The sequence below is a fragment of the Rhodobacteraceae bacterium S2214 genome, assembly GCA_025141675.1.
Taxonomy (GTDB): Bacteria; Pseudomonadota; Alphaproteobacteria; order Rhodobacterales; family Rhodobacteraceae; genus Yoonia.
The window spans coordinates 1-115,343 of sequence record CP081161.1; the positions used below are offsets into that span (position 1 = coordinate 1).

The following is a 115,343-nucleotide window of genomic DNA, read 5'->3' on the forward strand; positions in this document are numbered from 1 at the left end:
ATGACGAACGATACGTGGGCACGTGTACTTGGAACTTTGGAAGAGGTTCTTGGCGCCAACAGCTATTCCAATTGGATCGAACCATTAGAGTTCGGCGGTTTGAATGGTGGCGTCGCGACTTTAAACGCACCAACGACTTTTATCGGTAACTACGTCAAACAGAATTTCTCTGATCTGATTCTGCACAAGATGCGCGAAGCAGATCAAAGCATTGACCGCCTTAGTTTTGCGGTTGGTGGGGAACGTCGCGCAGCGGCCGTCACAAAAGACGTCCGCACACCATCAGCAGCACCACGTGCTGAAGCATCCACTGCTGGTCTCGATAAACGGTTTACGTTCGACACATTTGTTGTCGGTAAGCCAAACGAACTCGCCCATGCCGCCGCTCGTCGTGTGGCCGAAGGTGGTCCTGTCAGCTTTAACCCACTGTTCCTTTATGGTGGCGTCGGCCTTGGCAAAACGCACCTGATGCACGCGATCGCCCACGAATTGCGCAGTCAGCAGCCGCATCTGAACGTTCTGTACCTGTCCGCCGAACAGTTCATGTATCGTTTCATTACGGCCCTGCGTGATCGCAAAATGATGGATTTCAAAGATTTGTTCCGCTCTGTCGACATTCTGATGGTCGACGACGTTCAGTTCCTTGCAGGCAAAGACAGCACGCAAGAAGAATTCTTCCACACGTTCAACGCGCTCGTCGACGCTGGCAAGCAGATCATCATTTCTGCTGACCGTGCTCCGGGTGAAATCAAGGACTTAGAAGAGCGGATCAAATCCCGCCTACAATGTGGTCTTGTCGTTGACCTACACCCAACCGACTATGAACTGCGTCTCGGAGTTCTTCAGGCCAAAGCCGAAGCATACGCGCCGATGTACCAAGGCATCGAAATGGCCGACGGCGTTCTCGAATTCCTGGCCCACCGGATCAGCACAAACGTGCGCGTGCTGGAAGGCGCTTTGACCCGCCTATTCGCATTCGCATCGCTGGTCGGTCGCGAAATCAACCTTGAGCTGACCCAAGACTGCTTGGCTGATGTTCTGAAAGCATCTGATCGCAAGGTCACGGTCGAAGAAATCCAGCGCAAGGTATCTGAGCACTACAACATCCGCCTGTCTGACATGATCGGGCCAAAGCGGGTGCGCACCTTGGCACGTCCGCGGCAAATCGCGATGTATCTTGCGAAAACCATGACAAGCCGGTCCTTGCCAGAAATCGGACGTCGTTTTGGTGGTCGCGATCATACAACCGTCATGCACGGCGTGAAAAAGATTGAAGAACTGCAAGCAACCGACAGTCAAATGGCTGATGATGTGGAACTTCTGCGTCGCGCTTTGTCGGAATAAGCCGCCCACGCCTTGACGCTGCCCTTCAACGCGGCAACAGTCCAACAAAACGCTTGAGCCTGCTGGGATATAGGATAGTTTTCAACTCCCGGCGGCACAAAGCACGCCTAATTGCGGAGCATGGGACATGAAATTCAGTATTGAACGGGCGGCATTGCTGAAGGCCGTGGCACAAGCACAATCCGTCGTTGAACGGCGCAACACGATTCCGATCCTTGCGAACGTCTTGATCGAAGCCAATGGCGATGATGTGATGTTCCGCGCGACCGATCTTGATATCGAAGTTGTCGACAAAGCACCTGCCAAGGTCGAACGCGCTGGCGCGACCACAGTCGCCGCTGTCACGCTGAACGAAATCGTACGCAAATTGCCTGACGGTGCCTTGGTCACGCTGACCGAAGATGGCGCATCTGGCCGTTTGACGATTGAAGCAGGTCGGTCGAATTTCTCTTTGGCGACACTGCCAAAAGAAGATTTTCCCGTTATGGCATCATCCGAATACGCCGCGAATTTCTCGGCGCCTGCGCCGACGCTGCGTCGTCTTTTCGACAAAGCCAAGTTCGCGATTTCGACCGAAGAAACACGCTACTACCTAAACGGTGTCTACATGCACGTGTCCGACGCGGACGGCGGTAAGGTGCTGCGCTGCGTTGCAACCGACGGCCACCGCCTTGCGCGGATCGACGCGGAATTGCCTGAAGGTGCGGCAGAAATGGCTGGGGTCATCGTACCCCGCAAAACCGTTGGCGAATTGCGCAAGCTGCTTGATGACGACGACATGCAGATCGCAGTGTCCGTATCTGAAACCAAGATCCGGTTCGCGACACCAACGATCACGCTGACCTCGAAGGTCATCGACGGCACCTTCCCAGATTACACGCGTGTTATTCCGACAGGAAACACACGCAAACTCGAAGTCGATGCCGCGGAATTCGCAAAGGCCGTCGATCGAGTGGCAACTGTGTCTTCTGAACGGTCGCGCGCCGTGAAACTATCGCTCGACGAAGACCGTCTTGTTCTGTCCGTCAACGCGCCAGACAGCGGTGCTGCGGAGGAAGAACTGGCTGTAGCATATGGCGACGAACGCCTCGAAATTGGGTTTAACGCCAAATACTTACTCGAAATTGCGAGCCAAGTCGACCGTGAAAACGCGGTGTTCATGTTCAACTCATCGGGCGATCCAACGTTGATGCGCGAAGGCAATGACACCACTGCGATTTACGTCGTTATGCCAATGCGCGTGTGACGCGGACACCTTGCCAAGCCATCATCTGCACGTAAGGTTCAGCGATGCTCGCGCTCTCTGAACTCACGTTGTCCCATTTCCGGTCGCACCGCCGTGCGGTACTGGAGGTCGACGCGCGACCTGTGGCCATCTACGGCGCAAACGGGGCTGGAAAGACCAATCTGATCGAAGCCGTTTCGATGCTGTCCCCTGGTCGGGGTCTGCGGCGGGCAGGCATGGACGATCTAATCCGTAGGCCGGAGTCACTGGGCTGGAAGATCACGGCAGTCCTGCAATCGCTGAACCAGACACACGAAATCAGCACTTTCGCCGAACCCACGCAATCGCGCCAAGTGCGGATTGATGAAAAGACATCACCACAGACCGCCCTAGGTCGCATCGCACGCATCTTGTGGCTGGTGCCGTCGATGGATCGTCTCTGGATTGAAGGGGCCGAAGGACGCAGACGTTTTCTAGATCGTGCCACGCTCAGCTTCACACCGTCCCATGCCGAAGCGGTGCTGTCCTATGAAAAGGCCATGCGCGAACGCAATCGGCTGTTAAAGGACATGGTGCGCGACCCCCATTGGTACGTCGCCCTTGAACGGCAGATGGCCGAAGCGGGCGCCGTGATCCACATGAACCGCACGAACACGATCAATGAATTAAACACCGCACAGGCCAACGCCACGACCGCGTTCCCGACTGCGGATCTGTCGCTTACCAATCCGGACGGCGGTTGCGAAACGCCAGGGGATCCAGCCGCGCTTGTCGATGCTTTCGCCCAGAACCGACCGCGTGACTTGGCCGCGGGACGCGCACTGCATGGGCCACACCGGTCAGATTTAGGAGCCACCTATGCCGAAAAAGGTGTTCTTGCCAAAGATTGCTCAACAGGCGAACAAAAAGCGCTGCTGATTTCGCTCATTTTGGCAAATGGACGGGCGCTGACACGGGATTTCGGCGCACCGCCCATCCTGTTGCTTGATGAGGTGGCAGCGCACCTTGACGCAGGTCGTCGCGCGGCACTTTATGATGAAATCTGCACATTGGGTGCGCAAGCTTGGATGACTGGCACGGGGCCAGAATTGTTCGGGGAACTTGGCCACCGTGCGCAATTCATCGAAGTCGGAGACGACACTGGCGCATCAACAGTCACACAAAGGGACGCACCATGACAAAACTTCCGGTACAGCGGGTCAGCCTCATCACGCTTGGCGTCGCAGATCTCGCGGTTTCACGGAAATTCTACGGGGACCTTGGTTGGACACCCAAAGACGAAGTACCGGGTCAGGTGATTTTCTATCAGTTACATGGTGCAGTTCTGGGGCTATTCGGGATCGAACCGCTCGCCGAAGATCAAGGGCGACCAGAAGCAAAGCTCGGCACGGGCGCGATGACCCTTGCACAGAATTTCCGCAACGAAGCCGAAGTTGACGAAGCCTACGCGCATGCGCTGGCCGCCGGGGCAACTGCGCTTAAGGCACCAGAAAAGGTCTTTTGGGGCGGCTATTCAGGCTATTACGCTGATCCGGACGGTCATCCGTGGGAAGTTGCGTTTAACCCGTTTTGGGAACTTGATGACGACGGCATTCAAACTTTGCCGGACGAGGCGCCAACTGCATGACGCTTTCACCAGCCGACCTGCTGCTCTACGCAGGTGCCTTGTTTGTTCTCTTCCTAACGCCCGGTCCGGTTTGGGTCGCACTGATCGCACGCACGCTATCTGGTGGCTTTAACGGGGCGTGGCCACTCGCCCTTGGTGTGGTGATCGGCGACGTCCTTTGGCCCCTTGTCGCGATCTTTGGACTGACTTGGCTTGTTTCCTTGTACGGCGGGATACTCCAAGCAATCAGTTGGGTCGCGTGCGTGATGTTTATCGCAATGGGTGTGCTTCTTATCCGGCACGCGGATAAAACCATCGCAAGCGATAGCCGTCTCACAAAACCTGGTATGTGGGCTGGATTTATAGCTGGGCTCGCCGTCATCTTGGGCAATCCAAAGGCGGTTTTGTTCTATATGGGCATGCTGCCCGGGTTTTTTGATCTGACCGCGGTGACAGGCTATGACATCGCGGCGATCTGCACCTTGTCATTTGTCGTACCACTGATCGGCAACCTGACTTTGGCTCTGTTCATCGGCAAAGCCCGCGCGCTTTTGACGTCGCCAACAGCCCTGAAACGAACCAACATCATCGCTGGCTTTTTGCTGATCGGCGTCGGCCTAATTATCCCTTTCGCGTGACACAAAATGTAGCGGCAAACGCGTGACATTGCCCCCGAAAAAGCATATATTTTGGGGGTAGATACACGGGATAATACATATGTCTGACGACCAGCCGAACAACGCTGAATACGGTGCCGATTCCATCAAAGTTCTCAAGGGCTTAGATGCGGTTCGCAAACGGCCAGGCATGTACATCGGTGACACCGACGATGGGTCTGGTTTGCACCACATGGTCTACGAAGCCGTGGACAACGGAATTGACGAAGCGTTGGCCGGCCATGCGGACCACGTTAGCGTCACGATCCACGCCGACAACTCTGTTTCCGTCGGTGATAATGGGCGCGGCATCCCCGTCGATATGCATAAGGAAGAAGGCATTTCAGCGGCCGAAGTCATCATGACCCAGCTGCACGCCGGTGGTAAATTTGACAGCAACTCCTACAAGGTGTCCGGCGGTCTGCACGGCGTGGGTATTTCAGTTGTAAACGCGCTGTCCAATTGGCTGGAACTGCGCATTTGGCGTGACGACAAAGAACATTACTGCCGTTTCGAAGAATCCGTGACCACAAAATCGCTCGAAGTTGTGGGCCCAGCAAACGGCCGCAAAGGGACAGAGGTCCGTTTCCTTGCTTCGACTGACACGTTCTCAAACCTCGACTATTCGTTTGATACGCTCGAAAAACGCTTGCGCGAGTTGGCATTCCTAAACTCTGGCGTGCGTATCATTTTGAAAGACGAACGTCCTGCGGAACCTCTTGAAGCGAATTTGTACTACGACGGTGGCGTAAAAGAGTTTGTGAAATACCTCGACCGCTCAAAAACAGCCGTCATGGAAGAACCCATCTATGTTGTCGGCGAAAAGGACGACATCGGCGTCGAAGTCGCGATGTGGTGGAATGATAGCTACAACGAAATGGTCCTGCCTTTCACAAACAACATTCCACAACGCGATGGCGGCACGCACATGGCGGGCTTCCGTGGCGCGCTGACGCGGACAATCAACGCCTACGCGCAGTCATCAGGTATCGCGAAGAAGGAAAAGGTTAGCTTCACCGGGGACGATGCCCGTGAAGGCCTTACATGCGTGTTGTCTGTCAAAGTGCCTGATCCTAAATTCTCCTCTCAAACAAAAGACAAACTCGTTTCCTCCGAGGTGCGGCCAGCGGTAGAATCCCTCGTAGGGGAAAAACTGTCAGAATGGTTTGAAGAAAATCCTAACGTAGCCAAACAAATCGTTGGAAAGATCGTCGAAGCCGCGCTGGCGCGTGAAGCGGCCCGCAAGGCCCGCGAACTGACGCGGCGCAAAAATCCGATGGATGTCAATTTCTTAGCGGGTAAGCTCAAGGATTGCTCCGAAAAAGACCCATCCAAAACCGAAGTCTTCTTGGTGGAGGGTGACTCCGCTGGCGGGTCCGCCCAAACGGGTCGCGACCGTCAAACGCAAGCCATCCTACCGCTTAAAGGTAAAATCCTGAACGTCGAACGCGCCCGTTTTGACCGAATGCTCGGCAGTCAGGAAATTGGTAACCTTGTTATGGCGCTCGGAACGGGTATCGGCCGTGACGAGTTCAACATCGATAAATTGCGCTACCACAAGGTCGTTATCATGACCGATGCGGACGTCGATGGTGCCCACATCCGAACGCTTTTGCTGACGTTCTTCTTCCGTCAGATGCCGGAACTGATCGAAGGTGGGTATCTCTACATCGCGCAGCCGCCACTTTACAAAGTATCGCGCGGCAAGTCTGAAGTTTACCTCAAAGATCAAACCGAAATGGAAGATTATCTGATCGAACAGGGCATCGATGGTGCGATCTTGCGGCAAGGAAACGGCGAAGAAATTCTTGGCGCGGACCTGAAACGCGTTGTCGATGAGGCACGTCAGTTGAAACGCGTTTTGGATGCGTTCCCAACGCATTACCCGCGTCACATCCTTGAACAGGCCGCAATCGCAGGCGCGTTTGTACCCGGTGTTGTCGATAGTGACCTGCAAGGTACCGCTGACCGTGTCGCTAAACGCCTCGACCTCATCGCATTGGAATGGGAACGTGGTTGGGCCGGTCGGATCACGCAGGACAAAGGCATGCGTTTGGCCCGCATTTTGCGCGGCGTGGAAGAGGTTCGCACACTGGATGGTACAATGCTGCGTTCTGGCGAAGCGCGCCGCACTGGGTCCTTCACGAAATCCTTGCAAGACGTCTACAACCTGCCTGCTACGTTGGTGCGCAAAGACAGGTCGCAAGCGATCTATGGGCCGCTTGATCTGTTGAAAGCTATTCTTGAAGAAGGCGAAAAAGGTCTGTCTTATCAGCGCTATAAGGGTTTGGGCGAAATGAACCCAGACCAACTTTGGGAAACCACGCTTGATCCGGATGCGCGGACGCTTTTGCAAGTAAAAGTCGAAGATCTGGCCGACGCCGATGACCTGTTTACCAAGCTGATGGGTGACGTGGTGGAACCACGACGCGAGTTCATTCAGAACAACGCTCTAAGCGTCGAAAATCTGGATTTCTAAATCGAAAAGGCCCGCACAGCGCGGGCCTTTTCTTTATTTGTTAACGACTTAGAATGCCCATTCGCCTTTGCGCATCACAGGTACTTTTTCACCCGATAGCGTCACACCATCGATATCAACGGCGTCCGACCCCATCATCCAATCGACGTGGATCAGACTTTGGTTGCCGCCCTTTTGTTGCAACTCTTCGGGTGCCAACTCAGATCCGCCTTCGATCGTGTCCGCATAGCATTGGCCAAGCGCAATGTGGCACGATGCATTTTCGTCAAACAACGTGTTGAAAAACAGCACGCCGGACTGCGAAATCGGGCTGGAGTGCGGAACCAAAGCAACCTCGCCAATGCGGCTGGCCCCATCGTCAGTCGCGAGTAATGCGCGAAGCTGATCTTGCCCTTTCGACGCCGTCGCTTCTACGATTTTGCCTGCCTCAAAACGGACGGAAATATCTTCAATAACATTACCTTGGTGCGCAAGCGGTTTGGTCGCAGACACCGTACCGTCGACCTTATAGGCATGCGGACACGTGAACACTTCCTCAGTCGGGATGTTCGGCTGACACACAACACCATTCAGTGCAGGCGATGCCCCACCCTTCCAAATATGGCCTTCAGCGAGGCCAAGTTGCAGATCAGTGCCCGGACCAGTGTAATGCAGCGCGTCAAATTTTTGATCGTTCAGCCATTTCACACGCTTCTTCAGTTCAGCTGTATGATCTGCCCAATTCGCAACCGGATCGTCGCCATCCAAACGAGACGCATCGTAAATCGCATCCATCAGCTTACCTTGCGCTTCAGCAACTGGCAGATCTGGGAAGACGCGCGCCGCCCAAGCGGCGCCGGGATAGGCAACAATATTCCAGTTCACCTCAAAACCCACAATCGGGTTCATCGCCGGTTTTGCCGCGATTGAAGTAGCTTTCGACAGCCGCGCAACCTTGCTTGGGTCTTGATCAGCCAGCAACATCGGGTCATCGCCTGTGATCGCCATACGCGCAGCGCCACCCTTAAATGCAGCGGCAAGACCTTCGTAGAACCACGCAGGCGCATGGTCAAAACTGCTATCGTCCGCATTTTCATAGCGCGCCAAGGTTATTGCATCGTCGCTAAAGAATGGCATGACAACGCCAGCGCCCGCTTTATAGGCATGCACAGCGATGCGCTGAACCAGCGGCAACGCGGACATCGGGGCCGTGATCACCAGATCCTGGCCCTTCTGAAGATTTACACCTGTACGCACAGCGACTTCGGCAAGCCGGTCGAGTTTCACAGGATCGATATGGTCGGACATGGTGCACCTCAGTTTTGAAAACTGTGCCAACCTACGCCCGACCACCATGAGGTCAACCAGTTAAGAAATGCCTGCGACAGCTTTCACTTCGAGATATTCCTCAAGCCCCCAAACAGATCCTTCGCGCCCATTTCCGGACTGCTTGTACCCGCCAAACGGGGTCACGCCGCCTAAGAAATTGCCGTTAACTTCGACCATTCCCGACCGCATCCCCCGCGCCATTCTCTTAGCCTTTTCAGAGTCTTGGGTCTGCACATAGTTCCCCAAACCGTATGGGGTATCATTTGCGATTGCCAACGCATCGGCTTCGTCCTTGAATGGAATAATTACCAATACCGGACCAAAAATTTCTTCGCGCGCAATCTTCATATCATTGTTCACATCGGCAAAAATCGTGGGCTTCACAAAATAACCAACGTCCATGCCGTCAGGACGCCCTGTGCCACCAGCAACAAGGCGCGCGCCTTCATCAATTCCAACTTGGATCAAACCCTGCACTTTGTGCCAATGCACATCGCTGACGAGTGGGCCGATGTGTCGACCGTCTTTTTGCGCGATCCCGACCTCTTGCTTTTCAGCCAGCCCTTTGGCGGTTTCGACAACTTGATCATAAATGCTTTCTTCAACCAACATGCGGGTCGGCGCGTTGCATGACTGGCCCGTGTTTTGGAAGCAATGGCGCACTCCACGGGCAACAGCCTTTTCATCAGCATCCGCGAAAATGACGTTTGCACCCTTACCGCCCAGCTCGAGACTGACACGCTTGACGCTATCTGCGGCGGCCTTTGTAATCAAAGCACCTGCACGCGTTGACCCTGTAAAGCTGACCATATCGACGTCAGGATGCACCGATAGCTGCGAACCGACACCGGCACCGTCACCATTCACCATGTTAAAGACGCCTGCAGGGAAACCCGCTTCATCAATCATTTCGGCCAGAAGAATCGAAGACAGCGGCGCAATCTCTGACGGCTTCAGCACAACAGTGCAGCCAACTGCCAGCGCCGGTATTACCTTCAGCGTGACTTGGTTCATGGGCCAGTTCCACGGCGTAATCAAAGCGGCGACGCCAATCGGTTCGTGGTAGATCCAATCATTGCCGCTCTTGCGCTCAAACTCATACGCGCGCGCCGCACGAATTGCTTCCTTGATGTGCCAAGCACCTGCGCCCCACTGGGACGACTCGGACAGCGACTTCGGTGCCCCCATTTCCAGCGACATCGCCTCCGACATCTCTGTCTTTTTTGCCTTATAGATCACTTCGAGCCGTTCCAATGCGGCAAGACGTTCTTCTAAGGGGGTCGCAGACCATGCAGGAAAAGCAGCCTTTGCGGCTGCAACAGCGTCGTCGGTATCTGATTGAGAACCAACAGAAATTACGGCACATTGTTGTTCAGTCGACGGGTCAATGACGGCCAGATCAGCCGCAATTGCCGGCGCAACCCATGCGCCATTAATGTAAAAATCACGTTTCTTGATCATGCTGATATCCTTTTGTCAGCGGCACCTTAGGGAAGACCGCGTTGGACCTATTGGCCAATCAACAGGGGCTAGTGGCAGCTCGCCTAACTGTTCATCTCCGCGCGGGCTTCGTCCGCTCTGGCCCGCGCAACATTCCGTTTCATGACCAAAGATGCACATATCACACCACAAGTGACAATCCCGATCATGATCGTTGATAGTGCGTTAATTTCTGGCGTCACACCCAGCCGCACCGCCGAGAAGATTTTGATTGGCAACGTCGTTGATGATGGGCCCGACGCAAAAGATGCAATCACCAGATCATCAAGCGACAAGGTAAACGCCAGCAGCCAACCCGCGATCACAGACGGTGCGATAATCGGCAATGTCACGGATCGAAACGCATCAAATGGCGTGCAGCCAAGATCAAGCGCAGCCTCTTCCAGCGACTTATCAAAACTGATCAAACGCGATGATACCACGACCGAAACATAACACATCGAGAACGTTGTATGGGCCAAGACAATCGTCAAGACACCGCGATCTAAGTCTATGGCAATAAAGAAAAGAAGCAGTGAAAGCCCTGTGATCACTTCGGGCATGACCAATGGCGCATAGACCATGCCAGAAAACAATGTGCGCCCGAAGAAACGGCCACCACGGACCATGACATATGCCGCCATCGTACCAAGAACAGTGGCCAGCGTCGATGACCAGAACCCCACCTTGACGGTCACCCAAGCTGCGTCAAGAAATGCATCGTTTTGAAGCAGTTCGGCATACCATTTTGCAGAAAATCCGGCCCACACCGTGACCAACCGGCTTTCGTTGAAGCTGTAGATCACGAGGATGATCATCGGCAGATAGAGAAACGCGAATCCCAACGTCAGCGACGTCGCATTGAACCAGCTAAAGCGCCTCATCCGTCCAGCTCCCGCTGCTTCTGCTCATTGCGCTGGAATAGGATGATTGGGATGATCAAGATCAGCAACAGTATGACCGCGACCGTCGATGCCACCGGCCAGTCACGGTTCGAAAAGAATTCTTCCCACAAAACCTTACCAATCATCAGCGTGTCTGAACCACCTAGCAGCGATGGGATGACAAATTCGCCCAGCGCGGGAATGAACACAAGAAAGCAGCCAGCAATGACGCCCGACTTTGCAAGGGGTGCCGTCACAAGCCAAAACGCTTGGGTCCGGGTGCAACCAAGGTCTTCCGCCGCTTCAAGCAGGCTGTCGTCCATCTTTTCCAACGCTGCGTAGATCGGCAGCACCATGAACGGCAGGTATGTGTAGACAATCCCGATATAGACGGCGACGCTGGTGTTCAGGATCGTCAAAGGCGCATCAATGATCCCAATGCTTAGCAGCAACTGGTTAAGATATCCTTCCGTTCCAAGGATGCCGATCCACGCGTAGACCCTGATCAAGAACGATGTCCAGAACGGCAAAATAATCAACATCATCAAGGTCGGGCGCCACTCTTCGGCGGCTTTGGCCATTCCGTAAGCGATTGGAAACCCAACCAAAAGCGTGAAGAATGTGGCGATTAACGCAATCTTCAAACTAGATAGATAGGCTTTCCAATACAGGTCATCCCCGGTCAGAAAGGCGTAATTGTCCCAGTTCAGTTCAGCAAAAAATGCATTAATGCCTGCCCACCCAGCAGCAATATCAAGCTGCGGACCATAAGGGGGAATAGACAGTTCGTAGTAAGAAAAACTGATGCGCAGCACGATAAGGAACGGCACAAAGAACAACGCAAGCAACCATACATATGGAACCGCAATGAGGATGAAGCGGCGCATCCTACGCGGTCAACACGACACCAGCGGTGTCGGTCCAAGCAAGCCAAACGCGGTCTTCCCACGTAAAGCTACGCCGCGCGATACGCCGGTCATTGGCTGTCTGCGCTTTAATGATTTTTCCATTCGGCAATTCGACATGGTAAGTCGAGATATTGCCGAGGTAGGCGATGTCCAACACAGCGCCTTGCACCTTATTAGGCCGATCCTGCGGTTCGTCGCGCGAAATCGCGATCTTTTCGGGGCGTATCGCATAGGTGCAGTGGACATCGCCATTCAGGTCAGATTTGGCAGAAATCGGCTTCTGCCCTTCTGCCCAAGAAATCGTGGCGACCCCATCAGTAACCGTCGCATGGCCTTCGATCAAATTCACTTCACCAATAAAATCAGCGACATAAACGGAATTCGGCGTTTCATAAATCCGATCAGGGGTTGCGACCTGCACGATCACGCCCGCGTCCATTACCGCAACGCGGGACGCGACGGTCATTGCTTCTTCTTGGTCGTGCGTGACGATTACAAACGTCGTTCCGGTCTTTTCCTGAATATCCATTAGTTCAAACTGGGTTTCATGGCGCAACTTCTTATCGAGTGCGCCTAGCGGTTCATCCAGCAACAACAATTTTGGGGCCTTCGCAAGCGATCTGGCCAAAGCAACGCGTTGCCGCTGTCCCCCCGATATCTGATGAGGTTTCCGTTTGGCGAATTTTTGCAGGCGCGTCAGACGCAGCATTTCATCAACCCGCGCAGGAATATCAGCGCGATCCATATCTGACCGTTTCAGGCCAAAAGCGATGTTGTCATACACCGTCAAATGCGGAAATAGCGCGTAGGACTGGAACATCATGTTCACCGCGCGTTGATTGGGCGGCACATTCGCGATGTCTTTCCCGTCCAATTCAATTGAACCCGTCGTCGGTTTTTCAAACCCCGCCAACATCCGCATCAAGGTCGTCTTCCCGCAGCCCGAAGGACCAAGAAGTGCAAAGAATTCCTTCGCATAGATGTCGAGCGTCAGATCATCGATGGCGGTAAAATCGCCAAATTTCTTCGTCACATTGCGAAACCGGATCAGCGGTTTTTCTGCTGCATCCTCCCAAGGGGCAAAAACATCTTGCGGCGATTGCGCCATGTTAGGGTCTCACATGTTGAAGAAACGCACGCGCACCAGTCTATCCGGTGCGCGTTTTGTCATTGTGCAAGCCTTAAGTCCCAGACTTCACTTTCGTCCACAAACGGGTCACAGACCGCTGGACGCGTGCGTCATACGGCGTAGTCGTATACAGATTTTCAAGTGTCGCTGCATCTGGGTAGATCGCGGTGTCACCAATCACGTCCTCAACCAGCAATTCTTGCGACGCCAGATTGCCGTTCGCGTAATAAACATAGTTCGACGCATCGGCCATGTTCTGGGCATCCATGATGAAATTCAAGAACTTATGCGCCGCTTCAGGGTTCGGTGCGTCCGCTGGAATAGCCATCTGGTCAAACCACATCAATGCGCCTTCCACGGGGGCGTTGTAGGCGATTTCGACACCATTGTCGGCTTCCCACGCACGATCCCGTGCCTGCAAAACATCACCGGACCAACCGAACGCAACACAGATATCCCCGTTCGCCAACGCGTTAATGTATTCGGACGAATGGAACTTTTGAATATGCGGACGCACGGCCATCAAGACATCTTCTGTCTTGGCAATCACATCAGGATCTTGGCTGTCAGGATCTTCGCCGATGTAGTTCAATGCAGCCGGGATCATCTCGGCCGGCGCATCTAGAAAATGAACCCCACAGGCCGCCAGCTTTTCCATATTCTCAGGATTAAACACCAGATCGAGCGAATTGATCGGTGCGTCTTCACCGAGAATTTCTTGCACCTTGCCAACGTTTACACCAAGGCCCGTCGTGCCCCACATATAGTTGATGGAATAGGCATTATTCGGATCATACTGCGCGGTACGATCCTTAATCACGTCCCAAAGATTGCCTGCGTTGGACAGTTGGTCTGCGTCCAATTCTTGAAACGCACCCGCAGAAATCTGGCGTTGTAAGAACGTCCCGGACGGCACCACGACATCGTAACCGGACGATCCCGCCAGCATTTTCGTTTCAAGCACTTCGTTGCTGTCAAAAACGTCATAGATCAGGTCGATACCTGTTTCTTCTTCAAACTTGGTAAGCAGCTCTTCGTCGATGTAGTCGGACCAATTGTAGACCCGGACTTCTTCGGCAAATGCCGCACTGGCGAAAGTCGTCGTGGCCAGCAGCAAAGCAATCTTTTTCATCGGTATCTCCCGTCGATGGCTTTGAGAGTCTCTTGCTCTCGTATGGTTGATATGATCAATTTCATTCAGCCATTGCAATACAAACAGGTCTTGCGGCTCCGCATTCGGACTGCGGCACAACGCAAGGTGGCATGTCCCAGCCCAAATAGGATGCATCTGATGAATAAGATCTCAAACCATATGCCGACTGCCGAATTGCAGGCACTTGATGCAGCCCATCACATGCATCCATTTACCGCCGGCGCGGAACTGGCTGCCGCAGGTGCACGGGTCATTACCTCTGCAAAAGGCGTCACGCTGACAGACAGTGAAGGGAAAACGCTGCTTGATGCGATGGCTGGCCTCTGGTGCGTGAATATTGGCTATGGACGTGATGAACTGGCCGAAGCCGCTTCGCGTCAGATGCGTGAACTGCCCTATTACAACACGTTCTTTATGACGACACATGTGCCGGTGATCGCCCTGTCTGCGAAGCTGGCCGAACTTGCACCTGACGGGTTCAACAATGTGTTTTACGCGGGTTCGGGGTCTGAAGCCAACGACACGAACATCCGAATGGTGCGCCATTACTGGTCTGCAAAAGGTCAGCCCGAGAAAAAGATCATCATCAGCCGCAAGAACGGGTATCATGGTTCGACGTTGGGCGGCGCAAGCCTTGGTGGCATGATTCCGATGCACCAACAGGGCGGACTGCCGATCCCCGACGTGCATCACATTGATCAGCCGAACTGGTGGGCCGAAGGTGGTGATATGTCGCCAGAAGAATTTGGCCTTGAACGTGCACGCCAGCTCGAGGCCGCAATTGCCCACTACGGCGAAGACAAAATCGCGGCGTTCATCGCGGAACCCGTGCAGGGTGCAGGCGGCGTGATCGTTCCACCTGAAACCTACTGGCCTGAAATTCAACGCATTTGTGACGCGCATGACATCCTATTGATCGCGGATGAAGTGATCTGCGGTTTCGGACGTACCGGCGAATGGTTCGGGTCCACAACCTACAACATCAAGCCGCATATCATGACAATCGCCAAAGGCCTGTCGTCCGGATATGCGCCGATTGGCGGATCATTGGTCTGTGATGAAGTCGCCGATGTGATCAACAATGCTGGCGATTTTAACCACGGATACACTTATTCAGGCCATCCTGTGTCTGCGGCCGTTGCATTGGAAAACCTGCGTATCTTGGAAGAGGAACGTATCGTCGAAACCGTTCGCGACGAAACCGCGCCATACCTGAAACAGAAATGGGAAACGCTGACCGACCACCCGCTGATTGGCCAAGCCTCGATCAAGGGGATGATGGCTTCGGTCGCCATGACACCGCATAAAGAAAGCCGTGCTGCGTTCAAAACACCCGGTGCGATGGGATATTATTGCCGGACGCGTTGCTTTGAAAACGGGTTGGTCATGCGTCACGTGGGTGACCGCATGATCATTTCGCCGCCGCTTGTGATCAAGAAGGAAGAAATCGACACTTTGATCGATCGCGCGGTGCAGTCGCTTGATGAAACATACGCTTGGGCGAAATCCGAAGGGCACATGACCGCGTGACGCTTGATCTGCTCACAGCCAACGACACGCAGGGCGCATATCCCGCGTCTTATTACGCCGCGACCGCGCCTCAACTTCCGCCCTTCCCGACGGCAAAAGGCGCGATCAGTTGCGATGTATGCGTCGTTGGCGGCGGTTACACAGGTTTGTCTGCGGCGTTGCATCTGGCGGAAAAAGGCTACGACGTCGTCCTACTAGAGGCACAGCGCGTAGGCTTCGGCGCATCGGGACGCAATGGCGGTCAGGTCGCGACCGGTCAGCGCGTCGAAATGGACAGCGTGGAAAAAATGGTCGGCATGGGCCCCGCGAAAGCGTTGTGGGACCTATCGCTCGACTCCGTTCAACTCGTCAAAGACCTGATCACGCAACACGACATGGATGTACCGTTCCATGACGGCATCATCGAAGCAGCCCATCGCGCCCGCTTTGTGCCCGATTACCACGAATATGCAGCGCATCTGGAACGCGTTTACGGCTACACGCAGGTCACGACGCTGGATCGCGACGCAATGCGCGATCACGTCGGGTCGCCAGCATATTACGGTGGCACATTGGATATGGGTAGCGGCCACATTCACCCGTTGCGCTATGCGATTGGCCTTGCGCGGGCGGCGCAATCAGCGGGCGTGCGCATTTTCGAAAACAGCAAAGTAACCAACTTGTCGCACGGAACGCCTGCCAAAATCGCGACGGAACATGCTGATATCTCAGCGTCTTATGTGGTGCTTGGCTGTAACGGATACCTTGGCGCTTTAGATGGCAAGGTCGCCAAAAAGGTCATGCCGATCAACAACTTCATCGCCGCGACAGAACCGCTTGATGATCATACAGCCAAAAACCTGATCCGGTATAATCACGCCGTCGCGGACAGTAAATTTGTGATCAATTATTTCCGCTTGTCGGATGACAATCGCATGCTGTTCGGCGGCGGCGAAAGCTACGGTTACCGCTTCCCCAAAGACATTGCGGCAACTGTCCGCAAACCGATGTCTGAAATTTTTCCCCAACTAAAGAACGTAAAAATAGACTATGCTTGGGGCGGCACCCTTGGGATCACGATGAACAGAATGCCCCACTTTGCCCGACTGGCTGGCAATGTGCTCACGGCCAGCGGATATTCGGGGCACGGCGTTGCGATGGCCACCTTAGGCGGAAAACTCGCAGCTGATGCAATCGCAGGGCAAGCCGAAAAGTTTGACCTCATGGCGTCGGTTCCCACAACAACCTTCCCTGGGGGATCACGCCTGCGCGCGCCACTGCTCGCCGCGGCGATGATCTACTACAGCTTAAGAGACCGTCTTTAAACGACAGCTTCAAAACTGAAAGTGAACCGAAGAAGGTCGGCGTCGCGAGTACGCGTAAAATCTGCATGCAATTGCGTCGCGAACGCTTCCAGTAATTGCTGGCCGATGCTCGCGGGCGTGGCTTCTTTTAGATTTTGATCTCGGATTTCCACCGCCAGAACACATCGGTTGCCAGCGCGGAACGACAACAGCAAAACTTCAGGAACTTGGCCTGATGGCACCACATCCTTCAAAGCGATATTCAATGCTTCAGCCGTCAGCAATGACAGCGGAACCGCTTGATCTGGCAGTAAACTTGCCTCCGAAATTTCGCGTGAAATGGTCAGGGATTGGCCAAGTGATCGGGCAACTTGTTCGACCCGATCCACAATTTCATTCAGCAAAGGTGCGACTGGCACTGCACCCGCCGTGCTGGATTGATACAAATCAGCATGGACCGTCGCAAGGCTGATGACCCGATCTTGTATGCGCCGAAGAACGCTGATCATTTCAGGGTTCTTTGTATCGCGAAGATGCATGCTTAGGATCGACGACATCATTTGAAGATTGTTCTTCACGCGATGATGCACTTCGCGGATCAAAACGTATTTTTCCGCAGTCGATTGTTTGGCTTTTTCAACATCGGCCACGCTGCTTTCGGCCATTTTGTCGAAAGCTGCATATAACCGCGCAAGGTCAGGTGACATGTGCGTGGTCGATGTTTGGGGCTGATGTTCACCAGTCTTCAAAAATCGGCTCATCCGACGGCGCAACTGCTTGGTCTGACGCGCAGATCGATCATGCCAAACTGCACGACCCGTGAAAATCGCAAGCAAACTCGCGATGCCCAGAAACGCGTAACGATCGAAACGCCAGCTTTGCGGCAAGATCAGCGTTTGATCCCATTCCGCAATCAAAACGTCGTCGGCAACAGGCACCGCGATCACGATGGTCGGCCTTTCTGACAGGACGGTCGGCTCAACAACAACGCCACCAAGATCGAAGTCGAACGTATCGCCACTGATCTGTTCGCCATCACGACTATACAGTCCGACGTGCAACAGCCCGTCGCCTCGGCCCGCTTCGCTGACCGCATTGATGTCACCGCGTTCTGTTTCAAGCGTCGTTGCAACGAGCAAGCTATGCACTTTTGCGAACGCGACCGCGTTACCCTGCCGATGCGTTGCACCCACATAGAAGGTCGCCAAAAGGGCCACGACAAACAACAACGCAACAACGATCACCGTTCGCCCATAACGATCAGCCAGAGCGCCTGATAGCCTAAAAGTCATGCGTTTCAAAGACTTCGCGAAACGACTGCAATCGTTGATTTATCCGTCAATTCTATTGGGCCATCGCCCAATTCCAAAATCTCGGCGATGCGCGCACGGGCACGGTTCACACGACTTTTCACGGTGCCCAATGCCACACCCGTCATTTCAGCCACTTCGATATAGGAAAATCCGGACGCCCCGACCAGAATAAGCACTTCGCGCTGGTCATCAGGAAGCTGGCTGAACGCTTTCATGAAATCATTGTACTGCAGGCGACCATCATGATCCGGCTTCACCGCCAAACCACTGGTCAACAAACCATCAGGATCGCTGGCTTCACGGTGGTATTTCCGACGAGACGAATAATACGTGTTCCGCAAAATGGTGAACAGCCAAGCCCTCATATTCGTTCCGGGTTCATATTTGTCGAAATTAACCAGCGCCTTAAGAACCGCGTCTTGCACGGCGTCATCCGCTGCTGATCTGGACCGTGTTAAACTGATTGCAAACGCGCGCAACGCCGGCAAATGGCTGATCAGTTCATCGCGATATGTGTCGCTCATGCGTCACCATCCTTTTTCGCGTTCAACTGATCCTCTGCCCGAATAACGGCGAGAAGGTCTTGAAAACGGTCCGGGAGGCTCTCTTTCAAAAGCTCTTGGTACATAAGTTTCAAATTTTGATCTATCAGGGCATCGACGTCACCCCGTAATGGGTCGTGGTCATCCTCTGACATGATTTACTGGCTTTCTCATATGGAATGGCATTAGTCTGCACAAACTCAACAACGTTGCAGCTAACTTTGTTCCCTACCAGCTACTAAAGAATAAACGGATGTAGAACTATGCACGATCTTGCGGACCAACTTACCATAGAATTACCCTACCTCCGCAGATATGCACGGGCACTTACAGGGGCACAGGCCAGCGGCGATGATCTGGCTTACGAAACCCTTCAAAGAATACTCAACGACCGGACAGCACTTATAGCTGACACACCGCTGCGTGTGGCTGTTTTTAGGATTTTCCACCAGCAATGGGCCGCCATGGCGGCTGCCCCATCAGCAATCGATCAAGGCGACCACGCGCACGCGCAAAAACGGCTTGCCGATCTTGCACCCGATTCTCGCGAAGCCCTTCTGTTGAGCACCATCGAAGAATTCACCTCGCATCAGGTCAGCATTATCCTCGATACGGATATCGAAACTGTTCACTCGCTGATCGCGCAAGCCAAGTCGGACATGAAACGGTTGTCCGAAGGGCTCATCCTGATCATCGAAGACGAACCTATTATTGCATCAGACCTTTCGCGGATCGTGGAACTCGCAGGCCACCGTGTGACTGGCGTAGGGCGCACACGAGAAGAGGCCGTCAAGCTTGGCAAAAAAACGAAGCCGGACCTCATTCTTGCTGATATTCAACTGGCAGACGGGTCGTCTGGCATTGATGCGACGCACGATCTGATGAAAGAATTTGGCGGGGTACCTGTCATTTTCATCACGGCTTTCCCAGAACGGCTTTTGACAGGCAACAGGCCAGAACCCGCATTCCTCATATCGAAACCTTACAACGAAAGCCACGTTACATCAGCCGTATCACAGGCGATGTTCTTTGCAACGACGGTACTTCTGGCGAAACCTTAACGGCGCAGCAGGGTTTGACCCAGCGCCAGTTTTGGTTCCAGCTCGACCCGCCGTTCATAGCTGTCAGGACCATCTGCGTAGTGCTTTGCGATCATTTCGGCAGCAGTCTGACCGATTTCTTTCCGGCAGGCATCCATCGTCGCCAACTGCTTGGGCAAGCCATCCAGCAATTCCACGCCGTTAAACCCAGCAAGACCAATCTGGCCCGGCACGTCGATCCCCTTCTCCAGAAGATAAAGCAGACCACCAGCCCCGATCATGTCGTTCGAAAAATATAGAAAATCGACGTCAGGGGTGCGCTCCAACATGGCCTGGGTCATCTCGCGACCCTTTGCCAAGGCAGAACCACCCGAATAGAAATCCTGATCCGCAATCTCGATACCGGCTTTGGCCAGCGTCCGCGTAAAACCTTCAAAACGTTTACGCGCACGGTGATCTCGCGGCATTTTGGTTCCCATGAAACCGATGCGTTCGTAACCGGCACCAATGATCTGTTCTGCCATCATCCGACCGGCACGACGGTGCGAAATCCCGACACAGGCGTCGATTGGAACACCATCAACGTCCATAATCTCAACAACCGGAATGCCAGCTTGGCGCAACATCGCTTCTGACGCTTCGGAATGCTCCAGGCCCGCGATAATCACACCAGACGGACGCCAGCTCAGCATTTCAAACAGAACTTGTTCTTCTTTTTCAACAAGGTAGTCCGTGACGCCGACAACGGGCTGCAAACCTGTGCTTTCCAACCGCTCCGAAATGCCAGACAGCACTTCGGGAAAAACCATGTTGCTTAGCGACGGGATAACAACGGCGATCAGATTGACACGGCTCGATGCCAAAGATCCCGCGATCTTGTTAGGCACGTACCCCAAACGCTTCGCAGCTTCCTGAACTTTCGTTCGGGTCGCAGCACTCACGTCCCCTTTATTGCGTAGAACGCGACTAACGGTCATTTCACTGACGCCAGAGGCCTCAGACACATCACGAAGGGTAAGCGGGCGGCGTGGTGGTGGGTTCACGGTGTGATCCTGATAGTATCGTTATCCCTTGTTAGACATTCTCAGTGGGCTTGTCCAAGGGATAGGTCACTGAACGTGGTTCCCCGTTGACCATCCATGAAAAGCGCGGCAAGGATCACAGCAAGGCCCCGTGGCTCAACTGGATAGAGCAGCCCCCTCCTAAGGGGCAGGTTGCAGGTTCGAATCCTGCCGGGGTCACCAGACAAATCCTAAATCAGGTTTCCGCACGAATTCCCCGCGCGCCGACGCGATAGGTCATTACCAGTTGCGCACTCGGCGCCGCACAGCCATCGGACGAAGTGGATTACCGCGTGCCGCTCTCACAAAGCCTATCGAATGACAGCGGCTTGACGTGCCAAGATTTTCGCAATAACCCAACGGCAGGTTGTAGACACCTGCCTCCCGCTGACGTTTGTCTTGGTTAAGTTCTACGGCGTAAATCTCTATCTACCTCTTTCCGCACATCGCGCGGATGGTAACGCGGGTCCCATCTCAAACTGCGCGATCAGGCAAGAGAGATACGGGATATGACAAATACCCCTACGAATTCATTTACCGATGGACCACTTGGTTCCGTCTACCTCAAAACTGCGCTGCCGATCATTTTTGTAATGGGTATGAACGGGTTGTTGTCGGTGGCCGACGCATTGTTTTTGGGGATCTATGTGGGACCCGATGCGTTGGCAGCGGTGACCCTGATGTTCCCTATTTATATGTTGATTGTGGCACTTTCCACGCTTGTGGCAAACGGGATGTCCAGCCTGTTGGCTCGGGCGCTTGGGGCCAACGATATGGAAAATGCGCGGGCGACGTTTGCGGGGGCACATGGACTTGCGATTGCGTTGGGCGCTGTTCTGATCGGGTTGTTTATTTTGTTGGGCAAGCCCGTCGCCTTACGCACCGCGGGCGGGTCCGAAACACTGGCAGAAATGGGTTTGACCTACCTGCGGATCACAGTCTTTTTCGCGCCGCTATTGTTCGTCCTGTCGGTGAATTCTGACGCATTGCGGAACGAAGGGCGCGTAGGTCTCATGGCAGCAATGAGCCTGCTGGTGTCGATTGCCAATATCGTTTTCAACTATGTTTTGATTGCGATTTTGGACATGGGCGTCGCGGGATCAGCCTACGGGACAGCCGCCGCGCAAGCCCTTGCCTTTTGCATTATCACAACATTTCGTTTTGTCGGCGACACACCATTACGGCCAGCAACGTTGCTGTCGCATTCGATGTACGGGAAATGGACGCGCATCCTTGCATTGGGCGCACCACAAAGCCTGAATTTCATCGGTTTGGCGCTGGGGTCTGCGGCTATAATCAGCGCGCTTCAGTGGGTCGGTCGGCCCGGCTACGCCGATACGATTACGGCCTATGGGATCATCACGCGGGTCATCACATTTGCCTTTTTTCCGCTTCTAGGGCTGTCTTTCGCGATGCAAACGATCACGGGCAACAATTACGGGGCAGCACTTTGGCAACGATCAGACGCCAGCCTGCGGGTGGCACTTTGGGCAGCGTTTGCCTATTGCAGTACCGTGCAAATCATCGTGATGACCACGCCAACCCAAATCGCGCGCGCATTTGTGGACGATCACGCTGTCATCGCCGAAGTCGCCCGCATTCTGCCGATAATGACGAGTGTCTTCTTTGCGGTCGGCCCGTTGATGATGGTCGCCTCCTATTTTCAGGCCATCGGATCAGCCACCAAAGCCGCAATCTTGGGCCTAACGAAACCTTACGCCTTTGCGATCCCTTTGACGTTCGCCCTGCCGATCTTCTTTGGTGAAAAGGGGATTTGGTACGCGGGCCCCGTCGCAGAAATGATGCTGTTATGCCTGACAGCATTCATTCTCTGGAACGTCGCACGCACACAGCCCCTCAAATGGGGTCTATTCCACACGAATGAAGGAGCACCACTATGAACACGCAACTTCCCTCAGCAGCGCAAGCGAAAGAACAGGCAAAGCGTTTACGTACAACGATGACCGCCGAAGGGACACCAATTGGGCATGCCAAATCGCTTGAGTTTATCGCTCACCAATATGGTTACCGCGATTGGAACACCATGTTTGCAGCTATCGGAAACGAACCGCCAAAGGGATGGGCCATCGGTGACACCGTAAAGGGGACGTACTTGTCACAACCTTTCACGGCACAGGTGATCGCCGCTTCGGTGGTTAGGCCCGGCTGGCACGAACTGGAACTACAGCTGGATGAACCCGTTGACGTCGTGACCTCCGATAGCTTCACAAACTTTCGCACGCGTATTCGGGGTGTTGTTGGCCCTAAAGGTCATTCAGCCGAACGCACTAGCGACGGGCAGGCCCAGCTTCAAATCGACCTCTGGTAGACGCGTCCCTTCGTCTCAGGTGGTCGGTTCAGCGACCGCCTGAGATGCTTCTTTAACCGCAATTTCAGCCATTTCCATGATCGCATCACGGCTATTCGCAACGGCAATGAAACGGGCGTTGTGGCAGAACTTTGCCCCCTGAACACCTGTCGCAGCTTCAAGCGCTGCATCGGTCAGACCAGCCCATGACGCAGGAAGATCAGCGCGCTGATCAAAGGTGTCATGAGACAGTTTGATTCCATTCAACGTCCAATCACCGCCACGCGGATTAACAACGAACAGAATGTGATCCGCTTCCATTTTAAGCAATGTCGACCGGTAAGGCATGCCCATCGGCAGTTCAAGAATTTCGGACTCGCCAGCCTCTTCAATCGCGGCTTCGACGATCCCGGTGGCGCGGTACTTCGCGGCAATGTTCGCGACAAACGCTTCAACGAAACTGCGCGCAATCGGCAAAGCGTTGTGGAATGCATCATCATCAGCGGTTGGAGACGTGTCATCAAAAACCGGTTTCAGACTGCCCAGAAGGCTTGGCAACGTCAGAACAGACAAAGGACCCGCAACCGAAGGCTCCATCGCGCCATTGTCCAGCAGATCAATCGGCAGCACGAACTTGGTATCAACAGTCGCGTGAACCAGATCAATATCAGCCTCTGGAACGTCCAGCGCGGCCAGATAGTCAGACCCGAAATGCTTCCATATCAGACCAAACGAACTGAATGGCTGCTCGTCCTCACGCAATGGACTGGGCCGTTGGTGATGATCGAAAATCTGGGCGGCGGCGTCATAATCACCACCGACATCGTAAATGATCTTATCCTCGCCCGGTGTGATCCAGGCTTTGTCGCGGGTGCGAATTAGCGTCGCATCCGGAAACAGGCGGGTCAAAATGACCGAGGACATCAACTCATCCGCGTGAAAACCGCCGGAATGGGTGACAAGATGTGTGATGGTCATTGATAGCTCCGCAGGGTCGATATTGATCAGTCAGAATGAAAAAAGGCGACCGAATTGGCCGCCTTCGGATAGCGATGGGGGACGAACCGCTTAGTGGGTCCAAGCACCACGACGGTTTGTCGCAAAGTTTTCGCCGTAACCACCGGGGCGCACATTGGCCTTGCGGGGTTTTGGTTCCAGCACGACCGCGTCGATTCCGTGGTCTTTTGCGTAATCAAGGGCGGCTTCTTTCGAATCGAACGTCAGGCGCACTTGCGCTTGCGTATCCGATGACGACGTCCATCCCATCAACGGGTCAACGTCGCGACCAGTCTCGTTGACATGCTCCAAAACCCAATGACGGGTCTTTGCCGTGCCGGATGACATGGCTGTTCTCGCAGGCTTGAAAATACGTGCACGCATGAGGATCTCCTTGATGGCCGTCTTATGTAAAAATCGGGCGGATAATGCAAGGTTTCCCGATCAATGGGATTAACGAACTCTGTCGCGTGGCATCACCCTCCAATCAGGGGTTGAAGCTTTGCTGCGGAACGCCAAATGTATGGTATCCCGCAAGGAGCCCCCAATGCCGTATGCCCAGACCGACAAATCGCCCGATATGCCCTTCATGGCGAACCCTGCTCCGGATGTACGGACGCGGGAAAAACTTGAAGGTGGTCAACAGTTTAAGCTGGTGACCGAATTCGATGCAGCCGGCGATCAGCCCGCCGCGATCAAAGAATTGTCCGAAGGTGTACTGTCTGGTGAACAGAACCAAGTACTGTTGGGCGCCACCGGTACCGGCAAAACATTCACGATGGCAAAGGTCATTGAAGAAACCCAACGTCCGGCGATTATTTTGGCCCCGAACAAAACACTAGCGGCTCAGTTATACGGCGAATTCAAAGGGTTCTTTCCCGAAAACGCCGTTGAATATTTCGTAAGTTATTATGACTACTATCAACCCGAAGCCTACGTTGCGCGGTCAGACACCTACATCGAAAAAGAAAGCCAGATTAACGAACAAATCGACCGGATGCGCCATTCGGCCACGCGTGCGCTGTTAGAACGCGATGACGTGATCATCGTGGCGTCCGTGTCTTGCATCTACGGTATCGGGTCCGTCGAAACATATGGGGCCATGACGCAGGATATCTACGTCGGCCAAAGCTACGATCAGCGCGGTATCATCGCCGACCTTGTGGCGCAGCAATATCGCCGAAACGATCAGGGATTCCAGCGTGGTTGTTTCCGCGTGCGTGGCGATAGCCTCGAAGTGTGGCCAGCTCACCTTGATGACAAAGCATGGAAACTATCATTCTTTGGCGAAGAACTGGAAAGCATTACAGAATTTGACCCGTTGACGGGCCAAAAAACCGGCACCTTCGACAAGGTCCGCATCTATGCGAATTCACACTACGTGACGCCGAAACCAACCATGCAGCAAGCTGTCGTTGGGATCAAAAAAGAACTTCGCATGCGGCTGGATCAATTGGTCGCCGATAGCAAATTGTTGGAAGCACAGCGGCTGGAACAGCGGACAAACTTCGACCTCGAAATGCTTGAGGCGACGGGCGTCTGCAACGGCATCGAAAACTATTCGCGCTACCTGACGGGTCGCGCGCCGGGCGAACCGCCGCCCACCCTTTTCGAATTTATCCCCGACAATGCCATCGTGTTTGCCGATGAATCTCACGTGTCTGTGCCGCAGATCGGCGGCATGTATAAGGGTGACTTTAGACGCAAAATGACGCTGGCCGAACACGGGTTCCGGCTGCCGTCCTGTATGGATAACCGCCCACTGAAATTCGAAGAATGGGACGCCATGCGCCCGCAGTCTGTCTTCGTCTCGGCGACCCCATCCGCATGGGAACTCGATCAAGCCGGAGGTGTGTTTGCTGAACAAATCATCCGCCCTACCGGCCTAATTGACCCGAAAATTGAGATTAGACCAGTTGAGATGCAGGTCGACGATCTGCTCGACGAGGTGCGTAAAGTCAGCGCCGATGGCTACCGTACGCTGTGCACCACGCTGACCAAACGCATGGCCGAAGACCTGACCGAATACATGCATGAACAGGGCATTCGTGTCCGCTATATGCACTCAGATATCGACACAATTGAACGGATCGAAATCCTACGCGATCTGCGGCTTGGCGCATTCGACGTGCTCATCGGCATCAACCTTTTGCGCGAAGGTCTCGACATCCCCGAATGTGGGCTCGTCGCGATCTTGGACGCCGATAAAGAAGGTTTCTTGCGTTCTGAAACGTCTCTGGTTCAGACCATCGGTCGTGCGGCACGAAACGCGGAAGGACGCGTGATTATGTACGCCGATCGGATCACCGGTTCGATGGAACGTGCGATGAAAGAAACCGAACGCCGTCGTACCAAACAACAGGCATACAACGAAGAACACGGCATCACGCCGATGACAGTTAAGAAGAACGTCGAAGACATTCTTGCGGGTCTGTACAAAGGCGACGCCGACATGAACCGCGTCACCGCCAAAATCGACAATCCGCTTGCGGGCGGAAACCTGCAAACCGTTCTAGACGGGCTGCGGACCGACATGCGCAAGGCGGCTGAGAACCTCGAATTCGAAGAAGCGGCGCGCCTGCGTGACGAGGTCAAACGCCTCGAAGCGGTCGATCTCGCCGTGTCCGATGACCCGCTCGCGCGGCAGCAAGCCGTTGAAAAAGCGGTGGTCGAGGCGGGTGTCAAATCCGGGCGCAGTACCGGCGGTCGCGGCGGAATGCGTGGCGGAAAATCGCGCTATGGCGGTAAGAAATAGGCGCTAGACCTTCAATGGTCGCGCCCATTTTACATTGCCATTGGTGTATTTACCGCTGACCAGCACACCCTTCTTTGCGGCGTGCGGGAACCTGACGCGCCAGTCACGAAATTTGTCTTGCGTCACGATCCGCGCTCCAAGATCGGTCGCGCACTTCAAGATCATTTCGTCTGCGACAACGCCCTTATCGACAACCACAATATGGTCAATCGGGACACCGATGAGGGGGGCAACTGTTTCCTCAGTATAGTAGCGTTCACCCACCTTATACCCCACATTTGCGTCAAAAAAGACGATAGGGCTGAAGCCAGCCATCTCAAGACTTCGCAAAACCCGCGCCAAAACATCCAGTGATGGATCGCCGCCCCAATGCATCACATTAGACCCATCGACAACAATCGCATTGCGCGGCGCAGTGTCTTCGGGCGGCACAGCATCTGTCGCCCTCCCCCGCAGTCGCAACAGCAGAAGTATGACAAAGATGATCGCCGCCGGAGCAAGCAAAAGGAGATCAGAAAGCATGCCGCACTTGAATCAACGCGGCATGCCAAATGCAACCCTAGTCCGCAGTTGCGCCAAGATCGAAAGTCTCATCCGGAAAGAACTTTGCCAAACGAATATCCGCAGAACGGGCATGGCCTTCCATCCCCTCCATCCGCGAAATCCGCGCTGTCGCCTCTGCAACCGATTTGGCCGCGTCGCGTGTTGATCGCTGCCACGTCACTGTTTTCATGAACTTACCAACGAACAAACCACCAGTGTAACGCGCGGCACCTGAAGTCGGCAAAACATGGTTTGGACCTGACGCTTTGTCACCAAAGGCAACTGTCGTTTCTTCACCCAAAAACAACGACCCGTAGTTCGTCAAACTATCCAGATACCAATCCAGATCAGCGCACATAACGGTCAAATGTTCGGGCGCGATACGGTCGGATTCTGCGACAATTTCATTGCGGTCTTCGCACAGGATCACTTCGGCATAATCCCGCCACGCAGCGCGAGCACTGTTTGCGTTCAGCTCTGGCAGATCGTCGATCAGTGCAGGCACGCGGGCGATCACCTTTTCGGCCAATGCGCGATCGTCTGTCACCAGCCAAACCGGTGAATTGGGGCCATGTTCAGCCTGACCCACAAGGTCCACAGCCACGATTTCCGGATCAGCGGAACTATCGGCAAGCACGAGCGAATCCGTAGGACCGGCAACCATATCAATCCCCACCTGACCAAACAAAACGCGTTTTGCCTCAGCGACATAGGCATTGCCCGGACCAACCAAAATGTCTGCCTTCGGGATATCAAACAAACCGGTCGCCATCGACGCGACAGCCTGCACACCGCCCATGTTCAGGATCGTATCAGCGCCGCACAAGTCCATCGCATACAGGATGGAATCGGGGATACCTTTGCCGGGTGTTGGCGGCGAACACGCGGTGACATGACCAACGCCAGCAGCCTTGGCCGTCGTCACGGTCATAATCGCAGACGCAATATGCGCATACCTTCCGCCCGGCACATAACAACCGGCCGCATTCACCGGAATTTGCTTTTGCCCCGCAATCAGGCCCGGCATGATTTCGACTTGGGTGTCGACGATCGTTTCGCGCTGCGCCAGCGCAAACCTTTTCACATTGGCATGCGCGAATTGGATGTCCTTTTTGACCTGCTCCGGCAGGTTGGCTTTGGCAGCATCGATATCTGCGCGTGTCGCAACAATCGGTCCATCCCATTTGTCGAACCGTTTTGCCAATTCGGTCGCTGCGGCCTCTCCGCCCTGTGCAACCTCATCCAACAGCGCGCGCACGGCAACGCTGACATCGGCATGGTCTTCTTCGGCGGTCCGGCTTGCGGTTTTCAGATACTCGGCCATCGTGAAACTCCTTAGGTGTCAGCGCCACATGGCCATGGACAAACAAAAAGGCAAAGCGTGAAAACGCCTTGCCTTGATGTGTTTTGGTTGGCTGAAAGCCGATTTAGGAAATCCGAGGGGGCGTTAACCTTTACCCTTCCAAGGCACCAACCAGCGTTCGGCCCAGCGCATCAGCATATCAATGCTAAAGCCGATGACACCAATCAGGATGATCCCCATCAGAACGATGTCCGTCGATTGGAACTTGGACGCGACCATGATCATCATGCCGGCCCCTTTTTCTGCAGCAACCAATTCAGCCGCAACAACGGTACCCCAGCAAACACCCATCGCAACACGCGCACCTGTAAAGATTTCAGGAAGCGAGTTTGGAATGATGACATACCGCATGATCTGCCACTTCGATGCACCCAGCGAATAGGCCGCATGCACTTTGGAAATACGGACGCCAGACACACCGGAACGGGCGGCAATCGCCATGATCCAAAGGGCGGCGAGGAACAGCAGGATGATCTTACCAACTTCACCAATACCCGCCCAGATGATCACAAGCGGGATCAAGGCCAGCGGCGGCACAGGGCGCATGAATTCCACGATCGGATCAAACCAGCCACGGAACCAGTTCGACAGCCCCATCGCATAACCAAGCGGAATGCCGACGATTGCACCAAGGATAAAGCCCACGATCACGCGGAAAAGCGAAAATCCAAGGTGTTCCGCCAAAGTAGAGTTCCGGTACCCTTCCGTGGCGATTTCCGTCAAACGGCTCCACACGGCTTCGGGCGCTGGTAGCCAGATCGGCTCCATCTGAATACCCTTTGATGGATAGACGTTTGGCGTGCCTTTACCCGACAGTTCCACACGACCAAAGTCGGTGCTGACAGACCCGCCCGGTTCAATCGCTTCACCGTTAATTGCCGTCACGGTGGCGTTTTCGGCACGACCAATTTCATCGTTCTCATCAACACGCAGCAATGCGGACCGATATGCAGCCAAAGCGATGCTGTCGTTCTTGGCAAAACCATCACCGGGGTCGACTTCAGGTGCATCCACAGGCGCGCCGGTCTCGAATACAACAACCGAAACAGTCGCATCGTCAGACTGACCATCTGGCGTCGTAACCGTGTATGTGAACGACCCTTCGCCGGTGAACGCACCGGGTGCATGCATAAAGGACGGCAACAGTTTAGATCCCGTAAACGCCCCCCACAAAACGAAGATTAGAACGATCGAAACGACTGACGCGACAGAGTTCGACGTGACAGCGCTTTCGTCCCCGAAAGTCACCGTTTTCAACGAACCGTAGTCCGCTTTTGGCGTCAGGAACCGCTTGACGGCCTGCCAGATGAACGAGAACGCCAGAATCAGCAGCACGTAGCCCAAGATATACGGCAACGCGCCAAACAACGTGGCCAAGACCGCGCCTAGTTCAGCGCCGAGTTGTGAAATGATACCCATTACGCGCCCTCCTTCCGGCCCATGATTTCTTCTTCCATGTCCCAAATCATCCCAAGAATCTCTTCACGGACCTCAGAAAATTGGGGGTGCTTTTTGACGTCACGCAGATCTTGATCGACGCCCATCTCAGCGAACGGCAAACGGTATTCTTTATGGATACGGCCCGGACGCGGCGCCATGACCAGCAGGCGTTCACCCAACAACAACGCTTCTTCAACAGAGTGCGTGATCAGAATGATCGTCTTACCGGTCTCTTTCCACAGCTTCAGAACCAGACCCTGCATCTTTTCGCGGGTCAGCGCGTCAAGCGCACCCAGCGGTTCATCCATCAAGATGACATCAGGTTCGTTCGCCAGACAGCGGGCCAAAGCAACACGTTGCTGCATCCCGCCGGACAATTCGTAAACGGCCTTTTCCTTGAAATCGCCAAGACCGACAACATCCAGCAAATGATCTACGATCTCGCGCTTCGGACCAGCGGCCATGCCTTTCATTTTCGGACCAAAGCCCACGTTTTCACGCACGGACATCCATTCGAACAATGCACCCTGCTGAAACACCATGCCGCGTTCAGCACCGGGACCGTGAACGGTGTTTCCGTTCAGGACGATCTTGCCCTCTGTCGGGGCCAAAAACCCGGCCACGATGTTCAAAAGCGTGGTCTTACCACACCCAGACGGCCCAAGAACCGACAATAATTCGCCAGCCTTAAGATCAAGCGACACATCTTTTAATGCTTGGACGGAGCTGCCATTTGGCAGATCGAAACGCATGGATATTTTATCCATCTGTAAACCAGACATATCCTGCTCCCTGTTGTTATTTTCCCTGAGAAAATTCGCTGTTACCGAATTTCGTCATGAAAAATCGCGACCTGCGTTTGCAATAAGGGCGCAGCATTTGCGCCGCGCCCTTACCGTTTAATTTATTGAGCAGCAGCCAATGGGCCAGTGTTCACCGCGCCAGCGTAGTCATCCAAAGATGATGGGATAGAGCCAGATTCAACGAACACATCAGCCACACCCTTCATGAACGCAGGTGCCGCGCCGCCAAGCCATGCTTCGGACAGCTGTTCTTCCACTGTTGGGAAAACGAATGTTGCCAAAGATGCAGCAGCCGCTTCAACGTCCATACCGGAATCGTTGGCGATCACTGCCAGCATTTCAGCTTCGTTTTCGCCAGATGCCCATGCCGCGTTTGCGTCTGCAGTCACTTTCAGGAACTTGGAAACCATTTCAGAGTTTTCAGCGACAAAGTCGGCTGGACCTGATGTGACGTCAAAAACAAGAATGCCGAGCGCTTCTTTTTCTGCGCCTGTCAGCAACACGTTGCCGTGCTCTTTCATGCGGTTCAATGCACCGCCCCAACCGCAAGACATGTCGACTTGGCCTTGTGCGATCGCAGCAGCACCATCAGCAGGCGCCATGTCAACAACATCCAAAGATGCAACATCTACACCGAAGTGGTCCATCTGACGCAGGAAACCGTAGTGCGCAGCGGTGCCAAGCGGAACAGCAACTTTTTTGCCAGCCAGTTCAGCCGCAGAAGACGCGTCGATTTCGAGACCGGAAGACACAACGCAGTTGTCGTTTTCAGCATAGGACACAGCAACGTCGAGGATCTGCAGATCCTGACCAGCGGATGCAGCAACAACGAACGGCGGCACACCTTGGGATACGGACAGCTGCACGTCACCAGACGCCATAGCTGCGGACATCGCAGTACCGGAATCGAAGGATACCCAGTTCACTTTCGCGCCCAGCGCTTCATCGTATGTGCCGTTCACTTTTGCGAACTGGAATGGCATTGGCCACTCAAGGAAGTAACCGACAGTGATTTCACCGTGACCGTCTGCGAACGCAGCCGTTGCACCAGTCATCATTGCAACGCCAGCAGCGGCGCTCATCAATTTGTTGGTAAGTTTCATTTTGTTTCTCTCCACGTTGGTTGGCCTTCTGCAGACCGGTTTGCCGGGCAGGTATCCCCGCCTCGTCATTTTTCAGATGACCATGAAAAGGGGCAATCCACCACCCCTGTTCGCGGACACAAGTTGTTCACCAAGGCGTTCGCAATGGACCCCCCAGTAGCAGGGGGCAGTCAAAAGCAGAACAATCCGATCCGTCAACAGCCACGAACGATCAGGCCCAAAAGTCAGAAAATCGGCAATTCGCGCTTATTTGGCCGTAAGTACCAGTTTTCTAAGTAACTTGGTGCAAATCTCGGATGAGATCGCGCATTCCATGTCAATTCTGGACATATACCAACACTAATTCTGGCTCTACTGAGCCACCAACAAGTAGGCGCAATGTCTGGAAACTAGGCAATGGCAGAATCTACGGATTCGTGCACCCGAAACCCCTATAAATAAGGAGTGTCCCGATGGACTTTACGCTTTCCAATGACCCAGGCCATGTTGTCGAAGCCGACCGGGCTCATGTGTGGCACCACCTTTCCCAGCACAAACCATACGATTCTGGCGTTGACCCACGCATCATCGTTGAAGGCAAAGGCCTGAAGGTTTGGGACATCAAAGGCAAAGAACATATCGATGCTGTGTCCGGCGGTGTTTGGACCGTCAACGTGGGTTACGGACGCGAACGTATCGGCAAAGCAATTGCTGATCAGGTATCCAAGATGTGCTTCTTCGGCGGCACCATGGGCACGATCCCGGGCGCGAACTTTGCGGAAATGCTGATCGATAAAATGCCGGGTCTCGACCGCGTCTACTACGCCAACTCTGGATCAGAGGCGAACGAGAAAGCCTTCAAAATGGTCCGCCAGATCAGCCACAAGCATCACGGCGGCAAAAAGTCCAAGATCCTTTACCGCGAACGCGATTATCACGGCACAACAATTGCGTGCCTGTCTGCGGGCGGCCAAGAAGAACGCAACGCACAATACGGCCCGTACACGCCAGGCTTCATTCCTGTGCCGCATTGCCTTGAATACCGGTCCCAAGACGGATCGACCGGCGAGGCATATGCAGCCGCATCACTGAAAGCCATCGAAGACGTCATCTTGCGCGAAGGTGCGGACACCATCGGGTCCATCTGCCTTGAACCAATCACTGCAGGCGGCGGCATCATCGTCGCGCCAACTGGGTATTGGGAAGGCGTGCAGGAACTGTGCCGCAAATACGAAATCCTGCTTCACATCGACGAAGTCGTCTGCGGCGTTGGCCGGACGGGGACGTGGTTTGGCTATCAGCAGTTCGGTGTGCAGCCGGACATCGTGACAATGGCGAAAGGCGTGGCATCTGGCTACGCTGCGATCTCGTGCTGTGTGACAACCAACGCGGTGTTCGACCAGTTCAAAGACGACACCGACAAACTGTCGATGTTCCGCGATATCTCGACCTTCGGTGGATGTACTGCGGGGCCTGCAGCGGCGATTGAGAACATGTTGATCATCGAAGAAGAAGATTTGCGCGGCAACTCTGTCCGCACAGGTGAACACCTGAAAAACAACCTTCACGCGCTTATGGAAAAGCACAGCTGGATCGGCGACGTGCGTGGCATGGGGCTGTTTGCAGGCGCGGAACTTGTGACAGATCGCGAAAGCAAAGAACCAGTCGACGAAAAACTGGTCGCAGCTATCGTTGCGGATTGCATGAACCAAGGCGTGATTATCGGGGCGACCAACAAATCGCTTCCGGGCTTCAACAACACCTTGCTGTTCGCACCTGCCCTGATTGCCACACCAGACGACATCGATCACGTCACAGATGCGGTCGATCAGGCGATCACGCGCGTTCTGGGCTAAAGGTTAAGGCCATTATCAAGGGCATCGCGATCTGCGGTGCCCTTTTTCGTTTCTAGATCGTGCACTTCCCACACCATCTAGGGATTCATCTTTTGCTAAGCACGACGCGCGCCTTCCCCGCGGGGAAGGTTTCATGTGCAGCATTTCTAATCAGACCTTCAAAATAACCTTGTTCGTTAACTTGAATGGGTCCACCCTGATCAGGCTCTTAGGTCCAGAAGAATCTCCATGCCAATCTCCATCGAAACCTTTTTTCTCGATTCCGATGCCGAAGGCACGCTGCAAGCCCGCATTCAGCAGATGGTCGCGCAGGGTATTCTGGCCGGTCGTTTCCGCCCCGGTGAACGGCTACCGTCATCACGTCGCATGGCACAACATCTTGGTGTCAGCCGCATCACTGTGACCTTGGCCTATACGGAATTGGTTGCGGATGATTACCTGACTTCGAAAGGGCGATCCGGCTATTTCGTTTCGGAAAATGCGCCTGAACCACCCGCGTTCCCCGCCCAACAGGCCCCCAATAGTACGGTCGATTGGGGCCGCGTGATCGGGCACAAGCATCTGCCTGCGTTTAACATGGACCGACCGAAAGATTGGGCCAGCTACAAGTACCCCTTCATTTACGGCCAAACCGATCCAACCCTGTTCGACAGCGCCAATTGGCGGCTCTGTGCGCTTCAGGCGCTTGGAAAACGCGACTTCAGCGCGATGACGGCCGATTACTATGACCGTGACGACCCGAAGCTGATCGAATTCATTGCGCGCCAGATCCTACCACGGCGCGGGATTCTCGCGGGTCCGGAAGAAGTGCTGGTCACCATGGGGGCGCAAAACGCGCTCTGGCTGACGGCGCAGGTTGTGCTGAACGCGCGTCGCCGCGCCGCCATCGAAGACCCCAGCTACCCCGCCTTACGCACGATCCTGACGCAGTCCAGTTGCCAGTTAAGCCCCGTGTCCGTGGACAAAGACGGCCTGCCGCCGGAAGCCATTCCTGACGGAACCGATGTTGTGTTCACGACGCCAAGCCATCACTGCCCGACCGCATGCACGATGCCCTTGGATCGACGAAAAGCGTTATTGCAAAAAGCAGAAGACGACGACTTTCTCATTGTGGAAGACGACTACGAATTCGAAATGTCCTTTCTAAAGGCGCCCTCTCCGTCCTTGAAATCCTTGGATCAGAACGGGCGGGTTATCTATGTGGGATCGTTTTCAAAGTCTCTATTTCCAGGGTTAAGGCTTGGTTACCTCGTCGGCCCTGCCCCCTTTATTCGCGAAGCACGCGCTTTGCGAGCCTCGATCCTGCGTCACCCACCAGGCCAAATTCAGCGCACCGTCGCTTATTATCTGTCGCTCGGCCATTACGACGCGTTGGTCCGTCGGATGAGCAAAGCGTATGAACAACGGCGCATGGTGATTGATCAAGCCATCGCCGAAAACGGCCTAACCGTCGCGGGACAAGGTACGTTTGGTGGCAGTTCGATATGGATGAAAGCCGCACCGCACATAGACACACACGAACTTGCGGACATTCTACGGGCGAAGGGTGTGCTGATCGAACCCGGCGCACCGTTCTTCCACAGCACCAATCCACCGCAAAACTATTTCCGCGTTGCATACTCTTCTATCCCCGCAAGCCGGATTTCCGCAGGAATTGGTCACATCGCTGATGCCTTGCGGACATTGGAAGAAAAGGGACATGCGTGACTTTAGGGTATGCAAAAGCCTGAATAGCTGCTAAATCCGACCTATCACTAATTTTGAGACATCAAGTCTCATTAATTTTGCCGCTGGCACTAATAAGCTGGACCTATTGGACCTATCGCGGGTCTTGACCAATTCTTAGTGTCGCCCCAATACCAACGAGGCTTTAAGCCACGCCTGTCAAACTGTCTGGAGGGAATTTCCCATGAAAATGACGACCGAAGAAGCCTTCGTCAAAACGTTGCAAGCGCATGGCATTCGCCACGCGTTCGGGATCATCGGCTCTGCCATGATGCCAATTTCTGATATTTTCCCTGCTGCTGGCATCACGTTCTGGGATTGCGCCCACGAAATGACAGCCGGCATGATGGCCGACGGTTACACCCGTGCGACTGGCGAAATGTCCATGATGATCGCGCAAAACGGTCCGGGCATCACGAACTTCGTCACATCTGTGAAAACCGCTTACTGGAACCACACACCTTGCTTGCTCGTCACGCCACAGGCTGCGAACAAAACAATCGGTCAGGGCGGTTTCCAAGAGATGGAACAGATGAACCTGTTCGCTGACTGTGTGGCCTACCAAGAAGAAGTCCGCGACCCGACCCGCATTTGCGAAGTGTTGGCGCGCGTAATTTCCAAAGCGCACCGTTTGTCTGGCCCGGCCCAGATCAACATCCCGCGCGATTTCTGGACTCAGGTCGTCGACATCGAAATTCCAGAACCAATCAACTTCGAAGTCTCACCAGGCGGCACAGATTCCATCGCAAGCGCGGCGGCCCTGCTGTCAGAAGCGAAATTCCCCGTGATCCTGAACGGCGCAGGCGTTGTTCTGGCTGAAGGCGGCATCGAAGCATCCCGCGTTCTGGCTGAAAAGCTGGATGCACCTGTTTGTGTTGGCTACCAGCACAATGACGCGTTCCCGGGCAACCACCCGCTGTTCGCAGGTCCGTTGGGCTACAACGGTTCAAAAGCAGGTATGGAATTGATCGCAAAGGCCGACGTTGTTCTGGCCCTTGGGACACGTTTGAACCCGTTCTCAACACTGCCGGGTTACGGCATTGATTACTGGCCAACAAACGCGAAAATCATTCAGGTCGACATCAACCCAGACCGTATCGGCCTGACCAAAAAGGTTACAGTCGGTATCGTCGGCGACGCGACCAAAGTCGCCAATGGCATCACATCCCAGCTGGCAGACACAGCCGGTGATGCGGGCCGCGAAGATCGTAAGAACCTGATCGCCACAACCAAATCCGCTTGGGCGCAGGAACTGACATCGCTTGATCACGAACAGGACGATCCGGGCACCACATGGAACGAACGCGCACGCGACGCGCGTCCTGATTGGATGTCACCGCGTCAAGCATGGCGTGCGATCCAGTCCGCAATGCCAGAAGATGCGATCATCTCATCCGACATCGGCAACAACTGCGCGATTGGTAACGCTTACCCAAGCTTCCCAACAGGTCGCAAATATCTCGCTCCGGGTCTGTTTGGCCCTTGTGGTTACGGTCTTCCGTCAATCATCGGCGCTAAAATCGGCCAGCGCGATGTGCCTGTGATCGGTTTTGCGGGTGACGGTGCGTTCGGGATTTCCGTGAACGAACTGACAGCGATTGGTCGCGACGAATGGCCAGCCATCACACAGATCGTTTTCCGCAACTACCAGTGGGGTGCTGAAAAGCGGAACTCCACACTGTGGTTCAACGACAACTTTGTCGGCACTGAACTGGACATGAAAGTGTCCTATGCGGGCATCGCAAACGCATGTGGCCTGAAAGGCGTCCAAGCGAAAACGATGGACGAACTGACAGCTGTGCTGAAGCAAGCGATCGTGGATCAGATGGAAAACAACACAACCACGTTGATCGAAGTCATCCTGAACCAAGAACTTGGCGAACCATTCCGCCGCGATGCGATGAAGAAACCTGTCAAAGTGGCAGGGATCGACGCATCCGACATGGCAGCTGAGTAAGTTTGCTATTTGATCTCGGCCTCGGGCAACTGGGCGCACTTAGCATTGCTTTGCTATTTGCGGCCTATGTCCGGGGCTATTCTGGTTTTGGGTTTTCTGCGATCTTCATCGCTTTTGCAGCACTCATCACCAATCCGCTTCCCCTAATTCCGGTGGTCTTTTCGTGCGAAATCATCATGACAGCACTTCAAGCACGCGGCATTCGCGGTCACATCGACTGGCGGCGCGTGGGGGCGTTGTTGCTGGGGGCGGCACTGGCCCTGCCATTTGCGATCAGCGTGATTTTGTCGGTCGGCGATCAAACCGCACGACTAACGGTTTCAGCCATCGTATTCACCATGTCCCTGATTTTGCTGACTGGATGGACAATCAAACGCACGATCCCCTTAGCGGGGTTCACGGGTGTCGGCGTCATATCCGGCATGTGCAACGCGGCAGGCATTGGCGGTCTACCCGTCGCGGCGTTCCTGACAGCACAGCCCATCGCGGCCCCCGTCTTTCGTGCAACGATGATCGTCTATCTCACCGGATTGGACCTGATCACGATGCCATGGATGTGGCACGGCGGGTTGATCACGGTGGAAACAGGCATCGGCGCGCTCTGCGCAATGCCGTTTCTGGGGCTTGGCATTTGGCTGGGCAGCAGAAAATTCAATTCAACAAGCCCGCAAGGCTTTCGCAAATTTGCAATTGCTATACTATTGATACTGTCGATGCTCGGACTTCTCCGAGCGCTATTGTGAGGTTCTGATGTCTTCTCCATTTGTTTCCAGTCGCGAAGCGGTTTGCCCGCAGAACCTTCTTGATCTCGCACAGGGATTCGCAGCGCCGCGCGTCGCCATTGCCCGTGCAGGTGCACCCTTGCCGATGGAAGCCGCCGAAGACGCGACCAAAGCCGGCATCATGATTCCTGTGTTCGTGGGCGAAGCGGATGCGATCCGCAGCGAGGCCGCAAAACTGGATTGGGACATCTCTGGCTACGCAATCCACGACACGACCGGCGAAGAAGAGGCTGGCATGACCGCCGCCCAACTTTGTGGCGCGGGAGAGGCTGATGTCCTGATGAAGGGTCAGTTGCACACCGACGTCTTCATGAAATCCGCCGTCAGTCGCGCTAATGGGCTGCGCACCGATAAACGCTTTGTTCATATCTTCCATATTTCGCACCCCGATGGCGGCAAGCCGATCCTGATTTCTGACGCTGCGGTGAACGTGTCTCCGAATATCGAAACACGCCAAAGCGCAATCGAGGAAGTTGTCGATCTGCTGCAACGCTTGGGCACGTCCCGCCCAAAGGTTGCCATCCTTTCCGCGACAGAAAGCCCGATCCCTGCCGTTCCTTCATCCATGGAAGGCCGCGAATTGGCCGACTGGGCTGCAAAGCACATCAAAGACGCGGATGTGTCCGGCCCGCTTGCCTTGGACCTGATCCTGTCGATGGACGCAGTGAAGACCAAAAAACTGACCGATGACCCCGTGGCTGGTCAAGCTGACGCGATCATCGTGCCCGATATCGTGTCCGGCAACGCGTTGTTCAAATCGCTGGTTTACGTCGGTGGCGGCTGTGCTGCGGGCCTTGTGACGGGCGCAAAGGTGCCGATCTTGCTGACCTCGCGGGCCGATCCAGCGGCGGCGCGCATGGCATCAGCCGCCCTTGCATCTATTCGCTGCGGGTTACCAAAATGATACTTGTTCTGAACGCGGGATCATCGTCGTTGAAAGTAGAGGTCTTTGACCTTTCGCTTGCGTCGATCGTCAGTGGTGCAGTGACAAATATCGGAACCGAAGGTGAATTGCGGCTTGGTGACAAACGCGAAACACTCACGACGGCCACCCATGCTGACGCATTGGACGCAATGCTTGCTGCCTTGGCATCCAACGGTGTCGCACTTAAGGACCTAACCGCTGCTGCCCACCGCGTGGTGCATGGCGGCACGATCCTGACGCAGCCGGCAAAGGTCACTGATCCGGTCATCAAAGCCATCGAAAACTGTATTCCGCTGGCGCCGCTGCACAACCCCAATAACCTTGCTGCGATCATAGCCTTGCGCGAAAAAGCACCCGATCTGCCGCAATTCTGTTCGTTTGGGACAGCGTTTCACGCCACAAATCCAGAGGTCGCGACGCGATACGCAATCCCGCAAATCCAGCATGACGCGGGCATTCGTCGTTACGGTTTCCACGGGTTGTCCTACGCAAATATGGTTGCGGAATTCGGTGACGCGCTGCCGCAACGCTTGCTGGCCTTTCACCTAGGCAATGGGGCATCGCTTTGTGCGATTAAAGACGGCAAATCCGTCGCAACGTCCATGGGCTATTCGCCGCTGTCGGGCCTGACCATGGGCACCCGTTCCGGCGATATCGACGGGGCCGCCGTGCTACGGATTTCGGACGCTCTTGGCGAATCCGAAACCGACCGCATGCTGAACAAAAACTCTGGCCTCAAGGCGTTGGCGGGCGACAACAACATGAAAACGCTGCTGGACCGCGACGATGACGCGGCCAAGTTTGCAGTGGACCATTTCTGTTATTGGGCCGCACGTCACGCGGGATCCGCTATCGTCGCGATGGGCGGTGTAGATGCCGTCGCCTTTACCGGTGGCATCGGCGAAAACGCACCAGCGATCCGTGATCAAATCATGGGGCATCTGGCCTGTTTGGGGACGCCAACCGTTCATGTCATCGCGGCGGACGAAGAAAAAGCGATTGCCCGCGACGCCTTGTCAGTGATGGGCGCATAGATGGAATTGCTGGCCCTCTCTTCCCAAGACTTTGCTTGGCTGGCGGTGATTGTCACCTTGGCGGGCGTCGTGCGTGGGTTTTCGGGCTTTGCATTGTCGGCGTTGGCAATGGCGGCTGGCGTTTTGATCCTGCCTCCGATTGAACTGATCCCGATTTGTTTGGTGCTAGAGCTTACCGCATCCGTCCTTATGGCGCGTGGCGGTTGGCAAGAAGCAGATCGCGGCGTCGTTCTAGGGTTGGTCGTCGGGTCAACCGTCGGGGTACCGTTCGGCGTTTTGACCATGATGGCATTGCCGGTTGCCACATCGAAACTGGTTGTCTTGGTAGTTTTGATTATCCTGTCTGCGACCCAATTGGCCAAAGTACGATTTGCGTTTCTCGCTACAAAACCCGGGCTCTACTTATCCGGTTTTTGCGCCGGTATTGCGACGGGTCTCGCGTCGGTTGGCGGCATGGTTGTCGCCCTTTACGTTCTTTCTCAAGATGCGCCCGCTGCGAAAATGCGGGCAGCGCTTGTTCTGTTTCTTTTCATCAGCAGCACCACGACGATGATCACCTATTTGGTCACTGGCGTCATGAACGGCCAAGCCGCAGCGCGCGGTCTATCGCTTGCTGTGTTCGCAGCCGCAGGGGTCTACGCAGGCCAACAAACGTTCACCGAACGGTTGGCCCCGTATTACCGCCCGTTTTGCCTGACGCTGCTGATGTCGCTGGCCGGTTTCAGCCTGATCCGCACGGTGGCCACATGATGGACCACCGCACCACATTCACTGCACGCGCCGCGAAAGCGGTCATTGCATTGCCGACGTACGCCATAGGGAGGCCCGCATGACGCATCACCAGCCCAACCTCGACACTTCGCCGAAAGTGTCAGACGAGGTTCGCAAAACGACTTGTTACATGTGTGCCTGTCGCTGCGGCATCAACGTGCATATGAAGGAAGGAAAGGTCGCCTATATCGAAGGCAACCGTGACCATCCCGTGAACCAAGGTGTGCTGTGTGCCAAAGGCTCTGCCGGTATCATGCAGCACAACGCGCCATCCCGTTTGCGTGCCCCCATGAAACGTGTTGGCGAACGCGGTTCAGGCGAGTTTGAAGAAATTTCGTGGGACGAGGCACTGGCGATTGCAAAAGGCCACCTTGAACCAATTCGCAATGAAGCCCCTGAGAAACTGGCGTTCTTCACGGGTCGCGACCAGTCGCAATCCTTCACGGGCTTCTGGGCGCAGGCCTACGGCACACCGAACTTTGCTGCACACGGCGGGTTTTGTTCGGTGAACATGGCCGCCGCTGGCATCTACACGATGGGCGGCGCTTTCTGGGAATTCGGTCAGCCTGACTGGGACCTGACCAAGATGGTGATGATCTTTGGCGTGGCCGAGGACCACGACAGTAACCCGATCAAAATGGGCATCGGACGCGCCAAGAAAAAAGGCGCGAAAATCATCGGCGTGAACCCGATCCGCACTGGTTATAACGCTGTCGCTGACGAATGGGTTGGCATCACACCGGGCACCGACGGGCTGTATATCCTGTCGATGATCCATTGCTTGATGAAGGCCGGTAAGGTCGATCTGGAATATCTCGCGCGGTTCACCAACGCGTCTGTATTGGTGAACGAAGACCCAAATAGCGATGATCGCGGGTTGTTTTTGAAAGACAGTAACGGCCAACCGCAGGTCATCGACCGCAACACTGGCAAGCTGGCACCTTGGAATGGTCAAGGCGTCGAACCTGATCTGTCAGGCACATACGAAAAGGACGGGATCACACATCGTCCCGTGTTCCACCAGATGGCCGACAAATATCTGTCGGACAAATACGCACCAGAAAATGTCGCCGAAAAGACCGGCATCCCTGCGGAGAAAATCCGTGCGATGGCTGCCGAATTGGCACGTGTCGCCTTTGACGAAGAAATCACGATTGAACGCGAGTGGACCGACTTCCGCGGTAAGAAGCATGACAAGATGGTCGGACGTCCCGTCTCTTTCCATTCGATGCGTGGGATTTCGGCACATTCGAACGGTTTCCAAACCTGCCGCGCGTTGCATGTCCTGCAAATCCTGCTCGGCTCTGTCGAAACACCCGGTGGGATGCGGTTCAAGCCGCCCTACCCAAAACCCGCGACGGCGCATCCAAAACCACACGGCAAGGTCACCGTCGGCGCGCCGCTGGACGGCCCACACTTGGGTTACGTGCACGGTCCCGAGGACCTGTTGTTGCAGGACGACGGCACCCCGACCCGCATCGACAAAGCCTATTCTTGGGACAACCCGATGTCCGCTCACGGGCTGATGCACATGGTGATTTCAAACGCGCACGCGGGCGTGCCGTACAAGATCGACACCTTGTTCATGTACATGGCGAACATGGCGTGGAATTCGTCGATGAACACATCCGGCGTCATGAAGATGCTGACCGACAAGAACGAAGACGGGTCTTATGTGATCCCGAACATCATCTATTCGGATGCGTACTCTAGCGAAATGGTGGCATACGCCGACCTGATCCTGCCGGACACGACCTATCTTGAACGGCACGACTGCATCTCGCTGCTCGACCGTCCGATTTGTGAAGCGGATGCAGTCGCAGACGCGATCCGCTGGCCAGTGGTCGAACCTGATCGCGACGTGCGCGGCTTCCAATCCGTGCTCTGTGAACTTGGCGCGATGCTGAACATGCCCGGTTTTGTGAACGAAGACGGCAGCCAGAAATACAAAGACTACGGCGACTACATTACCAACCACATCCGCCGTCCGGGTGTTGGGCCGCTGGCTGGTTTCCGCAATGAAGACGGGTCCGGGAAAGGGCGCGGCGACGTGAACCCTGATCAGTTGCAGGCCTACATCGACAACGGTGGTTTCTGGATGGAACATGTCCCCGCCGAAGCCGCCTATTTCAAACCTTTCAACGCAGCCTACCAAGATTGGGCGGTCGAGATGGGGTTCTACGATGCAGTGCAGCCTTACATCTTCCAGCTTTACGTCGAACCGATGCGCAAATTCCAACTTGCAGCAGAAGGCGTTGGTGACCGCCAGCCACCAGAACACCTGCGCGAGCGCATCAAAAAGACGATGGACCCACTGCCAATCTGGTACGCGCCTTTCGAAGACAGCCATGTGGACGTCGACGAATATCCAGTCCACGCGCTCACCCAGCGTCCGATGGCGATGTACCATTCATGGGGCACCCAAAACGCGTGGCTCCGTCAAATTCACGGGCATAACCCGCTATATGTCCCGACGAAGATTTGGGAAGCAAACGGGTTCAAAGAAGGCGATTGGGCGAAGGTTGAATCCGCCCATGGCGCAATTGTGGTGCCCGTCGCACATCAGGCCAGTTTGAACGAAAACACAATCTGGACATGGAACGCCATCGGCAAACGCAAAGGCGCGTGGGCCTTGGATGAAAAAGCCCCAGAAGCCACCAAGGGCTTCCTGCTGAACCACCTTATCCACGAACTGTTGCCACCCAAAGGTGATGGCCTGCGGTGGGCGAATTCAGACCCGATCACAGGTCAGGCCGCATGGTTCGACCTGCGTGTCAAAATCAGCAAATCCAGTGTTCCAAACGAGGCGCAACCAGCGATCCCTGCGATCAAATCGCCAGTTGGCAAAGGCCCCGACAAACTGACGTGGAAGGTGGGCAAATGACCTATCATTCCCTCTGCCCAAACAAATTCCTGCCGAAATCTCTGGCACAGTCCACACATTTAGGAGGCCAATCATGACCACCTTACCTACTTCCACGCAGAAAAAGCTGGGCCTTGTCATCGACCTTGATACCTGCGTCGGCTGCCATGCTTGCGTGATTTCCTGCAAAGGCTGGAACACCGAAAACTACGGCGCGCCGCTGTCGGATCAGGACCCTTACGGTGCAAATCCAACGGGCACGTTCCTAAACCGCGTGCATTCCTACGAAGTTCAGCCACCCAAGCTGAAAGACGAACCGCAACCTGCAGCACAACTGATCCATTTCCCGAAATCGTGTCTGCACTGCGAAGACGCCCCATGTGTCACCGTCTGTCCAACTGGCGCAAGCTACAAGCGGGTCGAAGACGGGATCGTTCTGGTCAACGAACAGGATTGCATCGGCTGCGGGCTATGCGCATGGGCCTGCCCGTATGGTGCGCGCGAACTGGATGCGGACGAGGGTGTGATGAAGAAATGCACCCTGTGTGTGGACCGGATTTATAACGAAAACCTGCCAGAAGAAGACCGTCAGCCTGCTTGCGTGCGCACATGTCCTGCAGGCGCGCGACACTTCGGTGATTTCGCTGACCCAGAGAGCAACGTCAGTGTCTTGACGCGCGAACGCGGCGGGATGGACTTAATGCCCGAACAAGGCACGAAGCCCGTCAACAAATACCTGCCGCCGCGTCCGAAAGACGTCGCACCTGAATTTGACGTGCTTGCCCCTTACCTTGAACCAATCGCCGCAGACGCCAAAGGCTTTGTTGGCTGGCTCGACAAAGCGCTGAACGCCCTACCCGGAGGCACAAACTAATGCATCCCGCACCAAGTGTTATCATCTTCACCACCTTCTCGGGCCTCGGGTTTGGCTTGCTGTTCTGGCTTGGCCTCGGCGCGTTGCAACCCACGGGGTTCGGCGCTTTCATCTGGTTTGCGATTGCATATGCGATGGCTGTTGGCGGCTTGCTCGCCTCCACTTTCCACCTTGGTCACCCCGAACGCGCGATCAAAGCGTTTAGCCAATGGCGCACCAGCTGGTTGTCCCGCGAAGGGATTGCCGCTGTCGTCACGCTCGTCATCATGGGGATTTATGCCCTTGGCGCATTGTTTGGCACGCACATGGGGTTCCTTGGCTTTCTGGGCGCGTTAGGCGCATTGGCCACGGTTTTCACAACGTCGATGATCTACGCCCAACTGAAAACAGTGCCGCGTTGGAAACATTGGACGACGCCTGCGTTGTTCCTGACCCTGTCCATCGGCGGCGGTGCGCTGTTTGCTGGCCAAGTCTGGATCGCAATTGTCCTGCTCGCCGCTGCTGCCGCATTGCAATATTACGCATGGATGTCTGGCGATACACGGTTAGCGGAATCAGGGACAGACCTAAAAACGGCGACAGGTCTTGGCAACATCGGTGAGGTCCGCGCGTTCGAACCACCGCATACCGGCACCAACTATCTGCTGCGTGAATTCGTGCACGTTGTGGGCCGCAAACATGCTGAAAAGCTGCGGATGATCGCAATGGGCTTGGCTTTTGTCCTGCCTGTCCTGCTTCTGATCTTGCCATTCAACCACTTTTTTGCGCTGCTCGCTGTGCTGAGCCACATCGCGGGCGTCTTGACGCTGCGCTGGTTGTTCTTCGCGCAAGCCGAACATGTCGTCGGTCTTTACTACGGTAAACGCTAAGAATCTTCGTCCCGAATATGCCAGTTCGCGGCATCGAATGCGATGTCGCGGGCGGTTTGCTGCAGCATCGGTGCAAGCTTTTCCATCTGTTTCAACGATTGACGCGCCGTGGTGCTGGTCACAGACAACGCACCCAGCGGCCGCCCTTTTTCAGTCAGGATCGGCACCGCGATACAGATAATCCCCGGTTCGTGTTCTTCATCGTCAAACCCGTAACCGCGGGCGACAATCGCATCCAATTCTTCCATCAACGTTTCAGAGTTGGTTAGGGTTTTGGGTGTAAATTCGTGAAAAGACTGCTGTGCAATGATCCGATCCAACGCCGCATCTTCGGTGTAAGCCAGCATAACCTTGCCCACGCCCGTGCAATACGCGGGGCCAACTTTACCGGCTTGGGAATACATTTTGACAGGCTGGGCCGCGTTGCGTTTTTCCAGATACAGAACTTGCGCATTGTCTAGTTGGGCCAGATGCACTGTTTCGCCAACTTCTGCGCTAAGCGCATCCAAATGCGGTCGCGCGATCGGGGCCAATGTGGATTGCGCCCATGCCGCATGCGCAAGTCGCACCAAACGCACACCGGGGGAATAGGTTTGCCGATCCGGATCATAGGCCAGCATGCCCTGATTCGTCAGCGTTTGGACAAATCGGTACAATGTTGGCTTCGGAAACGCCGACTGCGCAAGGATTTCTCCAAAACGCACAGGCTGTCCAAATGCAGCAACTTGATCCAAGACCGCCAGTGCCTTACCGACAGTTCCATCCTCATGGTCACGTGACATTGCGGCGACCTCCCCTATTGCAGCAGTTGACATTTTCCGACGATAGCCGCTTTAGTATCAATATTCAAAACCTAGTTTCAACTATTGAAACAAGAAGCCGTCCGCTTCCGGACCTGATCGCCTGTAGAGTTTCCATGACACGCACTTATCGCCTTGATGATGACCGCCAAACACTTGTTCTTGCGGCCCGCAATGACCGCCTGCACGAAGTTGTCTACTGGGGCGCTGCCCTGCCGATGGACGAAGATTTGACAACAATTCATGCCGCAGGCGCGCTGGACGTGACGGGCGGTATGCTGGACGAAAACCCCGATCTGTCGATTTGCCCAGAAGCCACGCGGTCTTTCCCCGGCCAGCCCGGTCTGATTGTCCGCGACAGCGATGGCACGCCGCTATTGCCGAAATTCTGCTTTGAAAGCGTCGATGAAACCGACGGGATCGTTCTGACATACCGTGATGCCGACAACGGCCTGCAACTAACCGTCAGCTTCAAACCAGATCCGCACACGCATATTATTACCTGCCAAACAACGCTTGATGCAGATCGCCCAGTGCACCTGCATTGGCTTGCAGCACCTGTTCTGCCGGGTCCGCAACAATCTGACGAAATGATCGATTTCTCAGGCCGTTGGTGTGGTGAATTCCAGCCCAACCGCACAGCGTGGGGTGCAGGCATCCGTTACCGCGAAAACCGGACAGGTCGCACGGGTCACGAACATTTCCCCGGTCTGATCGTGCCGTGTACGGGTGCGACGAACACCCAAGGCGAAGCCTACGGTTTCCACTACGGCTGGTCCGGTGGGCACCGGATGATCGCCGAAGAATTGCAAGACGGTCGTCGTCAAATCCAATGGGGTCACGCCGCACGGATGGAAACAGAACCATCCAAGCAATTCAAAACCGCTCCGCTTTATATCACGTATTCCGACAGCGGTCTGAACGGCTGTGCGGTTTCTTTCCAACGTCACCTGCGCGATCGGATCGTGACTTGGCCAAAGCCAAATGCGCCACGTCCGGTACATTACAACTGCTGGGAAGCCGTATATTTCGATCACAAACTGCCCGTGTTGAAAGAGATCGCCGAAAAGGCCGCATCACTTGGCGCGGAACGTTTTGTGCTGGATGACGGCTGGTTCGGTCAGCGCGATGACGACACCCGCAGCCTGTCTGACTGGACCGTTGATCCCCGCAAATACCCTGACGGCCTTGGCCCATTGGTGGATCACGTGCATAGCCTTGGGATGACGTTCGGCATCTGGTTTGAACCTGAAATGGTCAACGAAGACAGCGACATCCACCGCGCCAACCCGCACTGGGCCCTAGGCAGCGAAGACCAGACGCTGGGCCGCCAGCAAAAAGCGCTGAACATGGCGCTGCCTGAAGTCCGCGATTTCCTGTACGACCGGATGTCCGCGATCCTGCGTGATCATGACGTCGATTACATCAAATGGGACCACAACCGTGTGCTGCCAATGCCCGATGCGGCACAGACCCGCGGGTCTTACGCCTTGATCGACCGGCTACGTGCTGACTTCCCGAATACAGAGATCGAAAGCTGCGCATCAGGCGGCGGTCGCATCGATTTCGGTATTATGGAACGGACCCAACGTGTTTGGTTGTCCGACAGCAACGACGCGCTGGAACGCCTGCGCATTCAACATGATGCGGCGCTGTTCCTGCCCCTATCCGTGACCGGATCACACGTCGGCCCGCGCATCTGCCATACGTCCGGTCGGGTGCTGGATATCGCGTTCCGCGCATGGGTCGCCGCACAACGGCACATGGGTTTCGAAATGGACCCGCGCGAGTTGGACGATCACGAAGTCGCAGTGCTGACCGAAGTAACATCGTGGTGGAAACACAACCGCCATTGGATGCAAAAGGCGGACATTCTGCGTCTGGATAGCGCCGATCCGGCCGTCATCGCAGAACAGCAAATGGCACAAGACGGCGACCAGTTTGTCGTCTTCGCGGGCAAAGCCGCAACAAGCGCGCAAATCGCGCCGCGCCCACTGCGGTTAACCAATTTGGTTCCCACAGCGACATATCGGATCAACCTTGCCAACCGGACCAGCGCGCCTGCGCTGTCGCGTGGCGATCAAATCCTCAAGACCCAAGAAATCGAAGTATCCGGTGCTTATCTGATGCGCCACGGTGTGACATTGCCGTGGACCTTCCCTGACCGTATGTGGGTCATCGAAGGCACGCGATTGACGGACGCCCCAAAGGAGACATCATGACTGACACGATCACACCAGACTGGATCGCCGCCGACTGGGGTACCAGCAACTTGCGTGTGTGGGCGATGTCAGCCAGCGGCGATATCTTGGCCGAAGCAAGCTCTGACCAAGGCATGGGCAAACTAGACCGCACAGGATTTGAACCCGCGCTGCGCGATGTCGCTGGCAAGTGGATCAACGGCCCGATGACCGTCGTCGCCTGCGGCATGGTTGGTGCACGTCAAGGCTGGGCCGAGGCGAAGTATGACCGCGTGCCGTGCCCTGCGGCAACGACAGGTTTCACCAAAGTTCCGACCGACGATCCCGATCTGTCGGTCCACATCATCCCAGGCATTTCACAGGACAGCCCCGCTGACGTGATGCGCGGCGAAGAAACCCAGATCGCGGGCTTCCTGTCCCGCAATCCGAATTGGGATGGCATCATCTGCCTGCCCGGCAGCCACACCAAATGGGTTCATGTCAGCGCCGACGAAATCGTCAGTTTTCAAACATATATGACGGGCGAATTGTTTGCGGCTATCTCTGGTCACACCGTGCTGAAGCATTCGGTGGATAGTATCGGCTGGGACGATAGCGTGTTTGAAACAGCCGTTTCCGAAACGATGTCACGCCCAGAAAAGCTGGCCGCGAACCTGTTTTCGCTGCGCGCCGACGGCCTGCTGCATAACATGACAAACGAAGCGGCGCGTAGTCGCCTGTCCGGCCTGTTGATCGGTGCTGAACTTGCTGGCGCGCGCCCTTATTGGTTAGGTCAACAGATCGCCGTGATTGGCGCTGGTGACATTGCTAGCCTTTACGTCAAAGCCCTTGGTCTGCAAGGCGCGCCCGCTACCCAAGTGCAAGGTGACAGCGTCACTCTTGCTGGTCTCATCGCGGCCTACCGCCGCTTGAAAGGTTAATTCTATGTCCCACCTTCCCCTGATCGCGATCTTGCGCGGTGTTACAACTGAAGAAGCCCCGGCCATGGCCACAGCCTTGGTCGACGCAGGCATCACCCAGATCGAAGTTCCGCTGAATTCACCGACGCCGTTCGACAGCATCACCGCCATGAAAAACGCCGTTGGTGACGCCGCGATCATCGGCGCAGGCACGGTGTTGTCCACCGACGATGTGGGTCGTGTACGTGATGCAGGCGGCGAATTGATCGTGTCGCCCAACTGTGACCAACGCGTGATCATGGCGACCAAAGCGGCAGGCATGGCAAGCTGGCCCGGCGTGATGACACCCACCGAATGTTTCGCGGCGTTGAAGGCCGGTGCTGATGGTCTCAAGATTTTTCCAGCAAGCCTGCTCGGCCCTGACGGCATCAAAGCAATCCGTGCGGTGTTGCCGACAGGTACCCAAGTCTACGCGGTTGGCGGTGCTGGCGCAGATAACTTCCGTTTGTGGATGGATGCGTCCGCCGACGGCTTTGGCATTGGGTCAGCATTGTTCAAACCCGGTTTCTCTGTTGCTGATGTCGCTGAGCGGGCGAAAGGCATGGTCGCGGCTTACAAGGCTGCCAAATGATTATCGACGATACACCATGCGCTTTGGGCGAAGGTCCTATCTGGCATCCCGAACGCCAGCAGTTCTTCTGGTTCGACATCCTGAACAAGCGGCTGCACACAGTGGGCAAATACTGGGAATTCGACGAATACGTGTCTGCCGCAGGCTGGGTCGATCACGATACGTTCCTGATCGCATCCGCCACGCAGTTGTTCACCTTCGACCTTGAAACCGAAGAAGAAACCTACGTCTGCGGTCTGGAAAGCGATAACGAAGTGACCCGTTCCAACGACGGCCGCGCTGATCCGCAAGGCGGGTTCTGGATCGGTACCATGGGCTTTAACGCTGAAGAAAAAGCAGGGGCGATCTACCGTTACTACCGCGGTGAACTGCGCCGTTTGTTTGATAACGTGACGATCACCAATGCCATTTGCTTCGCACCTTGTGGGACCATCGCGTACTATACCGACACAACCGTTGGAAAACTGATGGCGACAGATCTTGATGCGGATGGCTGGCCGTCCGGCAAACCGCGCCTGATCGTTGATCTTAGCGACGAGGATTTCGGCATCGACGGTGCCGTTGTGGACGCCGATGGCAACATCTGGAATGCGCAATGGGGTGCATCGCGCGTGGCACAATACGCGCCAGACGGCACATTCCTGCAAGCGGTTACGTTCCCCGCCAGCCAGACATCCTGCCCCGCGTTCGGCGGCACGGACCTGAAAACGCTCTACTGTACATCCGCGACGCAAGGCATGACCGCGCCCGCTATTGATGATGGCAAAACATTTGCCACCCCCACCACAACCATTGGCCAGGCAGAGCACCGCGTGATCCTCTGATCGCGGCCCTCTGTTTCATCTGTCCAAAACAACTCAAAAGGCACCGCCATGAACCGCACGCTCGGCGTTTGTTATTATCCTGAACATTGGCCAGAGGACCGTTGGGAAACCGACGCCGCCCAGATGGTCGCTAACGGCCTGACATGGGTTCGGATCGGCGAATTCGCTTGGTCCTTGATGGAACCCACTCCTGGCACCTACGACTGGGGCTGGTTGGACCGCGCAATTGACGTGCTGGGCAAGGCTGGATTGAAGATTGTGCTGGGCACACCGTCGGCCACCCCGCCACGCTGGATGATTGATAAGCATCCAGATATGCTTGCTGTGGACGCAAATAATCAAACGCGAAAATTCGGATCGCGTCGCCACTATGATTTTAGCCATCTCGAATTTCGGGCCGAAGCGGTGCGCATCGCCCGTCTGATGGCCGAACGCTATGGCAAAAACCCATACATCGCCGCATGGCAAATCGACAACGAATACGACTGCCACGACACGACGCTGTCCTATTCCGAAGCTGCCAAAAAGGGTTTCCAAGATTGGCTCGCCCAGCGCTACCAATCGACCGATGCGCTGAACCGTGCGTGGGGCAACGTGTTCTGGTCGATGCAATATGACACATTCGATCAGATCGAATTGCCAAACCTGACTGTGACGGAACCGAACCATCCGCATCAATTGGCCTTCCGTCGTTATTCGTCTGACCAAGTGGTCGCGTTTAACAAAGCCCAAGTCGACGTCATTCGTCCGCACACGGACGCCCCGCTCATCCACAACTACATGGGGCGCATCACGACGTTTGATCATTGGAAAGTCGGCGCTGATCTCGATATCGCGTCTTGGGACAGCTACCCGATCGGGTTCCTGTCTGACCGGATCGAAGGGACGCCAAAGGAAAAGCAGACCTATCTGCGCCAAGGCCACCCCGATAACCAAGCCTTCCACCACGACCTGTACCGCGCCGTTGGCCGCGGCCGTATGTGGGTGATGGAACAGCAACCCGGCCCCGTAAACTGGGCGCCTTACAACCCTGCCCCGCTACCCGGAATGGCGCGTCTGTGGGCATGGGAAGCATTCGCGCATGGCGCTGAAACCGTGTGTTATTTCCGCTGGCGGCAGGCCCCCTTTGCGCAAGAACAGATGCATGCTGCCTTGCTGCGCCCCGATGCAGAACCAGCGCCTGCGCTCGCCGAAGCCGCGCAAGTGGCCGAAGAAATTGCACAACTGCCAGAGGTCGGCACAGCCGCTTCGCCCGTCGCACTTGTCTTCGATTACGAAAGCGCATGGGCATGGGACGTGCAGCCGCAAGGCGCTGATTTTGATATGTTCCGGCTCGCCTTTGCCGCCTATCGCGGGTTGCGTCGTGCGGGTCTAAGCGTGGATATCGTCCACCCCGAAACCGCCGATCTGTCCGCCTATAAACTGGTACTGGCACCCGGTCTGATGACGCTGTCCGATCCGTTCCGCGCCGCTTTGGACACATTCGACGGCATCGCCTTGATCGGTCCACGCACCGATACCAAAACGAATGAACTGGCGATTCCGACCCCGCTTGGCCCTAACCTGCCAAACACCGACGTCAGCGTCGTGATGGCCGAAAGCCTGCCGCCGTCCGATGCGATAAAACTGCAAAACGGTGGAAAATTTCTGCATTGGTTCGATCATCTCGAAGGTGACGCAGACGTTTATCTGTCCACCAAGGCGGGCCAGCCTGCGATCATGGGCAGCGACAATGTGCGTTACTTGGCCGGTTGGCCCAGTGATGACACCTTTGACCAAATCATCGGCAACCTGTGCGACACGCTTGATATTGCGACGTTCGATGTACCCAAAGGTCTGCGGATCAGGGATACCGCTACCCATCGGTTTGTGTTCAACTATGCACCGAAGGCCCGCAAATGGGGCGATGTGATCATTCCGGCAGCGGGGGTCCACTGGGAGGAAATCTAAGCCATGCATTTTGGAACCAGCAGCACAGGCGTTGACGTCGAAAAAGTGACGATCAGCGCGGGTGATCTCAGCGTCAGCATCCTGACATGGGGTGCGATTATCCAAGATGTGCGTCTGGCTGGCGTGGATCACAGCCTGACTTTAGGCTCTGACGATTTGGGCGATTACGAAGGTGGATTGCGTCATCACGGGTCGCTGATTGGCCCGATTGCGAACCGGATCAGCAATGCCCGCGTGAAAATCGACGGCATGATGTATGAACTCGAACGCAATCAGGACGGCGCGATCCATCTGCATTCCGGCGCACAGGCGACGCATCGTCGCGCTTGGACATTGGTCGATGCATCCGACACCCACGCGACGCTGACTTGCACGATGCGCGACGGCGAATGCGGCCTTCCGGGCAACCGCGATTTCACCGTCACCTACCGCGTGGCAGCCCCCGGCACGCTGTCGATGGAAATCACGGGAACAAGCGACACCACGACCGCGATGAGCTTTGCCAACCACAGCTATTGGAACCTTGATGGCAGCGACAGCTGGGACGATCACACGCTGACGGTTCACGCAGACAGCTACCTGCCGGGCACGCCACAGTGTTACCCAACAGGCGAAATCGTCGCGGTAGACGGCACACCGATGGATTTCCGCAAGCCGCGCAAAATCTCGCGGCAAACGGATATGTTCGACAACAACTTTTGCCTCGCGGATCACCGCCGCCCGCTGCATGATGCATTAACCTTAACCGGCGCATCCGGCGTATCGCTTACGATTGCGACAACCGAACCCGGCATTCAGATTTACGACAACAAAGACGGCGCGCGCCCCGGTCGGTCCACGCACGAAGGGCTCGCGCTAGAGGCACAGTTCTGGCCCGACGCCCCGAACAATCGCGATTTCCCGTCGATTATCCTGACGCCTGACCAAACCTATACGCAGGTCACAACGTGGACGTTCACGGCCTAAGTATAATCCTGCATCGTGATCCGCAGGTGTGACAGGCCAGCGGCGTCATAAAGCCGGTCGATTTCGGCCTGCTGATCCAAAAGTCCGGCAGCTTCGGTCGGCAACACATCGCCCGTCTGCAACGCCTCCGCGATGGCCTTTAGCTGGTAGCAATAGGTCGTCACTGTGGACACGTGCGCATCCGTCGTCACGCCATCAACGGTCTTGGACAGCGCCCCACCCTGATGCGGCACCAGCGGGTTCTTGAAGGTGATCGTTCCTTTACTGCCAGTCACTTCGAGGTAGGCATCAAATTCAGTGTCAGGATGCATGGACGACGAAATCTTGGCCGTCACGCCATTATCAAACGTCAGTTCCGACGCCATGGTCAGATCAACACCTGACTCTGCCAACGTCGCCTCTACCTTTGCATCGGCAATGGCCCCGCCCGCCAACTGCCGGACCCAATGCAATGGGTAGCACCCCATATCCATGATCGTGCCACCGCCCAATTCGGGACGATATTGGTTCTTTACGCCGTCGTCCGGAAATCCGACGCCGAAATGCGCGGTCATACTTTGCACTTCGCCAATATCGCCGGACGCGACCCAGTCCATGCAGGTCAAAAACGCTGGGTGATAGCGCGAATGGAACGCTTCAATCAGACGTTTTCCAGTGGATTTTGCCACGTCCACCATTGCCTGCGCTTCTGTCAGCGTCATCGCTGTGGGCTTTTCACAAATCACATGTTTGCCTGCCTGCAGCGCGCGAATGGCCCACACCGCATGATAGGCTGGCGGCAAACTGATGTAGATCGCGTCTAACGCAGGGTCCGCCAAAAGATCATCGTAACTGCCGTAAGCCGTTGGAATACCGTAGGTATCAGCATAGGTTTGCGCCTTGCCCAGATCACGTGCGGCAACGGCGGCAATACGGGTGCCTTGCACGATGCTTGCCGGATCAATGATAGCTTGGGGCGCGATCCAAGATGCGCCAAGAAGACCGATGTTCAGCATGAAGTGATCCTTTTGATCCGGGGTGTTTTCCAGCGCAATGCATAGGTCGCGCCAGATCGCGCTGCACCGTAATTCAACGTAAAAGTCGAATCCTAGGTCGCGTCATCCATCCAAAGCCGAAGCCGTTGCCCCAGATTTGGCACCGCTCTGTCGTGGGTCATAAAGGCGTCAGGCGTCATCAACGCCCACCTTTGGCCTTCGTCGCCAAACACGATCTTGCCCTCAGTCGCCGCAGGCATTTGCGCAACAAAGAACCATATCTTTTGCGTCGCATCTTGCGACCACGGCAGACATTTTTCCCAGATGATCGCGTCGCGCAGCAAGGTCAGCCCGACTTCTTCTTTGACCTCACGGGCAAGGGTTTCAAACGGGGTTTCATCCCCCTCGCGCCCGCCACCCGGAAAATCCCACAGGTTCGGGAAAGCGATGTCCGGATCATCATCCCGCAAGATCACCAACAGTTCGGCGCCTATGAACAGGGCGACTTTTGCGCCGTTAAAATCATCTATCATGCCCGCAGCGTCGCCCATTGTGACCCTGCCCTGCAAGACGTATCTTAGGACCATGCCCGCCCTTTGCCGCGAATGTTTGACCCAATTTGAAGACGGCGCACGTTGCCCGTCGTGCAGGTCGCCGCGTGTCACCCGCCACGACGAATTGTGGGACCTCAGCATCGCCCACATGGATTGCGACGCGTTCTATGCCAGTGTCGAAAAGCGCGATAATCCGGAACTTGAAGACAAACCTGTCATCATTGGCGGCGGGCGGCGGGGCGTGGTTTCAACAGCCTGCTATGTGGCGCGCATCAAAGGTGTGAAATCCGCGATGCCGATGTTCCAAGCGCTCAAACTGTGCCCCGAAGCGGTTGTCGTGAAGCCGCGGTTCGACGCCTACACCGAAGCATCACGCGCGATCCGTGCCTTGATGGATGAACTCACGCCCGTGGTTGAACCTTTGTCATTGGACGAGGCGTTCATGGACATGACCGGCACCGCGCGCCTGCATGGTGCGCCACCTGCGGTCATGCTGGCGCGACTGGTCAAGCGGATGAAGGACGAGATCGGCCTTACCGGATCAATCGGTCTGTCCCACAATAAATTCCTCGCAAAAGTCGCGTCTGATCTGGAAAAACCAAGGGGCTTTTCAATTATCGGCAAGGCGGAAACCACCGCCTTTTTGCGCCCCAAACCCGTCCGCTTGATCTGGGGCATTGGCCCCGTTGCACAGCAGTCGCTTGAAAAAGCGGGGATCAAAACCTTTGATGATTTGCTGCGCTGGGACCGCCGCGACCTGCATGACCGGTTTGGCGGAATGGGCGAACGGCTTTACGCGCTGGCCCGTGGCGAAGATGGTCGCCGGATTTCATCGCACACGCCCGTCAAAGGACTGTCGAACGAGACAACGTTCAACGAAGACACGGCAGACATCGACTTGCTGGACGGGCACCTGTGGCGCATGGCCGAAAAGGTATCCGCGCGCGCCAAAGCCAAGAACAAAGCAGGGCGCGTGGTGACGCTGAAACTGAAAACCTCGGACTTTAAGCTGGTGTCGAAACGGCAAAGCCTGCACCATCCGACCCAGATGGCCGATACCATTTACCGCACAGCACGTGGTCTGTTCGATCAGGTCAGCCATCGGGGACCGTTTCGGCTGCTGGGCGTCGGCATGTCGGAAATCGGATCGGACGGGGATGCGGATCGCGAAGGTGATCTGCTTGATCCGGATGCGGGCAAACGCGCGGATGCAGAACGGGCAGCCGACAAAATCCGCAAAAAATTTGGCGATGCCGCCATTATCAAAGGGCGTGCCTTGCGCTAACGATTGAAGGGGAAACACCCAATGCCAGACAAACACCATGCAGCGTGTCATTGCGGCGCGGTTCAGTTTGACGTCACACTGACGGACGGCCTGAACACGGCACGCCGCTGTTCATGTAGTTTTTGCCGCATGCGTGGGGCGGTGGCGGTCAGCGCCAATCTCGACGGGATCACGTTTACCAAAGGTGCCGAAAACCTGACATTGTACCAATTCAACACGGGGACGGCGAAACACTACTTCTGCTCCACATGCGGGATTTATACCCATCACCAACGGCGGTCGAATCCAAACGAATTTGGCGTCAACGTGGCCTGTCTCGACGGCGTAAGCCCCTTTGATTTCGACGAAGTGATCGTGAACGATGGCGTTAATCATCCTTCCGACAAAGGCACGGCAGCACCGATTTGCGGCACGTTGCGGTTTGTGCAGCACCACGTCGACGACTGAGACAGGCTTGCCAGCACGCGCACGACGGCTTACCCTGCTACCAATGCGAAACACGAACCTGACAGGAGGACAACGCTGATGCCACGTATCACCCGCATGCTTCAGCATGGTCCCCGCGCTGCCCTGCAAGACATTTTGCAGGGCTGATCATCGGGTGAAATATCCCACGGTCTGCCCTATCCGCCCTTTCGGGGCCACGCGCCTATGCGCAACAGACCAGAGAATTTCATGAGCATTATCAATCTACGCAACCTTGGCGTCACCCTTGGCGAACCGCTGTTTACTGACCTTAACCTAACGCTTTCCAAAGGCGACCGATTGGGGCTTGTCGCGGCCAACGGCACTGGAAAATCAACCCTTCTGGCGTGCCTGACAGGCGAACTGGAACAAACCACCGGCGACATCACAACGGCACGTGGATGCCGAATCGCAGCCGTTGCACAATATGTCCCCGACGACCGTTTGGACCAGTCACTTTACGATTTTGTGCTGTCCGCGCTCGCGCCCGAACAGCAGGATTTCGAAGGGTGGCGCGTCGACGTTGTGCTCGATGATCTGAAAATCCCGTTCGGTCTGCACCACTCCGCCTTGCGTGAATTGTCCGGCGGATGGCAACGGACCGCAATGCTGGCGGCCGCGTGGGTGACTGAACCCGACGTGTTGCTACTGGACGAACCGACGAACCACCTTGATCTGTCCCGCATCGGGCTGCTGCAAGACTGGCTATCCAGCCTTCCCCGCGATGTGCCCGTGATCATCACCAGCCATGATCGTGCGTTTCTGGATGAAACAACAAACCGCACGCTATTTCTGCGCCGCGAGGTATCACGCGATTTCGCACTCCCCTACACAAAGGCCCGCGATGCGTTGGATGAAGCCGACGCCGCAGATGAACGCCGCTTTACTAACGAGATGAAACAGGCCCAGCAGCTACGTAAACAGGCGGCCAAGCTCAAGAACGTTGGCATCAACTCCGGCTCTGATCTGCTGGTGATCAAAACGCGGCAACTGAACGAGCGCGCAGAAAAGATGGAGGCCGCAGCAAGGCCTGCCTACAAGGAACGCTCTGCCGGCGATATCAAATTGGGCAATAGCGGCACACATGCGAAGGCGTTGATCACGCTCGATAATATCCAAGTTAAGACGCCCGATAACCGCGATCTGTATATGACAGGTCAAAAATGGATCTCGCGCGGTGATCGCGTCGTTGTTCTGGGTCATAACGGTGTCGGCAAAACGCAATTGGTGCGGATGGTGCAGGCGGCGTTAGGTGGTAGCGAAAACGGGATCAAACACGCGCCCAGCGTCGTGACCGGCTATTCCGACCAGGCGTTATCACAGCTCGATCTGACGCTCAGCCCTTTGCAGAATATCACCCATCGCTTTGATGTGGGCGATCAACGGGCACGCGGGCAATTAGCCGGTGCTGGCATGACAATCGCGATGCAAGACGCCCCAGCGGCAAAGCTGTCAGGCGGGCAAAAGGCGCGACTGGCGATGTTGGTGCTGCGCCTGACGCATCCAAATTTCTACCTGCTGGATGAACCCACGAACCACCTGGATATCGAAGGACAAGAAGCGTTGGAGGATGAACTGGTCGCGCACGGCGCATCCTGCCTCCTTGTCAGCCACGACCGCAGCTTCATTCGGGCGGTCGGCAATCGGTTCTGGCAAGTCGAACGGAACAAACTGGTCGAGGTCGACAGCCCCGAACCGTTCTTTGAAAGCGCGCTCGCCGACCACTAGGGCGCGATGATCTAAAGGCGGCGTTTCTGCGGAGTCCAATCGCCTGTCGCGCCCAAATCGCGCGGCAGGCGGGAATATGCTACGCACCACTGACGAATATTGGGTCAGATCACGCAAGGGTGAAGGCGAATTCCAGCCAATCGGGCCACTTCACATTCGAAATTCTGTAAAGTCGCCATATCTATAGATCGACCCGCCCAAAAAGGAGATCGCAATGCCCCCGCTTTTGATCACCCGACGCACACTGCTTGCCGGCGCTGCCAGTGGCCTCGCCATGCCCGCCCTTGCGCAAAACTTGTCCGCCACACGCACAATGCGCGGCGGTGCGAACAACTACCTGCCCAATGCGCCCCTTGTCGATAAAATTGGCGGCGGTGGTTTTTGGATGACCGGTACTGTGCGCCGTGCGGGGGATGGTGCGCCTTTAGCCAACCAACGTATTCAGGTCTGGGCCCATACGACCGAAGGTCATGAACGCGATCCGCAGAGCCATGGTGCGACCCTTAGCGATGCTGATGGCGTGTTCCGCTTGGAAATGCCGCAGATCGTGCCCGCCTTCGGGCAGGCGCATGGGCATCTGGCCTACGACAGCGGTGAATTCGAGACAGTGTTCCTACGCCCCGTCATGGCAAGGCCGACGGATACCAGTCTCAACGTCGATTTCGTTCTGACACCTGCCTAGACACTTATGACCCGTACCGTTGCCTTTTGGATCGGGCTTTTCTGCGCGGTCACGCTCCCGATTGCGGCGGCTGGGTTCAGTCCACTGCTGGCATGGCGTGACCCGATTTACATTATCGCCGGGTTCGCGGGCATAACCGCTATGGTGGGGCTTTTGCTGCAAACGCTGCTCGCATCCCGCGCGCTGCCAACCATTCATCCGATGACGCAACGCAAATTGCACCGGATCATGGGGGTTTTATTGGTCGCGGCTATCATCGCACATGTCGGGGGGCTTTGGATCACCAGCCCGCCTGACGTCATCGATGCGCTGCTGTTTGCCTCGCCCACTCCGTTTTCACTATGGGGTGTCATCGCAATGTGGGGGATATTCGCAACGGCCGCCTTCGCGGTTCTCAGGCGACGTCTTCGCCCGCGCACGTGGCAGCGTATTCACAAAACACTGGCGGTGATCATCGTGCTGACCACAGTGCTGCATGCCTATTTGATCGACGGGACAATGGAACCGATCACCAAAATCGGCCTCAGCTTAGTCCTGCTGTTCACCACGTACCGCGCGGTTTTCAAACAGGCGCGTTAATCCGCTTCGACAGTTTCGCACGCATCTGCTACCGAAGATCAGGGGCTGCGAAAGGCACATTTCATGCAAAAGAATACCATCATATCAATCTGCGAAATCGCGGGTTCCGTTCTTGCAATGGCCTATGCGCTGTTGATCGCATCGAACACCGGCAACGAAATCCTCGGGTTCTCGTTGTTGCTGATTTCTGCTCTGTTGTTCGCTGGCTGGGGGTTTCTCGACAAACGTTGGGCGTTCTTCGCGCTGCAGTTCTTCTATGCCGCGTCGGCCATCATCGGATTGATCCGCTGGGGCTGACTATTCTGCGGCCAATCTGCGTTCACTGGCGCCGATTGCCGCGATATCTGCGATGGCCCCGTTCAGAGCGGTCACAAAATCGTCGTAGCCTGCGTGCGGCGTCATTGTCTTTTCATCCATGTACAACGCACGATCAATTTCAACTTGAAGCGCATGTTGCCTGCGCGACGGCCGCCCGTAATGCTGCGTAATATAGGCCCCCGCAAACGGCATGTTACGGGCGACACGGAATCCGGCCTGCGAAAATGCAGCTTCGACTTTTTCGACGATAGACCCGGCAGCGGCAGCACCAAACCGATCCCCAAGAACGATGTGCGGACGCGCAGCACCGGGTGGGCCCACGTTTTCAAGCGCTTCGTGCGGCATGGAATGGCAATCGATCAGAATCGCTTCGTTAAAGGTATTCAAACTCTGATCCAGCAGGGTTTGCAGCTGGTCGTGATACGGTCGCCAATACTCGGTCAGGCGGCGATGCACCTCTGACAGCGACAATTTTCCCCGATAAATCGCGCGGCCATTGGCCACGACACGCGGAATCACCCCCAAACCCGACGCAACGCGCGGATTGTGTGACATACGGCGCACACCTTCGATCAACGCAGGATCGAGTTCTTCTGTCCCGCGATTCAAATCCAGAAACGCACGGGGCCCGCAGGCCGTCAGAAACGGTGCACCATGTTCCGGAACAGCGCTAAACAATTGATCTACAAAGGCATCTTCAGATGAACGGACCTCTTGTTCGTTCAAAATTGTGCGTTTCAGGAACGCATCCGGATAGGCCCGACCGGAATGCGGGGACGCAAAAACAACGGACGTTGTCCGGCTTTTCGGCTGAAAAAGATGGTATGCCGTAGGGGCGTGGGGTGCTGTCATTCAGTTTCCTTTGATTTATAACTTAGTCCACGAAATGGTTTTTTCAAAAGCCCTTGATCCCCCTCGCGACTCCTTTTATAGCACCGGAACCCGACGCGGTTTTCCCGCGTCTCGTTTTGCGACGAGATGCTAGTAAACCACTGAGGTTATGGATGATTAGCTCAGCGGTAGAGCACTTCGTTGACATCGAAGGGGTCACTGGTTCGATCCCAGTATCGTCCACCATGAATTTCGGTCCTCACGGGCCATAACTGTAACCCAAGGCGCAATCCGCGCGCCGCGAAAAGAAAGAGGATTCTGCCATGAAGGTACGTAACTCCCTCCGCTCGCTGAAAAATCGTCATCGCGATTGCCGCATTGTGCGCCGTAAGGGCCGCGTTTACGTGATCAACAAGACGCAGCGTCGGTTTAAAGCACGTCAGGGTTAATCCTGCGTTAAACCGCTGCAATAGCATTCGAAAAGGGTCGCTTCATTTGAAGCGGCCCTTTTTGTTTGCGACCGCAAGAATGATACTTTCATTCAAAGTTTGCGTGTATTTCTGACAATATTGGCTCTCAAATATCCGGATTTCCTTACCTTTGTGCGCTAGGCACTGGCCAGATGACCTGCCCTAAGCCTAGGATCACGCATCACGACCAAAAATAATGTAAGGATCCGTTCGATGAAGACATCCCATTTACCTTCGATTGCGTTGGCAGCAGCGACACTTGCCGTCGCTTCCCCTGCATTCGCCCAAGATGTGTGTGGTCTCGGCGACGGGCAATGGATCGGCGGAAGCGAAGCATCATCGGACATGACAACAGCGTCTTCCCATCAAGAACAGATGGCGTTGGTGCTGGGCGGCAATGCCTACGTTTCACTGTTTACCCTGTCCGGCACCACCGATGTCCGGGTTGAAGCACAGGGTCGTGGCGCGGGCGATCCGTTGCTTGAATTGCTCGACAGCACGGGCAGCATCATCCTGTCCGACGATGATAGCGGCGGCAATGGCGCGGCGCGCGCGGAAACGCAGCTTGATGCGGGCACATATTGCGTCGCGGTAAAAAGCTACGATGGCGCGCCATTGACGGCCTTTGTCCGCGTCGGCCGGTCAGAACAAGAAGCGCTGACCGCAGGGGCAGCCGTCGTGGTTCCTGATGCGGACACCGACACAGACACCAACGTCGCGACAGGCAGCTGCGCTGACGCGCGTCCTTTGGAAGGGTCACTGGCGGACGGGTTGTTCGGCACCGCATCGGTGGCCGAAAATGCCTACTGGAGCTTTAGCCTGTCGGAAGACACAGCCCTCACCATGACGGCGGAAAATGAAGAAGCCGATCCAACCATGACCCTGCTGGATGCCGACGGGAACTACATCAACGACAACGATGATTTCGATGGCTTGAATTCGCGGCTCGAATACATCGACGCTCTTGCTGCAGGTGATTACTGCATCGAAATCGGTGCTCTGGACAGCAACGATTTGCCAATCACAGTCGGCGTTATCGAATACGATCCAGTGGCAGCCCAGCTTGCGCTATATGCAAGCGGCGATGTTGCACCTCCGCTTGACGGGTCCATCCCGTTTACCGCACTCGGCAGCTTGGACAATCGTTTGCGCCAAGACGTGTCCACAACTGGCGAAATGACGTGGTTTACCGTGGATATGCCAGAGGCTGGCCTGATGCTGATCGAAGCCGTGTCCGTTGGTAGCGAAGGCGACCCATGGTTGGTAGCCTACGATGACCTTGGTCGCAAAGTTGGCCAGAACGACGATTACGGCGAAGGCTACGACAGCTTGATCGCCGCGCGGGTCAATGCAGGCACATATCTAGTTGGCGTGCGTCAATTGGAAGAAGGCATGACAGGCGACGTGCGGATGGTCTTCGAACGTTACACCGCAGCGCGTTAATTTCTAGGCCTCACCCGTCTTGGGTGGGGCTTCAAAAACCGACCATCGACCGCTGTCATCAGTGACCTCGCGCAGATCGGTCCACCCTAAACGCCGCAGTAATCCTGCGGCGTTTTGCGTTGTCGTGAAAAGTGGCGCATCCGCTTGCGCCATTGCCCAGCGCACCAACGCGGTGCCAGCGCCCATTTGCCGTGCAGCGGGCGTGACACACAGGCCGATCAGCCAAATACCTTCGTCGCCAAACTGCGCACCAAACGATGTTTCAGATAGCGCGACAGTTCCGACAATTTGACCGTTCAACAAAGCCGCGCCGCCCGACCGATGTTGACGCCTCTGCGCGATAGTCTGGGCCGCATCCCCCAAACCGCCCGCGCCGTAATACGCGGGCCATGTGGTCATCAGCAGATCGACCAAGACGTCGTCGCAGCCTGCAACATCAGCAATATTGTCGACCTTTATCAATTCTGCCCAAGCGCTTGGAAACCGTCAGCCAAAAGACGAACGATCGTCTGTTCGTTGATAAATCCGGTGATATCCAAATCACGATCTTCTTGGAAATTGCGGATCGCACGACGTGTGTCTTCGTCCAAACCGCCGTCAACGGATCCCGGTTCCAAACCAAGCTGCGCCAGACGCGCCTCGATCAAACGCAGGGTGATGCCGTCCAAGCCCAATGCGTTTTCTGCTGCAATTGCGGCATCATCCGACGGCTCAGGCGCATTCAACGCAGCAATTCGCGCTTCGGCTTCTGCAACAAACGATCCGGCAGGGAACAATTGCAGGTAGGTCTGGTAAGCCGCTTGCGTATTGGTTTCGGTCGCGGTGTCCCAAGCGGCCTTGTCTTCGGCAGCAGCGGCTTGGCGTTTAGCTGCTTCAATCTCGCCAAGCTGTTCAGTCGCTTGCGCGGCAAATGACCCGTCTGGGAACCGTTCCAGATAGGCCCGCAGCCCCGGTTCATCGCCTTGCGCGCCCGTTTCAGCCCAAAACGCACGATCAAGCCGTTCCTTTTCGGCGCGGGCGCGTTCTGCTTCAGCCTCAAGCTCAGCCGCGCGACGTGCTGCTTGCGCATCAAGCTGGTTAATCTGTTCGGTCGTCAGATAACTCGTCTGCGAGAAACCGTTTTGCTGCTGCCAATTCGTGACGGCAGACCGCGATCCAGGGCCAAATATACCATCGATCCCACGCGGATCGAAGTTCAAGATTGTCAGGTCACGCTGGATATCACGCCGCGCATCGCGTGACAGCGATAGCGCTTCTTCTGCCAGCCGCGCGGCGCGATTGGGTTCTGTGTTAATCTCTAAGATCAGGGCATTAGCCTGTTCTACATAGGTCCCGTCAGGATAACGCGTCAGGTAATTGCGGTACGCATCTGCGGTATCCAGCGCTTGCGCGCCTTCCCACAACGCGGTTTCCGCCGCGCGTTCATCATCAGTCGGCTCTGGCGCATCAGGCACCGCAACTGGGGTCACATCATCCGCGACCAGCACCAACGACGCAGGCGTATAACCCTGTGCAGACAACCGATTGTTCGCACGCACAAGCGCCAACACATCCGCACCCGGCTCGGCCATTTCTTGCAACAGATCGGACGCCGCCCCTGTGGTTCCCGTCACCACCGTCACCCCATTTGGCACCGTCAGCGTCCCGATCCCGTCGCGCAAATATGGACCGTAGCGATCATTCGCAGACTGATCCGTGCCCAATACCAGCACCGCCTGCCCCGGTGTGGCGGCCAAAACCTGCAGTATGCTTTCCACAGAAACAGCACCCGCGAGGTTAAACAAAACCGGATCGCTGGCATCAACGGGCAGCAGCCAGCTGCGATCACCATCGGTGACAAACGCACCCGACATCCCGACAACCAGCCTGTCAGCGCCATCAATCCCCGACACAAATCCCGTCAACCTTCGGGTCATGTCACGACCGACGCCGTTAACCTGCGTCTGCACATTGAACCCGACAGCCTGCAACGCATCGGCCGCATCCGCGACATCCGCAGCACCACTGACCCGATCAAGGGTCGCGTATCGATCCACCCCTAGCAAAAGCGCCTGATCGTCAGCGAGCGTCGTGCTACCCCAAAGGGCAATGGCAGTAGTCAGGATAATCCGGCGCATCAGGGCACCTCCGTTTTGTTATGTGTCGTAGGTTCTACGATCTTCGATAACGACCCCGTCGCGCGGGATCGTATTGTCAGCAACAACCGCGACGTCACCGTTTAGTTTCAAAATAGCAGGTAGGCTGGCGGCGATGGCTGCGGCGTCAAGATTAGCACCTTCGCATTGCACGGACATGACATCCGTCTCGCCTGCACGATCCGCAATCACCCGCGCACGGGTCATACCGTCATGCTTTGCGACTAAGGCCGCGACCTGTTCGGGCCGCACAAACATGCCTTTGATCTTGGTTGTTTGGTCAGCGCGACCCATCCAGCCTTTGATCCGCATATTGGTGCGACCACAGGGGCTCTGCCCCGCCATCACAGCAGACAAATCGCCTGTTGCAAAACGGATCAGCGGATAATCGGGGTTCAGGGACGTGACAACAACTTCGCCGACTTCACCTTCCGCTACCGGATCGCCCGTACCGGGGGTGACGATTTCGACGATCACGCCTTCGTCTACGATCATGCCTTCACCAACGGTAGTTTCATAGGCGATGTGGCCCAGATCAGCGGTCGCGTAGCATTGCAAACAGGTGATACCGCGATCCGCGTAGAAATCGCGCAACGACGGGAACAATGCACCGCCAGACACGGCAGCCTTCGTGATTTTTAACGGCAGACCCATCCCGTCTGCTTTTTCGAGGATAATCTTCAGATAGTCCGGCGTACCAGCGTAGGCGGTACAGCCAATATCGTGGGCCGCCTGCGCTTGCAGTTCAGTCTGGCCAGTCCCCGCAGGCAGCACAACAGCCCCTACAGCCCGCGCGCCGTTTTCAAACATCGTGCCAGCAGGGGTCAGGTGATAGCTAAAACAGTTCTGGATGATATCATCGGCATCGATCCCGCAGGCAGCCAGAAAACGCCCAAAACGCCACCAATCATGCGCAGACCCGCCCGGTTCATAGATCGGACCGGGGGATTGAAAAACATGGCTCAGGTTCGTGGCGATCATGCCGCCAAACGGCGGCTGTTCTTTTTGACGGGCACTCAGGTCCGATTTGCGCAGCACAGGCAGTTTGGCCAAATCAGCCAATGACGTGACCTGATCCATGCCACCAACACGTGCAATCTGTGCGTTTAACGCAGCGGTTTGATCCGCTTCACGGGCATCTGCGCTACGTGTTTCAAGGTCGTCAAAATGAGTCATCTTCTCTCCTGTCCTGCCGCCCAGTCTTTTGTTCACTCTGGCGGTCAGCACAGTCAAAGACTAGGGCATCATGGTGTTGTTATACGATATCGGTTGAAATTTAGGCGAGCCAACGCTTACGACGGCGGTAGCTGCGCACGTCACGGAACGATTTGCGGCCATCATCGGACATACCCAGATAGAATTCCTTCACATCGGGGTTTTCGCGCAACTCAGCAGCGGGGCCTTCCATCACGACACGTCCGCTTTCCAGAATATACCCATGATGGGCAAAACGCAGGGCGACGTTGGTGTTCTGTTCGGCCAGCAGGAAAGACACGCCTTCCTTTTCGTTCAGATTCTTCACGATGGTAAAGATTTCTTCGACCAACTGCGGGGCAAGACCCATAGACGGTTCATCCAGCAGGATCGTTTCAGGGCGTGACATCAGGGCGCGACCAATCGCACACATCTGTTGTTCACCGCCCGACGTATAGCCAGCCTGCGATTTTCGGCGCTCGCGCAGCCGCGGGAAATAATCATAAACCATCTCAAGATCAGCGCTCACGGCACCGGACCCGTCGCCGCGCGTATAAGCGCCGGTCATCAGGTTTTCCTCGATGGTCAGATGTTCAAAACAATGGCGGCCTTCCATGACCTGGATCACGCCGCGTTTCACAAGATCAGACGGCGACAGGTCTTGAACCCGATCCCCGCGATAGTTGATCGACCCTTTTGTGACCTCGCCGCGTTCGGAATGCAGCAGGTTCGAAATCGCTTTCAGCGTCGTCGTTTTACCAGCGCCGTTGCCGCCCAAAAGCGCGGTGATCCCACCTTTCGGAACGGACAGCGACACGCCCTTGAGCACAAGGATCACGTGATTATAGATCACTTCGATGTTGTTGACCTCAAGCAACGTCTCGGTCTGCGCGGTGTCATCTAGCATGGAGCAACTTTCATATTGTCTTGCCAAAAATTCGTGGAAATCGGGCGACCCAATCGGGCCGCCCGACATGTTTTAGAGACAACCAGCCTCGATGTTGTTTTCAGCGGCAAATGCAGCTGAATCCTCAGCCACCAGTGGCGCGATTACGGAATCATCAGGAGCGATGAAATCGGTCAGCGGATCGAATGTGCCTGTCGACGCATTCCACTGCTGCACGATACCAAGGCCCGACCCACCGTGGTCCTGACAGGACACAGCAAATTCCGGTCCGATGCCTTCCATGCCCAGTTCGGCCATGCGGGCCGCTGTGATATCTAGCGCTTCCATGCCGTCGCGGACCATTGCGGCGCTTACGTCAGCCACACCGTGAATTTCCTGCGCTGTGGCAATCGCCTCAGATGCCAGCATCGCGGCGTACATCCCGCGTACATACAGCACAGAACCTACGTTGGACCCGTCACCGGCAGCATTGCCCGCATCGACTACCATCGCGCGGATTTCATCCAGAACAGGATAGTTGCGGATCGGGTTCATGTTCAGTGATTTGTAGCCATTGGCCGCATCACCTGCAGGACCTACGTCATGCTCGGCACCAGCCCACCAGTTGCCGATAAAGTTCTCCATCGGGAACCCGATGTTCGCAGCTTCCTGCACGGCCACTTGGTTCATCACGCCCCAGCCCCACATCAGGACATAGTCAGGACGTTCGCGGCGGATTTGCAGCCACTGCGATTTCTGTTCCTGACCGGGGTGATCAACGGCGATCTGCGTCAAATCAAACCCGTGCATCGCTGACAGTTCTTCCAGCGTGCGGATCGGCTCCTTGCCGTAAGCAGAGTTGTGGTAAACCAGCGCGATGGACTTGCCATCCAGCGATCCACCGTTTTCATCAAGCAGGTAGTTCACCGCAACCGACGCCGCGTCCCAGTAGTTCGCAGGATAGTTGAACACCCAGTTGAACACCTCACCGTTCGCAGCCGACGTACGGCCGTACCCCATCGTGTGGATCGGGATACCATCCGCCGTTGCTTTCGGGATCAACTGGTAGGTGATGCCGGTGGACAGCGGTTGATAGATCAGCGCGCCTTCACCTTTGGTGCTCTCGTAACACTCCACACCCTTTTCGGTGTTATAACCTGTTTCGCATTCAATGATGCGGACAGGCTCGCCGCCGATCCCGCCATCGCGTGCGTTCAGCAGGTTGAAATAGTCCTGATAGCCGTCCGAAAACGGTGTACCGCCAGCCGCGTAAGGGCCGGTGCGATAGCTCAGGTCGGGGATCACAAGATCGGCCAGCGCCGGTCCTGCTGCCATCGTACCCGCAAGGGCCATGGCTGCTAATGCCTTTAGTGTCATCGGAAATTTCCTCCCATTGGTTATACCGATTATGTGGGTGCCGGTGTGTCCGGCGTCCGGGCGGGTTGGTCCCCGCCTCGGGTCAATATGGAAACGGCCAGAGCCGTAATTTCTCTTTTGCCAGCCGCCAAAGTTGGGCCAACCCGTGCGGTTCCTTGATCAAAAAGAACATGATCAGACCGCCCACGATCACAAGCTGCAGATGCGCCACCAGATCAGTCGGCCAACCTAGAACATCCACGCCCAACACCTTAAGGGCGACGGGCAACAGCACAAGGAACGCGGCCCCCGCAAAGCTGCCAAAGATCGATCCAAGCCCGCCGATGATGATCATGAACAAGACAAGGAAGGATTTCTGGATGCCGAACGCCTCGCCCACCTCAACCGCGCCCAGATAGACCGCAAAGAACAGCGCCCCCGAGATGCCGATGAAAAACGACGATACAGCAAAGGCCGTCAGTTTCGCTTTCAGCGGGTTCACCCCGATGATCTCTGCGGCGATATCCATGTCGCGGATCGCCATCCATGACCGGCCCAATGTGCCGCGGGTCAGGTTGCGGGCGATGATCGCACAGACGGTCACAAACACCAGACAGATCATATATTGGGACATTGCCGTTGAATTCGGGCCCGTCACGGCCTGTCCGAACACAAACCGCTCTGGCGCGTTGATCTGGCCGGATGCGGAGTAATTGTAGAACCACGCCACCTTATTAAACAGCCAAACGAGGAAAAACTGCGCGGCCAGTGTCGCCACGGCAAGGTAAAACCCTTTGATGCGCAGGCTTGGCAGACCAAAGGCAGCACCAACAGCCGCCGTGATCCCGCCGGCAATCACGATATGAAACACGATATTCACATCAGGAAAGGCAGTCATCAACTTGTAGCAGGCGTAGGCCCCCACAGCCATGAAACCACCCGTGCCCAACGACACCTGACCGCAATATCCGGTCAGAATATTCAGGCCAATCGCAGCAATCGCATAGATCAGGAACGGCACCAAAAGCGACGACGCCCAGTAATCATTGATCACAAACGGGATGACCAAAAACGCAACGGCCAACACAGCCCAATAGCGATAACGGTCGAATTTAATCGGGAACGTCTGGCTATCCTCAGGATAGGACGTCGAAAAATCACCGGCCTCACGATACAGCATGACAGCCTCCTTTATTGCGCCCTAACAACTCAATTTGCGGGTCAGTCACATCAAACACGTTCAATGATTTTCTCCCCGAATAGACCCTGCGGTCGGAACACCAAGAAGATTAACGCCAGCACATAGGCGAACCAGTTTTCAGTCGCACCGCCCACCATCGGACCAATCATATATTCGAACAGTTTTTCACCCACACCGATGATCAACCCGCCAACAATGGCACCGGGGATCGACGTAAAGCCACCCAGCATCAGCACCGGCAACGCCTTCAGCGCAATCAACGACAGCGAAAACTGTACACCCGATTTCGCGCCCCACATGACCCCTGCGACCAAGGCGACAAGCCCCGCCAAAGACCACACGAGCACCCAGATGAAGTTCAGCGAAATCCCAACGCTCAACGCGGCTTGGTGATCATCCGCCACAGCACGCATCGCGCGGCCCTGCTTGGTGTATTGGGCAAAGCCAATCAACGCAGCGACCAAGATGATCGCGACAACCGTGGCGACCATGTCCAACTTGTCGATAAAGAACCCGTAGAAATCGTCGCCACCAAGGCTGGCAGTGAAATCTTCGACCACACGCGATCCACCCTGCGGCAGGCCCAAGGCAATCGTCTTGATCTCAGATCCCCACATCAGATCGCCCACACCTTCAAGGAAATAGGCAAGCCCGATCGTCGCCATAAACAGAATAATCGGTTCTTGGCCCACAAGATGGCGAAACACGAACTGCTGCACGAGCCACGCAAACAATATCATCACCAATAAGGTCACGAAAATCGCCAAAAGCGCGGGCACCTCCCAGCCGAAATGGTGGATTTCAGTGCCAAAGATCGCGTTGATCATATGGGCAAAGGGCACCTGCCCTTCCATGACACCAACAAGGGTCAAAGCCGCGAACAGCGCCATCACACCTTGGGCGTAATTGAAAATGCCGGACGCCTTGAAGATCAAGACAAAGCCTAGGGCAACAAGGGCATACAAAACCCCCGCCATCAGGCCGTTGATGACCACCTCAATTCCGTACAGAAAATCAGCTGACATGGGTTATCTCCCGGAATTGCGGTGCACGGGTTGTGCACGCATTGTGCACGCGGGTCACAAGTGCCAAATCAGTCATGAGCGACCCCCAAATATGCATCAATCACTTCTTGATTATTGCGGACTTCATCCGGCGTGCCGTCGCCAATCTTGCGACCATAATCCATCACGACCACGCGGTCGGACAGGTCCATAACCACGCCCATATCGTGTTCGATCAGGGCAATTGTGGTGCCAAATTCATCGTTCACATCAAGGATAAAGCGGGACATGTCCTCTTTTTCCTCGACGTTCATGCCCGCCATCGGTTCATCCAAAAGCAGCAACTTCGGCTCGGCGGCAAGCGCACGCGCCAGTTCAACCCGCTTCTTCAAACCGTAAGGCAAACGCCCCACAGGGGTCTTCCGGATCGCCTGAATTTCAAGGAAATCGATAATCTTCTCAACGACTTCACGGTTCGCCGTCTCTTCGCGTTCCGCCTTACCCTTCCAGATCGCTTGGGCGAGCATTCCGGCTTTCATATTCGTCAAACGACCCGTCATGACGTTATCGAGCACGGACATCCCTTCGAACAAAGCAATGTTCTGAAACGTGCGCGCAATCCCCTGACGGGCGACCTGAAACGGCTTCATCGGCGGGCGTTTGCTGCCATGAAACCAAACCTCGCCCTCTTGCGGGTTATAGAAACCGGAAATCACGTTCAGCATCGACGACTTGCCAGCACCATTCGGCCCAATAATCGCGCGAATTTCGCCTTCGCGAATATCAAACGAGATATTCTTGATCGCCTCGACACCGCCAAATCGCAGGGTAATGCCACGCATATCCATCATGACGCCGCCAATTTGACGCCCGTCCGCGGTGACGTATCCTTCATCTAGCATAACGCGTCTCCTTCGTGTGGCATGGGATGGTGGGCGGGGCGCATTGCGCAGCAAAAGCGTCGCACCATCATTCCGCCGCAACCTTCACGGCAGGTGCTACAATGGCGTCACGTATATCCAAAGTGGCGGTGATTTTACCCTTGCGGCCATCTTCGTAAGTGACTTCCGTTTCAGTATAAATCTCTGATTTTCCGTCATAAAGTGCCGCAATCAGATCGCTGAATTTCTCTTCCACGATCCGGCGACGCACTTTGCGCGTGCGGGTCATCTCCCCGTCATCTGCGTCCAATTCCTTGTGCAGAACAAGGAACCGATGCACTTGGCAACCCGCCAACATTGGATCCGCTGCAACCGATGCATTCACCTCCGCCACATGCTCTGCAATCGTATCAAGCACCTGAGGATGCTGCGATAATTCTTGGTACGACGAATAGGCTATGTTGTTGCGTTCCGCCCAATTGCCTACCGCAGTCAGATCAATATTGATGAACGCGGTGCAGCGATCCCGATCCGCGCCAAAGACAACAGCCTCAAGGATATTCGGGAAAAACTTGAGCTTGTTTTCCACGTATTTCGGCGCAAACAGCGATCCATCCGCCATTTTGCCCACATCTTTTGCGCGGTCGATGATCCGCAGATGGCCAGACTTTTCCTCGATAAAGCCCGCATCACCCGTCGCCACCCAGCCTTCCGCGTCTTTCGTAGACGCGGTGCTGTCCGCGTTTTTATAGTATTCCACAAAGACACCCGGCGACCGATAGAACACTTCTCCATTGTCCGCGATCTTCAGTTCAACACCCGGACTTGGGACGCCAACGGTATCAGACCGCACCTCGCCATCAGGCTGTTGTGTAATGAAAACAGTCGCTTCCGTCTGACCGTAAAGTTGTTTCAGGTTGATCCCCAAGGCCCGATAAAAATCGAAAATTTCGGGTCCAATTGCTTCACCAGCGGTATATCCAACCCGCACGCGGCTAAGCCCAAGTGTGTTCTTCAGTGGTCCGATCACCAGCAAATCGGCCAGCTTATACTGCAACCGATCACCAAAACTGACGTCTTCGCCATCCAAAAGGCGCGGCCCAATCCGACGGCCAACAGCCATGTATTTGTCGAACAGCCATTTCTTAAAACGACCCGCGTCTTCCATCCGGATCATGACGTTGGTCAGCTGCGTTTCAAACACGCGCGGCGGCGCAAAATAGTAGGTCGGTCCGATTTCGCGCAGATCGAACTGCATCGTATCGGGGCTTTCCGGACAGTTTACACAGAACCCGGTCCACATCGCCTGCCCAATGGAAAAGATAAAATCACCGACCCAAGCCATTGGCAAATAAGCCAAAACTTCATCGCCAGCTTGCAGATGATCGAACTCGGACGAATTGCGGGATGTCTCGATCACATTGCGGTTCGACAGCACAACGCCCTTGGGGCGCCCGGTCGTACCTGATGTGTAAAGCATCACGCAGGTGCTGTTGTAATTCAACGCCGCGGTTCGTTCCGCCATCACCGTTTCCAGATTTGACGCACGTCCAGCGGCCTGCACATCGGCATAGGATGTCATGGCAGAGTGATCGTATTTACGCAGACCGCGACCGTCCAAATAGATCACGTGGTCCAGTCCGGTCAGCTGATCGCGGACGTCTTCCAGCTTATCAACCTGTTCCTGATCACCCACAATCGCGAAGCGCGCACCGCAGTGATCCATCGCATAGGCGACCTCTTCAGCAGCCGCGTCCTGATACATCGGCACAGGCACGCAACCCGCCTTTTGCGCCGCGACCATCGCCCAATACAGCGCGGGCCGATTGCGACCAACAATGGCAACGTGGTCACCAACATTGGCCCCTAGCGACAGCAGACCAAGCGCGAGCGCATCGATCTCTGCTGCGGCTTCGGCCCAAGTCCAGCTTTGCCAAATCCCAAATTCTTTTTCGCGATACGCAGCCTTGGCACCATGCTGTTCAACATTGCGCGCCAATAGTGCTGGTATGGACGTTGGACCCGCAAGGGGTTGCCCTGTCGCCATTGATTTTCCTCCCCCACATTGAATCGCCTCCCCGCGATCCATTGCTTAGGTTTGATACTGTGCCGACCACCTGCGATCCGTCAAATGGTTTTTTGAACAAGCGTTCATTTAATTTATCTGAACAGGTAATGATGCCCTGCCCGAAGCCGTCGCGGACGCCTTTTTTGCAAGCCGATTCAGCGTGAACGTGACACCGCTGAACCGGCCTCACAAAAGGGCACAATTGCAGCTATCTCTTAGATGCTACTGCCATTTTCAAGGCGTTTGGCGTCGAAACACATCTGATTTCAGAGCCAAACCGAAGCAGTTTGAATGGTGAACCACGAGGTACAAAAACTGAAGGAGCAGTGCCCAGATAGTTTTTGACGAAAACCTAAAAGGAGCTCACGACAATCAACCTAATCGCCGCCGCAGCAATTCTGTCCGGCTCTATTCCTGCACAAGACGTCGCAACAGATTCGGGTCGTGCCGATCAAAAGCGGTGGCATAATCTATGACAAAGTTATCGGCACGTTCCGCGGCAACAACGAAGATCTGATTTACGCTGGCGGCTTTATCGGCAACGTTCTGGACTAGGTCATAATGCAGCCCAAAAGTGGCTGGGGCTGCATTGCATTATTCGGCTGCGATGGTCGTTTCAACTTTCTCAACACGCACCGCAGAAAATTTGAATTCGGGAATTTTGCCGAAGGGGTCCACCGCTGGGTTCGTTAGAATGTTCGCGGCGGCCTCAACATAAGCAAACGGCAAGAAGACCATGTCAGGCGCGACAGCCCGATCCGACCGCGCCATGATTTTGATCGACCCACGCTTTGTTGTCAGTCGCAACAACCCACCCGGTTCAACACCAAGCTTCCGCAGCGTCGACGGATGAAGCGAACAGTTCGCTTCTGGTTCAACCGCATCCAGCACCTTTGAACGGCGCGTCATAGACCCCGTGTGCCAATGTTCCAACTGTCGTCCGGTCGTCAGGATCATCGGATAATCCGCGTCGGGCACATCATCCGGCGCGATCACATTGGCTGGTGTGAATTTTGCACGCCCGTCTGCGCGTGGGAAACCATCCGCAAAAACAATCGGTTGCCCCGGATCAGTTGATGACAATGACGGGTAGGTCACCACATTTTCAGCCTCAAGCCGGTCCCATGTGATGTTATCCAGCGATTTCATCACCTGCGTCATCTCGTCGAACACCTCGCTTGGATGCGTATAGGTCCAACCAAGGCCCAATCGTTTGCCAAGCTCAACTTCGATCCACCAGTCTTCCTTCGCATCACCCGGAGGTGCGACCGCTGGGCGTCCCATTTGCACCTGCCGATTGGTGTTTGTCACCGTCCCGGTCTTTTCGGCGAAGGCCGAAGCAGGCAGGATCACATCGGCATAGTTCGCCGTTTCTGTGATGAAAATGTCCTGCACGACCAGATGCTTAAGCTTTGCCAGAGCATCCCGCGCATGTTCAACGTCTGGATCAGACATCGCGGGATTTTCACCCAGAATATACATCCCCTGAATGTCACCCGCATGCACCGCATCAAGGATTTCAGTGACGGTCAGACCCTTGTTCGGGTCAATGTTACCTTCGTTCCAAACCTCTTGAAACGCAGACCGCACGCCGTCGTCACCTACAGGCTGGTAATCGGGCAGGAACATCGGGATGAGGCCCGCATCAGACGCGCCTTGCACGTTGTTTTGCCCCCGCAGCGGATGCAGTCCGGCACCCGGACGACCAACTTGGCCCGTCATCAAAGCAAGGCTGATCAGGCAGCGCGAATTATCGGTGCCGTGGATGTGTTGCGACACGCCCATACCCCAGAAAATCATGCCCGCCTTAGCGCCTGCAAAAGTCCGTGCGACGGCGCGCAATTCATCTGCTGGAATACCGCAAATGCCTTCCATCTTCTCTGGTGAGAAGTCCTTGAGATGCGCTTTTTCCGCTTCCCAATTTTCGGTATAGGCATCGATATACTGTTGATCGTAAAGCTTTTCTTCAACGATCACATGCATGATCGCGTTCAGCATCGACACATCCGCACCGGGGCGGAATTGCAGCATGTGGGTCGAGAAGCGCTTCAATGCCTGACCGCGCGGATCCATCACAATAAGCTTGCCACCGCGTTTGGTGAACTGCTTGAAATAGGTGGCGGCGACGGGGTGGTTTTCAATCGGGTTCGCACCGATGACGATGGCCACATCAGCGTTTTCAATCTCGTTGAATGTCGCGGTGACGGCCCCCGATCCGACGTTTTCCATCAACGCAGCGACGGATGACGCGTGGCATAGCCGTGTGCAGTGATCAACGTTGTTGTGACCAAAGCCTTGGCGGATCATTTTCTGGAAAAGATAGGCTTCTTCGTTCGTACATTTGGCTGACCCAAAGCCAGCGATCTTGGTCCCGCCGAGTTCTTTCATGCCATTGGCAGCAAAATCCAGCGCTTCGTCCCAAGACGCTTCGCGGAACACTTCGCCCCAATTGCCAGGATCAACGTTCAAGCCCTTTGCGGGCGCATCGTCGCGTCGAATCAAAGGTTTGGTCAGCCGGTGATCGTGGTGAATATAGTCGAAACCGAACCGGCCTTTGACACACAAACGGCCTTCGTTCGCGGGGCCATTGATGCCTTCGACGAACTTGACCTTGTCGTCCTTCACCTTCAACGACACCTGACAGCCGACGCCACAGAATGGGCAAACGCTTTTGACTTCGCGGTCGTAGTCCGCCGTATCGCCGATTTGGTTTTCGTCCGTCACGGTCGCGGGCAACAACGCCCCAGTCGGGCAGGCCTGTACGCATTCACCGCAGGCCACGCAGCTGGATGCACCCATCGGGTCGTCCATATCGAAGACAGGGTAAGCATTGTGGCCCCGACCCGCCATGCCGATCACATCATTGACCTGCACTTCACGACAGGCCCGCACGCACAATCCACATTGAATACACGCATCCAAGTTTACCGACATCGCGACGTGACTGTCATCCAGCAGTGGGATGTGGTCGCTATCCATCGTCGGAAAACGGCTTTCACTAACGTCCTGCTTGGCAGCCATGTCCCATAAATGAGACGATTTATCGTGCGCGACCGCCTGTTCAGGCTGGTCGGCGACAAGCATTTCCATGACCATTTTACGCGCCTGGACTTCGCGCGGCTGATCGGTTGTGACGACCATGCCTTCAGACGGTTCGCGGATGCAGGACGCCGCCAAGGTCCGTTCGCCATCAATCGCGACCATACAGGCGCGGCAGTTTCCGTCGGACCGGTAACCGGGCTGCGGTTTGTGGCAAAGATGCGGGATCACAAGGCCACGGCCATTGGCCACTTCCCAAATCGTTTCACCCGGCTGGGCGGTCACTGACTTTCCGTCGAGTGTAAATTTGATCTCGGCCATGGTGGTGCTCCTCATCCTCAGAGCAATCTACACCACTTTCGTGCAAGTTAAGACAGGCCATCCGCGACCACGATCCGCACATTTGCGCCATGTGCGGTTTCTGATGCGAAATCTACGTGTGGCTTTAGAAAAATACGCTCGCATTGTTGATCAGGATGATCCGGATCGCTTCCAGTCCCAAAAGGGCGACAATCGGCGATAAATCAATGCCGCCCAAATCGGGCATAAACCGACGGATCGGAGCGTAAAGTGGTTCCAAGATACGTTGCAGCGTGTACCAAATCTGACCGACCAACGGCTGACGCACGTTCAAGACATCAAAACTGATCAACCAGCTCATGATGAAATGCGCAAAGATAAAGAAACGGGCGACGCCGATGAGCATCAACAAGATTTCAAAGATGGACTGCATGGTATCGCCTTCAATTTGTGCACCGTTCAAGTAAGTTCTAAGTGGCAGTCCTGCAAGCCCCAGCTTCCGTTGCGTCAAAGTTGACGTTTACGTCAACAAGGCAGATGGAGGGGGTAATCGTCACCTAAAGGTTGTTCCGATGTATCCTTTCGTACGGCTTATCAAAGATATGTATCTTGCCCGCCGCGCACCTGACTTACCCATTATGGGTATTCATGTGTCGCAACACCGGTGCTGGCCACAAGATATCGACGCGTTCATTGAAATGAATAACGGACGTATCTTAACAATTCTTGATCTTGGGCGCACAGTTTTGGCCAAACGTGTTGGCCTACTAGACGCGCTCAAGGAAAAGCGTTGGGGCCTCACGATGGCCGGTGTCAGCGTGCGTTACCGTAAGCGCATCCGTCCGTTTGTGAAATTCAAAACGGTCAGTCGCGCTGTCGGCTGGGACGATAAATTCTTCTACCTCGAACAATCCATCTGGATCGGAAACGAATGCGCCGTGCAGGCTCTGTACCGGTCTGCTGTGACCGATAAAAACGGGATCGTGCGCCCCCGACAGCTGTTTGATCACATCGGCTACGAAGGCGACCGGCCGCCGTTACCTGCGTGGGCACAAAACTGGATCGACGCCGATCAAACACGTCCTTGGCCCCCAGAAGTGACACCAGACACACAGTCATAAACACGTCACTTGCAATGTGCCGTCCCTTCGGTGTCTTATCGCGGCACTTACGGGGGACGACCATGACAATATCGGCAAAAAAGCGCATCTGGGGCTGGATGAGCTTTGATTGGGCAGCGCAACCATACTACACGCTTGGGTTGACCTTTATCTTTGGGCCATACTTTGCGGTCGTCGCTGCGAATTACTTTCTCGGTCAAGGACTTGACCAAGAAGCCGCAGGCGCATCAGCGCAAAGCACTTGGGCCTTTGGCCAAACCTGTGCGGGCCTTGTCATCGCCTTTACCGCGCCGTTCCTTGGCGCTTATGCAGACAACACGGGCCGCAAGATGCCGTGGATCATCGGCTTTTCCCTTCTGTATGTCATCGGTGCATGGTCTTTATGGTTTTTGACCCCCGACAGCAGCAGCCTGATGCTGTTCCTGGTCCTGTTCTACGTCGGCTTTATTGCGGCAGAATCGGCGCTGAACTTTATCAACGCGTATTTGCCGTCGCTTGGCACACCGGAGGAAGTCGGTCGGATCTCGGGCACTGGTGCGTCAGTTGGCTACTGGGGCGGCTTGGTTGCTTTGATTATTATGTTGCTGCTGTTCGCAGAGGACGCGCAGACCGGCAAAACGCTGATCGGCTTGGACCCGCTGTTTGGGCTGGACCCAAGCGCGCGCGAAGGCACACGTGCCGTGGGTCCGTTCATGGCGGTATGGTTTGCTATCTTCATGATCCCGTTCTTCTTATGGGTGCGCGACAATCCTGCTGACGCAGGCGAGGTCCCCAAAATGTCGAAAGTTTGGGGCGATCTAAAACAGACGCTGCGCAATGTTGCCCGCCGCAAAAGCACCGCATCGTTCCTGCTCGGGTCGATGTTTTACCGCGACGCCCTGAATGCTTTGTATGCATTTGGCGGCGTGTACGCGACGCTCGTGTTAGGTTGGGGCACGATCTGGCTAGGCGTTTTCGGGATCATCAGCGTCATTACAGCAGCCGTATTTACCTATGTCGGCGGTCGGTTTGACGCGAAACTAGGGCCAAAACCAGTCATCATTTTCTGCATTCTTTGCCTTCTGGTCGTCAGCACGATTATCGTCGGCATGTCCCGCACACAGGTGTTTGGCGTCCCGCTTGCGGCAGATTCGATGGTTCCTGACATAATTTTTTTCGTTTGTGGTTCTGTTATTGGTGGTGCAGGCGGCGCAATTTATGCCGCATCGCGGTCCATGATGGTGCGCCATACAAACCCCGAACGTCCAACCGAAGCCTTTGGTCTATTTGCACTTTCCGGCAAAGCGACTGCGTTCATGGCCCCCCTGCTCATTGGGGTTTTCACCGCTTGGACCGGTAATGTGCAGCTAGGCTTCTTGCCTGTGATCTTCCTCTTTCTTCTTGGTCTTGTGATGCTATCATGGGTCAACAAAGACGGAGATCGCGCAGCATGGTCCGCTTCATAGGCATACTTTCATTGTTAACGGCTCTGGCGGCATGCCAAAGCGAAGACACGGCATCGGTTAGCCAAGCGGCAGCCATTTCGACGTCGAACGCGGGTGATACCCGTGTGGCCAAGACGCTTTTCGGCCACATCCCACGCGGATCAAACCAAACACCCGAAGCAATCGGCGGTTACGCAAAGGGTTGCCAAGCGGGCGCTGTTGAATTGGCTGAAACCGGTCCAACGTGGCAGGCGATGCGCCTGAGCCGAAACCGGAACTGGGGTCAACCTGCGCTGATCGACTATATTCAGGACCTAAGCCGTGAAGTTGCGCGCTTACCCGGCTGGGAAGGTCTGTACGTCGGCGATCTTAGCCAGCCACGTGGCGGCCCGATGTTGACGGGACACGCCAGCCACCAAGTCGGGCTTGATGCCGATATCTGGATGCTGCCGCCTGATCGGTTGAACCTATCTGCACAAGAACGCGAGAATATCTCTTCGATCTCCATGCGTCGTGCCAGCGGGGCCTACACGAACAGCCGTTGGACCGCCGAACATGAGGCGGTACTCAAAGCGGCTGCCTCTGATCCGCGTGTCGCGCGCATTTTTGTGTTCCCGGGCGCAAAGGTTGCGATGTGTAATTCTGCGACGGGTGATCGCAGCTGGCTGAACAAAATCCGCCCTTGGTACGGTCACCACTACCATTTCCACGTCCGCCTGAAATGCCCGGCGGGTGACAACACTTGCGTTGATCAAGCGCCGCCACCAGCAGGTGATGGCTGTGCAGATGCGCAGGATTGGGTGAATAACATCCTGAACCCGCCACCCCCAAATCCCAACCCGACGCCTCGTCCGCCGCGCGGACCGATCACAATGGCTAATCTACCCGGCCAATGCCTGAGTGTTTTGAACGCGGACTAAATGCTAAAAATTCTGTTTTCAGCGGCCATTCTTTTGATGGGCGGTCTTGGTTTCACCGAGACCGCCCTTTTCGGGCGTTTTGTCATCCACACGGACGGCGGACGGATCGGCGGCCTGTCTGCAGTGCATATCGCTGATGATGGCAGCACCATCATTGCGGTCAGTGATCGCGGCATGTTGATGCAAGGCACAATTTCACGGGACGCAGAGGGACAGATCAGCGGTATTGCCATGGGCACACCCGTTTCAATTGAAAACGCAGACCTGCCAGGAGGTCTGACAAACAACGATTCCGAAGGTATCGCTGTGGCGCCCGACGGCACGATCTATGTTTCTTTCGAAGGGCAGCATCGGGTCGGGAAATTCGCAAACTTCGGGGCCGCCGAACAGACCCTGCCAGTGCCCCGCGAATTTGAGGCTTTGCAAGACAACAGCAGCTTGGAAGCCCTGGCAATCGACGCGGATGGCGCCCTTTACACAATCCCCGAACGGTCTGGTCGATACGATCGGCCTTTCCCGGTTTACCGCTACAAAGACGGCAAATGGGATCAACCTTATGCCATCCCGCGCACCGGTGCCTATCTGATGGTCGGTGCAGATTTTGGGCCTGACGGCATGCTTTATGTGCTGGAACGGGATTTCAGCGGTTTCGGTTTCTATACGCGCGTGCGCCGTCTTGATCTGGATGCGGCAACTGCTGAAACGATCCTAGAAACCGGAATTGGCGTGCACGGCAATATGGAAGGCATTTCCGTATGGCAGACCGCAGATGGTCAAATGATCATGACCCTGATCGCGGATAACAATTTCCGCAGCATTCTGACGAACGAGATCGCGGAATACCGTATCGACGGTTGACCTGTCGGCCAGCGGGGCCTAAGTGGGCGCGTCCTTGAACGGTTCGAGGACCAAGTGCCGCACCCTTGTCAAAACGGAACCAATGACATGACACGTATTCTCCCCGGCGTTCTCGCCATGGCCGCTATTGTGGTCGCATCCAATATTCTTGTGCAATATCTGATCCTTGATGGGTTGCTGACGTGGGGGGCATTCACCTATCCGCTCGCCTTTCTGGTAACGGACATCATGAACCGGCTTTACGGGGCCGCGACGGCCCGCAAGGTTGTGTTCGCAGGTTTGGTCACGGGGATCATTTGTTCCTTGATCGGGACGCAAATCATTTTTGACAGCGAATACGGGCCGTACGCAGCCGTTGCGTTGCGTGTCGCGATCGGATCTGCGATTGCGTTCGGCGTGGCACAACTTCTGGACGTTGCAGTTTTCAATAAACTGCGGGACGGATCGTGGTGGAAAGCCCCGCTTGGGTCCACTTTGGTCAGTTCCACCGTGGATACGGCTATCTTTTTCACCATCGCTTTTTCTGCGCTTTTCAATGGCTTATCCGAATCCGCCATGGTGGAGATTAGCTGGGCGCAGGATGCTGTTCCGTTTTTGACCGTAGGTCCGGATGCACCGTTGTGGGTTTCTTTGGCGGTTGCGGACTGGGGTGTGAAGCTTGTGATTGCTTTGCTCGCTTTGGTGCCGTTCCGGATTATTGTTGGGCGATTTGTGGATGCGCGGGCTTAATCTGCGTTGTCACAAAAAATTATCTTGATTTTAAGATCAGGTATGCCACCTTCAAAGTATAGGCGAAACATTTTGAAAGGAGGTGATCCAGTGCATCATGAAGTATTGGAGAAGGCAGTCGGGACAACTTGTGGGGTCTTCAACTAGGGCAGCCCTTAGCTGAGAAAACCACAGGGTGGGCGACCTAACCGACCCCCCTCCGCTATTCAGAGAAGGGCCACCCCACGCCGGGGCGGCCCTTTTTCATTGGGGTTTGGGCGTGTTTTGCGGGCCTAATCTGATGGGGCGGGCGCTGGCGAACAGGTTGCGTGACGGTGGGATCACGTGTCGTTCATGGATGGCATCCGCAGGGGTGTGATTTGCGTGCACAACGCGTACACAAGGCGTGCACCGCGTTGTCAGCCCCTGAATTCCAGAAGTGTTAACGCATCATGAAGATTGGCCACGGCATTTGCGTCGGGGCCGCTGATGAGTTGTAGTGGACAGATGAAAATCAACGATCAGATCACGCTTGAAGATTGGGAATTGACCGAGCAGTTCGCGCGGTCGTCCGGTCCGGGTGGGCAGAACGTGAATAAGGTTTCGACGGCAGTGGAACTGCGGTTTGAAGCGGCGCGGTCGCCCAATTTGACCGAGGCGGTGAAGCGGCGGCTGCGGCGGGTGGCGGGCCAGAAATGGACGAAGGACGGGGCGGTGGTGCTGTTTGTGCAGGACACGCGGTCCCAAGCACGCAACCGCGAAATCGCGCGGGAGCGGCTGGCCGAGATGATCGTGCAGGCGCTGCATGTGCCCAAACGCCGGATCGGGACAAAACCGACCTACGGGTCGGTCAAACGGCGGCTTGCGGGGAAGAAGGTGCGGGGGGAGGTTAAGAGGTTGCGGGGGAAGGTGGAAAATAATCGCGACAACTCTTGAATTCAAATAACTCAATAGCCAATTGTCAGGTATCGGCGCACTTGGGGCGTCGCAGTCGATCGTTTAAACTGTCAAGTCCTAGTGCTTCTGTTACGCATAATGCGAGTTCCAATACATGTTCTCCTTTATCGTGACCTGGCCGCTGGACGGCAATCTGGCTCAGCCAGACCACCGCTTGCACAGTATACACGACCACGTCGAAGATTGAGTGTATAACGCAGAACGGTCAGGGTCGGAAATGCCATTTAAGAGCGAATACACCGCTCAATGTTCCGGCCCTTCTCGCGGGGAAATATGCAAAAACCATTCACGCCCGCCGACATCAAGCATTATCCTCATTTTGACCGGCATCTTACTCCCGACCAAATAAATGAGTTGGTAAGAGATTCGGCCCGGGTTGCTAGTAATAAATTTTATCCTTTTTTTCTTTACTATGAAACTTGGCAGCCATTCAGGACCAAAAAAGATTCTAACGGCAAGACGATTAAGCCGCCAATTAAATCGAGACCCATTAGATACGCCGCAAGGAAAGACGCGTACATTCTAACCCACTACCGTAGGATTTTGTCCGAAAAATATGAAGTTAGACTTTGTGAGATGGGAATTGAAGAATGTCCTATTGCTTATAGGAAGATTCCTAAATCCACTGGCGGCGGAAAAAGCAATATCGAATTCGCGAAAGATGCATTTGATGCGATTGACGCCATGGGCGACTGCATTGCAATTGCATTGGATATCAAAGGTTTCTTTGAAAACCTCGACCACGACAGAATAAAGTCTGTTTGGTGCGATTTACTTGGAGTCGAACGACTGCCTGAAGACCACTTTACCGTTTTCAAGAATGTAACTCGATACCGGGTGGTCGACCAAAAGGAAGTTTACCGCCGACTGGGGATCATCGCAAAGGGTCAAGACGGAATAGAACAATACACAGTTCCTTATTCCGACATGCCAACCCAACTTTGCAGCCCCAAAGAATTTAGGGACAAAATATGCGGTGGAGATCCGAACCTTCCTAGTATCATAGTGAAGAATGATGATCCCTTTGGCATCCCGCAGGGTGCCCCGATTTCTGACTTAATTGCAAACTTCTACCTGATGGATTTTGACAAATCCCTTTCTGATTTTGCCGCCGAGTTCGGTGGGACGTACATGAGGTATTCGGACGACATTTTGCTCATTTTGCCTTTCAGCGAAGGAATCGCAGACAAAGCAGAACAATTTGCGATTGCCGAGATTCGGAATTACGGAAACCAACTTAAAATAAAGCCGTCAAAGACTTGCGTCGTTCAATTCAAACGGTTGGACGATGGCCTTAGCTTTCAACACGTAAAGGGTCCACAAGGAAAGAATGGCTTCGAGTACCTTGGGTTCCGCTATGATGGGAGGAAAGTATACATCAGAGACAGCACTATTTCACGGCTCTACAGAAAGGTATCGCGAACTGCTAAAGGAATAGCAAACGGCTTCTCAAATGGGCACCCAGACATGTCTGTTGAAGAAATCATGTCGAAGTTCAACTACTCTAATTTTAGTCAGCGCTTTAATAGAGTTGATGAGCAGAATCTCTCTCCAGACGACTTCAATACTTGGACCTTCTATAGCTACTTGAAGAGAGCTAGCGAGGCGTTTGGAGAAAAAGGATCACCGATTATTCCGCAAGCCCGAAAATTTCGTTCTTTCATGAAGTCGCGTCTCAACGAAGCCATGAAAAGTGCCGTAATTAAGCGAGACAACCGAAGTTAAACCACAACCTCAACCTTCTCTTGCTCACCAACACCAAACACCCGCTTGTACCGTGCGATTTCCTCGACGGGGCCCATGGCTTTGTTGGGGTTGTCGCTCAGTTTGACTGTCGGGTTGCCGTTGGCCGCGACGGCTTTGCAGACGAGGGAAAACGGTGCGAGCGCGTCGTTGGGCGCCAGCCCTTTGAAGTCGTTGGTCAGCATGGTTCCCCACCCGAAGGACACCCGCACTCGCCCTGCGAACTGCTGTTGCAGCGTTGCGATTTTATCGACGTCCAGCCCGTCCGAGAAGATGACCAGTTTCTTGCGCGGGTCTTCCCCACGCGCTGTCCACCAGTCGATCGCCCGCTCTGCCCCTGTCGCCGGGTCTCCGCTGTCGATCCGCATGCCTGTCCAGCCAGCCAGCCAGTCCGGTGCGTCGTCCAGAAACCCCTGCGTTCCGTAGGTGTCCGGCAGGATGATCCGCAGGTTGCCGGAGTGTTCTTCCTGCCAGTCCGCGAGCACGTCGTAGGGCGATTGCCGCAGTTTTTCGTCCGTGTCCGCCATGGCTGCGTAGACCATGGGCAGTTCGTGGGCGTTGGTTCCGATGGCTTCGATTTCGCGCTGCATGGCGATCCGGCAGTTGGAGGTGCCGGTGAAGTTGTCCCCCAGCCCTTCTTTCAGCGCCTGCACGCACCAGTCCTGCCAGAGGTAGGAATGCCGCCGCCGCGTCCCGAAGTCCGCGAGTTTGAGGTTGGGCACGTCGCGGAGCTTTTCGACCTTGGACCAGACTTTGGTCATGGCCTGCGCGTAGAGGACCTGCAGTTCGAACCGCCCCATGTCCTTGAGCACCGCCCGCCCCCGCAGTTCCATGAGCGTGGAGAGCGCCGGAATTTCCCAGAGCATGACTTCGTGCCATTTGCCTTCGAAGGTGAGTTCGTACTGCCCGTCCCGTTTTTCGAGGTGATAGGGCGGGAGTTTGTGGTTCTCGAACCATTCCATGAAGTCGGGCCGGAACATTTGCCGTTTGCCGTAGAAGGTGTTCCCCCGCAGCCATGTGGATTCACCGCGTGACAGGGACAACGACCGGATATTGTCGAGCTGTTCGCGCAATTCGCCTTCGTCGACGAGGTCCGCGAGGCGCACGTGTTTGGATCGGTTGATCAGCGAGAATGTGACGTTGGTATCCGGGTGGTTCCGGAAAATGGATTGGCACATCAGGAGCTTGTAGAAATCCGTATCGATGAGCGACCGCACGATTGGGTCGATCTTCCATTTGTGGTTCCAGACCCGTGTTGCGATGTCGACCATGTGCGTGTTCCCTTTGACTTACAGGCGGTTAGACCAAGGGCACGGCCCATTGGCAAGGGCGATCCAAAATAGTTCAATTTGTCGCTGTTTATCGAACCTCAACGAAGTGGACGTATCGGGTACCGGAAGGAACCGATCATGACCAAAACTTTCTATGCGCTCGATAACGAATTTGCTGCCGCGTCCGGTAGCAATGTAGATGTCCATCAGGACTATAGTTATTTCGACCACCCGCCGGGATCGACGACTAACCTCGAAATCACGTCGAATATGGGCGACGATAAACCGATTTTGTTTGAAGTCGGGGAAACCTACGACCTAACGTGGTCGGGTCATGGCGGCGGTGGTGACATGCAGGACGCGACCATTATTCGCAGCGACTACGTTGGTCCGGGCGAAGGCGCCGTAGTCTTTGAAGGCACGAATTCTGTTACTGGCGAGCTATTTCAAATGGTTTGGTCCCCCGGATTTGATTTGGAAAGCTGGTATTGGGACACCGGCGGCGGGCCAGACAGCCCGAACGCCTTTTGGACCAGCGACCAGAACGCAGCCGAAACATATCAGGCCGTTTGTTTTGCGGAAGGCACGCTTATCACGACACCCGACGGCCCCAGACCGGTTGAATACCTGCAACCTGGTGATCTGGTCGTCACGTTGGACGACGGCATTGTGCCGATCCGGTGGGTCAGGTCGGATACCCAACCGCTGGAAGATACGTCACCTGACGCGAAACCCGTCTTGATCTCTGCAAACGCCTTTGGAAAAGGGCGGCCGTCGACGGACATGGTGGTGTCGCCCCAGCACCGTTTGTTCGTTGGGGGCAAAGGTCAGTTAGAAGCCCTATTCACAGAAGAAGCCTTCGCGCCTGCAAAATCACTGACCGCTTTGCCGGGTGTTCGCCACATGAACGGCAAGAAGAACGTCACATGGGTCCATTTTGTCTGTGATGCCCACCAAATTGTCCTTGCGAATGGCTGTTGGTCTGAAACGCTTTTGTTGGGGCCAATGGTGTTGGCGCTGTTGTCAGAAGATCAAAGAAGGGTCTTGAGACACATATTTGGCGCCCCGATCGTTCCCGATGCCCCACTGAATGGGCCGCCAGCGCGCGATTGTTACACGGTGGGTATGGTGCAGCGCCGCCTTGGTACCCTGCGTCGATCGTTGGGGCCGCTTGATGTGAACCAAATCGCGCGTAGCGATGTCACCCGCGCGTTGGCCAACCCGACCCCACAACGACGTAAAAAGGATCGCCGTGGACCGCAGAAACCATGGCCCGCAGCCAACGAAAGGCGTGTGGCGACAGACAGGCGGCGCGTGCGGGATAAAGCGGACAGGCCCTTGGTGAACGCGAAGCCAGTTTTCTAACGTTGGCCGTGCGCGGTGTGCGTTCTAGCCCTGATTGCGGGCTGCCATTGCGGCATCGTGCAGTTTTTTACTGACGTCGGGTGATACGCCCAAGATTGCTTCTACTTGATGCAAAAGTTGATCTTCTGCTTCCGCTTCAACACCATCTGCGAAAACAACAGCCCAAAGTGCCGCAACTGTGGCTTCGCGTTCTTCGAGACTAATCGCGTCATGCAAGATGGTCGACAAAGCGTCGGTATCTGGCATCGCTTCTTCCAGTTTTTCGCATTCGGCCCGCATTTTCGCGGCCTGAACAGGGTTTAATCCGTAGCGGTGCGCCAAAACGTCATCGATCTGTTCAATTTCTTCAAACAGATACGCTTTGTCGATTTTCGCCGCGCGCACCAACAAAGCCCCCAGCGCATGCTGTGCATCCGCCTCTGGCAGCTTGGTGACGTTGGTTTCTTTATGAAACATGGACAAAATGCGATCGAACATGGTGAAGCTCCGGAATGTCGTTAACGAAGTCTAGCCGTGCGCCGCTTTGGGGGCTAGCCCCCAAACCATCGGGGATTTGCGTCTGACGCTGTACGAAGGGCGCTTGACCACAGTCGGGGCAAAGCAGAGTGTGCAGCTGATTTTGAAGGATAAAACATGACGGGTTCATTTCAGCTTCGCGTGGTCGCCATGGTTGTTGGTGCGATGATCCTGATCGTTGGTGGTGATGTGGCCGGTCGGATGTTGACCAGTGCCGGATTTTCACAATTTTTCGTAGCTTGGGCCCGTTTTGCCTTGGCGGCCGTCGTTCTTGCCCCTGTCGTCGGCCTTCAAAAAGGTGAAATGCGGCTTTTGCTGAAACCTGCGTTGATGTTTCGCGCCTGCCTGATCGCAGGGGGGATCGCGTCAATCCTGACTGCGCTCAAGACCGAACAGCTGGCGACTGTGTTTGGCGGTTTCTTTGTTGGGCCGATCATTTCTTATGCACTGTCCGCCATATTCCTTAAGGAAAACGTAACGATCCCCCGCACGGTTCTGTTGTTGGTCAGCTTTGGCGGTGTATTGTTGGTCGTGAAGCCGGGATTTGGGATGACACCGGGTCTTGGATTTGCGTTGCTGGCTGGCGTTTTCCACGGCAGCTACCTTGTCGCGACGCGGTGGTTGGCAGGATCCTATCGCCCACGATTTTTGCTGTTTTCCCAGCTTGTTATCGGTTCCATTGTCTTGGCCCCGCTCGCGATCGCGCCGCTGCCGTCGATGACTGTGCCATTTGTCGGGTTCATTACGATCAGCGCGATGGGGTCAGCGATCGGTAACCTGTTGCTTGTGCACGCAAATCGCGCGGCAGAGGCATCCGTGATCGCCCCTTTGATCTATAGCCAGATCATCATCGCGACCGTCTTTGGGTTCCTGTTCTTTGGCGAATGGCCCGATTCAATTGCCCTATTGGGCCTCGCCGTGATTATCACCGCTGGTGCTGGATCGATCTGGGCGGCAGGCCGCGCGAAATAGGTGATCTGTCGCAAACGTGAATTTACCAAACGCACGAAGTGATGGATGCAAGAGGCCTGATAACAAAGGATGTCCCGATGCGTTTGATTTTGATTGCGATACTTGCCCTCTGGTCCGCGTCTGCGATGGCCCAATCCGTGACCCCGCGCGATGGTTGGGTTGTTATGGATAGTGACAAACCTTTTGATGTTTTGCTGAGCGATTTGCGCGAAGCGGTCAGCGCCAATCAGATGGCCGTCGTGACCCAAGCGGGCCCGACAGGTGCCGCTGCGAACCGTGGCATCACGATCCCTAACAACCGTGTTGTCGGGGTTTTCAACAATCTGTTCGCCGTTCGCATCCTGAACCTGTCCACGCCTGCGATGATTGAAGCCCCGATCAGGTTTTACCTTACCGAAACAGAAGATGGCGCTGCGACCCTGTCTTATAAGACACCTTCGTCTGTGTTCGCCCCCTATGTCGATGACGCAGATCCCGATCTTTTGGCCGCCGCGACCGAGTTGGACGCCATTTTTCTGGCGATTGCCACCGCCGCCCGCTAAGACATTCTAAACAGTTCAAGGATACAACATGACCGAGACTTTGCGCGCCGCTGATGTGCTTGCCCGTCGATTGTATGAAGCAGGATGCCGGCACGCATTCGGCATGCCCGGTGGTGAAGTTTTGACGCTGATCGACGCGTTGGAAGCCGCCGGCATTCAGTTTCATCTGGCACGGCACGAAAATGCCGCCGGTTTTATGGCCGAAGGGGTGCATCACGTGGACGGCGCGCCTGCGATCTTGGTGGCGACAGTTGGTCCAGGTGCGATGAACGGCGTGAACGTGGTTGCGAACGCGGAACAGGATCGTGTGCCATTGATCGTGCTGACGGGCTGCGTCGATGCCGCTGAAGCCGAACAATATACGCACCAAGTGCTTGATCATCGGAAGGTTTTCGACCCGATCACAAAGGCGACGTTCACGCTGGATGCTGCCGCCGCCGGGATTATCGCCGAAAAAGCAGTTGGTATCGCAACTGAAGGGCGTTCTGGCCCTGTGCATATCGACGTGCCGATCTCGGTTGCTGACTCCCCTGCCGTGCCTGCACCGTTCCGCCGCGCTGTCGCGAGTGATGTTGTTCCCGTCGGAACCGATTTGAGCACCGCACGCGATTGGCTTGCCGAGGCCAGCCGTCCGGTGATGATTGTGGGTTTGGATGTTATCAAAGACAAATCCACCGAAACACTTCGGGCGTTTGCAGAAATTCACGGCGTTCCTGTCATCACGACCTACAAGGCGAAAGGCGTTTTGCCTGAAGATCACCCGCTTTGTCTTGGCGGTGCTGGTCTGTCGCCTTTGGCCGACAAACACTTGTTGCCTTTCGTTGACGAGGCCGACCTGATCATTTGTGTCGGCTATGATCCCATTGAAATGCGGCCCGGTTGGCAGAATGCGTGGGATCCGATTGTGACGAATGTCATCGATATCACGGCAGCGCCCAACCATCACTTTATGCACCAAGCCACGCTCAGTTTTATTGCCGATACGGGCGCTACGCTTGCCGCCTTGTCCGAAGGCATTCCGCCCTGCACGACATGGCCAGACGGTGAAATTGCGGAAGTTAAGACAGCGCTTTCCGCCGCGTTCCCTCGTGACGAAGAATGGGGGCCCGGCGCTGTGATTGCTGAATGTCGCGACGCATTGCCGATGGACACGATTGCGACCGTTGATAGCGGGGCGCACCGGATTTTGCTGTCGCAGATGTGGGAATGCGCCGATCCGCGGACCTTGCTGCAGTCAACCGCGCTTTGCACGATGGGATGCGCGGTTCCGCTTGCCATTGGGGCCAAACTTGCCGCGCCTGAGCGCACAGTGGTTAGTTTTTCTGGCGATGCCGGTTTGCTGATGGTGGCTGGTGATCTGTCCACCGCGGCTGAAAATGCCCAAAACACGATTTTCGTCGTGTTTGTCGATCAATCGCTTGCGTTAATTGATTTGAAACAACGCGGTCGTAAGCTGGATAACAATGGCGTTGATTTCAGGGGCCATGACTATGCCGCCATCGGGCGCGCGTTTGGCGGACATGGTGCAACTGTAACAAATAGGGCGGAACTACGCGCTGCATTGGAGGCGGCGCAAACAGCTGACAATTACACGTTGATCGCAGCTGTGATCGACAAACATGCGTATGATGGACGTATCTGATGGCAGGTGCACTGGATGGTCTGCGTATCCTTGATTTGACCCGTATTTTGGCAGGTCCGACATGTACGCAATTGTTAGGTGATCTTGGCGCTGAAGTGTTGAAGATTGAAAACCCCGGAACTGGCGGGGATGATACGCGCAGTTGGGGGCCACCTTTCGCCGAGGGCACTGATGGTGAACCAACCGACCTGAGCGCATATTTCATGTGCGCGAACCGCAACAAGCTGTCCGTGGCTGTTGATATCGCTACACCCGAAGGCCAAGATACGATCCGCGCTTTGGCCGCAGAATGTGATGTTGTCATCGAGAATTTCAAACCCGGCGGGCTTGCCAAATACGGGCTTGATGCTGCGACGATGCTCGAGAATGATCAGAGCCTTGTTTATTGTTCTATTTCTGGGTTCGGGCAAACCGGACCGAATGCGAACAAACCCGGTTACGACCTGATGGCGCAAGGTTTTGGTGGCATGATGTCCCTGACTGGTGCGCCGGACGGGGAGCCGATGAAGGTTGGTGTTGGGATCGCTGACGTGATGTGCGGCATGTATGCGACCATCGGGATCTTGGCGGCGCTGCGTCACCGCGACAAAACCGGTGAAGGCCAACATATCGACGTCGCCCTTGTCGACAGTCAGATCGCGTGGCTGATCAATGAAGGCGTCAACCACCTGACGACCGGCGAATTGCCGAAACGGCGTGGCAACGGTCACCCGAATATCGTGCCCTATCAGGTTTTTGCCACGAACGACGGCCATGTGATTGCAGCGGTCGGAAACGATAGCCAGTTTCGCCGGTTTTGCGAATTTCTGGACGTCGCGCATCTGGCCGATGATCCGCTGTATGCAACCAATCCGGCCCGGATTGAAAACCGTGACAGTCTTCTCGCGAAGATCATTCCACTTTTGGCAGCGTTGCCGATGGATGATGTTATTGCGGGGCTCGAGAAACGCAAAGTACCTGTTGGTCCTGTGCAAACGTTGGATCAGGTTTTTGGCAGCGATCAGGTCAAAGCCCGCGACATGATCGCGACGATTCCTTGTGAAGATACGAAAGACGGTGAAGTGCGGGTCATCGGGAATCCCCTGAAATTGTCGAAAACGCCTGTAACCTATCGCCGCCCGCCCCCGCATTTCGGGCAGGACACAGAACACGTTTTAGGCGAAATTCAGCCGAAACGCTGATTTAACAATCACTTACCCGCTGTCATCGAGATAACAGGTCCGTTATTCACGGGTCTGTGAGATTAAATCTTGCTGCACACCCTGTATGTCAGACTTAACAGAAGCGCGGCGTGTCCGTGTAGTATCTTTTTGTAGAACGGGACGAACGCATGACGCAGGATATTTTTGGCCAAACAACGACTGTGGCTGCGGGCCCCGCTTTGGACGCGTGGAACAAGACACAATTGGCGTTTTTGGCGCACGGCGCTGCAACGCCAGGTCATTTGGGTGACGCGCTGACGGCAGCACCCGATTTTGCGTTAGCGCAGGCCGTGAAGGGAATGTTCTACACGCTTTTGGGCCGCCGCGAGTTGATGGAAACCGCGATTGAAGCGTTCGCCGCTGCCCGCGCCGCCGCGCAAGCCACGCCGGTCAGCACCAGAGAACAACATTTCATTGACGCATTGGCCTGTTGGGTTGTTGGACAGCCAAAAGCCGCGCTGGTTCATTTTGAAGCGATCATTGCTGCCGCACCGGACGATATTCTTGCCGTCAAACTTGACCACGCCACACGTTTTGTCGTCGGCGATAACGTCGGCATGCGCCAGATGCTGGAAAAGGTGATGCCTGCTTATGGTCCTGATCATCCGGGTCGCGGCTATCTGATGGGGTGCTACGCTTTTGCGCTGGAAGAGACCGGCGATTATTCCCGCGCGAAATCGGTTGGTCGCGAAGGTATGCTGATTTCACCCGACGATGCATGGGGTTTGCACGCCGTTGCGCACGTGCATGATATGACAGCGGATGCCGCAGGCGGGATCGAATGGCTGACAGGGCGTGAAAACGCGTGGTCCCATTGTAACAACTTCCGCTACCACGTGTGGTGGCACAAGGCGTTGATGCACTTGGATCTGGGCCAGCATGAAACCGTTTTGGACCTGTATGACCGTGAAATCCGTCAGGACAAAACGGATGACTACCGCGATATTTCTAACGCCACGTCGCTTCTGTCTCGGTTGGAATTGGACGGGGTTAATGTCGGTGATCGCTGGGAAGAACTGGCTGATCTGTCGGCGAACCGGACTGAAGATGGCTGTCTGATCTTTGCTGATCTGCACTACATGCTCGCCCTTGTTGGCGACAACCGCGAGACCGAAATCACGACGCTTTTGGGACGTTTGCACCGCGATGCATCCGAGAGCAAAAACGACATGCAAAAAGCTATGGCCGCCCCCGGCGTTGCCGCGGCCGTTGGGCTGGAGGCCTTTGGCGAGGCGGAGTTCGACAAAGCTTTCGTCAATCTCGCCCGTGCGCGCAAAACCATGCAAGATGCCGGTGGGTCACATGCCCAGCGTGATGTTTTTGAACGATTAACTATCGACAGTGGTATTCGCGCTGGCTACTTGGACGAAGCCGAAGACATCCTTGCCGCCCGTACGATGCGTCGGAATGGCCACGAAGATGGCTATGCCGCTGCACGCCGGTCCTTGATTTCAAAGGGCCGTGCCGCCGCTGGTGTTGCTGCTCGTTTTCCGGCCCAATAAAACCGGATCCAAGGACACCCTTTGATGGCCACTGCCTCTTCTTCAATGCCCCCACGCGTGCGCGATCCGCGGCTCGATTTTTATCGCGGTATTGCGATGTTGATCATTTTTACGTCGCACACGCCCGGAAATTTCTGGGGCGACTGGATTCCCGGTCGTTTCGGGTTTTCTGACGCGACAGAGATCTTCGTGTTCTGTTCGGGCATGGCATCAGCCATTGCATTTGGCGGCAGTTATGACCGTCGCGGCTGGGTTTTGGGCACCGCGCGGGTGCTTTTCCGGTGTTGGCAGGTCTATTGGGCGCATATCTGTTTGTTCTTCGCTTTGGCGTTCATGCTGATCGCGCTCGACAGTTTCGGGTTCGAAAAGAACTACGTGAATAGTTTGAATCTTGGTCAGTTTTTCAACGACACCAAGGACCACCTGTTCGGGCTGCTGACCCTGACCTATGTGCCGAACTATTTCGACATTTTGCCGATGTATATCGCCATCCTGCTGATGATGCCGATCGTCATGGGGTTGGCGTCGGTGCATGTTGGGCTGGCTTTCGCGTTCTGTGCAGCCCTTTGGTTTATCGCGCAAACACGTATCATGATGATGCTTGGGATTGAACAATTTGCCGTATCCCTTCCCGCCTCTTTGACGAGCGATAGGCCGTGGTTTTTTAACCCGTTCGCATGGCAATTAGTGTTTTTCACAGGTTTCGCGCTGGTGCGCGGCTGGATTCCACGCCCACCAGTGAATGCCGTGCTGGTGACGATCGCTGCGATTATCGTGCTTGGCATGATGACGCTATCGCATGTCGCAATACGCGAATGGGGATTTAGCTGGGCCGGTGATTGGCGCCGTGCCAATCCGCATTTGGTGACAAAAACCGATTTCGGTCTTGGCCGTTACACACATTTTCTGGCGCTTGCGTACCTCGCCTATGCGGTCGCTGGCGATGGTGGACGGCGTTTGATCATCACGGGCCGCAACGTGTTGGCAAGGATCGGCGAAACACTCATCGCGTTGCTGACGAAAGTCGGCCAACAATCGCTTGCCGTGTTTATCGTGTCGATGATGCTCTCGATTTTTGTAGGGGCGATCTTTACTGAAACAGGAACGACGGCTGATGATGTCACGGCCTTCAAGTCACACACGATGGTCGCTGCCGGAAATATTCTTGGATGGGCCTTCTTAGTGTTCATCGCCTACACCGCCGCTTGGTTCAAAAGCCAACCTTGGAGAAAGTCTGCAACAGGATGATTTCACGACGCGCTCTTCTTGCCAGCATGGCCGCTGCCGCCGCTTGTCCCGCATGGGCGAAGCCTGAATTGGTGATCGCAGAGGCCCCATTCACGCCCGACACTGTCGTCGAAATGGCCCGTACGCTGGCCCAATCTGCATATGAACCTGTGCCGCAAATCCCGCAGGAATGGCTTGATCTGACCTATGATCAGTTTGCCCACATCTGGTTCGATCCGCGTAACGGTATCTGGGTCGATGAGGATCGTCCGCTGAAAATGGACCTGTTTAACGCTGGCCTTTATGTCCCGCGTCCCGCGCAGGTGAACCTTGTCGAAGACGGTATGGCCAAGACGCTCGGTTTTGACATTAACCTGTTTGATACCACCGACGAATTCCCCGATCTGCCGATTGGCGATACGATGGGTTATTCTGGGTTCCGGCTGCGTGCTGCGCTGAACAGACCTGATATTTTTGAAGAATTCGTCGTGTTCCAAGGTGCGTCCTATTTCCGTGCGATCGGGAACGGTCAAACTTACGGACTATCCGCGCGTGGTCTTGCCTTGCGCACGGGCGATCCGAATGGCGAAGAATTTCCAGATTTCACGAAATTCTGGATCGAAGCCGCGAAGCCCGGCGATACCGAATATGTCGTGCATGCCCTGCTGGATGGGCCGTCTACGACTGGTGCCTACACGTTCCGCATTGGTCATGGTGACGTTGGTGAACCGACCGTCATGGACGTTGACGCAACGCTGTTTCCGCGTGTTGATCTGATGCATGTCGGGGTCGGCCCGCTGACGTCAATGTTCTTGTTTGATGAAACGAACCGGAACCGTTTTGATGATTTCCGTCCCGCCGTGCATGACAGCGAAGGTTTGCTGATCCTGAACGGTAACGGCGAAAAGATATGGCGGCCGTTGGCGAACCCGACTCGCGTACAAGTGTCGTCTTTCACCGATATGGACCCGCAGGGCTTTGGTCTGATGCAGCGGAACCGGACTGCAGATGACTACGCCGATCTTGAAGCGCATTACGAGGGCCGTCCGTCTTTGTGGATCACGCCAAAAGAAGGTTGGGGGAAAGGCGTCGTGGAACTTGTCGAAATTCCAGCGGACAAGGAAATCTACGACAACATCGTCGCGTACTGGCGCCCGTCGGAACCGTTGATGACGGGGTCCGAGCATCGGTTCAGCTATACGATGGCGTGGGGCGATGAGCCGACAGGTCTGCCAGAGGTGGCGCGCGTGACGAACACCCGCGTTGGTAAGGGGTTCGATCAGGTCAAAACCGTCTTTGCCATCGATTTTACCGATCACCCGGATCTGCCTGACGATCTGGACGAGGTTAGTCTGACGATCAGATCAAATACCGGAGAGATTTCGCCAGGCATATTGCAGCGCAATCCTGGCACTGGCGGCGTACGGCTTGCCTTTTCGCTATTGCCGGGCGATGCGCAAGCCGTGGAAATGCGGGCGCAAATGCATGTGAACGGAACCCCTGTCAGCGAGGTATGGCTTTATAGATGGACGATCTAGACCGCCAAAACCAAGCCGGATGGATGCCATCCGAAGCTGCGCGTGCGATGCCGATCCAGTCACTGGACCAGCCCTATCGGGATGCGACCGCCCCTGCGCAGGGCACGGCAAAATCACGTACGGTCTGGTGGCGGGCAGCAACGTTTTTGCCAGCAATCGCAGCAACTTGCGCGTTGATCGCCGCCTTCACGGACTGGTTCGCGATGGACGGGTTTTCGGCCTTTGAAGGGGTTGTGATCGCCCTGATCGCCTTCACCTTCTTCTGGATTGCACTGTCGGTCAGCACGTCGTTTCTTGGTGTGGCGAATTTGCTGTGGGCGCGCCCGCGTATTGCGCATGACGGTCCAGTGCCCGCGATGAAGGTCGCCTTGCTGATCCCTGTTTACAACGAAGACACCGCGGACGTGTTCGGCAATGCGGCCGCGATGTTGCAGGCTTTGGATGAACAACAACACGTTCATAGCTTTGATTTGTTTATCCTGTCTGACACGCGTGACCCCGTGATCGCGGACCAAGAAGAACGCGCGTTTTTGGCACTGCGGGCCCAAATGGGCCTTGGTAGCGAAGTCTTTTATCGCCGCCGTATCGAGAACGTGGATCGCAAAGTTGGCAATCTGGCCGACTGGGTCGAAAACTGGGGCGGCGCGTATGACGCCATGTTGGTGCTGGACGCCGACAGTTTGATGGCTGGCGAAGCGATTATCGGCCTGACCGATGCGTTAGCGTGTGATCCTTCGGCTGGGTTGATCCAATCGTTCCCGACATTGTTCGGCGCACAATCCGTTTTCGGGCGAGTTCAACAGTTTTCGAACCGCGTTTATGGCGCTGCGTTGGCCGAAGGTTTGGCCAAATGGACCGACCGAGAAGGCAACTACTGGGGGCATAATGCGATCATCCGATCTGCCGCGTTTGCGTCCTGCGCCGGTCTGCCAAAGGTGAAAAACCGTAAGGGCAACGGGCGCTTGATCCTTTCCCACGACTTTATCGAAGCGGGGCTGCTGCGCCGTGCTGGCTGGTCTGTTCGGTTCTTGCCGCGCATCGGCGGGTCATATGAAGAAGTCCCAGCGACGTTGATTGACTATGTCCTACGCGACCGCCGCTGGTGTCAGGGGAACCTGCAACACCTTGGTTTGTTAGGATCCCGTGGTTTTCACGCCGTGTCGCGGTTTCATTTGATTAGCGGCGCGATGGGCTACCTGATGTCGCCTGCATGGTTTGCCCTGCTGCTGGTGTGGGCTTTGATCGGCAATGGCCAAGAAACAAACGCGATCCGCTATTTTTCAGGCTTTGATCCTCAGGTGAGCTGGCCGGTTATGTCGACCGCAAATTCGCTCGCGATCTTGGCATTTATGTATGGTATGCTGCTGGCCCCCAAACTGATGAGCGCCGCTGCGGCATCACGCTCGGGCATCACAATGCGCGATATGGGTGGGGTATTCCAGTTTTTGGGGTCTCTGATCGCCGAGATCATGCTGTCGATTTTGTACGCGCCAATCATGATGGTGCAGCAGACGATTGCGGTCCTTCGCACAGCGATCGGATATCAGGAAAAGTGGAACCCACAGCAACGACGGGGCGGCACATATAGCCTTGGCGTGATGATCAAGTTCCACATCGTTGAAACGATCATGGGGGCCGCGATGATCGCGGGCATGACCCAAGGTCTGGTCACGCTCTGGCTTTTGCCGATTGCGATCAGCCTGATTGGCGCTGTGCCGCTGTCGGCGCTGAGCGGTGTGAACCTTGGCGCGAAAGGCTGGTCTGGTCGGCAAATGGGGACGCCCGAGCACCTGAATGCCCCGCGCATTATTCGCGTGGCAATGGCGGAACGGCAGCGTTTTGCAGCTGTGCTGGCGACGCCTGAAAATGGCATCGCCGCTGAATAGGCTAATCCGACAGCGCTTCGAACCAGTCTAGCATGTAGGTTGACCAGCCGCGCGGAATACCGTGGCCGCCGGGATGCAAGACGAATTCAAGCGCTGTGCCTGCATCGCATTCTTCCCAAGTTCGCACCCAAAAATCACCTGACGTGTCAAAGGTGTCGGCCCGCAGCCCATCGCACCCATTTTCCGCACGCCACAGACCCATTGCATGCCAAACATCCCCTTGCAGGATAGTGCCATTCCCCAACGGGCGGCCTTCTAGCGGCACGGTTTTGTCTTTCCAGCCATGCGTATGCAGCAGTTGAACCGGTCCAGCGCAATCAACTGGGTGGGGGCGCCAAAAGCTACCCCCAACGGGCGCATAGGCCGCAAACGCGGTCGGATCGTCACAAGCGATATAGCTGGTCATTGAACCGCCAATCGAAAACCCACCAAGGACGATCGCATCGCGATCCACCCCAAACCGCGAAGCTGCATCTTCAGCGACTTGCAGCAGAAACGCCATTTCATCGCGTTGTTGCGGACGGTCGGGGTGAAACGACCAACCGGGGCCGAAACGAGCGTTTTCTCGCTGCAAACCGTTGGGACCAATGACGGCGTAACCGCGACTGTTAAGATTATCGGCCATGCCGCCAGACCGGGTCGACCCCGCGCCGGACCCGCCAGCACCGTGCAAGAACATCAGCGCGGGGATTGGACCATCCGCGGTGTCGGGCAGCGCGATGTGATAGGTGCCCAAAGGCACGTCGCATGGATCGGGGTCAGGGCCACACCCAGCCTGTGCCGTTGACCCGAGTAGCGTCAAGCACAGCGCTGCAGCGCCTTTAGTTATCTGTGACAAGCGGCAATCCTCGCGCGATCCATCCCGGCCCTGCGGCGGAGCCTAACATACCCTCGGGAATGTCTATAATGTTGGTGAAACCGGCTTGGATCAGCTGGTTCGATACCCGCGCAGACCGCACGCCACGGGCGCAAATCAAGGCAACGGGCGCGTTCAGATCGCCCCCAGCCGCTGCTTGGACACGCGCCGCAAATTCGTCGTCGCGTAGATCAATCCGGTGTGCGCCTTCCCCCGATCCGGTCCGCGCCCATTCATCAGGACGGCGGATATCGATCAGCGTGATTTCACCGCGCGCGGTCTGATCAAACGCTTCTGGGGCTGTAAGGATACCCCCCGGGAAATCTTCGGTAATGGCGGAATAAAACAAATTTTGCCCGTCGGCGGCAACAAAACCACCGGCAGATAAAAGGACCAAAGCCCCGCCCCCAAGAAACGCACGTCTGTCCATGAATTAGCCTATATACTTTGAAATTATCGCGATGATTTCGTCATCCGAAAGCACCGGTGGGATCAACGTCAGTGTCGTTCCATCGCCATCGAGCAGGTAGATGAAGCTGCCATGCGCGTAGACCGGCCCGTATTCGGGGTCATCGAACAGGAACTCTTTTTCCACCGAAAAGGCGTCGTAGGCCACCTGCAGTTCAGCTTCGGTGCCGGTCAAGCCGACGAATGCGTCGTGGTACGTCGTGAGCGCAGGACCCAGTGTATCGACAGTGTCTATTTCTGGATCAACGGTGATCATGATTGGGCGAACGATGTGTCCATCTGTCGCCAGTTCATCCGTGATATCAGCCATTTGCGGCAGCACTGACGAACAGATCTGCAAGCAATTCGCATAACCGAAGAACAATAATTGGGCGTGCCCGTTGGGGTCAATATGTGTGCGCTGCGCACCATTTTGATCCGTCAGCTCGTAAGCACCGCCGACCAAAAACGGCAGCCCCTGACCGGACGCCAACATGGGCATCAGCGCAAATAAGATGGCGAGACGATTCATTCTGGGAATACCACATCTTTCAGGGCTTCATCTTCGGCAATGCCAAGACCAAAATACCCTTCAGCTGCAATTTCAGATAAGACGCGCGGATCACGACGGAACCACGGGCCCCGTCCTGCAGCATCTGGATTTTCTTCCGCCCAGTTTTTCGTCCAGTTATTCGCCGTGACCCATTCGTCTTCGCCAACCCGCCGGATTTTCTGGACGAGGTAGATGTTCACCGCACCCAAGTCTTCATCGTACAGTTCCAAACCGTCAACTTCGACGTCTTGACCGCAGTAGGGCAACAGTTCGACAGTCGCACCGGAAAAGACGGTTTGACTGTTTTTGTTTGGGTAGACCAAGACACCATCAACGCTACGCAGCAGACCTAACTGGCGTCGTCCATCACCGCAGTTGTCCGTGCATTGCCCCGCGACCTCGCACAACAGATCGACGACCGTTGCTTCGAAACGCGCTGGATATTCGGCATATAGGTTCCAAGATCGTGCTTCTGATCCTTCTTCGAAATTGACATCTTGCGCCAATGCCGGCGCCGCGAGGAACATGTTCAGAGCGAGTATAGGTTTCCACATCTTAACGATCCCCTTCCGGAATGGCGAAAGGCGGAACCGTTCCGTAGCCTTCGGCATTAAAGACTTGGATATCAAAGTCTTCGACGACTTCTTCGACCACCAAATAATTCAGGCCATCACGTTCATACAGCATCCCGTCCGCCGTGACCGTGTGACTGGCAAGGCGCAGTTGGGTGTCGCCACCCGCGCTTTCGTCGTCGTCTTCGATCTTGAGAACCATGTAGACGGTGCCATCATCGCCGAGCAAACCAACCGGAATCCCACCCGCCGAACACCACAAGGCGCAGGTGTGGTGCGCGGTGCCAACGACGGCGTCAGGACCACCCATCACGCCCGAAAAATAGCACCACGTATCCATTATTTCGCCGGTGATTTGGACACGTGTCCCTTCGTCAGCGGCGGCGGCAGGGCCAGCTATGACGGCCATAAGCGCGGCTAGCTTTTGGATATGTTTCATTCTGGGCTCCTGCTGCGATGCGGTTGTCAGCAGTGTACCCTAGGTCAGCCCATTAAAAGCAAGTCACAACAGAGTGACGCCAGCCTTTTCCATCCCGGACTTTGCGGCATCCAAGGACCCGTCAAAGTCGATCGCACGGCAAAGCGACGTGTTCACTGTGACCTTGTAACCAAGCTGCGCCGCATCAACCGCAGAGAAATTCACGCAAAAATCAGTCGCAAGGCCAACCATCACAAGATCATTGATGCCACGTGTTTGCAGATACCCGTGCAGACCTGTTGGCGTTTCATGGTCGTTTTCAAAAAACGCAGAATAGCTGTCGATGGCTGGATTATATCCTTTGCGAATGATCATATCCGCCGCATTCGTGTTCAAATCCTTATGAAACGCGGCGCCGTCGGTGCCCTGAATACAGTGATCCGGCCACAACACTTGGGGGCCGTAAGGCATGTCCATCATGCTCATCGGGGCCGCGTCGTGCGTCGAAGCAAAGGACGAATGGCCTGCGGGGTGCCAATCTTGCGTCAAGATAACCGCGCCGAAATCCTGCATCAGCGCATTGATACCGGGCACGATAAGGTCGCCTTCGGCCACGGCGAGCGCACCACCCGGGCAAAAATCATTTTGTACGTCGATCACGATGAGGGCTTGCATGGCTATTCCTTTAAAACTTGCGCGGATTTTGACCGATTTGAACAAAAAAGTCACCCACAGCCCGACGGCTTTTCAGGTGAATGACGGTCAAATGGGGATGTTCGGCGATCAGGCGCAACAGGCGCACCCGATGGGATTTGCGCGTATCCCAGATCCATTTCCAAAAGGCGGCTGTGTCGCGATCAATCCGTTCGGGACAGTTTGGTGCGGAATCGGGGCGCGTTTTGCCGTAAGACGTGACCAGACGCTTCAAAACCCGCCAGAACCGAAGGCCAACGGGCAAGTCGATCCAAACCAGCGTATCGGCATTGGCGGCGCGATTGTCATAAGTCGCAGACATCCCCCCTTCAAAAATCCAAGCGTCTTTTGCTTCAATTTCATTGGCCAGCTTAACCTTTTCGGACAGCGGTCGTGGCACCCAGCCGGGCATGTGATGTATCTGATCCATATGAAAAACAGGGAGATCAGTCGCCTGTCCCAGCGCGCGAGCAAGCGTGCTTTTTCCTGACCCCGGTCCGCCGTTAATCATAACGCGTCGCATAGAGCGGACCGTTCTTTGTGGGTCGAAATCAATCATGAGGCGAACATGCCTTTCAATTTTTCGACGTACAAGACCAACAGGGCTTGGCAGTCCACGTTGATTGATTTATCGCCGCGTTTTTCGGCAATGGAGCGGCACATGTTTCCCCAAACACTTGGCATTGATTTTGGCACCTCCAACACCGCTGCAGGTGTGATGGCGGGTGATCGCCCTTATCTGATTGAAGTCGAACCGGGGCAAACGACGCTGCCTACATCGGTGTTTTTCGACACACAACGCAAGGTGACGACCTACGGGTCCGCCGCCAATGCCGCGCTGATCGACGGGCGCGAAGGCCGTTTCATGCGTGCGTTGAAATCGGTACTCGGCACACCGTTGATGCGTGAACGCCGTCAAGTTGCCTATGAAACACTGACCTTGATTGAGGTGGTCGCGCGTTTTCTACGCACGATCCGCGAACGTGCCGAAACCGCGACCGGATTGTCGTTAAAGCATGCAGTGTCAGGTCGCCCTGTTTTGTTTCATTCCAAAGATGCCGCCCGCAATGAGCAAGCCCTGGTAGACCTGCGCGAAGCATACGGGATCGCAGGCTTTGATAGCGTTGAGTTCTTGTTCGAACCAGAGGCCGCAGCGCTTGCCGCGGGAACGACCAAAGGTCTTGGGCTGATTGTAGATATCGGCGGTGGGACGTCCGATTTTTCGATCTTCACGCGCGAAAACGATGAAACCAATATCATCGCGTCCCATGGCGTCCGTGTTGGCGGAACGGATTTTGACAAGTCAATCAGCCTTGCGCGTGTGATGCCACTGCTGGGGCGCGGTGCAGAAATCCGTAATGATATGGGACCGGGCACCTACATTGCCCCCAATGCAATCTATAACGACTTGGCCAGTTGGGAGAAAATTCCGTTTCAATACAACGCCGAAACCCGCAGGATGGCGACGGTTTTTGCAAAGCAGGGTATCGACAAAGCGTTGTTTCAGCGGCTTTACGACACGCTGGATCTGGAATTGGGACACGACATCGCATTCGCCGTGGAACGCGGCAAGATCATGGTGAACAAGCCCGACGCGTCAGACGCGGCGATCGATCTATCCGTACTGGAACCCAATCTGCGGGCCAAAATGACCAACACGCTTCTACGCGATACGCTGTCGGACCATGGCGCAGCGATCCGACAATGCGCGATCGAAACGCTCCAACGCGCCGACATCACGCCGGACAAAATAAACAGCGTTGTCTTCGTGGGTGGGTCAAGCTTGATGCATGTCGTCCGCGACGAAATGCAGGGCCTGTTCCCCGATGCGCGTTTTGTTGATTCCGAAGCATTTACAGCCGTTGCAAGTGGTCTGGCCATCGCGGCCGCCGCAGCTGACGGACGGCGCTAAGGTCTTATTGTTAACGCTTTGAATGACATACGGCGTTTCGGCATGCGTGCTCTTGCCCCTTGCGCTGGACAGGCGTAATTCAAAGCTATGTATATCGTCGCTGCCCTATATCACTTCACCCGTTTCGCTGATCCCAAGGCGTTGCGTGAACCATTGTTGGAATTGTGCAAGACGCACGGAATCGGCGGCACATTGTTGCTGGCCCATGAAGGGGTCAACGGCACGATTGCCGGAACCCGTGCTGGCATCGATGCCGTGCTCACACATTTGCGCGGTCTGTCTGGTTGCGCCGATCTTGAGCATAAAGAAAGCCTATCTGACACGCCGCCTTTCAATCGGATGAAGGTCCGTCTCAAGCGCGAGATTGTGACCATGGGCCAACCCGATGTCGACCCGCTGGCGGGCACCGGCCACTACGTCGATCCTTCAGATTGGAACGCGTTGATCACGTCACCAGATGTCGCTGTCATTGATACACGTAACGATTACGAAGTGGGCATTGGAACGTTTGAAGGTGCCATTGACCCTGAAACAAAAAGCTTCGGTGAATTTCCAGCATGGTGGGAAGAAAACAAGGAACGCTTTCATAACAAGAAAATCGCGATGTTCTGCACGGGCGGCATTCGGTGTGAAAAGTCTACAAATTTCCTGATTGGTCAAGGTGTGGAAGATGTTTACCACCTTAAAGGCGGAATCCTAAAATACCTTGAAGAAGTCCCTAAAGAAGAAAGCACTTGGGACGGAGAGTGTTTTGTTTTTGACGCGCGGGTTAGCGTCGGGCACGGGTTAGAAGAAGGCCCACATATGCTCTGTTATGCATGCCGCCGCCCGATTCTGCCTGAAGATAAGAACCGCGCCGAATACGAAGAAGGGGTGTCGTGCCACCAGTGCTTCAATGAAAAATCGGAAGACGATAAAGAACGTTTCCGCGAAAGACAGAAACAGGTGGCTTTGGCGCGGTTGCGCGGTGAGAAACACATGGGTAGCCTGTAGTCTCAGGTCTTTTTTGGGCGAACGCGTCCAAGGTGGTCCGTTCCAAACGACTAGCGCTATTCAAGTTGGAACAGGGCAAGTTAACGCAGGGCCTGTCGCGTTCGACAATCGGTAAAATGACCCGCCAATTGGCGCAATTGCATTGGTATTTCGGGCCTTCTAGCTGCTTACGCGAAACTAGCGGACAATAAATTCAGCGTGCAAGGCTCCGCTGGCCTTAATGCTTTTTAGGATGTCGATCATGTCGCGTGGCGCAACGCCCAACGCATTTAGACCTGCCACGACTTCGCTTAGTGAAGTGCCTTCACGAATCTCTGCAAGCCCAATACCCGGCTCTTCTTCGATCCCAGCATTTGTGCGCGGGACAACAACGGTCTCACCTGGCGAAAACGGATTTGGTTGCGAGACCAGTGGTGCTTCTTCAATTCGTAGCGTCAATCCACCCTGACTGACAGCGACACGACTGATCCTAACGTCATCTCCCATTACGATCGTACCTGATCTTTGGTCAACGACCACACGCGCACGCCGTTCAGGTTCGACCATTACATTCTCGATACGTCCCAAAGCGTGTGCGGGCGACCTTGCATGCGTACCTGCAATATCAATCCGGACGGTTCCCGCATCCAGCATGACAGCCACGGGATTCCCAAAAGTCGCGTTGATCGCCTGTTCGATGCGGGCAGCTGTCGTAAAATCCGGCGTTCGGAGCGCAAGACGTAAACTGGTGAGCCCCGCGAAATCGAAATCAACTTCTCGTTCGATAATAGCCCCGGACGGAACGACCCCCGCTGTCGGGACGCCCTGCGTTACACGCGCACCTTGTCCCTCGGCGGTCACGCCCCCCGCAATAATTGTACCTTGGGCAACCGCGTAGATCTCGCCATCAGCCGCATTCAATGGCGTCATGATCAAAGTCCCACCAAGAAGGCTTGTCGCGTCCCCAATTGCAGACACAGTCACATCCATCGGACTGCCGGCCCGTGCAAATGGCGGAAGACTTGCGGTGACGAGAACTGCGGCGACATTCTTTGGCCGGAACTGTTCACCTGTAACATTGACGCCAAGCCGTTCCAGGATGTTCGTCATAATGTCTTCGGTAAACGGCGCGTTTCGCAAGCCATCTCCCGTCCCATTCAAACCAACGACCAAGCCATAGCCCAACAAATCGTTCGATCGTACACCATCGAATTCTACCAAATCTTTCAACCTGATAGGCGTGGCCGCAGTAGCAACAGGCACGAATATACAAAATGACATAATCAGAATGTGCTTGAGGAAGATCAACGTAAATACTCCGACAGACTTAGCCGCGACAGGCGCGCCGTCATTGCATAGTGTGTTTCAAGTTGCAGCTGTACTGCCTGTAATTCGGAAGCAGTATCATATGGGTCTGCCTGCGTGATTAGATTACGGGCAATATTTAGCGCGGCTTGCTCTGCACTTTGTGCCACCGAAATCCTTTCGACTTCTTCTTCTGCGTACCCCAGACGCCCTTGAATTCCCGCGACGTCACTTGCGGCGGATTGCAATTGAAGTCCCGCTTCAAACAACAAGCTAACCTTGACCGACTTGTCGAGCCCCGGGATGTCGTCAACAAGGGCGGCAATAACGGCGCCTTTCAGCACAGACTTGATGCCGTCGTCGTCTGCTCTAGCTTCGATCGCAATTTTACTGTCGCCATCCAATCGTTTTTGCTGCTGCGCACCCGTATCGCCAGTGTAACCAAGGGCGGCAAAGCCGCCCGCCGGGTCGTCGAACCACGTGTCCACGGTGGATAGTATCGTCGCGGTGTCCGTTGCCGCCCCGATTTGTGTAAATATGTCCGCTAACATCGCATCAGACGACGTCAAGGCTGCCTGATCAAAGGCCGTTCCTGCAAATAGGCTATCGTCACCGAGTTTGGTGTTCAATGTACTGACCAATCCGTCCAGGCGGGAACGTCCTGCCGCAGCGGCTTGTGTGACTTGAAAATCGGGACTGTCAGGCGTGATCGGCAATAGCTGATCAGCAAGCGCGCCGCGCTGCGCATCAAAATTGTTTAGAGCGGTTTGCATCGCAGAAAGCGTAAGTTGGGTTTCCTTCGCAACAAAGGCTTGCGACGAAAGGACTTTCAAACGGTTGTCGATTGCACTGAAGCGGGATGAATCTCCGTTTGTGGCTTTCACCTTGTCGCTTTTCTCACCGCTGCTTAGCTCATTCACGAGGGTATTGAGGTTCGTTTTGATGGACAGATTTTGGCGCACTTGTTGGAAATGACGGACGCCATCGCCGAGAGATGCGTAGTTCATTTTAAATCTCCATTAAGCGTGACATCATGGCGTCAAGCGTTTGCAATACACGTGCATTTGCCGCGTAGGATTGTTCTATTCTCAAGAGATTTTGGAGTTCTTGATCACTGTCGACACCACCGGCGAGCTCTGCTGTTTTGAGGCTGTCGAATCGGGCCGTTTCGAAGCCAAGGGTTTCTTCTGCATCCAAACGTAGACGCCCCACGGTATTGATGTGATCACTTGCGTGACCAACGGCGCTGCGCGCTGTTCCCCCGCCGATAAGCGCGACGGGATCTTGTAACGCACCCAGCCAACTGTCGATCTGAGCGTTGTTGCCGACTGGACCCAAAACGGTCGCATTCACGCCATCGCGCAAGCGCGAGAGCGCACCGCCCTGCGCCGGCTCAATGTTCGTGTTTACGGTCAAGCGCGCCGCAAGCCCACCGATGTCCAGTGGATCGAAGGCAGCACCCCGATCCGTGAAAAGACCCGGGTCACCGACAGTTAATGTTGGGTCCGTTGATGGAGATTCAAATCGTTGGATCAAGTCGGCAGCCATTTCGTCCAGACCAGTTTGAAGTCCAGTCAAAGTCTGATCCCTCAAAACAAAAGCTGCTTCTAGAGAGCCACCTTTCATCCGTCCGTATCCGTTTCCGAGATCAAGAGGATCGCCATTGAGAGAAACCCCAGCCAAAGCCCCTGACGCCAAAGTCATGTCCGCGACGATCGTCCCGACCGGAGAGAAACCAAAAGTCGCGGGCGATCCATCAATAAGCGCAACGCCGCTTTTTGTATAAAGCGCCACTTGGCCACGCCCCCGATCAATTTCAGTGAGGGGGACAATGGAGGTGATTTTATCAATCGCAGTCTGGCGCGCATCAATCGCTGCAGAAGGATCATTCCCCGACCCAATCAACCGGGTGACATCTGCATTCAGTTTTTCGACCTGTTTGAGAGTCGTATTGAGTGTTTCAACATCAGATGCGATGGCTTTGTCAGCGTCCTGGCGCTGTGTTTGGATCGCGTCAGAATCCGATCGCATCGCAGTGGTCACGTCTTCGAGACGCGACAACACAGTTTGAAGACGCTGTTCAGACGCAGGGTTGCTGCTGGCGCTGATCAACGATTGTTCCAGAGCAGCGATGCGGCCTGCGACACCACTTGGGTCACCTACAGGTCCAAATGCTTGCTCTAGTTGCGATAACGCCGTCGCGCCGCGTTGCTGAGCCCCAACATCAGCTTCTGCATTACGCCGTTCCCGCAGAGCGCCTGCGTCCACAAGACGTGAAACTCCATCTATTTTGACGCCCCCTAGGATGCCCGACGAAAGCGTCAGTTCACGCTTTCCATATCCGTCGGTCAAAGCATTCGACAGATTGGAAGACACGACTTCTGCCATGCGTGCAGAGGCGGTTAAACCACCAGATGCGATGTTAAAGGCGCTGGAAATAGCCATGTCTTCATCCTTTCAAGGAAGGGTTAGCGTTTAATATTTGTGGTTTCTTGCAGCATTTCGTCCACGGTCTGGATGACCTTTGCGTTTGACGAATAGGCCCGCTGGGTCTGAATCAATTGCGTCAGTTCGCCTGCAACATCCGTGGCCGATTCTTCGCGCGCGAAGCTGACGACATCACCGGTTGGCCCGTCCCCCGCGTCCCAAAGGAAGAAACTGCCGCTGTCCGGGGACACCCGATAGCTTTGTTGATCCAACGCTTCCAATCCGTTCACGTTGGACACATCCACAAGTGGCACCTGATACAAGACCCGATTGATACCGCTGTCGAAGGACGCCCGCACGAACCCGTTTGCGTCCACATCAATTGCAGTCAGGCTACCAACGGCGGACCCGTTTTTGGAAATGGACGTAGGTGCAAAGGTGTCAGACAATTGGGTCAAGCCAGTCGCGCTGCCCAATGTTCCGACAGTCAATTCTAGCGGCCCACCGGCGACTGCAAGCGTCACCGACCCCGTTGCGGGATCATAGGGCGCGGTCCCAAGGTTGTCGGTCACATTGAGTAGCGTACCACCGCCCGCGCGCGAAGGATCAAAGTCTAACTGGTAGTCGCCAACAAGCGTACCGCCAGAAGCCGAATCGAAAATCTGCAGCTGCCATTCGTTCGCCGTGCCTGTTGCGGGCACCGTCGGGCTGAATGTCATGGTCAGGTTTGCCGACTTGCCGAGATTATCAAAGTATTCGATCGATAACGTTTCAGCGCCCGTGGTCGACCCTGCTTCTGTAGATGTCGCGGGAAGATTTACGGCAAGGTCAACTTCGGTCGTTGGTTCGCCCGCGAATTGGTTGCTGTTAATCTTGATCGGTTCAAGCCCGTCCACGGAATCGCGCGGTTGCGTCGGGATCGTGCCATCTGCATTTGCGGCCCATCCCAGCAGGACAAGACCCGCGGGACTGCGCAAATATCCTTCTTCATCAGCCCTGAATGACCCTGTTGTCGCGAGCAATAGCGGATTTTCACCGTTTCCAACCTGAACTGACGCTTCTGTTGTTACAGGCAACATGCCCCGACCACGTACCGCCAAGTCTGTGGAGTTCGATGTCGACACCAGCGATCCCCGCTCATCCACCAAACGCCCGGTCGTGGTGCGCACGCCACCCGCAGTGTAACGGCTATTGCTGTCAGAGATCACCAAAGACTGAAAATCAGTTACGGCCCGTTTATACCCAAACGTCGAAGAATTCGCGATGTTGTCCGAAATTGTGGCCAAACGCGTGGCATTGGCGGATAACCCCGCAACACCAGCGTTGAGGGAAGAGGAAATCGTCATATCGGGGCCTTTCTGCTTCAGGAATGACTGCTTCCTTTCACGCCTATCCGATTTCCCCTTAACGCCCCCCTAATGCCGCAAATTTTAGATATCACTTCTGAGAACGATGATTTCGATCCGGTTGTTTCGGACATCGGTACGGTCATCGGCGACGGGATCACGGTCCGCTTCACCGGTGGTCCGCATGATTTTTTGCGGATTGTACCCATCCGCTTCGAGTAGTTCGCGCATCTTCGTCGCCCGTGACGTCGACAATTCCCAGACCGAATTATCACGCACAACAATGGGTTGGGTCCGCACATGGCCTTGGATTGCGAGCGGATTATCAACGATTGGGATGATGTCCGCGAGGATTTTGGCGATGTCATAGGCCACAGGCATCGGTTCGTCCGTGCCTTCTACAAATAATGACGCATCGGGCAGGTCATAGAATTCAATCACCAAACCTTCATCAGTTTGACGTGTCACAATGTGACGCAAGGCGAGTTCTGCAATGATGCTTTCGCCACCGCGCCCCATCAGTTCTTCTTCAAGGTTTTCAAGCGCTTTGACCATCGCCTGCTCTTCGCCGCCTGCTTGCGCTTCGTCAGGGGTTTCGGCTGAATTAATCTCTTCGCCGGAATGCCGCATACTGGCGCCTTCCCCGTCTTTTTGCAGGTTGTCTTGAGAAGTTGTGCTGTCGCCACCGAACATGCCATCACCGCCACCAGAGGTTTTGTTGATCGTCACGGTCGGGGCAAAATAATCGGCCAGCCCAGCGCGTTGTTGTTCGCTGGATGCGTTGAGCAGCCACATCAACATGAAGAACGCCATCATCGCGGTCACGAAGTCGGCATAGGCTACTTTCCATGCACCGCCGTGATGACCGCCGCCTTGAATGACCTTCTTCTTCTTAATGATGATCGGACGGTTATCGCCTGCTGCTGCGCTCATTTTGTGCACCCTTTTGTTGACTTGCAGCCAATAAGGGTGCGGCGCGTAAAGAGAGCCTTAAATACTGATTTTTATGAGATTCTTAGTTCTTGCGCAGTGCGTAAATCTCGTCTGGGCCGCAGAAATCGATTAAGTCATAATTGTGTTCCCGCATCAGTTCGACAATCTCGCGAGTGCCGGTGTTGTTTTCGATCGACCACATGCCGACGCGGTGATCCGCAAAGGGAAAGCTTTGCAAAGCAGCCAGTTCGCCACCTTCGATATCAAGCGACACGAAGTCTGGATCAGTGATACCAGCCTCAATCAGGATCGCTGCAAGCGGCTTTGTCGGGACTTCAATTGTGGTTTCTTTGTGGCGAGGGTTGTCGCGGACGCGTTTCAGCATCGCTTCGTCGTAGCTATGCGATAAACCACTCATTTGCGTAAAACCTTCGGTAACGGTGATAAATTCGGCCGTTCCTTCCTGATCGGCGACTGCATACCCCAGACAAGGGCAACTGCGTGCCGCTTTGGCCCGTTCCAGATTCGCGGCAACCGGTTCGACCAAAACGCCAGTCCAACCGCGCCATTGTTCGAGAAAAACCGTATTGGACCCCGTCACGCCATCGTATCCACCAACATCAACAAAGGTTCCGCCCCGTTTCTGGCGAAAATGACGATCCACGACGACGTCTTGTCCGGCCTGCGACATGAACGCGTAGGCGGGCGTCAGCATTTGCCGGATTTCATGGGCCTTGCGATTGAGATCAGCGCGTTTGCGGGTCTTTTCTGATTTCAGCGCTTGGCTGATCTCGGATTGCGCCTTGAGCAGTTCACGGCGGATTTCATCCATACGTCGCTGAGAAATCATGCGTTTTCCGATGGCGAATAATAGGATTTCTCTTCCACGATTGCGGACCCCAGAAGAAGATTGATTTCTTTCTTGATGGCCGCCCGTTCATCGTTTGTCACATAGACGGACCGCGCCAGCGCCACAAAGCCGGGTCCAAAGTCGCCGCGCCCTTCGAATTCACGGATATCGTCTTCAATGACCCACAAGTCCGCGTTGATCTGATACAGGCGTTCCCAAAGCTGTTGAAGCGCATCCGAAGGCGGCAAGGCGCTGTCAGCGACGCCTTGCAGAGCATCAAATTCGTGCCGAACATGAGCCAACTTTTCCGGATCGGTTATGTTTTCCGACTTCAGCTGCAGAATTGTGAGTTTATCAATCAGTTCGCCGGGGGCGATTGGTACTAAAATATCGTTCATGCGCGGTCTCCAATTCTGGCACGTAGCGCGGTGCCGACCTCTGCCAATACATCGGTCCATTCTAAGGCTTTGCCCTGACGGAAAAGCCGCATTCCCGGATACCAGTCCGTCGTATCCCCTGCGTGTCGCCACACCCAGAACGGGTCCCAATGCAGGATGGTCCAAGTGGGGACGCCGAGGCTACCCGCCAGATGTGCTGTGGCCGTATCGGAGCTGATGACCAGATCCATTTGTTGCATCATCGCGGCGCTATCACCAAAGTTACGTTCCGTTGCGGCCGTATCCACGATGAACGCGTCACTTCCGTCCGCATGAAACTTGGCCAATTCAGGACCTTTGTAGAGCGAAAACAATTGCACACCGGGGATATCCGCCAGCGGCAGGAATTCGGTGTGTGAAAAGGACCGAAAACCATTGCCTTTGTACGTCACAGAACCGGTCCAAACGACACCGACTTTCATCACGTCTTTGAACGGGGCAACGATTGCGGCAGCCCGTTCATTTGCATCGTCTGGAATTGCTAAACGCGTGGGCGCAGGCACATCGTTTGTATCAGCGAAATGGACGCGGGCCATGTCCATCAGATTGATCCAGCAATCGACCGCAGCATTTGGTGGCAAAGTCGTTCCGACCCAATCCGCAGTTTCAAGGTCTTTGAATAGCGGGTAGACCGGTTTTTCAGCCAGAACCCAGACGGTCGCGCCCAGCGCCTTGAGCGCAGGTAAAAACCGCATGAACAATATAGCGTCGCCAAACCCCTGTTCCGGCAGCACAAGGATTGTTTTGCCCTGCAACGGTTCACCCGCCCATTCAGGGAACGGTATCTTGCGCGGCGTCAGTTCATCCGTATTCCAACGGGCCCGATACGTGTCGAAAGCTTCATTGTATAATCCAGCGCCCAATTGCGCGAATGCCAGCTGCATTTGCAATTCGGTGTCGTCCGGATGATCCGGAATAACGCTGGAAAGGTAATCAATCGCCCCCCGATAGTCACCCTGACCGCGCAAGCACCGCCCGATCATGGCCTTTTGGTTTGCATCATCTGGCCGCTGTTCCAAAATCCAACGGCGCGCTGCTATGGACCTGTTGTAGTGACCTAAATCGCTAAGAATATTGGCGTAATTGTTCCGCAGGCCAACGTCGTTCGGCGCATAACGTTGCGCCCGTGCTTGGGCACGCAACGCTTGATGATACTGGCCTTGCTTACGGAACAACGCGCCCAGATTTGACCAAAAGGGCCCATCTTCAGGCACCTGCGCAAGATAGGCCGCATAGGCCTGCACGGCATCGGGCGCGCCATCGGTATGCGCCTTGTGAGCCGCACGACGTAATGCTGCTTGGTCTTTTGTTAGAACGCGGGACGCCATAGTTGCTTAACCGCCCGACTTGCGTTTGATGGGCTTCACGAGCGTTTCAGGGCGTCGCGCCTCTGCCGCTTCGAACAGCGAAAACGTCTGGTTCACGTAATTCACCGCACCCGAAATCAGTTCCATGTAGTCGGTGAGTTCTGGAGTGACTTCGACCTCTGACACGACAACGCTGCGGTCCTGCGGCATCGTTTCAAAAGTAGCGTAAAACAACGGATCACCGCGGTTGATTTTGATCGGTTTGCTGGTGTCGTGCCATTCAAACGCCCACATCAGCGGACGCGGCCAGACATTTATCGGGAACCGCCCACCGAAGATCGTGCCGGGTAGCGGTTCTTTGGCGTAATGCATGAACGGCGCAACCTGCGACATGTAAACCGGTTCATCCGCGATAAAGACGTAGGGCAATTCCAACTGGATTGACGGCACGCCGGGGTAACGCCATTCGACTTCATTCGTGATGTGCAGCTTTTGGCCAAGTTTGCTGGCCCGCACGGCGCTTGCTTCGCCAGACAGATTACGCAGCACAGGTTTGCCGTCTTTGTCGCGCGCAAAACCGATGTTGATGTCGAAGGGACATTTGACCGCGAAATACCGGCTTTCCAGATTGATCACAGCCGGACAACGCGACGCGGATTTCGCGTGCTTCTTGTTCACGTCGGCGGATCGGACACGGGTCGGCGGATCGTAAATGATGCCGCCCTTTTGAGTGGTCAGAAACCACCCGACCTGCACAGGTCCAGACCCCGGTTCTGTTCCGCGAGTATTTTCAAAATTCACTGACAACTGCATGTGCTGTCCCTTTTACTGCTCTTCAATGCTACTTTTTGCAGCTTAGACGGGTGGGTATCACCCAATTCGGGCGTTATTTTGTTCTAAGCCGTCAATGGTAAGGAAATCGTATTTCGCCAGAAACAAAAGCGTTCCAAGCGTCGCGGGCAACGAAACACCCGCCTGTAGCGCCACCTGAGCCGCATCAGTTGTCTCCGCCTGCGCCACCAGTTCCGCAATCCGCAGGGTTTGGACATCGGGGAGCAAACGTCGGCGGTACAGATGACGCCCGTTCAAGCTATCCAGCAAATGCAAAGTCTCGGCGGTCAATGGTTTGCGATGGGTGACCGTGACGGTCGGCTGCGCCGATTGTGTTGGATAACTGGCGTAAAGCGCGAATGGATCAATCTCTGTTGGATTGGTGGATCGCGTGCCTGCATCGTCAGCGCCCGCAGCCCCGCGCATTTGCGCCAGTTCGTCGGCGAGTTCTTGGTAGCGCGGCACAACATTTGTCCAATCCAGATTTGATCGCACATGCCTTACCCCTGCTTGTCCCATCCGCTGCCGTAAATCCGGGTT

General features: G+C 55.4%; 105 protein-coding genes and 2 tRNA genes (1 of these 107 running past the window's edge). 56 read left to right on the forward strand and 51 right to left on the reverse strand.

Going from position 1 to position 115,343, the window contains the following annotated elements:
• The 6 genes from dnaA (at nt 1) to gyrB (ending at nt 7,310) form a co-directional block, all read left to right on the forward strand.
• Nucleotides 1-1,344, forward strand: a complete 1,344-nt coding sequence (dnaA, locus tag K3729_00005; GenBank protein ID UWQ99225.1) for a chromosomal replication initiator protein DnaA — start codon at nt 1-3, stop codon at nt 1,342-1,344.
• Nucleotides 1,345-1,471: 127 nt separating this feature from the next.
• A complete protein-coding gene (gene dnaN, locus K3729_00010; protein UWQ99226.1) occupies nt 1,472-2,590 on the forward strand; it encodes a DNA polymerase III subunit beta in 1,119 nt (372 codons plus the stop codon).
• Nucleotides 2,591-2,634: 44 nt separating this feature from the next.
• On the forward strand, nt 2,635-3,747 hold the full coding sequence (recF, locus tag K3729_00015; protein UWQ99227.1) for a DNA replication/repair protein RecF: 1,113 nt from the start codon (nt 2,635-2,637) through the stop codon (nt 3,745-3,747).
• Nucleotides 3,744-4,196, forward strand: coding sequence for a VOC family protein (locus K3729_00020; GenBank protein ID UWQ99228.1), 453 nt, complete (start codon nt 3,744-3,746; stop codon nt 4,194-4,196). Before recF ends, K3729_00020 begins: the two co-directional genes overlap by 4 nt.
• Nucleotides 4,193-4,813, forward strand: a complete 621-nt coding sequence (locus K3729_00025; GenBank protein UWQ99229.1) for a LysE family translocator — start codon at nt 4,193-4,195, stop codon at nt 4,811-4,813. Before K3729_00020 ends, K3729_00025 begins: the two co-directional genes overlap by 4 nt.
• Nucleotides 4,814-4,892: 79 nt before the next feature.
• Nucleotides 4,893-7,310 carry a DNA topoisomerase (ATP-hydrolyzing) subunit B gene (gene gyrB, locus K3729_00030; protein UWQ99230.1) on the forward strand — a complete coding sequence of 806 codons (2,418 nt, stop codon included), beginning with the start codon at nt 4,893-4,895 and terminating at the stop codon, nt 7,308-7,310.
• Between the two features lie 48 nt (nt 7,311-7,358).
• Here gyrB and K3729_00035 read toward each other — a convergent pair whose 3' ends face one another.
• From K3729_00035 to K3729_00060, 6 genes are all read right to left on the reverse strand, one after another.
• Nucleotides 7,359-8,597, reverse strand: a complete 1,239-nt coding sequence (locus tag K3729_00035; protein UWQ99231.1) for an aminopeptidase — start codon at nt 8,595-8,597, stop codon at nt 7,359-7,361.
• Nucleotides 8,598-8,657: 60 nt separating this feature from the next.
• Nucleotides 8,658-10,079 carry an aldehyde dehydrogenase family protein gene (locus tag K3729_00040; GenBank protein ID UWQ99232.1) on the reverse strand — a complete coding sequence of 474 codons (1,422 nt, stop codon included), beginning with the start codon at nt 10,077-10,079 and terminating at the stop codon, nt 8,658-8,660.
• 83 nt (nt 10,080-10,162) lie between these two features.
• Nucleotides 10,163-10,981, reverse strand: coding sequence for an ABC transporter permease subunit (locus K3729_00045; GenBank protein ID UWQ99233.1), 819 nt, complete (start codon nt 10,979-10,981; stop codon nt 10,163-10,165).
• The gene (locus K3729_00050; GenBank protein UWQ99234.1) at nt 10,978-11,868 is read right to left on the reverse strand and encodes an ABC transporter permease subunit; all 891 of its coding nucleotides are present in this window, start codon (nt 11,866-11,868) and stop codon (nt 10,978-10,980) included. Before K3729_00050 ends, K3729_00045 begins: the two co-directional genes overlap by 4 nt.
• Before the next feature lies 1 nt (nt 11,869).
• On the reverse strand, nt 11,870-12,997 hold the full coding sequence (locus K3729_00055; protein ID UWQ99235.1) for an ABC transporter ATP-binding protein: 1,128 nt from the start codon (nt 12,995-12,997) through the stop codon (nt 11,870-11,872).
• A gap of 73 nt (nt 12,998-13,070) precedes the next feature.
• Nucleotides 13,071-14,150: a polyamine ABC transporter substrate-binding protein gene (locus K3729_00060; protein UWQ99236.1), complete on the reverse strand. Its 1,080-nt coding sequence runs from the start codon at nt 14,148-14,150 to the stop codon at nt 13,071-13,073.
• Nucleotides 14,151-14,309: 159 nt separating this feature from the next.
• Here K3729_00060 and K3729_00065 point away from each other — a divergent pair, with 159 nt between their 5' ends.
• A complete protein-coding gene (locus tag K3729_00065; protein ID UWQ99237.1) occupies nt 14,310-15,701 on the forward strand; it encodes an aspartate aminotransferase family protein in 1,392 nt (463 codons plus the stop codon).
• Nucleotides 15,698-17,005: an FAD-binding oxidoreductase gene (locus K3729_00070; GenBank protein UWQ99238.1), complete on the forward strand. Its 1,308-nt coding sequence runs from the start codon at nt 15,698-15,700 to the stop codon at nt 17,003-17,005. Before K3729_00065 ends, K3729_00070 begins: the two co-directional genes overlap by 4 nt.
• Here the strand turns inward: K3729_00070 and K3729_00075 are convergent.
• The 3 genes from K3729_00075 to K3729_00085 are packed head-to-tail and all read right to left on the reverse strand — an operon-like array spanning nt 17,002 to nt 18,994.
• Nucleotides 17,002-18,276 carry a sensor histidine kinase gene (locus tag K3729_00075; GenBank protein UWQ99239.1) on the reverse strand — a complete coding sequence of 425 codons (1,275 nt, stop codon included), beginning with the start codon at nt 18,274-18,276 and terminating at the stop codon, nt 17,002-17,004. The genes K3729_00070 and K3729_00075 overlap by 4 nt on opposite strands.
• 5 nt (nt 18,277-18,281) lie before the next feature.
• Nucleotides 18,282-18,821 (reverse strand): RNA polymerase sigma factor, encoded by a 540-nt coding sequence (locus tag K3729_00080; protein ID UWQ99240.1) that lies wholly within the window; start codon nt 18,819-18,821, stop codon nt 18,282-18,284.
• Entirely contained in the window at nt 18,818-18,994 is a 177-nt protein-coding gene (locus tag K3729_00085; GenBank protein UWQ99241.1) for a hypothetical protein, read from the reverse strand. Before K3729_00085 ends, K3729_00080 begins: the two co-directional genes overlap by 4 nt.
• A 108-nt stretch (nt 18,995-19,102) precedes the next feature.
• Here K3729_00085 and K3729_00090 point away from each other — a divergent pair, with 108 nt between their 5' ends.
• Entirely contained in the window at nt 19,103-19,900 is a 798-nt protein-coding gene (locus K3729_00090; GenBank protein ID UWQ99242.1) for a response regulator, read from the forward strand.
• On the opposite strand, the gene K3729_00095 is transcribed toward K3729_00090, so the two are convergent.
• Nucleotides 19,897-20,922 carry a LacI family DNA-binding transcriptional regulator gene (locus K3729_00095; protein UWQ99243.1) on the reverse strand — a complete coding sequence of 342 codons (1,026 nt, stop codon included), beginning with the start codon at nt 20,920-20,922 and terminating at the stop codon, nt 19,897-19,899. The two genes, K3729_00090 and K3729_00095, sit on opposite strands and share 4 nt — an antisense overlap.
• A 124-nt stretch (nt 20,923-21,046) precedes the next feature.
• Between K3729_00095 and K3729_00100 the strand changes: the two genes are divergently transcribed.
• The 3 genes from K3729_00100 to K3729_00110 all read left to right on the forward strand — a co-directional run bounded on the left by K3729_00100 (nt 21,047) and on the right by K3729_00110 (nt 23,269).
• A tRNA-Arg gene (locus tag K3729_00100) sits at nt 21,047-21,123 on the forward strand.
• Nucleotides 21,124-21,449: 326 nt separating this feature from the next.
• Nucleotides 21,450-22,841 carry an MATE family efflux transporter gene (locus K3729_00105; protein UWQ99244.1) on the forward strand — a complete coding sequence of 464 codons (1,392 nt, stop codon included), beginning with the start codon at nt 21,450-21,452 and terminating at the stop codon, nt 22,839-22,841.
• Nucleotides 22,838-23,269, forward strand: coding sequence for a hypothetical protein (locus K3729_00110; protein UWQ99245.1), 432 nt, complete (start codon nt 22,838-22,840; stop codon nt 23,267-23,269). Before K3729_00105 ends, K3729_00110 begins: the two co-directional genes overlap by 4 nt.
• A 15-nt stretch (nt 23,270-23,284) precedes the next feature.
• Here the strand turns inward: K3729_00110 and K3729_00115 are convergent, their stop codons facing one another.
• Together K3729_00115 and K3729_00120 are read right to left on the reverse strand one after the other, a co-directional pair.
• On the reverse strand, nt 23,285-24,226 hold the full coding sequence (locus K3729_00115) for an MYG1 family protein (protein UWQ99246.1): 942 nt from the start codon (nt 24,224-24,226) through the stop codon (nt 23,285-23,287).
• A 90-nt stretch (nt 24,227-24,316) separates the two neighbouring features.
• A complete protein-coding gene (locus K3729_00120) occupies nt 24,317-24,628 on the reverse strand; it encodes an ETC complex I subunit (protein ID UWQ99247.1) in 312 nt (103 codons plus the stop codon).
• A gap of 196 nt (nt 24,629-24,824) precedes the next feature.
• On the opposite strand from K3729_00120, the gene uvrB reads away from it, so the two are divergent.
• Nucleotides 24,825-26,999, forward strand: a complete 2,175-nt coding sequence (gene uvrB / locus K3729_00125) for an excinuclease ABC subunit UvrB (protein ID UWR00880.1) — start codon at nt 24,825-24,827, stop codon at nt 26,997-26,999.
• 3 nt (nt 27,000-27,002) lie between these two features.
• On the opposite strand, the gene K3729_00130 is transcribed toward uvrB, so the two are convergent.
• The 5 genes from K3729_00130 to K3729_00150 form a co-directional block, all read right to left on the reverse strand.
• Nucleotides 27,003-27,521 carry a hypothetical protein gene (locus K3729_00130; GenBank protein UWQ99248.1) on the reverse strand — a complete coding sequence of 173 codons (519 nt, stop codon included), beginning with the start codon at nt 27,519-27,521 and terminating at the stop codon, nt 27,003-27,005.
• Nucleotides 27,522-27,558: 37 nt separating this feature from the next.
• Entirely contained in the window at nt 27,559-28,866 is a 1,308-nt protein-coding gene (gene hisD / locus K3729_00135) for a histidinol dehydrogenase (protein UWQ99249.1), read from the reverse strand.
• A gap of 123 nt (nt 28,867-28,989) precedes the next feature.
• Nucleotides 28,990-30,324 (reverse strand): ABC transporter permease subunit, encoded by a 1,335-nt coding sequence (locus K3729_00140; protein ID UWQ99250.1) that lies wholly within the window; start codon nt 30,322-30,324, stop codon nt 28,990-28,992.
• Nucleotides 30,324-31,127 carry an ABC transporter ATP-binding protein gene (locus tag K3729_00145; GenBank protein ID UWQ99251.1) on the reverse strand — a complete coding sequence of 268 codons (804 nt, stop codon included), beginning with the start codon at nt 31,125-31,127 and terminating at the stop codon, nt 30,324-30,326. The genes K3729_00140 and K3729_00145 overlap by 1 nt, the downstream gene beginning before the upstream one ends.
• Before the next feature lie 122 nt (nt 31,128-31,249).
• Nucleotides 31,250-32,251, reverse strand: a complete 1,002-nt coding sequence (locus tag K3729_00150; GenBank protein ID UWQ99252.1) for an ABC transporter substrate-binding protein — start codon at nt 32,249-32,251, stop codon at nt 31,250-31,252.
• 452 nt (nt 32,252-32,703) lie between these two features.
• Between K3729_00150 and K3729_00155 the strand changes: the two genes are divergently transcribed.
• From K3729_00155 to K3729_00200, 10 genes are all read left to right on the forward strand, one after another.
• On the forward strand, nt 32,704-34,086 hold the full coding sequence (locus K3729_00155; protein UWQ99253.1) for an aminotransferase class III-fold pyridoxal phosphate-dependent enzyme: 1,383 nt from the start codon (nt 32,704-32,706) through the stop codon (nt 34,084-34,086).
• A gap of 228 nt (nt 34,087-34,314) precedes the next feature.
• A complete protein-coding gene (locus K3729_00160) occupies nt 34,315-35,793 on the forward strand; it encodes a PLP-dependent aminotransferase family protein (GenBank protein UWQ99254.1) in 1,479 nt (492 codons plus the stop codon).
• Between the two features lie 202 nt (nt 35,794-35,995).
• Nucleotides 35,996-37,768 carry a sulfoacetaldehyde acetyltransferase gene (gene xsc, locus K3729_00165; protein ID UWQ99255.1) on the forward strand — a complete coding sequence of 591 codons (1,773 nt, stop codon included), beginning with the start codon at nt 35,996-35,998 and terminating at the stop codon, nt 37,766-37,768.
• Between the two features lie 2 nt (nt 37,769-37,770).
• Nucleotides 37,771-38,511 (forward strand): TSUP family transporter, encoded by a 741-nt coding sequence (locus K3729_00170; GenBank protein ID UWQ99256.1) that lies wholly within the window; start codon nt 37,771-37,773, stop codon nt 38,509-38,511.
• A gap of 7 nt (nt 38,512-38,518) precedes the next feature.
• On the forward strand, nt 38,519-39,454 hold the full coding sequence (locus K3729_00175; GenBank protein UWQ99257.1) for a phosphate acetyltransferase: 936 nt from the start codon (nt 38,519-38,521) through the stop codon (nt 39,452-39,454).
• Nucleotides 39,451-40,509, forward strand: a complete 1,059-nt coding sequence (locus K3729_00180; GenBank protein ID UWQ99258.1) for an acetate kinase — start codon at nt 39,451-39,453, stop codon at nt 40,507-40,509. Before K3729_00175 ends, K3729_00180 begins: the two co-directional genes overlap by 4 nt.
• The gene (locus K3729_00185) at nt 40,510-41,259 is read left to right on the forward strand and encodes a sulfite exporter TauE/SafE family protein (protein UWQ99259.1); all 750 of its coding nucleotides are present in this window, start codon (nt 40,510-40,512) and stop codon (nt 41,257-41,259) included. It begins immediately after the preceding gene.
• Between the two features lie 79 nt (nt 41,260-41,338).
• Entirely contained in the window at nt 41,339-44,164 is a 2,826-nt protein-coding gene (locus K3729_00190) for a molybdopterin oxidoreductase family protein (protein UWQ99260.1), read from the forward strand.
• Nucleotides 44,165-44,237: 73 nt separating this feature from the next.
• Nucleotides 44,238-45,017 carry a 4Fe-4S dicluster domain-containing protein gene (locus K3729_00195; protein ID UWQ99261.1) on the forward strand — a complete coding sequence of 260 codons (780 nt, stop codon included), beginning with the start codon at nt 44,238-44,240 and terminating at the stop codon, nt 45,015-45,017.
• Entirely contained in the window at nt 45,017-45,886 is an 870-nt protein-coding gene (locus K3729_00200) for a dimethyl sulfoxide reductase anchor subunit (GenBank protein UWQ99262.1), read from the forward strand. Before K3729_00195 ends, K3729_00200 begins: the two co-directional genes overlap by 1 nt.
• Here K3729_00200 and K3729_00205 read toward each other — a convergent pair.
• Nucleotides 45,883-46,668, reverse strand: coding sequence for an IclR family transcriptional regulator (locus K3729_00205; GenBank protein UWQ99263.1), 786 nt, complete (start codon nt 46,666-46,668; stop codon nt 45,883-45,885). The two genes, K3729_00200 and K3729_00205, sit on opposite strands and share 4 nt — an antisense overlap.
• A 134-nt stretch (nt 46,669-46,802) precedes the next feature.
• On the opposite strand from K3729_00205, the gene K3729_00210 reads away from it, so the two are divergent.
• The 6 genes from K3729_00210 to K3729_00235 are packed head-to-tail and all read left to right on the forward strand — an operon-like array spanning nt 46,803 to nt 54,157.
• Complete coding sequence (locus K3729_00210; protein ID UWQ99264.1) at nt 46,803-48,908, forward strand: alpha-galactosidase; 2,106 nt, start codon at nt 46,803-46,805, stop codon at nt 48,906-48,908.
• Nucleotides 48,905-49,807 (forward strand): 2-dehydro-3-deoxygalactonokinase, encoded by a 903-nt coding sequence (locus K3729_00215; protein UWQ99265.1) that lies wholly within the window; start codon nt 48,905-48,907, stop codon nt 49,805-49,807. Before K3729_00210 ends, K3729_00215 begins: the two co-directional genes overlap by 4 nt.
• Before the next feature lie 4 nt (nt 49,808-49,811).
• Nucleotides 49,812-50,417 (forward strand): 2-dehydro-3-deoxy-6-phosphogalactonate aldolase, encoded by a 606-nt coding sequence (locus K3729_00220; protein ID UWQ99266.1) that lies wholly within the window; start codon nt 49,812-49,814, stop codon nt 50,415-50,417.
• The gene (locus K3729_00225) at nt 50,414-51,241 is read left to right on the forward strand and encodes an SMP-30/gluconolactonase/LRE family protein (protein ID UWQ99267.1); all 828 of its coding nucleotides are present in this window, start codon (nt 50,414-50,416) and stop codon (nt 51,239-51,241) included. The genes K3729_00220 and K3729_00225 overlap by 4 nt, the downstream gene beginning before the upstream one ends.
• Before the next feature lie 48 nt (nt 51,242-51,289).
• Nucleotides 51,290-53,191 carry a beta-galactosidase gene (locus K3729_00230; GenBank protein ID UWQ99268.1) on the forward strand — a complete coding sequence of 634 codons (1,902 nt, stop codon included), beginning with the start codon at nt 51,290-51,292 and terminating at the stop codon, nt 53,189-53,191.
• Between the two features lie 3 nt (nt 53,192-53,194).
• Nucleotides 53,195-54,157, forward strand: coding sequence for a galactose mutarotase (locus tag K3729_00235; protein UWQ99269.1), 963 nt, complete (start codon nt 53,195-53,197; stop codon nt 54,155-54,157).
• Here the strand turns inward: K3729_00235 and K3729_00240 are convergent.
• Nucleotides 54,154-55,152: a Gfo/Idh/MocA family oxidoreductase gene (locus K3729_00240; protein ID UWQ99270.1), complete on the reverse strand. Its 999-nt coding sequence runs from the start codon at nt 55,150-55,152 to the stop codon at nt 54,154-54,156. The genes K3729_00235 and K3729_00240 overlap by 4 nt on opposite strands.
• Nucleotides 55,153-55,244: 92 nt before the next feature.
• Nucleotides 55,245-55,682 (reverse strand): NUDIX hydrolase, encoded by a 438-nt coding sequence (locus tag K3729_00245; GenBank protein UWR00881.1) that lies wholly within the window; start codon nt 55,680-55,682, stop codon nt 55,245-55,247.
• A 34-nt stretch (nt 55,683-55,716) separates the two neighbouring features.
• On the opposite strand from K3729_00245, the gene K3729_00250 reads away from it, so the two are divergent.
• The 6 genes from K3729_00250 to K3729_00275 all read left to right on the forward strand — a co-directional run bounded on the left by K3729_00250 (nt 55,717) and on the right by K3729_00275 (nt 60,721).
• Nucleotides 55,717-56,970 (forward strand): DNA polymerase IV, encoded by a 1,254-nt coding sequence (locus K3729_00250; GenBank protein UWQ99271.1) that lies wholly within the window; start codon nt 55,717-55,719, stop codon nt 56,968-56,970.
• Between the two features lie 21 nt (nt 56,971-56,991).
• On the forward strand, nt 56,992-57,417 hold the full coding sequence (locus tag K3729_00255; GenBank protein UWQ99272.1) for a GFA family protein: 426 nt from the start codon (nt 56,992-56,994) through the stop codon (nt 57,415-57,417).
• A gap of 228 nt (nt 57,418-57,645) precedes the next feature.
• Nucleotides 57,646-59,163, forward strand: coding sequence for an ATP-binding cassette domain-containing protein (locus K3729_00260; GenBank protein ID UWQ99273.1), 1,518 nt, complete (start codon nt 57,646-57,648; stop codon nt 59,161-59,163).
• A 214-nt stretch (nt 59,164-59,377) separates the two neighbouring features.
• On the forward strand, nt 59,378-59,845 hold the full coding sequence (locus K3729_00265; protein ID UWQ99274.1) for a twin-arginine translocation pathway signal: 468 nt from the start codon (nt 59,378-59,380) through the stop codon (nt 59,843-59,845).
• 6 nt (nt 59,846-59,851) lie between these two features.
• Complete coding sequence (locus tag K3729_00270; GenBank protein ID UWQ99275.1) at nt 59,852-60,424, forward strand: ferric reductase-like transmembrane domain-containing protein; 573 nt, start codon at nt 59,852-59,854, stop codon at nt 60,422-60,424.
• A 63-nt stretch (nt 60,425-60,487) separates the two neighbouring features.
• On the forward strand, nt 60,488-60,721 hold the full coding sequence (locus tag K3729_00275; GenBank protein ID UWQ99276.1) for a hypothetical protein: 234 nt from the start codon (nt 60,488-60,490) through the stop codon (nt 60,719-60,721).
• Here K3729_00275 and K3729_00280 read toward each other — a convergent pair whose 3' ends face one another.
• Complete coding sequence (locus tag K3729_00280) at nt 60,722-61,594, reverse strand: N-formylglutamate amidohydrolase (GenBank protein UWQ99277.1); 873 nt, start codon at nt 61,592-61,594, stop codon at nt 60,722-60,724.
• 150 nt (nt 61,595-61,744) lie between these two features.
• Here K3729_00280 and K3729_00285 point away from each other — a divergent pair.
• From K3729_00285 to K3729_00295, 3 genes are all read left to right on the forward strand, one after another.
• Nucleotides 61,745-61,819: transfer RNA gene (locus tag K3729_00285), tRNA-Val, on the forward strand.
• Between the two features lie 77 nt (nt 61,820-61,896).
• Nucleotides 61,897-62,022 (forward strand): type B 50S ribosomal protein L36, encoded by a 126-nt coding sequence (gene ykgO / locus K3729_00290; protein ID UWQ99278.1) that lies wholly within the window; start codon nt 61,897-61,899, stop codon nt 62,020-62,022.
• Between the two features lie 234 nt (nt 62,023-62,256).
• The gene (locus tag K3729_00295; protein ID UWQ99279.1) at nt 62,257-63,486 is read left to right on the forward strand and encodes a PPC domain-containing protein; all 1,230 of its coding nucleotides are present in this window, start codon (nt 62,257-62,259) and stop codon (nt 63,484-63,486) included.
• Between the two features lie 3 nt (nt 63,487-63,489).
• On the opposite strand, the gene K3729_00300 is transcribed toward K3729_00295, so the two are convergent.
• The 11 genes from K3729_00300 to K3729_00350 all read right to left on the reverse strand — a co-directional run bounded on the left by K3729_00300 (nt 63,490) and on the right by K3729_00350 (nt 77,983).
• Nucleotides 63,490-63,948, reverse strand: a complete 459-nt coding sequence (locus K3729_00300; protein UWQ99280.1) for a GNAT family N-acetyltransferase — start codon at nt 63,946-63,948, stop codon at nt 63,490-63,492.
• Complete coding sequence (locus K3729_00305; protein ID UWQ99281.1) at nt 63,945-65,603, reverse strand: peptidoglycan-binding protein; 1,659 nt, start codon at nt 65,601-65,603, stop codon at nt 63,945-63,947. Before K3729_00305 ends, K3729_00300 begins: the two co-directional genes overlap by 4 nt.
• Before the next feature lie 18 nt (nt 65,604-65,621).
• The gene (locus tag K3729_00310) at nt 65,622-66,797 is read right to left on the reverse strand and encodes a phenylacetate--CoA ligase family protein (protein ID UWQ99282.1); all 1,176 of its coding nucleotides are present in this window, start codon (nt 66,795-66,797) and stop codon (nt 65,622-65,624) included.
• A gap of 100 nt (nt 66,798-66,897) precedes the next feature.
• Nucleotides 66,898-67,722, reverse strand: coding sequence for an ABC transporter ATP-binding protein (locus K3729_00315; GenBank protein ID UWQ99283.1), 825 nt, complete (start codon nt 67,720-67,722; stop codon nt 66,898-66,900).
• Between the two features lie 72 nt (nt 67,723-67,794).
• Nucleotides 67,795-69,078, reverse strand: coding sequence for an ABC transporter substrate-binding protein (locus K3729_00320; GenBank protein UWQ99284.1), 1,284 nt, complete (start codon nt 69,076-69,078; stop codon nt 67,795-67,797).
• An 82-nt stretch (nt 69,079-69,160) separates the two neighbouring features.
• The gene (locus K3729_00325; GenBank protein ID UWQ99285.1) at nt 69,161-70,237 is read right to left on the reverse strand and encodes a branched-chain amino acid ABC transporter permease; all 1,077 of its coding nucleotides are present in this window, start codon (nt 70,235-70,237) and stop codon (nt 69,161-69,163) included.
• A gap of 50 nt (nt 70,238-70,287) precedes the next feature.
• Entirely contained in the window at nt 70,288-71,283 is a 996-nt protein-coding gene (locus K3729_00330; protein UWQ99286.1) for a branched-chain amino acid ABC transporter permease, read from the reverse strand.
• Nucleotides 71,284-71,351: 68 nt separating this feature from the next.
• The gene (locus tag K3729_00335) at nt 71,352-72,164 is read right to left on the reverse strand and encodes an ABC transporter ATP-binding protein (GenBank protein UWQ99287.1); all 813 of its coding nucleotides are present in this window, start codon (nt 72,162-72,164) and stop codon (nt 71,352-71,354) included.
• A 67-nt stretch (nt 72,165-72,231) separates the two neighbouring features.
• The gene (locus tag K3729_00340) at nt 72,232-74,190 is read right to left on the reverse strand and encodes an AMP-binding protein (GenBank protein UWQ99288.1); all 1,959 of its coding nucleotides are present in this window, start codon (nt 74,188-74,190) and stop codon (nt 72,232-72,234) included.
• A 615-nt stretch (nt 74,191-74,805) separates the two neighbouring features.
• Nucleotides 74,806-77,571 (reverse strand): formate dehydrogenase subunit alpha, encoded by a 2,766-nt coding sequence (gene fdhF, locus K3729_00345; GenBank protein UWQ99289.1) that lies wholly within the window; start codon nt 77,569-77,571, stop codon nt 74,806-74,808.
• 124 nt (nt 77,572-77,695) lie between these two features.
• Nucleotides 77,696-77,983: a YggT family protein gene (locus K3729_00350; GenBank protein ID UWQ99290.1), complete on the reverse strand. Its 288-nt coding sequence runs from the start codon at nt 77,981-77,983 to the stop codon at nt 77,696-77,698.
• Between the two features lie 139 nt (nt 77,984-78,122).
• Between K3729_00350 and K3729_00355 the strand changes: the two genes are divergently transcribed.
• The 7 genes from K3729_00355 (at nt 78,123) to K3729_00385 (ending at nt 85,263) form a co-directional block, all read left to right on the forward strand.
• Nucleotides 78,123-78,671: a thioesterase family protein gene (locus K3729_00355; GenBank protein ID UWQ99291.1), complete on the forward strand. Its 549-nt coding sequence runs from the start codon at nt 78,123-78,125 to the stop codon at nt 78,669-78,671.
• A gap of 62 nt (nt 78,672-78,733) precedes the next feature.
• Nucleotides 78,734-80,116 carry an MFS transporter gene (locus tag K3729_00360; protein UWQ99292.1) on the forward strand — a complete coding sequence of 461 codons (1,383 nt, stop codon included), beginning with the start codon at nt 78,734-78,736 and terminating at the stop codon, nt 80,114-80,116.
• Complete coding sequence (gene mepA / locus K3729_00365) at nt 80,101-81,015, forward strand: penicillin-insensitive murein endopeptidase (protein ID UWQ99293.1); 915 nt, start codon at nt 80,101-80,103, stop codon at nt 81,013-81,015. The genes K3729_00360 and mepA overlap by 16 nt, the downstream gene beginning before the upstream one ends.
• A 36-nt stretch (nt 81,016-81,051) precedes the next feature.
• Entirely contained in the window at nt 81,052-81,873 is an 822-nt protein-coding gene (locus tag K3729_00370) for an esterase-like activity of phytase family protein (protein UWR00882.1), read from the forward strand.
• 87 nt (nt 81,874-81,960) lie between these two features.
• Nucleotides 81,961-82,602, forward strand: coding sequence for a queuosine precursor transporter (locus tag K3729_00375; GenBank protein UWQ99294.1), 642 nt, complete (start codon nt 81,961-81,963; stop codon nt 82,600-82,602).
• A gap of 486 nt (nt 82,603-83,088) precedes the next feature.
• Nucleotides 83,089-83,517 carry an aminoacyl-tRNA hydrolase gene (arfB, locus tag K3729_00380; GenBank protein ID UWQ99295.1) on the forward strand — a complete coding sequence of 143 codons (429 nt, stop codon included), beginning with the start codon at nt 83,089-83,091 and terminating at the stop codon, nt 83,515-83,517.
• Between the two features lie 294 nt (nt 83,518-83,811).
• Nucleotides 83,812-85,263 carry a hypothetical protein gene (locus K3729_00385; GenBank protein ID UWQ99296.1) on the forward strand — a complete coding sequence of 484 codons (1,452 nt, stop codon included), beginning with the start codon at nt 83,812-83,814 and terminating at the stop codon, nt 85,261-85,263.
• Here K3729_00385 and pncB read toward each other — a convergent pair.
• Complete coding sequence (pncB, locus tag K3729_00390) at nt 85,260-86,552, reverse strand: nicotinate phosphoribosyltransferase (GenBank protein UWQ99297.1); 1,293 nt, start codon at nt 86,550-86,552, stop codon at nt 85,260-85,262. The two genes, K3729_00385 and pncB, sit on opposite strands and share 4 nt — an antisense overlap.
• 138 nt (nt 86,553-86,690) lie before the next feature.
• Here pncB and K3729_00395 point away from each other — a divergent pair, with 138 nt between their 5' ends.
• Nucleotides 86,691-87,917 (forward strand): Hint domain-containing protein, encoded by a 1,227-nt coding sequence (locus tag K3729_00395; GenBank protein UWQ99298.1) that lies wholly within the window; start codon nt 86,691-86,693, stop codon nt 87,915-87,917.
• A gap of 24 nt (nt 87,918-87,941) precedes the next feature.
• On the opposite strand, the gene K3729_00400 is transcribed toward K3729_00395, so the two are convergent.
• Nucleotides 87,942-88,394, reverse strand: coding sequence for a TerB family tellurite resistance protein (locus K3729_00400; protein ID UWQ99299.1), 453 nt, complete (start codon nt 88,392-88,394; stop codon nt 87,942-87,944).
• Between the two features lie 204 nt (nt 88,395-88,598).
• Between K3729_00400 and K3729_00405 the strand changes: the two genes are divergently transcribed.
• From K3729_00405 to mdoH, 8 genes are all read left to right on the forward strand, one after another.
• Complete coding sequence (locus K3729_00405; GenBank protein UWR00883.1) at nt 88,599-89,405, forward strand: DMT family transporter; 807 nt, start codon at nt 88,599-88,601, stop codon at nt 89,403-89,405.
• A gap of 77 nt (nt 89,406-89,482) precedes the next feature.
• Nucleotides 89,483-89,947 (forward strand): DUF302 domain-containing protein, encoded by a 465-nt coding sequence (locus tag K3729_00410; GenBank protein UWQ99300.1) that lies wholly within the window; start codon nt 89,483-89,485, stop codon nt 89,945-89,947.
• A 28-nt stretch (nt 89,948-89,975) separates the two neighbouring features.
• A complete protein-coding gene (locus K3729_00415; protein UWQ99301.1) occupies nt 89,976-91,589 on the forward strand; it encodes a thiamine pyrophosphate-binding protein in 1,614 nt (537 codons plus the stop codon).
• On the forward strand, nt 91,589-92,770 hold the full coding sequence (locus K3729_00420) for a CoA transferase (GenBank protein UWQ99302.1): 1,182 nt from the start codon (nt 91,589-91,591) through the stop codon (nt 92,768-92,770). Before K3729_00415 ends, K3729_00420 begins: the two co-directional genes overlap by 1 nt.
• A gap of 149 nt (nt 92,771-92,919) precedes the next feature.
• Entirely contained in the window at nt 92,920-94,293 is a 1,374-nt protein-coding gene (locus K3729_00425; GenBank protein UWQ99303.1) for a tetratricopeptide repeat protein, read from the forward strand.
• Between the two features lie 24 nt (nt 94,294-94,317).
• On the forward strand, nt 94,318-95,541 hold the full coding sequence (locus K3729_00430; GenBank protein UWQ99304.1) for an OpgC domain-containing protein: 1,224 nt from the start codon (nt 94,318-94,320) through the stop codon (nt 95,539-95,541).
• Complete coding sequence (locus K3729_00435) at nt 95,538-97,058, forward strand: glucan biosynthesis protein G (GenBank protein UWQ99305.1); 1,521 nt, start codon at nt 95,538-95,540, stop codon at nt 97,056-97,058. The genes K3729_00430 and K3729_00435 overlap by 4 nt, the downstream gene beginning before the upstream one ends.
• Before the next feature lie 23 nt (nt 97,059-97,081).
• The gene (gene mdoH, locus K3729_00440) at nt 97,082-98,944 is read left to right on the forward strand and encodes a glucans biosynthesis glucosyltransferase MdoH (protein ID UWR00884.1); all 1,863 of its coding nucleotides are present in this window, start codon (nt 97,082-97,084) and stop codon (nt 98,942-98,944) included.
• 1 nt (nt 98,945) lies between these two features.
• Here the strand turns inward: mdoH and K3729_00445 are convergent, their stop codons facing one another.
• The 7 genes from K3729_00445 to K3729_00475 form a co-directional block, all read right to left on the reverse strand.
• Nucleotides 98,946-99,773: a polyhydroxybutyrate depolymerase gene (locus K3729_00445; protein UWR00885.1), complete on the reverse strand. Its 828-nt coding sequence runs from the start codon at nt 99,771-99,773 to the stop codon at nt 98,946-98,948.
• Entirely contained in the window at nt 99,766-100,230 is a 465-nt protein-coding gene (locus K3729_00450; protein ID UWQ99306.1) for a rhodanese-like domain-containing protein, read from the reverse strand. Before K3729_00450 ends, K3729_00445 begins: the two co-directional genes overlap by 8 nt.
• A 3-nt stretch (nt 100,231-100,233) precedes the next feature.
• Nucleotides 100,234-100,779 carry an SCO family protein gene (locus tag K3729_00455; protein UWQ99307.1) on the reverse strand — a complete coding sequence of 182 codons (546 nt, stop codon included), beginning with the start codon at nt 100,777-100,779 and terminating at the stop codon, nt 100,234-100,236.
• The gene (locus K3729_00460) at nt 100,776-101,354 is read right to left on the reverse strand and encodes a hypothetical protein (protein ID UWQ99308.1); all 579 of its coding nucleotides are present in this window, start codon (nt 101,352-101,354) and stop codon (nt 100,776-100,778) included. The genes K3729_00455 and K3729_00460 overlap by 4 nt, the downstream gene beginning before the upstream one ends.
• Nucleotide 101,355: 1 nt before the next feature.
• Complete coding sequence (locus K3729_00465) at nt 101,356-101,811, reverse strand: hypothetical protein (protein ID UWQ99309.1); 456 nt, start codon at nt 101,809-101,811, stop codon at nt 101,356-101,358.
• 63 nt (nt 101,812-101,874) lie between these two features.
• Entirely contained in the window at nt 101,875-102,465 is a 591-nt protein-coding gene (gene pncA / locus K3729_00470) for a bifunctional nicotinamidase/pyrazinamidase (protein ID UWQ99310.1), read from the reverse strand.
• A 10-nt stretch (nt 102,466-102,475) separates the two neighbouring features.
• Nucleotides 102,476-103,006, reverse strand: a complete 531-nt coding sequence (locus tag K3729_00475) for an AAA family ATPase (protein ID UWQ99311.1) — start codon at nt 103,004-103,006, stop codon at nt 102,476-102,478.
• Nucleotides 103,007-103,144: 138 nt separating this feature from the next.
• Here K3729_00475 and K3729_00480 point away from each other — a divergent pair, with 138 nt between their 5' ends.
• Together K3729_00480 and K3729_00485 are read left to right on the forward strand one after the other, a co-directional pair.
• Complete coding sequence (locus tag K3729_00480; GenBank protein ID UWQ99312.1) at nt 103,145-104,395, forward strand: Hsp70 family protein; 1,251 nt, start codon at nt 103,145-103,147, stop codon at nt 104,393-104,395.
• Between the two features lie 87 nt (nt 104,396-104,482).
• Nucleotides 104,483-105,388: a rhodanese-related sulfurtransferase gene (locus K3729_00485; GenBank protein ID UWQ99313.1), complete on the forward strand. Its 906-nt coding sequence runs from the start codon at nt 104,483-104,485 to the stop codon at nt 105,386-105,388.
• A 177-nt stretch (nt 105,389-105,565) separates the two neighbouring features.
• On the opposite strand, the gene K3729_00490 is transcribed toward K3729_00485, so the two are convergent.
• The 10 genes from K3729_00490 to K3729_00535 all read right to left on the reverse strand — a co-directional run.
• Nucleotides 105,566-106,648 (reverse strand): flagellar basal body P-ring protein FlgI, encoded by a 1,083-nt coding sequence (locus K3729_00490; GenBank protein UWQ99314.1) that lies wholly within the window; start codon nt 106,646-106,648, stop codon nt 105,566-105,568.
• A gap of 23 nt (nt 106,649-106,671) precedes the next feature.
• On the reverse strand, nt 106,672-107,679 hold the full coding sequence (locus K3729_00495; protein ID UWQ99315.1) for a flagellar biosynthesis protein FlgL: 1,008 nt from the start codon (nt 107,677-107,679) through the stop codon (nt 106,672-106,674).
• 1 nt (nt 107,680) lies between these two features.
• Nucleotides 107,681-109,117 (reverse strand): flagellar hook-associated protein FlgK, encoded by a 1,437-nt coding sequence (flgK, locus tag K3729_00500; protein UWQ99316.1) that lies wholly within the window; start codon nt 109,115-109,117, stop codon nt 107,681-107,683.
• 23 nt (nt 109,118-109,140) lie between these two features.
• Entirely contained in the window at nt 109,141-110,445 is a 1,305-nt protein-coding gene (locus tag K3729_00505) for a flagellar hook-basal body complex protein (protein ID UWQ99317.1), read from the reverse strand.
• Between the two features lie 84 nt (nt 110,446-110,529).
• Entirely contained in the window at nt 110,530-111,378 is an 849-nt protein-coding gene (locus tag K3729_00510) for an OmpA family protein (protein UWQ99318.1), read from the reverse strand.
• Nucleotides 111,379-111,460: 82 nt separating this feature from the next.
• A complete protein-coding gene (locus tag K3729_00515) occupies nt 111,461-112,210 on the reverse strand; it encodes an FkbM family methyltransferase (protein ID UWR00886.1) in 750 nt (249 codons plus the stop codon).
• A gap of 14 nt (nt 112,211-112,224) precedes the next feature.
• Nucleotides 112,225-112,626, reverse strand: coding sequence for a hypothetical protein (locus tag K3729_00520; protein ID UWQ99319.1), 402 nt, complete (start codon nt 112,624-112,626; stop codon nt 112,225-112,227).
• Complete coding sequence (locus K3729_00525) at nt 112,623-113,993, reverse strand: tetratricopeptide repeat-containing glycosyltransferase family protein (GenBank protein UWQ99320.1); 1,371 nt, start codon at nt 113,991-113,993, stop codon at nt 112,623-112,625. Before K3729_00525 ends, K3729_00520 begins: the two co-directional genes overlap by 4 nt.
• Nucleotides 113,994-113,999: 6 nt before the next feature.
• The gene (locus tag K3729_00530) at nt 114,000-114,785 is read right to left on the reverse strand and encodes a hypothetical protein (GenBank protein ID UWQ99321.1); all 786 of its coding nucleotides are present in this window, start codon (nt 114,783-114,785) and stop codon (nt 114,000-114,002) included.
• A gap of 57 nt (nt 114,786-114,842) precedes the next feature.
• On the reverse strand, nt 114,843-115,343 hold the 3' portion of the coding sequence (locus tag K3729_00535) for a glycosyltransferase family 4 protein (protein ID UWQ99322.1). Its footprint extends 1,188 nt past the window's final position; only the last 501 of its 1,689 coding nucleotides appear in the window; the start codon falls outside the window, past its right edge; the stop codon is at nt 114,843-114,845.

Excerpts from the sequence above, each read along its gene's own strand:
- dnaA (UWQ99225.1), top strand. The coding sequence starts at position 1 with ATGACGAACGATACGTGGGCACGTGTACTTGGAACTTTGGAAGAGGTT.
- dnaN (UWQ99226.1), top strand. The coding sequence starts at position 1,472 with ATGAAATTCAGTATTGAACGGGCGGCATTGCTGAAGGCCGTGGCACAA.
- recF (UWQ99227.1), top strand. The coding sequence starts at position 2,635 with ATGCTCGCGCTCTCTGAACTCACGTTGTCCCATTTCCGGTCGCACCGC.
- K3729_00020 (UWQ99228.1), top strand. The coding sequence starts at position 3,744 with ATGACAAAACTTCCGGTACAGCGGGTCAGCCTCATCACGCTTGGCGTC.
- K3729_00025 (UWQ99229.1), top strand. The coding sequence starts at position 4,193 with ATGACGCTTTCACCAGCCGACCTGCTGCTCTACGCAGGTGCCTTGTTT.
- gyrB (UWQ99230.1), top strand. The coding sequence starts at position 4,893 with ATGTCTGACGACCAGCCGAACAACGCTGAATACGGTGCCGATTCCATC.
- K3729_00035 (UWQ99231.1), bottom strand. The coding sequence starts at position 8,597 with ATGTCCGACCATATCGATCCTGTGAAACTCGACCGGCTTGCCGAAGTC.
- K3729_00040 (UWQ99232.1), bottom strand. The coding sequence starts at position 10,079 with ATGATCAAGAAACGTGATTTTTACATTAATGGCGCATGGGTTGCGCCG.
- K3729_00045 (UWQ99233.1), bottom strand. The coding sequence starts at position 10,981 with ATGAGGCGCTTTAGCTGGTTCAATGCGACGTCGCTGACGTTGGGATTC.
- K3729_00050 (UWQ99234.1), bottom strand. The coding sequence starts at position 11,868 with ATGCGCCGCTTCATCCTCATTGCGGTTCCATATGTATGGTTGCTTGCG.
- K3729_00055 (UWQ99235.1), bottom strand. The coding sequence starts at position 12,997 with ATGGCGCAATCGCCGCAAGATGTTTTTGCCCCTTGGGAGGATGCAGCA.
- K3729_00060 (UWQ99236.1), bottom strand. The coding sequence starts at position 14,150 with ATGAAAAAGATTGCTTTGCTGCTGGCCACGACGACTTTCGCCAGTGCG.
- K3729_00065 (UWQ99237.1), top strand. The coding sequence starts at position 14,310 with ATGAATAAGATCTCAAACCATATGCCGACTGCCGAATTGCAGGCACTT.
- K3729_00075 (UWQ99239.1), bottom strand. The coding sequence starts at position 18,276 with ATGACTTTTAGGCTATCAGGCGCTCTGGCTGATCGTTATGGGCGAACG.
- K3729_00080 (UWQ99240.1), bottom strand. The coding sequence starts at position 18,821 with ATGAGCGACACATATCGCGATGAACTGATCAGCCATTTGCCGGCGTTG.
- K3729_00085 (UWQ99241.1), bottom strand. The coding sequence starts at position 18,994 with ATGTCAGAGGATGACCACGACCCATTACGGGGTGACGTCGATGCCCTG.
- K3729_00090 (UWQ99242.1), top strand. The coding sequence starts at position 19,103 with ATGCACGATCTTGCGGACCAACTTACCATAGAATTACCCTACCTCCGC.
- K3729_00105 (UWQ99244.1), top strand. The coding sequence starts at position 21,450 with ATGACAAATACCCCTACGAATTCATTTACCGATGGACCACTTGGTTCC.
- K3729_00110 (UWQ99245.1), top strand. The coding sequence starts at position 22,838 with ATGAACACGCAACTTCCCTCAGCAGCGCAAGCGAAAGAACAGGCAAAG.
- K3729_00115 (UWQ99246.1), bottom strand. The coding sequence starts at position 24,226 with ATGACCATCACACATCTTGTCACCCATTCCGGCGGTTTTCACGCGGAT.
- K3729_00120 (UWQ99247.1), bottom strand. The coding sequence starts at position 24,628 with ATGCGTGCACGTATTTTCAAGCCTGCGAGAACAGCCATGTCATCCGGC.
- uvrB (UWR00880.1), top strand. The coding sequence starts at position 24,825 with ATGCCCTTCATGGCGAACCCTGCTCCGGATGTACGGACGCGGGAAAAA.
- K3729_00130 (UWQ99248.1), bottom strand. The coding sequence starts at position 27,521 with ATGCTTTCTGATCTCCTTTTGCTTGCTCCGGCGGCGATCATCTTTGTC.
- hisD (UWQ99249.1), bottom strand. The coding sequence starts at position 28,866 with ATGGCCGAGTATCTGAAAACCGCAAGCCGGACCGCCGAAGAAGACCAT.
- K3729_00140 (UWQ99250.1), bottom strand. The coding sequence starts at position 30,324 with ATGGGTATCATTTCACAACTCGGCGCTGAACTAGGCGCGGTCTTGGCC.
- K3729_00145 (UWQ99251.1), bottom strand. The coding sequence starts at position 31,127 with ATGTCTGGTTTACAGATGGATAAAATATCCATGCGTTTCGATCTGCCA.
- K3729_00150 (UWQ99252.1), bottom strand. The coding sequence starts at position 32,251 with ATGAAACTTACCAACAAATTGATGAGCGCCGCTGCTGGCGTTGCAATG.
- K3729_00155 (UWQ99253.1), top strand. The coding sequence starts at position 32,704 with ATGGACTTTACGCTTTCCAATGACCCAGGCCATGTTGTCGAAGCCGAC.
- K3729_00160 (UWQ99254.1), top strand. The coding sequence starts at position 34,315 with ATGCCAATCTCCATCGAAACCTTTTTTCTCGATTCCGATGCCGAAGGC.
- xsc (UWQ99255.1), top strand. The coding sequence starts at position 35,996 with ATGAAAATGACGACCGAAGAAGCCTTCGTCAAAACGTTGCAAGCGCAT.
- K3729_00175 (UWQ99257.1), top strand. The coding sequence starts at position 38,519 with ATGTCTTCTCCATTTGTTTCCAGTCGCGAAGCGGTTTGCCCGCAGAAC.
- K3729_00180 (UWQ99258.1), top strand. The coding sequence starts at position 39,451 with ATGATACTTGTTCTGAACGCGGGATCATCGTCGTTGAAAGTAGAGGTC.
- K3729_00185 (UWQ99259.1), top strand. The coding sequence starts at position 40,510 with ATGGAATTGCTGGCCCTCTCTTCCCAAGACTTTGCTTGGCTGGCGGTG.
- K3729_00190 (UWQ99260.1), top strand. The coding sequence starts at position 41,339 with ATGACGCATCACCAGCCCAACCTCGACACTTCGCCGAAAGTGTCAGAC.
- K3729_00195 (UWQ99261.1), top strand. The coding sequence starts at position 44,238 with ATGACCACCTTACCTACTTCCACGCAGAAAAAGCTGGGCCTTGTCATC.
- K3729_00200 (UWQ99262.1), top strand. The coding sequence starts at position 45,017 with ATGCATCCCGCACCAAGTGTTATCATCTTCACCACCTTCTCGGGCCTC.
- K3729_00205 (UWQ99263.1), bottom strand. The coding sequence starts at position 46,668 with ATGTCACGTGACCATGAGGATGGAACTGTCGGTAAGGCACTGGCGGTC.
- K3729_00210 (UWQ99264.1), top strand. The coding sequence starts at position 46,803 with ATGACACGCACTTATCGCCTTGATGATGACCGCCAAACACTTGTTCTT.
- K3729_00215 (UWQ99265.1), top strand. The coding sequence starts at position 48,905 with ATGACTGACACGATCACACCAGACTGGATCGCCGCCGACTGGGGTACC.
- K3729_00220 (UWQ99266.1), top strand. The coding sequence starts at position 49,812 with ATGTCCCACCTTCCCCTGATCGCGATCTTGCGCGGTGTTACAACTGAA.
- K3729_00225 (UWQ99267.1), top strand. The coding sequence starts at position 50,414 with ATGATTATCGACGATACACCATGCGCTTTGGGCGAAGGTCCTATCTGG.
- K3729_00230 (UWQ99268.1), top strand. The coding sequence starts at position 51,290 with ATGAACCGCACGCTCGGCGTTTGTTATTATCCTGAACATTGGCCAGAG.
- K3729_00235 (UWQ99269.1), top strand. The coding sequence starts at position 53,195 with ATGCATTTTGGAACCAGCAGCACAGGCGTTGACGTCGAAAAAGTGACG.
- K3729_00240 (UWQ99270.1), bottom strand. The coding sequence starts at position 55,152 with ATGCTGAACATCGGTCTTCTTGGCGCATCTTGGATCGCGCCCCAAGCT.
- K3729_00245 (UWR00881.1), bottom strand. The coding sequence starts at position 55,682 with ATGGGCGACGCTGCGGGCATGATAGATGATTTTAACGGCGCAAAAGTC.
- K3729_00250 (UWQ99271.1), top strand. The coding sequence starts at position 55,717 with ATGCCCGCCCTTTGCCGCGAATGTTTGACCCAATTTGAAGACGGCGCA.
- K3729_00255 (UWQ99272.1), top strand. The coding sequence starts at position 56,992 with ATGCCAGACAAACACCATGCAGCGTGTCATTGCGGCGCGGTTCAGTTT.
- K3729_00260 (UWQ99273.1), top strand. The coding sequence starts at position 57,646 with ATGAGCATTATCAATCTACGCAACCTTGGCGTCACCCTTGGCGAACCG.
- K3729_00265 (UWQ99274.1), top strand. The coding sequence starts at position 59,378 with ATGCCCCCGCTTTTGATCACCCGACGCACACTGCTTGCCGGCGCTGCC.
- K3729_00270 (UWQ99275.1), top strand. The coding sequence starts at position 59,852 with ATGACCCGTACCGTTGCCTTTTGGATCGGGCTTTTCTGCGCGGTCACG.
- K3729_00275 (UWQ99276.1), top strand. The coding sequence starts at position 60,488 with ATGCAAAAGAATACCATCATATCAATCTGCGAAATCGCGGGTTCCGTT.
- K3729_00280 (UWQ99277.1), bottom strand. The coding sequence starts at position 61,594 with ATGACAGCACCCCACGCCCCTACGGCATACCATCTTTTTCAGCCGAAA.
- ykgO (UWQ99278.1), top strand. The coding sequence starts at position 61,897 with ATGAAGGTACGTAACTCCCTCCGCTCGCTGAAAAATCGTCATCGCGAT.
- K3729_00295 (UWQ99279.1), top strand. The coding sequence starts at position 62,257 with ATGAAGACATCCCATTTACCTTCGATTGCGTTGGCAGCAGCGACACTT.
- K3729_00305 (UWQ99281.1), bottom strand. The coding sequence starts at position 65,603 with ATGCGCCGGATTATCCTGACTACTGCCATTGCCCTTTGGGGTAGCACG.
- K3729_00310 (UWQ99282.1), bottom strand. The coding sequence starts at position 66,797 with ATGACTCATTTTGACGACCTTGAAACACGTAGCGCAGATGCCCGTGAA.
- K3729_00315 (UWQ99283.1), bottom strand. The coding sequence starts at position 67,722 with ATGCTAGATGACACCGCGCAGACCGAGACGTTGCTTGAGGTCAACAAC.
- K3729_00320 (UWQ99284.1), bottom strand. The coding sequence starts at position 69,078 with ATGACACTAAAGGCATTAGCAGCCATGGCCCTTGCGGGTACGATGGCA.
- K3729_00325 (UWQ99285.1), bottom strand. The coding sequence starts at position 70,237 with ATGCTGTATCGTGAGGCCGGTGATTTTTCGACGTCCTATCCTGAGGAT.
- K3729_00330 (UWQ99286.1), bottom strand. The coding sequence starts at position 71,283 with ATGTCAGCTGATTTTCTGTACGGAATTGAGGTGGTCATCAACGGCCTG.
- K3729_00335 (UWQ99287.1), bottom strand. The coding sequence starts at position 72,164 with ATGCTAGATGAAGGATACGTCACCGCGGACGGGCGTCAAATTGGCGGC.
- K3729_00340 (UWQ99288.1), bottom strand. The coding sequence starts at position 74,190 with ATGGCGACAGGGCAACCCCTTGCGGGTCCAACGTCCATACCAGCACTA.
- fdhF (UWQ99289.1), bottom strand. The coding sequence starts at position 77,571 with ATGGCCGAGATCAAATTTACACTCGACGGAAAGTCAGTGACCGCCCAG.
- K3729_00350 (UWQ99290.1), bottom strand. The coding sequence starts at position 77,983 with ATGCAGTCCATCTTTGAAATCTTGTTGATGCTCATCGGCGTCGCCCGT.
- K3729_00355 (UWQ99291.1), top strand. The coding sequence starts at position 78,123 with ATGTATCCTTTCGTACGGCTTATCAAAGATATGTATCTTGCCCGCCGC.
- K3729_00360 (UWQ99292.1), top strand. The coding sequence starts at position 78,734 with ATGACAATATCGGCAAAAAAGCGCATCTGGGGCTGGATGAGCTTTGAT.
- mepA (UWQ99293.1), top strand. The coding sequence starts at position 80,101 with ATGGTCCGCTTCATAGGCATACTTTCATTGTTAACGGCTCTGGCGGCA.
- K3729_00370 (UWR00882.1), top strand. The coding sequence starts at position 81,052 with ATGGGCGGTCTTGGTTTCACCGAGACCGCCCTTTTCGGGCGTTTTGTC.
- K3729_00375 (UWQ99294.1), top strand. The coding sequence starts at position 81,961 with ATGACACGTATTCTCCCCGGCGTTCTCGCCATGGCCGCTATTGTGGTC.
- arfB (UWQ99295.1), top strand. The coding sequence starts at position 83,089 with ATGAAAATCAACGATCAGATCACGCTTGAAGATTGGGAATTGACCGAG.
- K3729_00385 (UWQ99296.1), top strand. The coding sequence starts at position 83,812 with ATGCAAAAACCATTCACGCCCGCCGACATCAAGCATTATCCTCATTTT.
- pncB (UWQ99297.1), bottom strand. The coding sequence starts at position 86,552 with ATGGTCGACATCGCAACACGGGTCTGGAACCACAAATGGAAGATCGAC.
- K3729_00395 (UWQ99298.1), top strand. The coding sequence starts at position 86,691 with ATGACCAAAACTTTCTATGCGCTCGATAACGAATTTGCTGCCGCGTCC.
- K3729_00400 (UWQ99299.1), bottom strand. The coding sequence starts at position 88,394 with ATGTTCGATCGCATTTTGTCCATGTTTCATAAAGAAACCAACGTCACC.
- K3729_00405 (UWR00883.1), top strand. The coding sequence starts at position 88,599 with ATGATCCTGATCGTTGGTGGTGATGTGGCCGGTCGGATGTTGACCAGT.
- K3729_00410 (UWQ99300.1), top strand. The coding sequence starts at position 89,483 with ATGCGTTTGATTTTGATTGCGATACTTGCCCTCTGGTCCGCGTCTGCG.
- K3729_00415 (UWQ99301.1), top strand. The coding sequence starts at position 89,976 with ATGACCGAGACTTTGCGCGCCGCTGATGTGCTTGCCCGTCGATTGTAT.
- K3729_00420 (UWQ99302.1), top strand. The coding sequence starts at position 91,589 with ATGGCAGGTGCACTGGATGGTCTGCGTATCCTTGATTTGACCCGTATT.
- K3729_00425 (UWQ99303.1), top strand. The coding sequence starts at position 92,920 with ATGACGCAGGATATTTTTGGCCAAACAACGACTGTGGCTGCGGGCCCC.
- K3729_00430 (UWQ99304.1), top strand. The coding sequence starts at position 94,318 with ATGGCCACTGCCTCTTCTTCAATGCCCCCACGCGTGCGCGATCCGCGG.
- K3729_00435 (UWQ99305.1), top strand. The coding sequence starts at position 95,538 with ATGATTTCACGACGCGCTCTTCTTGCCAGCATGGCCGCTGCCGCCGCT.
- mdoH (UWR00884.1), top strand. The coding sequence starts at position 97,082 with ATGCCATCCGAAGCTGCGCGTGCGATGCCGATCCAGTCACTGGACCAG.
- K3729_00450 (UWQ99306.1), bottom strand. The coding sequence starts at position 100,230 with ATGGACAGACGTGCGTTTCTTGGGGGCGGGGCTTTGGTCCTTTTATCT.
- K3729_00455 (UWQ99307.1), bottom strand. The coding sequence starts at position 100,779 with ATGAATCGTCTCGCCATCTTATTTGCGCTGATGCCCATGTTGGCGTCC.
- K3729_00460 (UWQ99308.1), bottom strand. The coding sequence starts at position 101,354 with ATGTGGAAACCTATACTCGCTCTGAACATGTTCCTCGCGGCGCCGGCA.
- K3729_00465 (UWQ99309.1), bottom strand. The coding sequence starts at position 101,811 with ATGAAACATATCCAAAAGCTAGCCGCGCTTATGGCCGTCATAGCTGGC.
- pncA (UWQ99310.1), bottom strand. The coding sequence starts at position 102,465 with ATGCAAGCCCTCATCGTGATCGACGTACAAAATGATTTTTGCCCGGGT.
- K3729_00475 (UWQ99311.1), bottom strand. The coding sequence starts at position 103,006 with ATGCGACGCGTTATGATTAACGGCGGACCGGGGTCAGGAAAAAGCACG.
- K3729_00480 (UWQ99312.1), top strand. The coding sequence starts at position 103,145 with ATGTTTCCCCAAACACTTGGCATTGATTTTGGCACCTCCAACACCGCT.
- K3729_00485 (UWQ99313.1), top strand. The coding sequence starts at position 104,483 with ATGTATATCGTCGCTGCCCTATATCACTTCACCCGTTTCGCTGATCCC.
- K3729_00490 (UWQ99314.1), bottom strand. The coding sequence starts at position 106,648 with ATGTCATTTTGTATATTCGTGCCTGTTGCTACTGCGGCCACGCCTATC.
- K3729_00495 (UWQ99315.1), bottom strand. The coding sequence starts at position 107,679 with ATGAACTACGCATCTCTCGGCGATGGCGTCCGTCATTTCCAACAAGTG.
- flgK (UWQ99316.1), bottom strand. The coding sequence starts at position 109,117 with ATGGCTATTTCCAGCGCCTTTAACATCGCATCTGGTGGTTTAACCGCC.
- K3729_00505 (UWQ99317.1), bottom strand. The coding sequence starts at position 110,445 with ATGACGATTTCCTCTTCCCTCAACGCTGGTGTTGCGGGGTTATCCGCC.
- K3729_00510 (UWQ99318.1), bottom strand. The coding sequence starts at position 111,378 with ATGAGCGCAGCAGCAGGCGATAACCGTCCGATCATCATTAAGAAGAAG.
- K3729_00515 (UWR00886.1), bottom strand. The coding sequence starts at position 112,210 with ATGGATGAAATCCGCCGTGAACTGCTCAAGGCGCAATCCGAGATCAGC.
- K3729_00520 (UWQ99319.1), bottom strand. The coding sequence starts at position 112,626 with ATGAACGATATTTTAGTACCAATCGCCCCCGGCGAACTGATTGATAAA.
- K3729_00525 (UWQ99320.1), bottom strand. The coding sequence starts at position 113,993 with ATGGCGTCCCGCGTTCTAACAAAAGACCAAGCAGCATTACGTCGTGCG.
- K3729_00530 (UWQ99321.1), bottom strand. The coding sequence starts at position 114,785 with ATGCAGTTGTCAGTGAATTTTGAAAATACTCGCGGAACAGAACCGGGG.